Genomic DNA, 115,343 nt, shown 5'->3' with positions numbered 1-115,343 from the left:
CCACGGTCCACTCTGGACGGTCCGCGCCTCGACGGTCGCCGGCAGCAGCTGCCGCAGCGTCTGGACTCCGTGAAACAGCCCTGCCGTGGTCTGGGCGCGGAGCGTGACTGCGGCGGCGGTCACGTCGAGCTGATAGCCCTCGGTGCCCACGCTGGGATCGGCGCCGGACAGCAGCAGCGCGATGCCGCTCGCCGGCGTGCCGGTCGTGGTGGAGACCGGCAGCGCGTAACCGGTCGACGGGCGGAGGATGCCGGCGAGGTAGTCGCCGACGTCGGTGGCGCCGGCCGCGGTCTGAATCGCGGCGTTGGACGGCAGCGTGTAGGTCACGCCGGCCGCGGGCTGCGCCGACACCGGCGCGGGCACGACGTCGGAGAGACTCACCGCGGCGCTGGCCGGGGAGCCTGCCAGCACCCAGGCGGCGCCGGCGGCGACGGTCACGACGGCCGTGGCGGAGGCCAGCAGCAGGCTGCGCGGGGAACGGTGCACGGCATCCTCCGGCGAAACTGTTAAGTTACCTGCTAATTTGACGGCAGGCTATGTCCTGGGTGCGAATGTGTCAAGGTCTCCTTCTGTGGACAGTCCGCCGACGCCGTGGGAGGTCGAGGCCTCCGGCGGCGGCCGGCGTCGCTGAGCAGCGCATCCGCCTCACCCATCGACGCCGTCCTGAAACTCGCCGAGAGCCGCGGCTGACCTACCGGTCCAGGAGGAACTCTCCGATCAGGCGGTGGACTGCCGCGACGCCGGAGCGAGCTTCGAAGGGTGGCAGCCGTGACGAGCCCCGCACGAGACGAGCAGGACCGGCGCGACGAGGACAACCGGCTGTGGGCCCACGGCATCCACATCGACGACAGCATCGTCCAGCGGGGGAACTACTTCCTGGTCGCCCAGTCGATGCTGGTCGTCGCGTACTCCATCCTGCTGTCGGTCAGTCAGCAGGTGCACCGGCTGGCCGTCGCCGTCTCCATCATCGCCGTGGTGGGCATCGTGCTCGCCGGAGTCTGGGGGTACGTGAGCTGGTGGGGCGTGCAGTACCTGCGCCACGTCCAGTCGATGGCCGTCGACCGGCTGCCGGAGTACCAGCAGACCCGCGAGACCTGGCGGTCGCGGCGGCGCGTCTCGGCGCTCACCGTGTTCACCTACGTCATGCCGAGCATGGCGGGCGTGATGTGGGTCGCGTTCTTCGTCTTCATCTGAGCGCGGAAGCGCCGTGCCCTCGAACCCGGTGAGCGGGGGCAGCGCGGCGAGGGGCTCATCGCCACGGTCGGGCACGGGGGCGCGGCGGGGTACCGGCTGGACCTGGAGCCGGCGTGCGTCGACGCCGTCCGGTTCGAGGAGTCGGTCTGGGAGAGCCGCCAGCTGCTGGCGCTCGGCGACGCCCGGCAGCTGCGGACGCGACCTGAACCACAGCATCGGAAGGTTGAGCGCATCCACTGATCGGTTGATCGGGAGGCCCACCGACTGAGGTGCCGCGCGGTCGATCCGCCGCGGCGCGCCGTCACGGAGGCTGAATGGCGTGGGCAAGTTGCGTGAACACAGGTGCCTTCGGTGCGCCCGGCGGGATCCGGTACCTGTCGCGGTCACAGCCTGCCGAGAAGCTTTCCAGAAAGTATGCGAGGGGACGATCGAAGATGCTGGCAACGTACACCGTGGACCTGTCGCCACTCCCGCCGGCCGAGCGATTCGACCACTGGGCGGAGCTCGTGGCCAAAGAGGTCGCACCCAACCAGATCAGCAGCACGCACGCCCACGACTTCGATGCCTGGATGCGAACGAGCAGTCTGGGGGCGCTCACCCTCACGACGCTCCGGTTTCCATCGCTGACCACCCGGCGGACGGCAAAGCTGATCCGCCGCTCCGATCCTCAGCAGTACCAACTGGCGCTGCTGACATCGGGTTCCGGTGCGGTCGAGCAGGGCCAGTGTGCGTCGGCCATCCAGCCGGGCCAGTTCACGCTGCTCACCTCCTCCCGCCCCTACGAGGCGTCCCACGGCATCCGGGCGGCTGCGCCGGAGCCTGCGGGTTCCGTCGTCGTGGTCATTCCGCACGCACAGCTGCCCATACCGCACGACAAGGTCAGCCGGCTGCTCGGCGAGCCCCTGCCGTCAACCGGGGGGATCGGCAGCCTGCTGGCGCAGCACCTGCAGCAGATCAGCGTCCATCCTGAGCAGTACGAGGCGTCGGACGCCACGCTCCTCGCGGGGATCGCGCTCAACTTGATCACCGCGCTGCTCGCGCAGGAGCTCGACGTCGCAGACTCCTTGTCGGGCAACGTCCAGCAGGAAGTGCTGCGCACCCGCATCGACGCGTTCATCGACGCCAACCTCGGCAGGCCGGACCTCGGACCGCAGATGATCGCCGCGGCGCACAACGTCTCGATGACCACGCTGAAGCGTCTCTTCCGGACCGGCGAATCCCCGGTAGCCGAGGTGATTCGCACCCGGCGGTTGCAGCGCTGCCGGAAGGACCTGGCCGACCCCGGACTGCGCGACCGCCCCGTGCACGCCATCGCAAGCCGCTGGGGATTCCGTTCCACCGCCCACTTCAGTCGCATCTTTCGGGAGGAGTACGGGATGCCCCCCAACGAGTACCGGGTGCGGCACTGACCGGCCTTGCCAGGCGAACAACACCGATCTGGTGCCGCATGCCTCGACCTCATCCGTCGGATCATGTGTCTGCTGGGCGCCGGGCACGGCCGCGGCGATGAACTCCGCCGGGCTCATGGTGCCGCCGGTTCAGACGTCCGGGAACAGCACGGAGCCGATGCCGTCGGCGGTACCGTCGGGGTACTTGCCGGACACCTCGGGAGCGGCCTGCAACGCCAAGATCCGGGCCGGCTCGCCGGGATGGGCGACCCGGATCTCGGATCCGTCGTCCGGCAACACCCAGGCCTGCACCCTCACACCCGGTGCCAGCGCCGCAGCGTCGGCGGCGCGCAGGCGGTACCCGATGAAGTCCAGCACGTGCTCCTCGACACCCTCGAAGCGCAGCTGCAGCCGCACGTTCCGGCGCTCTGAGCGAGCATTCCCGGGCGCGACGTCGGCCGCGACGATCTCGGCCGTCATGCGCACACCCCGCCGCAGGATACGCCGGTTCCGCCGGTACGCTCCGATGCCCACCGCCGCGGCGGCACCCACGCCCACGACCGCGAACACCGACGCCCACATCAGCACTTCGGACAGCGTCGAGATCTGCATCCCCATGGACGACAGTATTGCGTGCGACTTCCACACCATCTTCGATGGCCGTTGACCCGGGCTTGCCACGCTGCCCGGCAGGGTGTTCCGCTGAGGACGTCCGTGCAGGTCGTCACGCCGCGGATCGCGCGAGGTCCTCGGCGTTCTTCTCACTTCAGCGGGTCCATACGTGTCCCTGATCGGCGACCGGCAGCCGTTGCAGGATCTTTTCGAGCAGCTCTCCGAGACGACGGGCGGCTGCCACTTCGTCCTCGCCGAGGACATCTACGAGGCCGGCCGGCCGCAGTCCGTGGCAAGGGTCCGGGGTCCATGAGCCGAATCTGGACCGCATCGACAACAACGTGGTCCGGATAGGCAACGTCCGCAGCCGCGCTTACCCACAGACTGACATCGATCGCCGTGATCGTTGGTGGCGACGACACAGGTGAAACGGGGGGTGCGATGAAGCGGCAGAACGTGCCGACCCATCGCTCCGCGTCGCGAACGGCCGCTGGGTCTCTGCATGCCATCGCCAGCGGCCGCTCGGCCCGCAGTCCTCGCCTGTAAGGCAGGCATTCGCGCCGGGGGCGGGGAACTCCGGCTGCCTGACATTCATGTCCGTAAATGGCTGACGGGAGTTACGTTGCCGACACGTTGGCGTTCGCATGATTTCATCGCGCTGAGCTGGCTCCGGGTGTCACGTCCGGTGACCCTCGCCCTGACCGCGTTGCTGGTGCTGGGCGGGCTGGACAGCGTCGACCACCAGGCCGCCGCAGCGGCACCCGCCAATCCGTCGGGGGTCGCGAATCCTCAAGCGCAGTCGGTCGCGGTGTCCGGCGTGTCGGGCCGCGCCCGGCCGGGGGTCGAGTCCGACAAGGCGGCGCTGGGGAAGGTGCCGGCGCCGGTGTGGCCGGTGGCCGGGTCGGCGGTGGTGCCGGTGAGCGGGACGGCGCAGGCACAGTCGAAGCAGCAGGGTGCCGTGGTGGCGCCTGGTGGGTTGCCGGTGACGGTCCGGGCCGGTGGCCCGGTCGCCGAGCCGCGCACGGCGGGGGAGCAGGCCGCGCAGAGCGCCGCTGCGACGGTGTCGCAGGTGCGGGTGTCGGTGCTCGGCCAGGACGTGGCCACGGCCTTGGGTGTCAAGGGTGTGGTGCTGACGGTGAACCGGGCGGACGGTGCCGCGCGGCCCGGGTCGGTGGGACTGGACGTGGACTATGCGGCGTTCGCTACGGGCTACGGCGGTGACTACGGCGGCCGGCTGCGGCTGGTGTCGCTGCCCGCGTGCGCGGCGAGCACGCCGGCGTTGCCGGAGTGTCAGGTGCAGACGCCGCTGAAGTCGTTGAACAACCCGGTGTCGAAGCGGGTGTCGTTCGACTCGGTGTCGCTGCCGGGTGACCCGGCAGCGGTGGCGGGCGGGTCGAAGTCCGCCGGCTCGGGGTCTGCGGGTGCGGTGCTGGCGCTGACGTCGGGCACGGCTTCGCAGGCGGGTGACTGGTCGAAGACGTCGTTGTCGCCGTCGGCGTCGTGGTCGCAGGGCGGCTCGTCGGGTGACTTCACCTATTCGGTGCCGTTGGCGGTGCCGCCGTCGCTGGGCGGTCCCACGCCGAATCTGCAGCTGCAGTACAGCTCGGGCGGCCTGGACGGCAAGACGGTGGCGACGAACGCGCAGGCGTCGTGGGTCGGTGACGGCTGGGACCTCGACCTCGGCTACATCGAGCGGTCGTACCGGGGTTGTTCCGACGACGGCAACGCGACCGGCGACCTGTGCTGGACGTCGGCGAACGGCGACAACGAGCCGATCTCGATCGTGATGGACGGCGTGTCCGGGCAGCTGGTGCGGGACAACGCCACCGGTGAGTACAAGTCGGCGGTCCACACCGGGTGGAGCTTCAAGAAGTACACCGGTGCGGTCAACTACGACAACGACGGCGAGTTCTGGCAGGTGATGTCGCCGGACGGGACGCAGTACTTCTTCGGTCACGGCGGCGCCTACAGCGCGACGGCGGCGCAGACGTACTCCACGGGGATCGTTCCGGTGTACGGCAACAACAGCGGGGAGCCGTGCTACAAGACGGCGGCACAGGGCGGGTATGCGGCGTCGTCGTGTGCGCAGGCGTACCGGTGGAACCTGGACTACGTCGTGGACCCGCGCGGCAACAGCGAGACGATCTTCTACCAGAAGACCACCGCGAAGTACGGCCACAACAACAACAACGGTGTCGCGGACTACGACGTCAACGTCTACCCCGTGCGGATCGAGTACGGCACCCGGCAAGGTTCGGAGGGTGCGGCTGGTAAGCCGGCGCCGATGCGGGTCGACTTCGGGCTCGAGTCGCGGTGCAACGATGTCGGCACCTGTTCGATCGACGTGCCGTGGGACCAGTACTGTGTGGCGTCGTCGTGTCCGAACCTGACCAGCCCGGCGCATTTCATGCAGTGGGCCCTGGCCTCGGTCACCACGAAGGTGTTGACGGATCCGGCCACCGCCACCTACCAGGACGTCGACAAGTGGACCCTTGACCACGACTTCCTCAACCCCGGCGACGCCAGCCCGGCGGCGCTGTGGCTGGAAGGGTTGCAGCACACCGGGTACAAGGGCGGCACGGCGCTGTCGACGCCGCCGATGGCCTTCGGTGGCGGGGCGTTGGACAACCGCGTCGACTACAACCTTCCCGCCGGTGTGCTGAAGCTGCGCCGGTTCCGGCTCAGCAGCATCGAGAACGGCACCGGTGGTCTGCTGACGGTGTACTACGCGGGACAGGACTGCAGCCCGACGAGCATCCCCGAGGGCAGCGCGAACAACAACATCTACCGATGTTTCCCGCAGTACTGGGCCCCGGAGGGCGGTGCGGCAGGGTTCGGCTGGTTCCACAAGTACGTGGTCACCGCCGTGCAGCAGTCGGACCTGGCGGACGCGACCGCGCCGCCGGTGCTGACCAGCTACAGCTACAGCCTCACGCACTCCTCGACGAACGTGCTGTGGGGGCACGACCCGTCCGAGACGTCGCCGCTGTCGCGGCGGTCGTGGTCGGACTGGCGCGGCTACACCGACGTCACCACCACGACCGGACCGGTCGGCGGCACGCAGACGGTGTCCTCGGCGCTGTACTACCGCGGGCTGCACGGTGACCGGGCCAGCGCCACCGGCGGCGCCCGGACAGTCACCGTCACCGACTCGCAAGGCACCACGACCGACGTCAACGTGCTGCGCGGGAAGCTGCGGGAGGACACGTCGTTCCGGCCCGGTGGGCTGGCGTACTCCTCGACGCTGCACTCCTACGGGTACGGCACGGTCGCGATGCGAGACCTGGCGTACGGGATGGGAAACCTGGTCGCGAACAACTTCGCCGAGACCGAGACCCGCACCCGCACCCACATCACCACCCCGGCCGGGGTCGAGGGGTGGCGGTGGACGAAGACCACCACCACGACCGACAGCTACACGCTGCCCACCCAAATCCGTGACTGGGGCGACGAGGCCGACCCGAACGACGACCGCTGCACCGACATCACCTACGCCGACCGCAGCGTCGACCCGGCCAACGGCCGCTACCACGTCAACTACCAGCGCACGAACACTCAGACCACCTGCACGATCGTCGACGGCAACGACTTTCTGGCCGGGACGTTCTACTACTACGACGGCAACACCACCGGCACCGGCGCGGTTGGCCAAGGCCTCGTCACCAGGGTCGACTCGATGAACGGGACGACCGGGACGAACGGGACGTCTCCGCAGTGGCAGAACACCACGAACACCGGCTACGACGCCTACGGCCGGGTCGTGTGGACCCGTGACCCGATGAACGACAACGCGCACAAGACCACCATGCAGTACACCCCGGCGACGGACGCTCCGGTCATCACGACGGTGACCACGAACCCGCTCGGCCACGTCACGACCGTGACGTCGGACGGTGCTCGCGGCGTCCCGGTCACGGTGAAAGACGCCAACAACAAGATCACCACCGCGGTGTACGACCCGCTGGGCCGGCTCACCGACGTGTGGCTGAACCGCGCCGCCACCGGTGCTGCGGACCTTCACTACGCCTACACGCTCTACTCGGGCGCAGGGACGACCAGCTCGATCACCACGACCAAGCTGGGCCCGAACGGCAACGGGATCACCAGCTACGACCTGTACGACGGCAACCTGCGGCAACGGCAGCAACAGCGGCCAGCCCCGCAGGCCAACGGCGGACGGATCGTCACCGACACCCAGTACGACGGGCGCGAGCTCGTGGCCAAGACGACCACTTTCTGGAACTCGAGCGCCCCGGCCGCCACGATCGCCGGGTTCGCCGACACCGACTCGGGTGTCAAGAACCAGCACCGGTACACGTACGACAGCCTGGAGCGGCAGACGACCGATGCGCTGTACTCCGTCAACACGCTGAAGTGGCAGACCACCACCGCCTACGACGGGAACTTCACCACCGTCACTCCTCCCGCCGGCGGCACCCCCACCACGACGTACGTCAACGGCCGCGGCAAGACCACCGAACTGCGCCAGTACCTCGGCGGCGCACCCACCGGCAGCTACCACGCCACCGCCTATACCTACGATCGCCTCGACCGGCTACGGACCACCACCGACCAGTCCAGCAACACCTGGACCACCAGCTACAACCGGCTCGGCCGGGTCGACTCGGCGACGGACCCGGACAAGGGCACGACCAGCGTCAGCTACGACCTGGGCGGCCGGCCGACCACGGTCACCGACGCGCGCCCCGGGTCCAGCACGACCATCAAGTACGACGAGCTCGGCCGTAAGACGGGCTTGTATGACGGGGTCGGTACGACCGGGTTCAAGCGGGCGTCGTGGACGTACGACACGCTGGCCAAGGGCCAGCTGACCTCGTCGACCCGGTACGTCGGTTCCGATGCGTTCACCAGCACCGTCACCGGCTACGACAACGGTTACCGCCCGCTGGGCGTCACGACGGTGATCCCGTCGAGCCTGACCATGCCGTGGTTGCCGAACGGCTCGTACACGACGTCGATGACGTACAACGTCGACGGGTCAGCGGCCACGCTGACGTACCCGGCGGCGGGCGGCCTGACCGCGGAGACGTTGACCAGCACCTACGACAATTCCGGCAACGCGCTGACGCTGAGCGGCCTGGAAACCTACGTGGCCGGGACGACCTATCAGGCGTTCGGCCCGGTGTACCAGCAGGTTCTCGGCTCCGGTTCGAAGCGGGTCCGGCAGACGACCGTCATTGACGAGGCGACCGGTCGGCTCACCAGTGCCAAGACCGAGACCGAGAACTCCGCCAGCCCCAACACGTGGGCGGAGCGGCTGACCGAAGGTTACGGCTACGACGCCGCCGGCAACGTCAAGAACATCAGCGAGACCCTCGGTGGGTCGGTCGTGTCCAACCAGTGCTTCGGCTACGACGCGCTGCGTGAGCTGACCGAGGCGTGGACGACGACCGCCGCGACCTGTCAGGCGAACCCGTCCACGGCCGTGGTCGGCGGGCCCGACCCTTACTGGACGAGCTACCAGTACGCCACCGGCACCAGCAACTACAACAGCGGCAACCGCACCCAGGAGATCCGCCACGCCATCGGCGGCGGCACCGACACCACCCGCACCTACACCTACCCGACCACCGGTAAGCGGCACACCCTCACCAGCGTGACCGCCGCGGGCGGCGGCACCGGCACCGACAGCTACACCTACGACGCCGCCGGCAACACGCTCACCCGCAACATCACCAGCAAGCCGGGCCAGACCCTGACGTGGGACAACGAGGGCCACCTCGCCACGGTCACCGACAGCACCGGCTCCAGCAGCTACATCTACGACGCCGACGGCACCCGCCTCGTCGCCAAGGACCCCGGCGGGGCGACGGTGTACCTGCCCGGCTACGAGCTGCGTAAGGTCGGCAGCACCGTTACCTGCACCCGCGACTACGGCGTCGCCAGCCGCACCCCGGCCGGCCTCACCTGGATCGCTGCGGACCACCACGGCAGCGGACAACTCGCCATCGACGCGGTCAGCCAGACCGCCACCCGGCGCAAGACCGACCCGTTCGGCAGCCCCCGCGGCACCGACCCCACCTGGCCCAACACCAGAGGTTTCGTCGGCGGCACCCGGGACGCGACCGGACTGACCCACATCGGCGCCCGCGAGTACGAACCACTGACCGGCCGATTCATCTCCGACGACCCGATCACCGACTACAACGACCCGCTCCAGATCAACGGCTACATGTACGCCGCCGCAAACCCCGTCACCAACAGCGACCCGACCGGCCTGCGCACCTGCTCCGGCCCGGAGGACTGCGGCCAAGGTCTCGGAGGTACCAAGGAGGACTACTCGCACGGCAACCCCTTCTGGGGCAGCGGCGTGGACAAGAAGCACTCAGCCAAGAACAAGAAGATCTGCGGCGGCAACGGCAACTGCTGGCGCGGCAAGCCGCAGAAGTCGAAGCCGGGCCTGTCGGTGCAGCAGCAGAACTGCGCCGGTATGAGCGCCCGCGCCTGCGAGGCGTACACCGAGAGGGAGGCCCAGTTCCGGGCGGAGCACCAGAAGCCCAAGCTTTCTGCGGCAGCTGGCACCGTGCATGGTGCCGACGACTCGAAGTGGAGCTTCGGCGTGTGCTCTGGCGCCTCCGGCGCGTTCGGGGGCGGGTACGGTCGTACTGAATGCGTTGGTTTCGACCAGGACGGCGTCGGTACCTTCCAGACAACGGGGTGGAGCGTGGGACCGAACGTCGGCTTCTTGGCCGGCGGTGGGGGCTTCGTCTCCAACGGCGACATTCATGATCAGGCTGGCCCGTTCCGTACCGGTGAGGCCAGCGGCGGTGCGGATGTTGCCGCGAGCGTCGAGATCGCGTCCGGAACCGGAGCGGACGGCCAGCAGGTGCACACACTGACCGCACTGGGCGGTGTCGGTCTCGGTGCCGGTGCTGCCGTCGGGCAATCGAACACGAAGATCACCTCGTACCACACCTGGTACGAAATCTTCCACCCGAAGAAGTTCTGGTAGCCGTGACACGGCGATCAGCAGGACGGAGCAGCGATGGGATCACCGGCGTATGAGCCGTTCCGCCGAATGCGGGCGTCGGCGGCGTATCGGGTCTTCATCACGGGGATCGAGGTGCTGCTGGTCGTCGTGGCGGTCCGTGGCCTGGTGTGGCTGCTCGACGTGCTGCACGCACCTCAAGCGGTTATCGTTCCCCTCGACGTGGCCAGCACCGTCGTCTGGTTTCCCGCGGTCTTGACAACCGCCGTGTCGATGGTCGTCCTCGTCGGCATCGGCAGACGATGGGGTAGTCCAAGCGGTATCAGCATTTCCGGACAGCTCGAGTTCACACTGATGGTTCTCGACGACCTTCGCCATCCCTTCAGCTGGCCGAGCCGACCATACATCCGCTGGTGACCCGACCCCCGACGACCGTCCCGTGCGGGCGGTCGTCGGGGGAGCCTGCGGCCGATCGACCGCGGGCGTGCACGGGATCAGGGCACGGCGAACCCACCCGTCTTGGCGGTGAAGGTGACCGGGACGGACATGAAGTCGCGGACGCCGGTGCCGGGCGCATGCGGGCGTAGTACAGGCGGACGTCGCGGCCGGAGCTCTGGTCGCCGCCGTCGCCGATGAGGGGCGGGGTACCAGATCCGGTCGTACGGCGGTGCCGGGGCGAGCAGGAGGACCGGTGGGGTCCAGTTGAGCAGGCCGACGCCGCTCAGCCGGAAGACCCGCATCAGCCCGGTTCGGCACCACCGACGGGGTGCCGACCGACGCCGTGAACGGGCCGGCGTCGACCACGGCGGCGCGGGCCGCGGGCGGCGCGACGAGCAGGGCGCCGAGCCCGATCAGGACGGCCCGTACCCCGCGCGGTGACGTTGTCGAACGTGGCGGCGGCGTTGAACGTGCGCACGCCGGTCAGCCCGGTGCCGAAGGTGCGGTCGGTGACGGTCAGCTTCGGGCTGATCGACAGTCTGCCGGAGGCGGTGACCGCCTGGCCACCCTGCTCACCTGGGCCAAGCGCAGGGCTGATGGTGAACCGGCCGCCTACCTGCGCATTGAGCCGTTCTTAGGCGGCGCTTGAGCGGCCGTGGCCAGGCTGTCGGCCATGAAAATCTTCCGGCGCCGCTTCGGCGCGTTGCTCACAAGCGGCGTTGGCCGCCACGACCGGTGCCAGGCGGATCTCCACCGAGGGAACTTTACATTGGCGAGCGCCGTGCCACCGGCCCTTCCGGGCGCACGGCGCGAAGGTTTGACGCGGTCGGCGGCCGGCCCGCCGGCGGCGTACCACCGTCTGCTCGAAGCCCTGCCGGCGCCGGGCCACGGGCGTGGATCGGTGGCGCAGCGTGCAGTCCTATCTGCGCCGGCACGCGGTCCAGCACGACGTCGACGCCGGGCTCCTCGACGACCTGCTGTCCGACGGTGGATTGCTGGTCAACGCCGACCCCGCGAACGCCACGGCCGTGCTCCAGGCAGGAACGTTCCACACGCCAGACCTGCGACGCACAGGGCGGCCTGTCATGCAGCGCTGGGCGCGGGCCGTCAACTTCTTGCGCACAGTTTGCCCACCGGGGCGGTCGTACGGTCACCACGCTGCGCTGACGCGTGGGCCGTGCCGAAGGAGAAAATTGATGACCGTGCCTGATCCGGTGGCAGGCGATGCACCGCCGTTCTGGTTCCTCGGCGGACAGGCACGCATCGTCGTGCCGGGCGCCGTGACGGGACGGGCGATGAGCGTGCTGGAGTTCCGGGACCCCGGCGGGCAGGCGCCGCCGCTGCATGTGCACGACGCCGAGGAGGAAGTGTGGGTCGTCCTCGACGGGGAGATCAGCTTCTTCGTCGGTGACCGGTGGCTGGATCTCGGTGCCGGGCAGATCGCCCACGGGCCGCGGGGAGTGCCGCACAGCTACGTGGTGCGCTCGCCGCAGGCCCGGATGGCCGTCGTCTACTCGCCGTCCGGGATCGAGGAGTGGTTCGCCGTCAACGGTACCCCGGTGTCCACTGTGGACGAGGCGCCGCCGGCGTTCGACATCGGCGCGATCGTCGCGTCCGCGGCGGCGTTCCGCCTCACCGTGGTCGGGCCGCCGCCGGACGGGACCGCTGCGCACCCGACGCTTGCCAGCTGACATGCCGAACCACGCAGGAGACGAAATGACGACTGAACACCAGACGAGCCGCCGCACGGTCCTCGGGCTGCTGAGCGCCGCGGCCGTGCCCACCGCGGCCCTGATGCTGCCGGGCGGTGCGCACGCGGCACCCGCCGGCGCGGGAGGGCTGCCGGACTACCTGCCGATCCCCAGCGGCTCGGCCGGGCCCGAGCTCAACGCCGACGGATACCATGTCGGGCGGATCAAGGACGAGCTGTACTGGGTCACCGACGGCTTCTACCAGGCGATGCTGCTGAGCACCCGCGAAGGCGTCGTGCTCGTGGACGCCCCGCCGACCATCGGCCACAACCTGCTGCGGGCGGTCCAGGACGTGACGAGGGCGAACGGGCGGCCCGGACGGGTCACGCACCTGGTCTACTCCCACTCCCACGCCGACCACATCGGCGCCGCCGTGCTGTTCGGCCGGCGGGTCGAGCGCGTCGCGCACGTGGAGACGAAACGGCTGTTGCGCGCCGCGGGCGACCCGAACCGGCCGCTGCCGACCGTCACGTTCGAGGACCGGCATGTGCTGCGCGTCGGCGGTGAACGGCTGGAACTGGAGTACCACGGGCCCAACCACTCACCCGACAACATCTTCGTCCACGCGCCGGCCCACGCCACGCTCATGGTCGTGGACGTGCTCTACCCGGGATGGGTGCCGTTCAAGAACCTCGCCGTGTCACAGGACATCCCGGGCTGGACGGACGCGCAGCGCAGAGCGATGCAGTACCCGTGGACCACGCTCGTCGGCGGTCACCTCGGCAGGCTCGGCACCCGCGCCGACGGTGACCTGCAACGCCAGTACGTCATCGACCTGGAGGCGAGCGCCCGGGCCACGCTGGCCGCTCTCGACCCCGCGCCGTTCTTCGGCAAGTACCTGCCGGCCGGCAACGCGTGGGCGATCTTCAAGACCTACCTCGAGGAGGCCGCGCGGCGCACCGCCGAGCCCGTCGCGGCCAAGTACGCCGGGGTGCTGGCCGCGGCCGACGTGTTCACCGTCGACAACGCCTTCGCCATGCTCGAGTCGTTGCGCATCGACGCCGGCGTGCTCGGACCCTTCAGCATCCGCCCCTGATCCGCCCCGAGCGAGGAGATCACCATGCCGTTCTTCACCGTCGGCACCGAGAACAGCGCCGACATCGACCTGTACTACGAGGACCACGGCGCCGGACGCCCGGTCGTGCTGATCCACGGATACCCGCTGGACGGCGGCTCCTGGGAGAAGCAGGTCCCGGCGCTGCTGGACGCCGGACACCGTGTCATCACCTACGACCGGCGCGGGTTCGGCCGATCCGGGCGCCCGACCACAGGCTACGACTACGACACCTTCGCCGCCGACCTGCACGCCCTCATGACGCGGCTCGACCTGCGCGACGCCGTCCTGGTCGGCTTCTCCATGGGCTCCGGTGAGGTCGGCCGGTACCTCGGCACGTACGGCTCGGAACGGGTCGGCGCCGCCGCGTTCATCGCAGCGCTCGAACCGTTCCTGCTGCGTACCGACGACAACCCGGCCGGCGTCGACGGCGCCGTGTTCGCCGGCATCCTCGAGGCCGTCACCAGGGACCGGTACGCCTACTTCACCGACTTCTACAACGACTTCTACAACGTCGACGAGAACCTCGGCACCCGGTTGAGCAGCCAGGCCGTCAACGCCAGCTGGGTGGTGGCCGCGGGCGCGTCGGCCTACGCGTCGGTCGCCGCGGTCCCGACCTGGACGACCGACTTCCGCGCCGACATCGGCAGGATCGACGTCCCGGCCCTGATCGTGCACGGCACCGCGGACCGCATCCTGCCGATCGACGCGACCGCCCGCCCGTTCCGGCGGCTGCTGCCGCAGGCGTCCTACGTGGAGATCGAGGGCGCACCGCACGGCCTGCTGTGGACCCACGCCGAGGAGGTCAACGCCGCACTCCTGACCTTCCTCAAGCAGTGACCCGGCAGTGACCACGGTCATCGAGTCGGCGGCCCGAGCCACCACCTGACGCCGCAACCACCTCCACAGGAACGGACAATCATGCGTCTGAACTTCCGGTCGCGGGTCGCCGCGGCCGTCGCCATCGGCCTCGTCCTCATCCTCACCCCACTGCGGTCGGTGGCCGCACCGGGCGGGCATCCGCACGACGAACCGCGGCTCCCGGCCGGGTTCACCGAACAGCAGGTGCAGGCCGGCCCGGTCCGGATCAACTACGTGCGTGGCGGGCACGGCCCGACGCTGGTGCTGCTGCACGGGTTCCCGGAGACCTGGTTCACGTGGCGCAAGGTCATGCCCGAGCTCGCGAAGCACTACACGGTCATCGCCCCGGACCTGCCCGGCGCGGGCCGCAGCGACGCCCCCGCCGGCGGCTACGACAAGAAGAGCATGGCCGCGGTGGTGCACGCCCTGCTCGGCCGGCTCGGCCTCGACCGCGACATCCGGCTCGTCGGCCACGACATCGGCACCATGGTCGCCTACGCCTACGCCGCCGCGCACCCGGCCGACGTGCGCAAGCTCGTGCTCAGCGAGGCACCGCTCCCGGACCAGTCGATCTACGACTTCGCGGCGCTGACCAAGGACGGCCCCGGCGCGTGGAACTTCGGCTTCTTCAGCCTCACCAACGGCCTTCCGGAGCGGCTCCTCGACGGCCGGGAGGCGCTGTGGGTGCAGCTGTTCACCGACTCGCTGGAGGTCCGCAAGGACGGCGTCGGGCCGGTGGAGGTCCGGGAGTTCGCCTCGTACCTGCGCGACGACGCGCACCTGCGGGCCAGCTTCGAGTGGTTCCGGGCGTTCCCGCAGGACATCGCCGACAACGAGGTGTACGGGCGGACGAAGCTGACGATGCCGGTCCTCGCCATCGGCGCCCGGGGCAGCCTGCGTGAGCTGGTGGCCGAGCAGGTCGAGCGGTACGCCACCGATGTCACCGGCACCGTGGTGGAGGGCTCCGGCCACTGGCTCTACGAGGAGCGGCCCGCCGAGATGACGAGGCTGCTCATCGACTTCCTGCGCTGAGTCCGCCGGCCAGCTGGTCCAGCCTCGGCTGGACCAGCTCCGGTTGCGGGGACTGCAGACCTTGCAGGATGCGCAGCGCCACCCGCCAGACGAGCCCCGCGGCGTCGGCGTCACCGGCGTCGTGGTGCACGTCGCCCAGCCTGATCAGCGACGCGGCCTCCTGGCACGAGTCGCCCTCCCTGGCGTACAGCTCGACCGCCCGCCGGTAGTGACGGACCGCCTGCGGGTGGTCGTGCAGGCCGTGGTGGATGGCGCCGAGACTGTCCAGGCAGGCCGCCTCGCCGTGCCGGTCGCCCAGCTCGCGGAACAGCGCCAGCGCCTGCTCGCAGCGCGGCTCGCCGAGGCGGGGCTGACCGAGCCTGGTGTACGCGAACCCGATCTCGTTGAGCGCCTTGGCCAGCCCGAGCCGGTGCCCGGCGGCCCGGTACAGCTTCTCGGCCCGCTGGCAGTGCAGCAGCAGCCGGTCGTACCGGCCGCCGACCTGGTACGAGTAGCCGATGCCACGCTCGACGTGGGCCTGGCAGGCGAGGTCACCGAGGGCGACGTAGCCTTCCAGGGCGGCGGCGAAGTGGGTGCGCGCCTCCTCCGGACACCCCGCTCCGGTCAGCGCGTGACCGAGGTCGCGGTGCGTGTCGGCGAGGACCGCCGGGTCGGCCAGGCGCCGTGCCGCGGCGAGCGCGGTCCTGCGGTTGGCGACCAGATCGTGCACATGCCCCTGGCGGCGCTGGAACGTGTCCAGCGTCCACGCCAGCTGCCACGTGAGCTCGTCCGCCCCGGCGGTGGCGAGGCGGGCGACGAACGCCTGCAGCGCCCGGTATTCCGCGGTGAGCCAGGACAGAGCGCGGTCCTGGTCGGCGAGCGGCTCGACGGTCGTGCCCGGCCCGGGTGCGGTGAGGACGATCGGTTCCCGCCCCGGCGCCAGCAGCAGCGCGGCCCGGTGCGCGGTGTGGAGGTAGTGCTCCACCAGCCGGGCACCGGCGGCACCGCGTTCCGCGTCGGGCTCGACGGTGTGGACGAGGTCCGCGGCGTACGCCCGGACCAGGTCGTGAAAGGCGAACCGGGCCGGGGTGTGCTCGGTGACGAGGCCGGTGCGGACCAGCTCGCCGAGCTGCGGCCTGACCCGTCCCGGCGCGAGACCGGCGAGGCTCGCCGCGGCGAGGACCGGCACGTCCGCGCCGGGGTGCAGGCCGAGCAGCCGGAACAGTCGTGCCGCGTCGGCGTTGAGCGCACGGTACGACCAGGAGAAAACCGTCCGGACGTCGCTGTCCGGGTCGCCGGTGGTGAGCGTGTCCAGCCGGCCGCTCTCGTCGCGCAGCTCCGCGGCCAGGACCCCCATCGGCAGGTGCGGGTCCGTGGCGGCGCGGGCGGCGACGATGGCCAGGGCGAGCGGCAGCCCGGCGCACCGGCCCACGATCTCGTCGACGGCCCGCGGGTCGGCGGCGACCCGTGCGGCGCCGAGCCGGTGCACCAGCAGCTGGCGGCCTTCGTCGGGCGGGAACAGGCCGAGCGGGATCGGGGTGGCGCCGTCGGAGGCGATGAGCCCGGCGAGCCGGTCGCGGCTCGTCACCAGCACGAGGCAGCCGGCCGTGCCGGGCAGCAACGGGCGGACCTGGGCGGTGTCGCGGGCATTGTCGAGCAGCACCAGCATGCGCCGGCCGGCCAGTTCGCTGCGGTACAGCGCGGCGCGGGCGTCGAGGCTCGCCGGGATCCGGTGCGGCTGGACGCCGAGTGCCTCCAGGAATCGGGCCAGGGCCTCGGACGGGTCCATCACCTGCCCGGTGGGGGAGAAGCCGTGCAGGTCGACGTACAGCTGGCCGTCGGGGTAGCGGCCGGCGACCCGGTGCGCCCAGTGCACCGCAAGGGTGGTCTTGCCGATGCCGGCCATGCCACTGATCGAGCCGATCACGACCGAGGCCGGGGATGCGTCGCCGGGCAGCAGGGCCAGGGCGGCGGCCAGTTCGGCGCGGCGGCCGGTGAATGTGGCCGGGTCCAGTGGCAGCTGGGCGACCCGCGGGGTCACCGGCACGGTCGGCGCCGGCACGGCTGACGGGTCCGGCGCGGTCGGGCGCAGGACGCGGTCGCGTGCGGCGGCCACCTCGGCACCGGGGTCGAGGCCGAGGTCGTCGCGCAGACGGGCCCGGACGGTGTCGTAGCGGCGCAGCGCCGCCGCCTGCTGGCCGGTCGCGGCGAGCAGCAGCATGAGTCGTGCCTGCAACGCCTCGTCCAGTGGGGCCCGGTCGGCGGCGGCCTCCACGCCCCGCAGCACCACCGCCGGTGCCCCCGCGGCGAGCGCGGCGTCGGCCGCTTCACGGGCCGTGGCCTCGTACTCCCGGTCCAGTGCGGCGAAGACCGGCAGCCCGCGGATCTCCGCGGCGACGGTGCCGGCCACGGGCCCCTGCCACAGGTCCAGCGCCTGCCCGAACAGCGCCACCCGGGACCCCGCGTCGCCGTCGGCCCTGGCCTGCGCCAGCAACCGCCGGAACCGCAGCAGGTCCACCGTGTCGGCGTCGCCGTCGAGCCGGTACCCGCCGCCGGCGCGGGTCAGCCAGCGGCCCGCGCTGCGGGTCGCCAGGTCCGGCTCCAGGGCCCGGCGGAGCATCCCGACGCTGCGGTGCACCGCGTTGACGGCCGAAGCCGGCGGGTCCTCGCCCCACAGGACGTCGACGATCTCCGTCAGCCCGACCGGCTGCCCGGCCCGGGCCAGCAGCACCGCGAGCACGGACCGCTGCTGGGGGGCGCCGAGGTCGACCTCTGCATCGGACCGCCAGACCCGGACCGGCCCCAGGACGGTGAACCACATGTTGGCCATGACCGGACGGTAGAGCCCCGGCGGCGGGCGTCGCTTGTGTCAGATGACGGTACGTGGCATGACGGCGAAGTTCGGTTCGTTGACGTTCGACATCGTCAGCTCCTCTCCGTGTGCGGCGATGACAGGGATCGGTTCCGCAGCCACGTCAGGGCGGCGTCGGCGACCGCCCGCCAGCGGCTGTCGATGGTCAGGCAGTGGCCGCGGTCGGGGAACACGACGACGTCGGTCGCCCGGGTCGCCGGGGCATGGTGCTGCCCGCCACCGGTGATCAGCAGCAACGGGCCACGCGGCGCCTGGGCCGGGTCCCCGTCGGCGGAGCGGTGCGGGTCGAAGCCGGCGGCGGTGGCCTCGAACAGCGGCCTGCAGGGAGCCGGGATGCTCCAGCGGTCGTACAGCTCGGCCGACTCCTGCGCACTGACGGCGCTGCCGAAGACGGACCGGAACTGTTCCGCGGTCAGCGACACCGCCTTGCGCCGGTTGGCCGGGTTGCTGAACAGCGGCAGTGCCGGCGGCACGTCCGTGATCCGTGCGGCGTCGATGGCGACGGCGGCGGCCGCGAGGCCCTGCCCGAGCAGCCGCTGGGCGATGATCCCGCCGAAGGAGTGCCCGACCAGGACGGGTCGGTCCGGCAGCGCGGCGATCAGGGCGGTGTAGTGCGCCACGATGTCGTCGATGCCGTGGTCGGCGATGCTCTCGGGGTTGTCGCGGGCGTCCTGCACGGTGTCGGGATGCCCTGGCCAGCCCGGCGCGGACGCCCGATGGCCCGCCGCGCCGAACAGCTCGATCCACGGGCGCCACGAGCTGGCGTGCAGCCAGGGACCGTGGATGAACAGCACAGGCGGTCCGGTCATGACGTCCTTCCGCGATGGCGAAACGGTGGTGACGTCACGAAACCACCGGGGCGTGACCGCTCGCATCGGGGTCACACCCCAGTCGTTGACGGGCGGCGCCCGCTGGGGTCAGGCGTCGGTGCGCAGCGCGGCGCCGAGCTGCCGGCGGGAGGTGACACCGAGCTTCCGGAACACCTTGTTGAGGTGGTACTCCACGGTCGAGGCGGTGATGTACAGCCGGGTGGCGATCTCGGCGTTGGTGACACCGTCGGCGGCCAGACCTGCCACCTGCCGCTCCTGCGGGGTGAGGTCGTGCTCGGTCCGCGGGTCGCGCCGGCGGGCCTGCTCGCCGGTGGCGAGCAGCTCCACCCTGGTCCGTTCCGCGAAACCGGCCGCGCCCATGGCGGTGAACATGTCGTAGGCGGTGCGCAGCTGCACCCGGGCGTCGGCGCGGCGCTTGCGGCGGCGCAGCCACTCGCCGTAGAGCAGGTGGGCGCGGGCGAGCTCGGTGACGATCAGTGTCTCGTTCAGCCGGGCGATCGCCTGTTGGTACAACGGTTCGGCGTGCTCGTCTCCGGCCAGCAGCGCGCCGGCCCGGGCGAGCAGCCCGAGCGTCCACGGTGTCGCGGTGGCCTCGGCCTGATCCGCCAGGCGGGCGTACGCGGCCTCGGCCGAGGCCCGGTCACCGGCGCGTACCCCGGCCTCGACGACGTCGGGCAGCATCCGGTTGCCTTCGCCCGGCAGGTCGCCGCGGCAGGCGCGCAGGATGCTGGCGAGCGCCTCGGGGTAGTTGCCGAGGCTCAGCTCCAGCAGGCAGAGCGTGTAGTGCGCGTGGTTGGCCATGGTCGCCACGCCGAAGCCGCCGCCCCAGTCGTTGATCGCCACCGCCGCCGCGGCGCGGGTCTCCTCCACGCGACCCTGCCACGCCAGCAGCTCCACCCGGTGTGCCGGCCCTTCCGGGATACCCATCGCACGGTCGATCTCCTGCGCCTCACCGAAGTACGCCTCGGCCAGGTCGAACCGCCCGGCGTACAGCTCGCAGCTCGCCAAGGCCTTGAGCGTGTCGTTGACGGCGTGCAGCCCGCCACGCTCGCGGCTCAGCATCAGGATCCGCTCGGCCACCGCCCGGAACCCCCGGTCGTCCCAGGACTCCTCGGCCGCGAAGCACCCCACGAACGAGATCGGCATTCCCGCCTGCACGAGGTCGTCGGTGCACAGCGCCGCGACGGCCGCGCGCATCAGCGGAAGCGCCCGCACATGCCCTTCGGTGATCCGGACCGTGCAGGCCTCGACCAGCCGGTCGGTGACAGGAGAGCGGTCCGACACCTGCCACGGCATCGCGCGGATAGCCCGGCAGAACTCCTCCAGGGTGGTCCCGGCGGTGTGCTCGCGGGTGATCAGCGCCGCGGTGAGCGCGTCGAACGCCATGTCCCGGGCCAGCCGCTCATCGTGCGGGGCGGCCTCCCCGATCGCCGTCAACAGCATCGACGCCGCGACCTTCACCTGGCCGAACATCGACGCGATCGACGCCCGCAGCCGCTGGACCGAGGCCCGTCCCACCGGCGTGTCCGGGTCGGATGTGAGCTGCGTGAGGACGGTCTGCGCCTTGACCGCGTCGCCGATGAGGAAGTGGGCCTGGGCGGCGGCGACGAGCCGGCGGGTCCGCTCCTGCCGGTCGGGCGTCATCGCCGCCGAGCGGGACAGGTACATCGCCTGGGCGGCGTAACCGCCACGACTCCCGGCGCGCTCCGACGCGCGTTCCAGCTGCGCCGCGACGTCCTCGTCGAGGCCGGGGGCCGCCTCGGCGAGGTGCCAGATCCGCTGGTCCGAGCCGGGGCCGGCGGCGTCGGCGAGCGCCAGGTGGACGCGCCGCCGGTCCGCTGTCACGGCGCCGCCGTAGACGGCGGAGCGGATCAGCGGGTGCCGGAACGCCAGCCGGTCCCGCTGGGTCAGGATGCCGGCGGCCATCGCGGCTTCCGCGGCGTCGAGCCCCACGCCGAGGTCGGTGGCGGCCTGCCACAGCTCGCCGGGATCACCGGTCGAGGCGGCCGAGATGAGCAGCAGCAGCGTCTGCGTGTCCGCCGGCAGCATCCGGACCCGGCGCAGGAAGTGCGCCTCCATCCTCGGCCCGACCGGCAGCGGCGCCGGCGAGAGCGGACCGGTGATCTGTTCACCGCCGAGCTCCAGCAATGCCAGCGGGTTGCCGCCGGTCTCCTCGATGACCCGCTCGACGGCGCCGGGGGCCACGGTGCCGCCCGTCTCCAGCAGCAACCGCCGCGCGTCCGGCGCGGCGAGACCGTGCAGCGCGAGCACCGGCAGCCCGGCGAGGACCTGCCCGACCGGCTGTTCGTCGCGGGTGCCCAGCACCATGCCGATGCCGTCGGCCTGCAACCGGCGCCCGATGAACGCCAGCACCTCCACCGTCTCGCGGTCCAGCCAGTGCACGTCGTCGACCAGGCACAGCAGCGGCCGCTCGACGGCGACGTCCGACAGCAGGGTGAGCGCGGCCAGCCCGACCAGGAACCGGTCCGGTGGCGGGCCGGCGACCATCCCGAACGCGGCGCCGAGCGCGGCACGCTGCGGGGCGGGCAGCGCCGGCGTCCGGTCGAGGAACGGCAGGAGCAGCCGGTGCAGCCCGGCGAACCCGAGCTGCGTCTCCGCCTCCATGCCGACCACCCTGGCCACCAGGACGTCCGGCGCCTGTGCGGCCGCGAAGTCCAGCAGTCGGGTCTTGCCGATGCCGGGCTCGCCGACCAGCACCAGCGCACCGCTCAGGCCGTCGCGGACCGTGCCCAGCAGGGCGTCGAGGGCCGCGCACTCCTCCTGCCGGCCGAGCAGCGGCGGAACCGGACGTCCTTCGGCGGTCGGAGGCACCCTTCCCCCGTTCCGGGCCGGAACCAGCCCAGTTGATCTTCTGCCCTCGCCGGAGCATCTTCCCACACGTGGGAGCGCTCCTCGAACCGACCGTGCCGGCATGTGTACCCTCAGGACCGACACGGGCGGGCCGACCTGGGCGGGTGACCTTCGGTATGCCAGGCGAGCACCTGTACGGCCGCGACGCCGAACTGCGGCAGCTGACCACGCTGCTGCACGGTGTCCGCGAGCGCGGCGGCGCGCTGGTGCTGCGCGGCGAGGCCGGCATCGGCAAGACCCGGTTGCTGACGGAGGCCCGCCGGGTCGCCGCCACCGGCGGGATGCTGGTCCTCACCACCGCCGGCGTCGAGGCGGAGGCCAGGGTGCCGTTCGCGGGCCTGCACAAGTTGCTGCGTCCCGTCCTGGCCCGCGCGGAGGCGCTGCCCGGCCCGCAGCGCGACGCGGTGCACGGCGCGTTCGGCATGGCCGACGTGGCCACCCCCGACCTGTTCCTCGTCGCGCTCGCCGTGCTCAACATCCTCGCCGACGCCGCCACAGGACCCACCGCCCTGCTCGTCGTGGAGGACGCGCACTGGCTGGACCCGGCCACCGCGGAGATCCTCGGGTTCGTCGCACGGCGCCTCGACGCGGACCCGGTGCTGCTGCTGGCCGCCGTTCGCGACGGCTTCCCCACCTCCTTCGGCGCCGACCTGCCGCAGCTGCGCCTGGACCGGCTCGACGAGACCGCCGCCGCTGCCGTCCTCGACGCGCACGCCGCCGACCTGCCGGCCGGCGTGCGACGGCAGCTGCTGCTGGATGCCGCCGGCAACCCCCTCGCCCTGGTCGAGCTGTCCACGATCACCGCCGGGCACACCGCGGCGTCCGGACCGCCCGGTCCGGCGGCCGCGGCCCTGCGCCCGCTCACCGACCGGCTGCAGGAGGCGTTCGCGGCCAGGGCGGTCCAGCTTCCCGCGGCGACCCGGACCCTGCTGCTCGTCGCCGCGACCAACGACGGCGACGCCCTGTCGGAGACCCTCGCCGCGGCGACGCTCGTCGCCGGCACCGCCGTCACCGTCGGCGACCTGCCGCCGGCCGTCGCGGCGTCGCTGGTCGACGTCGACGGTGACCGCATCCGGTTCCGGCACCCGCTGATGCGTTCAGCGATCCACCAGCACGCCGACCTCCAGCAACGGCACGCCGCGCACGCCGCACTGGCCCAGGTCCTCGCGGGCCAGCACGACCGCAGCGGCTGGCACCGGGCCTCGTCCAGCCACGGACCGGACGAGGACGTCGCGGCCGACCTCGAGCAGATCGCCGCCGCGGCCCGCCGTCGCGGCGCGGCCGTCGCGGCGCTGACCGCCCTCGAACGCTCCGCGCAGCTCACCGACGACCCGGTCCGGCGGGCCGCCCGGTTGCTGCGCGCCGCCGAGGCCGCCGTCGAGCTCGGCCGGCAGGACGTGGTCCACCGGCTGCTGCGCGACGCCGCAACCGTCGAGCTGTCCTCATGGCAACGGGCCCAGCTGCTGTGGATCGAGGCCAGCTTCGGCGACGGGCTCCGCGACGAGCACCGCCAACCGGCACGGGTCGCCGACGTCGCTGAACGGGTCGCTGCCGACGGGCACGTCGACGTCGCACTCCGGCTGCTCAACGGCGCGGCGCTGCGATCATTCTGGACCGAGGCGGACCTGCCGAGCAGGCACCGGCTCGTCAGCGTCGCCGAAGCACTGCCGATCCCCGCCGACGACCCGGACCTGTTGGCGATCCTCGCGTTCGCGGCACCGATCGAACGCGGCGCCGCGGTGATCGACAGCCTTCGCCGCGGCGCGGAGCGGGCCGCCGGCAACGCCGAGGCGCTCCGCCTGGTCGGCAGCGCCGCGGTCCTGGTCGGTGCGTTCGACCTCGCCGAGGCCTGCTGCACCGCGGCGCTGCCGGCATTGCGGGCGCAGGGCCGCCTCGGGCTCGTCGCGCGGGCGTCGGGGGCGCAGGCGTGGAGTGCCGCCCACCTCGCCGACCTCAACGTCGGCATCCCCGCCGCCGAGGAGTGCACCCGCCTGGCCCGGGAGACGTCGCAGCCGCTGTTCGTCGGCATCGGCCAGGCGACCGGTGCCGTTCTCGCCGCCCTGCGCGGCGACGAGCCGGGCGTGCAGGCCCTTGCCGGCGCCGCCGAGCAGGGCGCCATGTCCGGCCGGGTCCGACCGGTCCTCGCCACCGCGCGGCTCGCCCGGGGGCTCGCCGCGCTCGGCGCCGGCCGCTACGCCGACGCGTTCGAACAGTTCCGCCGGATGCACGACCCGGTCGACCCCTCGTTCCACCCGGCGCTGCGCTGCTTCGCCCTGGCCGAGCTCGCCGACGCCGCCGTGCACAGCGGTCAGGCCGGCGCCGTCGCCGGGATCGTCGCCGAGCTCGAGACGTTCGCGCTGCAGACACCGTCACCGGCCCTGCACGGTGGGCTGCGGCACGCCCGTGCGGTCCTCGCCGGCGACACCGCCGCCGAGGCGCTGTTCCAGGCCGCGTTGCAGGTCGACGTCGGACGCTGGCCGTTCGCCCGGGCCCGGCTGCAGCTCGCCTACGGACGCTGGCTGCGCCGCCAGCGCCGGGTCGCCGAGTCCCGCGCCCTGCTGCGCACGGCGATGGACACGTTCCACACCCTGGGCACCGTCCCGTGGGGGGAGCAGGCGCGGCAGGAGCTACGCGCCGCCGGTGAGACCAGCCGCAGGCGCGGCGTCGACGCCCGTGACCGGCTCACCGCGCAGGAGCTGCAGATCGCGCAGCTCGCCGCGGAAGGCATGACGAACCGCGAGATCGGCGAACGGCTGTACCTGTCGCACCGCACCGTCAGCTCACACCTGCACCGCATCTTCCCGAAGCTGGAGATCACCTCGCGAGCCCAGCTGGCCGGCCTCGTCCACGTCCAGGCCGGCCGCTGACCTACAACGTGCTGACTACAACGTGCTGACTACAACGTGCTGACGAGGCCGCCGTCGACGGCGAAGTCGGCGCCGGTGACGTTCGCGGTGCGGTCACTGGCCAGCAGCAGCACCAGATCCGCGACCTCCTGCGGGCGGGTGAACCGGCCGGTGACGGACTCACCGGCGGCCCGGTCGGCGACCGCGCCGGGGTCACCGCCGCCCAGCGAGCGGGCGACGGTTGCCGCGACCCCGTCGTCGCCGAGCCACAACCCGGTGCTCACCGGCCCGGGGCTGACCGTGTTGACCCGCACCCCACGCCCTCCGAACTCCTTCGACAGCGACTTGGAGAAGCTGGCCAGGGCGGCCTTCGCGGCGCTGTAGTCGATGACGAGCGGGTCGGGCAGCGTGGCGTTGACCGACCCGACCGTGACGATGCTGCCCGCGCCACTGGCCAGCAGGTGCGGCAGCGCCGCCCGGGTCGTGCGGACCGCGGCGAGGAGGTTCAGCGTCAGCGTCGCCGTCCACTCCTCGTCGGTGACGGCCAGGAATCCGGCTGTGCGTGGCCGCACCGCTCCGACGTTGTTGACCAGGATGTCGAGCCCGCCGAACGCGGTCACGGCGGTGTCGACGAGCCTTGCCGGTCCGTCCGCGGTGCTCAGGTCGACCTCGACGACCCGCACGTCGGCGCTACCGCTCAGCTGTGTGAGGTCGGGTCCGGCGGTCCTGGCCCCCGCCACGACCCGGACCCCCTCAGCGGCCAGGGCCTGGGTGACGGCCAGGCCGATGCCTTTGCTGGCGCCGGTGACCACCGCGGTCTTGCCCGAAAGATGCAGATCCATGGCGTGTTCCTCTCTGGTACGCGCGGCGGCCGTCGCACGGGACGGCGGCCGCGCCGGCCGGTCAGTCCCGCGTCACCTCAGAGCCCGTTGCGCCGTAGCCACGCCAGGCTCTCGTCGGCGACCGCCCGCCAACCGCTGTCGATCGTCAGCGAGTGGGCGCGGTCGGGGAAGTCGAGGATGTCGGTGACCGCGTGGGAGTGCCGGTACTGCTTGAGAGTCGCCCGGGTCACCGACTCCGGCACCGTGTGGTCCCGCCCGCCCGTGATGAGCAGCAGCGGACCCCGCAGCTCGTTGGCCGTGTCCACCTTGGCGGGGGAGTGCGGGTCGAAGTTCGCCGCCGCCGCCTCGAACAGCGGCTTGCCCGGCGCCGGGACCGCCCACCGGTCGAACAGCTCCTGCGACTCCTGCTCGGTGACGGCGTTGCCGAACGCGAACCGGAACTGCTGCGCCGTCAACGACACCGCCCGGTGCTTGTTCGCCGGGTTCCGGAACACCGGCAGCGTCGCGCGCAACGCCGACAGCGGCAGCGGCAGCACACCTTTGATCTGTGCCGCGTCGACGGCCACCGCCGCGGCGGCGAGATCCTGGCCGAGGAGCTTCTGCGCGATCATGCCACCGAACGAGTGCCCGATCAGGATCGGCTTCGCCGGCAGGCCCGCGATCACCTTCGCGTAGTGCTCGACGACGTCGTCGATGCCGTGGTCGGCGACCGCCTCCGGATGCTCCCGCGCCTCGGCGACGGTTCCCGGCTCACCCGGCCAGCCCGGGGCGACCGGCTCGTAGCCTTCCGCCCGGAACAGCTCGACCCACGGCTGCCAGGACGATGCGTGCAACCACAGTCCGTGGATGAAGACGACAGGCGTGCTCATCGCTGCGCTCCTTCGTTGTCCGTCAAGACCGTCGACGCCGGTCTCCCCGCACGTTAGGCCTGCCTTGTGCGCAATCAGTGGGCAAAAACTTGTCGCCCACCACCGCGCCACCTGCGGAAGGTCACCGTCTGATTCCCGTACGTCTTTAAGCCAAACTTAAGCCGGAAAAGCGTAATCGAGTGGGGTCCGCGACCGGGCCAGCAACGCTGGGAAAGCGCATTTCTAAGAGTTCCTTTGCGACTTGAAGTAAGCCTCTGAGCTGCCGTAACTTGCTGACCGCACGGATTCCACGACGTCAGCCCAGGACGGCGGAGACAGACGTATGCGCAATGATTCCCAGAACCCGCGAGGAAGACGCCGGGCCCGCAACATCCTCATCGCCGCGACGGTCGTGTCGGCGGTCGGTGTGAGCGGGGCCTACCTGGCGACCGCGAACGCCGACGAGACAGCGCCCGGCAGGATCGAGGCGGAGACCTGGTCGGCCCAGAACGGGGCACGGACCGAGAACACCGCCGACAGCGGCGGCGGCAAGAACGTCGGGTGGCTCGCCGCCGGCGACTGGCTGCAGTACGACAACGTGACCGTCGGCGCCCAGCTGAGCGCCCGGATCGCGGCGAACAACCGGGCCGGCGGCTCGATCGAGCTGCACCTCGGCTCGCCGGCGGGCGAGCTCGTCGCGACGTTCCCGGTCGCGTACACCGGCGGCTGGCAGAAGTGGACGACCGTCAACGCCACCGCGGCGCGCGTCCCATCCGGCCCGCAGACCCTGGTCGCCGTGATGAAGAGCGACCAGCAGAGCGACTTCGTCAACGTCAACTGGTTCGCGCTCGGCGCCGGCACGCGCCCGCCGGCGACCGCCACGGTCGCGCCGCCCCCGCCGAGCAGTGCCGCCCCGACCGGCGGCGGCTCGCCCAGCACCTCACCGACCGGCTCGGCCCCGGCCGGCGGCTGGGTCGACGTCGACCAGGCCAAGTGGCAGGCGGAGCTGGCCGCGTTCAACCAGCTCAAGCAGCTGCCGGTGCCGGCGGGCACCACCCGGGTCGCGGAGTTCCACACGGACTGCGCGGTGTCGAACGAGGCCAAGGACGACCCGATCGTGCTGCCCGGCCTGCCCGGCGCGTCGCACATGCACACGTTCTTCGGCCCGGCCGTCGACGCCACCACCAAACCGGCCGACCTCTTCGCCCGCAAGACCAACTGCAACGCCCCGGGCGACAACAGCGCCTACTGGGTGCCGCAGCTGCTCAAGAACGGGCAGCCGGTCAAGATGAAGAGCTTCCGGGTGTACTACGGCTCGCGGCTGCCCGACCCGTCGGCGACGGTGCCGTTCCCGCCCGGCCTGGTCATGGTCCACGGCGACGCCAAGCGCCAGGTCGCCACGCAGAAGGGCGCCCCGGGACAGTTCTGGTGCGCCGGCAGCGCCGAGGTCGGCCGCAGCGCCGACGGCAACTGGCCGGTCTGCGCCCCCGGCGGCAACCTCATCTTCCAGCTGACCTTCCAGGACTGCTGGGACGGCAAGCACATCGACTCGCCCGATCACAAGTCGCACATGGGCGGCGCGAAGAACGGCAAGTGCCAGGGCGACTACCCGGTCGCCATCCCGAACCTGTCGTTCATGGTGAACTACGAGTCCCTCGGCGGCGACGGTCTCGCGCTGTCGTCGGGGATGGCCTCGTCGATGCACGGCGACTTCATGAACGCCTGGAAGCCGGAGAACCTCGGCCCCCTCGTGAAGGTCTGCCTCAACGCGAAGGCGAAGTGCGGCACCACCCCGTCCTTCACCGGCGGCTGACCTCGTCCCTCCGAACGGCCCCGCCCCGGTGGCGGGGCCGTTCCTCATACCCAGTGGGGTGTGTTGTGCGAACCGCGGCGAAGCTCTTCGCGGCGTCCAGCCTGGCCGTCGCGACCGTGTTGTGGGTGCTCGGCCTGCCTACGTCCGCGCCAGGGCTGGCCGCCGCCGGCCGCCTCGCCGCGCTGTGGTCCACCGACCTGCTGCTGTTGCAGGTGCTCGGCATGGCTCGGATCCCGTGGCTGGAACGCGCCTTCGGCCAGGACTCCCTCGGCCGCTGGCACCGCTGGACGGGCATCGCGTCCCTCGCGCTGCTGCTCGCCCACGTGGTCTTGGCGCTCGTGTCGCACGTCGAACGCGCCGGGCAGCTGTGGGCGCTCCTCACCGGGTACCGCGGCATGGTCCCCGCGACCGTGGGCCTGCTCGCCCTCGTGCTGGTGGCGGCGACGTCGCTGCGTCCGGTCCGTCGCCGCCTGCGCTACGCCACCTGGCATCTGCTGCACCTGTACGCGTACGCCGGCATCGCCCTCGCGGTGCCGCACGAGCTGTGGCTGGGCAGCGACTTCGGCACGCCGCTCGCGTCGGTGTTCTGGTGGACGATGTACGGCGCGGCCGCCGGCTCGACCGTCGTGTTCCGCCTCGGGATGCCGGTGTGGCGGACGCTGCGCCACCGGCTGCGCGTGGACCGGATCGTCGAGGAGGCGCCCGGCCTGGTCTCGGTGTACCTGCGCGGTCGCCGCCTGGACCGCCTACGGGCCCGCGCCGGGCAGTTCTTCGTGTGGCGCTTCCTGGACGGCGAGGGCGGCTGGCGCGGCAACCCGTACTCCCTGTCCGGCCCGCCCCGCGCCGACCGCCTCCGCATCACCGTGAAAACGGTCGGCGAGGCCACGGCCCGGGTCGCCAACCTGCGCCCCGGCACGAAGGTCGTCATCGAGGGCCCGTACGGGCGGATGACCGCCGACACGTACCGCGGCGGCTCGGTCACCATGTTCGGCTGCGGCGTCGGCGTCACCCCGTTGCTGGCGCTGCTGTGGGACCTGCCGTACGGCCACGGCCAGGCGACCCTGGTGTACCGCACCCGCCACGCGCAGGACGTGGCGTTCCTGCACGAACTGGAGTGGCTGGCCCGGGAGCGTGGCGTCCGCCTGGTCCCTCTCGTCGGCCCGCGCGCGGCTCCCGGCTCGTGGCTGCCGGTGGTGTACGCCGACTACGACGACATCGCGGCGCTGCGCTCCCTGGCCCCGGACCTGGCCGACCACGACGTCTTCGTCTGCGGCCCCGACCCGTGGACCGACGCCGTCCTGCGCGCCGCCCGCCGCGTCGGAGTCCCCGCCCCGCGCCTGCACCGCGAGCGCTTCGCCTGGTGACGACCGCTTTCAGTGCGGATCGGTTGCAGTACCGCTGACGGCCGGAGCGGTCCGCCCGCCGCGCTCAGGTCGTCGTGCTGCCGGTCGACTGGGCGGGTATGGCGCAACGGTCCCCGGTCGGTGAGCTCCTGCGTGACCCGGCGCTGCTCGGCCTCGCCGGGCTGGCCCTGGTCGTGCCGGTGTGGTTCCTCGCCGGGCCGGGCGGCGGCGCCGTCTCCTGGGGGATCCAGGCGGCGCTCGACGTGTCGATCGTGGTGTTCGCCCGCCAGCTGCAGGCGCACGGCGGCACGGACCGGCACCGACGCCGGTTCTGGCGGGCGATGGCGGTCGCCGGTCTGCTGTGCGCCGTCGGCGACGGCACGCAGACCGTCGTGATGGTCGCCGACCCCGGCGCCGCGGTGAGCATCGTGCAGTCGTTGTGCGTCGTGTGCGCGATGACGCTGATGGCGGTGGTGATGCTGCGTCACCCGCTCGGCGACGGCGGCCGGCAGCGGATGCGGCTGTGGCTCGACGCGGGCGCCGTGCTGATCGGTGTCGCCGTCTTCCTCTGGTACTTCTCGATCGGCGCCGAACTGGACAGCCCACGCCTGGGGGACCGGCTGGCCGCCGCGGCCGGCGCCGTGGTCATGCTGGTGATCGTGCTGGGCGTGCTCAAGCTGATCCTCAGCGGCACCGCCCCCTTCACCCGGCAGGCCGGGATCGCCGGCTGTGTCGGGGTCGGCGGCACGGCCGTGGGCACCTCCGTCGCCGCGATCCTGACCGGCGCCACCGATGCGCGGATCGAGGCGGTCGCGTCGCTGCTGCCGTGCATCCTCACCGTGGCGAGCCTGCGCGTGCAGGGGATCCAGCAACGCCGTCCGGCCGGACACGCCGAGGCGCGGCAGCGCCGGTTCAGTGTCATGCCGTACGTCGCCGTCGTCGCCACCGAACTGCTCGGGATCGTCGCCCTGCACGTCGCCGGGGCGGACGCACGCACGTGGGGCGTCGCGGTCGGCATCGTGGTGATCACCGCCGTGGTCCTCACCCGCCAGCTGATCGCCTTCCACGACAACGACCGGCTGCTCACCGACCTCGACCGCAGCATGCTCGAACTGCAGCGCCTGCACGACGCGCTGCGCCACCAGGCGACCCACGACGCCCTGACCGGCCTCGCCAACCGCGCCCTGCTGACCGAGCGACTCGCGGCGATCGACACGGCCGCCCAGCTGAGCGTCCTGGTCATCGACCTCGACGGCTTCAAACAGGTCAACGACGTCCACGGCCACCACGCCGGCGACGTGCTGCTCGTCGAGGTCGCCCGCCGCCTCGAGGCGGCCGCCGGCCCGGACGCGCTGGTCGCCCGCCTCGGCGGCGACGAGTTCGCCCTGCTCCTGCCGGGCGTCGACGCCGACGCGGCGCACCACCGCGCCGCCTCGATCAGCGCCGCCATCACCCTGCCGTGCCACCTGCCCGGCACCGTGGTGCACGTCGGCGCCAGCATCGGCGTCGCCACCGGCACCCCGGCCGACGCCGACGCGCTGCTGCGCCGTGCCGACGCCGAGATGTACCGCCGCAAGCGGCAGGTCCGGCTGGCTGTGCCGACCTGACGTCGGGCGGGCCGTCGTCACGGCGCCATTCGCGAGTTCGGACAGTCATCACCGCCGCACGGAAGCGATACCATGCCATAGATATGCATGGATCTCTATGGTTCCGTGAAGGGATGGTCATGACACAGCGATTCCGGCGCGTTCTGGCGCGGCTGGCCCTCGGCGTCGTCGCGGCGACGGCGGGTGCGGCGGTCGGCGCCACCCCGGCGCAGGCGTTCGGCGGCGAGACCTTCGGCTGCCGGGTCTCGCCCGGCACCATCCTGACGTGGAGCACCAACTGCCACAACAACAAGCCCGCCTCGGTGTACAACGCCGGCTTCAACGTCAACAACCTCTCCGGCACCGGCTACACCTTCTCCTGGAGCTACACCGGGCCGGTCCTCTACGTGGTGTCGGGCTGCACGTCGACCGCCAGCGGCTGCGGCCTCGCCGTGGCGAACAGCGACGCGGTGATCTCGGTGACGGTGACCTACACGCAGAACGGACAGAGCGCCACCAAGACCTCCAACGCGTTCATCATCCAGTACTGCGGCAACGTCTACTGCTGACCCACGCTCCGGGCCGCTGTGGCAATGCGGCCCGGACACCTGGCGCAACGGATGGAACGGGTTCTGGCCCTCTTCCGTTGACCGACGGGTGCCGCCGCACAGTCGCTGCTGTTCAGGGAGCCTCCTCGACGAGCGGGCCGTCTCCTTCCGCCGGTGTCGGCCAGCCCGGTGGAAGCACTGACCGCAGCGCGTCGAACACCCGCCGGGCGGCGGCATGGTCGTAGTCGGTGAGCCGCCCGGTCGCCTGCGCCCAGATACCACCCGCAGGCAGCGCCACGACCTCGTGGAACGCGCCGCCGGCCGGCAACCCGGCGGCGCCACCGAGCCGGGCCGCCACCTCGGCCGGGATGACGGTGATCCAGGAGTATCCCTTGAGCCGTTCCCGCGGTGGAGTCCGCCGTATCGCGTCGCGTGTCCTACTGTCGAGGCCGACCAGGAACCGCTCCAGCAGCGACTCGACGCCGTAGTGCCCGTCCAGGTCGAGCGACACCTCACCGTAGGCCGGATCGCTCACCGCTGCGACCTCCCGCAGGAACCCGCACAATGCACGCTCGGCATCCGCGGTGCCGACCAGGAACTCGGGCGACGCCGACAGCCCGAGCCGAACCCCGCCTTCAAGCCACGTCCGCACATGCAGGTCCGGAAAGCCGGGCATGCGCCCTCCGGGCATGCGCTCCGCGCGTTGGACGACACCGGCCTGCAGGTAGGCGGTCGCGCCCGGGTGCTGGTCCAGACCGTCCAGGAACACGCTCCAGCTGCGCGGATGCATCAGCAGCGCGGTAGCCACCTCGTCGTCGTCCTCACCTTCGAAGCGGACGAGTTCGCACCATGGCATGCCGACCGGCGGATAGGTCTCCCAGATCCGCCCGGCCATGAGCGTGCCGGTGACGTCCTCGCCGGCGCGGGGGTTGGCGTCCAGCCCGTCGTGCAGCCGAACCGCCAGCCTCGACCACGCCAACTCGAACCACATCCGCGTGACACGTCCGGCGTCGGCCCGGGAGTCCAGACACAAAATCACATGGAGCCGGGCCATCGAACCACCTTTCACTGGTCGTCCCTCCGCCCGTAGTGTCCGTCGCGGGTTGCTTCGTCGGGGCGGATACTCTGTGTTGATGGGGCCGGATTTGGGGCAGTCCGTTGCGTTATGCGACGCATTAGGGGAAATATTCTGTCTCACGTTCGCCCGCGGAGTTGACGCGAGCGAGGCGCTGCGGCGGTTCGGCGCCTATCCGGACACGTTCGCTGACCTGAGCCGGGAGCAGATGCACGAGCGGCAGACCTCCTTCGATCTCGGGTACCCCCGCATGGCCGGCGCCGTCGTGTTCGGTGACTGGACGGTCGTTCTGGAACCGGCCGGTTTCCAAGGTGTGGGGCCGGTGCTGGGGGAGGTGTCCCGAGGCACGGCAGCCGTCGGCGTCCTGCGGCACGAGCATGCCGAGTCGCGGTTCGTGTACGCCGTCGACGGCACGGAGATGACTGCGTTTCTTCCTGGATGGATGGACCATGTGTGGGGCGCGGACCCGCAGCTCCTGCGCGGCGAGCTCCACGCGGTCGGCCTGGATCCGGCCGCTGCGGACAGCGACGGCCGGGGGCCTCGGGACGCTGTTGCGCGGGCGGTCCTGCTGGCGGCTTCGATCACGGGTGTCATGCCGTCGGTGCGGCAGATGTCGGGTCCGATGCTGTCGGCGCAGTTCGATCCGTGGTTCACCGGCGCACGGCCGCGCGGCGGTGGCGTCCTGGCCGCGGACTCGACCGCGCCCCGACCGGAGCGGGAGGCGCTCGTCGCGGCCGTCGACGGCGCCTCCCCGGCGGCGAAGCGCGCCACGGCGGTCGCCGAGATCCGGCGCATCGCCGGCATCCTCGGTGTTGCTGACACACCCGGCCTCGCCGAGGCGCTCGCCGACGCCGAAGCCGAAAGGTTCCCCGAGGTGCCGGTCACGGCACCGCTGGGCCGCGCGGTCCGCGGCTGGTTGCGAGCGGCCGTCACGGCCGGCGAATCCCTCAACGGACCGGCACGCCAGCGGATGGGCGACGCCGACCGGCGGCACGGCTACCGGCTCGGCTGGTTCGCGTTTGCGTTGCGCGCGACGCTGTACCCCGACGAAGATCTCGCCGTGCGTGCGGCGCTCTACTCGCTCGGCAACGGGTCCGCGCCCCTGGCCGACCCAGCCGCACACGAGGCGGCGATCGGCCGCCTTCGACCCTGACCGCCGGATCCGATCGCGTCGCCATCATGATGCTCATGACCGTCGTGCGCATGATCGGGCAACGCTGACGCACGGCAGGGGCCCGGCCGCGGCACCGGCATGCGGCACCGGCATGCTCAGGCTGTGAGCGACACGTACATCCGGTTGATACCGACCGATCGAGACTGGCAGCCTGGGGCCGCTGTCCAGCTGGACAGCTTGCACTACGAGAACCCGATCGGCTTCGCACGGTTCGAGATCAGTGCGATGAACCCCACCCGGTCCGCGGACGAGCTCGACGCCGGCGAACTCGGGCAGGTGTCCGACCTTCTCGGTCATCCGGTCGCGCAGATCATCGCGCATTACTGATCGACATCAGCTCGGGATTGCACCACCTTGAACCTGGAACTGTGGCACCGGATATCTCCGGGACAGGGTCAGTACCAGGAAGTACAGCAGGCCGGTGGGGACGTCCCAGGGTGCGGTGCCCGGGCTGGTGATCCGAAGGCCTTGCCAGAGGTTGTCCCAGGTCGGGTCCATGAGCAGTGACACCGTCGCCCCGTTGGCGGTCGTGGCCACGGGCAGCATCCGCGCTGTGGTGATCCGCAGCGCGCCGGCTGGCGGTCCTGGTGCCGGCTGGGGCAACGCCGCCGTCGAACTGAGCGTCAGGTAGCCGTCGAACGTGCCGGGACCGTAGTGCTCCATGAGCCAGCGGTAGTCCTCCGGCAGCTCGACGCCGATCCGAGCGGACACCGTTTGCCAGTCGACCGGTTCGGCGCGCGCCGGCGCGGCCACCAACTGAGCGAGCCGGCCGGGCAGGTCGGCACCGTACGTCAGGTTAACCTCCACCAGCAGCGGCAGGTCGGGGTCCTCCTGCACCGCCGCCACGGTCACCGCCCAGTGCCCTGCGCGCAGCCGCACCCGGCTTCCGTAGTCGGCCCGCGGGTCCACTGCGAGCGGGTCCGCAGGCTCGAGGCCGAGCCGCTCGACGACGACCCCCACCATCGCTTCAGCGTCGTCGTACAGCCGGTCGACTGCGGCGCAGTAGGCCGCGTCGTCGTCGAAGTCGTCTGGGTCGAGGTCGCGAGGACAACCGAAGCTGTCCAGGTCGACGGACACGGTCGCAGTGGTCCAGTCGGTCAGGACCGCGGCCCTGACACCACCTTTCGCGAAAACGCCACGCCGGCCTGCTCCTTCAGCGTCCCAGCCAGCACCGCTCAGCACGTCGGCGAGCTGCTCACCTGTCGGCAGATCAACCAGGCGCGCCAGCCTGCGCGCGAGCACCGCAATGCTGTCCGCCGCCGCACGGCACCGCTCGGCCCGATTCTCGCGCCCGGCATCACCGATCACGCCGAGATACTAATCCAGTTCACAGGCGGTGGATGCCTACGTGGACGTGGTCGGCGTGGTCGATGCGGGCGCCCCACAGGATCTGGACGCGGAACTGTGCTCCGTCGACCTTGACCACGAAGGAGTCGTAGCTGTTCGGCTGCCAGGAGCGGTTGCCCATTGCGCGGGCCAGGGCGCGGGCCTCGTCCTCGCCGGAGAAGGTCGGGTAGTCGATCGCGTAGGAGGATCTGCTGCCGACGAAGTGGTCGGAGGTGGCGGGGCCGGGGACGGAGTCGGTCGGGCGCTTCTGCGAACCGGCGGCGAGGCCCTCCTTGCGCAGGAACGGCGTCACGAACTGGTCGAAGATCGACTTGCTGCCGCCCCAGGCGTGGCCGAGGTTGACGGCCGACAGCCCGGGCGGCCGGTGCGCGGGAGGTGACGATGCCGGGGATGTCGGCAGGTGCTTTCGGGTGTGGGCGCTGTCCCGCCGGTACAGGTCGCGGAGCAGGTGGGCGACGTCCCTGCGGGTGCCGGTGCCGTGCCGGGCGGCCAGCGAGGCGATCAGGCGCTCGACCCCGCGCCGTTCGTGCCGGTTGTCGGTGTCGGCGCGCACTGCCCGGTCGCGGGCCTCCAGGAGGTACCCGACGTCGCGGCTCAGGTAGCCGGGGACGAGCCTGAGCCCGTGCTGGCCGTCGAGGACGTCGTCGAGGGCGGCGTGCAGGCGCCGGCCGGTCGCCGGGTCGGCGAACCGCATCCGGTGGACGTCGGCGGTGGCGCGCTTCGTGCGGTGGTACACCGAGTCGACGGTCGCCAGGTGGTCGGTGAGCTGCCGGGCGAGCCGGGACAGCAGCGGCGGGTCGATGACGATGCGCCCGTGCTTGCCGGTGATGTTGCGCGGCAGCTGCCAGGGCCGCATCGGAAGGCCCTCGCCGCCGCCACCACGAACGCCACCACTGCCCCCGCCACCATTCCCCTGAGTCCCGCCACCCCCGCCACCCCCGCCGGCCGCCAGGCCGGCCCGGTGCAGCACCCGCTGCACGTACGCCGACGTCGGCAGGTACCCGTCGCTGAGCCGGTTGAGGTAGGACGGGTCGTGCGCGACCCGGCGGGCGGTGCCCTCGCCCGCGTGCCAGGCCACGGCCACCAGGTCCCAGCGGCCGAACTCCCGGTGGTAGGCGGACATGAGCTGCGCCGCCTTCTGGTCCTGGACGGCCGGCGGGGCGCTTCTCGCGGTCGGGTAGCCCTTGAAGTCGTTCCAGGTCGAGTCGATGAACTGGTACGCGCCGCTCGCGCGGCCGTACGGGGTCGGCGGGCCGGAGATGTGGTAGTCGCCGCCGGACTCGACCGAGCGGATCGCGGCCATGAACCGGCTCAGGGCACTCGGCATGAGGCACTCCAGGACAAGAGGTGGTCAAGGGATTCGCGGACGTCGCCGGGGTCGGCCGGAGCGACCCGGTGGAGTCCGCCGTGGACGGCGGTGACCTGCCAGGCGGTGCCGTCGCCGGCGACGAGCCACCGCAGTTCCCCGACGGCGGACCGGCCCGTCGCCGGGTCGTGGTGGGCGACCCGGACCGCGGCGGCGGACCGCCGGCCGGTGATCGCGCCCAGCCAGCTCGCCGCGGGCCCGGCCGGCACCCCGGCGCGGCACAGGACGTCCAGCGCGGCATCCTCGGCGCCGCCGGCCACCAGCTCGTCGGCCTCCGCCAAGGCGTCGGCAGGGACGTCGAAGCCGGTCGCCTCGGCCTGGGCGGCGGGCAACAGCAGCAGCCGCGGCACGACCGCCGCCGGCGACCCGTCGAGGAGCTCCACGTCCACGAGCCCGTCGGGGCCGCCGGCGAGCACGGTGGTGGACGTGTCGCCGGCGGCCGCGTACCAGCGCCGGGTCCCGGCCTCGTCGGCGTCGATCTCCACGGCGGTGCGTGGTCCGGTCAGCGGTGCGAGGACGCCGGCCAGGGGCTCCTCGCCGGGCACGAGTCCACGCGCGGCGAGGCCGCGTACCGCCGCCAGGTCGATGCGCAGGTCGGCGTCGTCGTCGGTGACGTCGGCGGGCAGCCAGTGGTCGGCGAGCCGGGAGAGGGCGCGCAGCTCGTCGAGGGTCAGTGTCAGCCGGGTCGTCACGGTGCCGGGGTCCCGCCGGTCTGTGCGGCGGCGAGCCGGTCGCGCTGCTCCTCGGCGGCCAGGCGGGCGAGCCGTGCGGTGTCGCGGAGCCGGTCGGCGGCGTGCGCGAGGTGCTGCTGCCGGTGCCGGCCGTCGAGATGGGCCCGGAACCGGTCGGCGACCAGCCCCTCCCACCCGCCGCGGGTGTCGTGGACGGCGTGCCGGAGCTCGTCGCGGACGCGGTCCAGCTCGCCGGCGTGCCGGTCGAGCGCGGCGGCGAGGTCGTCGAGCTCGTCGGGTGGGGTCAGCGCCATGTCAGCCTCGGTTCGCGCGGGCGGGGACGGGTTCAAGGAGGAGCTGCCGGAGCCAGGCGGTGACGTCGTCGACGGGTTCGGCGGCCACCGTGTCGTCGTGGACCTCGACGGTCCACAGCGGACCGGACTCGGCGGCGAGCAGCACGGCCGAGGCGGCGTGGTAGGTGCCGTCGGCGGCGCCGCCGAACGGGGTGACCCGGGCGGCGTACCGGCAGCCGGCGACCGCGTGCGTGAACGGCGTCGCCGGGCCGTGCTCGACGCGCCGGCGCAGCTCGGTCCGGGTCAGCCGTTCCGCGCCGGCGCCGTGGGGCGGGTGGGCCGGGGCGGCGAGCAGGTCCCGCACGGTGGTGAGCAGGTCGGTGGGGGAGTGCCGCAGCCGGTGGTCGCCGTCGGTGGTGGCCTCGTGCAGGACGACCGCGCCGCGGCCACGGGACACCAGCGTCATCGTCGAGGCGGCGGGGGTGCGCACCCGGACACCGACGACCAGGTCGGGGTCGAGCGTGGCGTCCAGGAGCTCGCGGTATGCGGGGGCGACCTGCCAGCCGCCGGCGCACGACTGGACGATCCCTCGCATCCGCAGCCCACCGGTGAGCCGGCGGGCGACCGCCGCCCGCTGCTCCGGCGCGGCGGCGGCGACCAGCGTCGGCCCGAGCCCGGGGAAGCCGGCCCCGGGGAAGCCGGCCCCGGGGAAGCCGGCCCCGGGGAAGCCGGCCCCGGGGAAGCCGGCCCCGGCGAGGCCGTAGGCGAGGGCGTCCAGCTCATCGGCGGTGGCGAGCAGTGCCGGCGGCGTGACGGGGCCGTTCACAGGATGCCACCCACGAAGTCCTTGACCTCGCCGGCCGCGTCGCCGACGGCGTGCACCACGTCGTCGCCGTGTTCGAAGCCGACGAAGTCGACGGCGTCCAGGGCCATCACCGACGCGTCGAACGTGAAGAAGACGGCGGCGTCGACGCCCTTGTCGGCGACGGTACCGGCGACCGGGACGACGTTGAGCACGTCGCTCGCCAGGTGCAACCCGGAGCCGACGGTCGCGGTGGTGTCCCGCAGCACCTCGAGGCCTCCTCGCGCGCCGGTGTGTTTCTGGTTGAACAGCTGACGGCCGTCCTCGAGCAGCAGCGCCGCCGAGCCGCCGGGGATCGCCCAGTTCCCGACGCGTCTGAGGCGGCGCAGGCCGTGGCCGTCGCCCGCGAGCCGCCGGATCCAGTCGGGTCGCTTCGCGGCCGGCACCCCGGCGCGCCGGGCGGCATGACGCAGCGCGTCGGCGGCGGCCGTTGCGTGCCAGGCGAGCGGGTAGCGCAGCTGCCACAGCGCCCGGTCGACCGCCTTGAAGTGCTTGAGCCCCTGGTAGTAGCGCATCGCCTGCTGCGGCAGCTTCGAACCGGTCACGTCCTCGCCGAACAGGTCGACGCCGGTGCGGGTGATGTTGCCCAGCCGCCGGGCGGCGCCGGCGTCGCGTCCGTACCGTCGGCGCAGCGCGCGGTCGCCCTGGAACGCGCTGGTGACCTTGCCGAGACCGGCCCCGGCCCAGAAGGTGGCGTCGAGCGCGGCGAGCTTGCCGACCGTCGCGGCGAGCCAGCCGGCGTCGGCGCGCAGCCCGCGGGCCGCGGCCTCGAACCGGACCGCGATGCCGCCGGCCACCGCGGCGGTGTCGCCGCCGATCCCGGGCAGGTCGGCGACGGCCGCCTGCGCCGCCCGCACCGACCCGGCGGCGTCGTCGAGCGCGTGGGCCGCGCCGCGCAGGGTGCCGGCGAGGCCGTGCAGGTCGTCGAGGTTGAAGACGTACCGGACGACCGAGTTCATGGTTGGATCGCCTTCCACGCGAGGTAGAGGTCGCCGTAGTGCTTCGACATCCGGTCGAGGTCCTCGGCGAGTTCGGTGAGCCGGTCGGCGGCGGCACGGAGGTCGTCGGTCATGTCGCCGGTGCGTTGCTTGAACCGGCTCGCCGACGGGCTTTCGAACGCGGCGCCGGCGGTGCCGCGTCCGACGGCTCGGACGGCCGCCTCGGCGCGGATCGCCGCGGATCGCAGGACCGCCGCCTGGGTGGTGGCCGTCTGCGCGTACTCGGCGTAGCGGGCACCGTCGATGAGAACAGGGTCGCGCGGGAGCATGCCCCAAGCGTTGCCGGTGGCGGGGAACCCTTCAATGGGAAGGGTTCCCCGCGACGTCGCGGCGCGTGACGGCTACGGGCGCGGCCAGACGTGGCAGAGGGTGAAGTCGTACTGCGAGCCGAACCCGGCGGCCACGAAGGCGTTGTACTCGCCGCTGCCGGGCTCCGCCCAGGCCCACGCGGCGGCGCCCGGGTGGAACAGCGCCCGGATCGGCACGGTGCCGGGGATCTGGTCGACGAAGCAGGCGAACGCCGGCCCGTCCATGACCCAGTTGGCTTGCGTGTTCGGGTTGGCGGAGTAGTAGTAGCCGCCTGCCTCGCCGCAGCCCCGTTCGCAGTGCGACTGGTAGATGACCATGAGGCCGGGTACGCCGCCGGCGGCCGAGACCGGATACAGCCGCCCGATCGTGCTCTGCTGCGACCAGCCGGCGGGCCCGCCACCGCCCGGCGACAGGAAGTTGCCGCGTCTGGCGCCCGGCGCCTTGAACCGGTTCATCGGCACCGGAGTCCGTGACTGGTAGGCGATCGTGACGGCGGTGCCGACCGGGAGCGCGGTGCCCGGCGGCTGGTCCTGCGCGACGACGACACCGATCGGCGACAGGATCTGGGCGGTGTCGCTGCGGTTGCAGCCCAGCTGCTGCTGCGCGAGGTTCGCGCACGCCTCGTCGGGGCTCATCCCGACCAGGTTCCCCACGCCGCCGTGCGTGTAGTGGTCGAGGGTCACCGTCGCGCCCGGCGCCAGGCCCGTGCCGGCGGCCGGCTGCTGGGCGACCACCACGTACGCCGGGGTGCCCGGGCCGAGGCTGTGCGGGGCGCAGGTCAGACCCGTGGGGCAGGCCACGTTGGACGGCTGCCCGACGAGGTTCGGCACCGCGATCATGTCCGGGTAGGTGACGGTGACCGGCGTGCCGGTCGCCGCGGCCGTCCCCGGCGCGGGGCTCTGCGCGGTGACGACCCGGACCTGGCTGCCGTCGGCGGCCAGCCCGCCGACCTGTTCCCGGCAGGTCAGGCTCGCCGCGATCAACGCCCGGCAGGCCTGGCTGGCGGGCAGCTTCGTGACGTCGGGCACCTGCGCGGGCCCACGGTAGAAGACGGTCACCGTGCTGCGCGGGTTGACCCGCGACCCGGCCGGCGGGTCGGTGCCGGTCACCTTGTCGGTGTCGGCCGGGCCGTCCGGCTGGGCCACGAGCCTGCACCGCAGTTGGCGGCTGAGCTGCGCCAGCCGCGCGCACGCGGCGGTGCGGTCGACGCCGACCAGGTTCGGCAGGGTGACCGGCTGCTGCGGCGCCGCGCTTGCCGAGGCCGACGGCTGGGAGCCGCTGGGGCTCGCCGACGGCTTCCCCGATGGCTTCGGCGACGCTTTCGGTGACGGGCTCGGCTTGGTCGCGTCGGTGAGGTCCGTGGTGGTTGGCCGGCCGTCGGCGTCGAAGGTGATCACCACGGCGTTGTCGTGCGGGTCGTTGACCCAGACGTGATCGTCGCGGGTGAAGACCTGGAACGAGTCGGAGCGGCCGGGGACCGGTTGCTCGGTCTCCACCTTGCCGCTTGCGGTGTGCACGACGATCACGTGCCGGGCGGTGAAGTCCGGCAGGTACACGCGGTCCTTGTGGCTGACCGGCGGGCCGAACCGGTGCCCGGCGCGGCCGGGCAGCGCGATCCTGCGCACGTCCCGTTCGTCGCTGAACTCGCCGAGGACGAGCTCACCCGTGCGGGCGACGGCGACGGCGACGGTCGCGGCCGCGCCGGGGGCGGCCAGCACCCCGAACGTCGCGTCGAGGTCGAGCACGCGCTTCGGACCGTCCGGGCCGTACATGCCGGCCTGCCCGGTGTGCGGTACGTAGATCACCGGTGCGCCGCCGACGAGGGTCAGCTCGGCGCGCTCGCCGGCGCTGAGCACGCGCTGTCGTGACTTCACCTTGTCCTTGACGATCTCCACGAGCTCGCCGGAGGCGGGTGCGTATCCCCAGGCGGTCCCGGCTCCGTCGACCACCGCCCGGTCGACCGGCGGCAGGTCGGTCACCTGGGTCTGCTGCCCGGCGGTGCCGTCGAGCCGGCTGACCGTGCCGCGTTGCGAGTCGAGGAGGTACGCGTCGCCGCCGCCGCTGACCACGGTGAGCTTGCCCTGGGAGTCGGGTCGCTTGTCGACGGTCTTCGGATCGAGGGTGTCGGTCGGCAGCAGGGTGACGGTGCCGGTGTCGTTGTTGACGACGTACACGACGCCGGGCCGGACCTGCACGACCTCGAGCATCTGCTTGCCGGTCGCCAGCTGCTTGGCGACCACGGCGTCGGCGTCGCGGTTGTCGGCGTTGACGTGCACGATCCTGGTGTCCTTCTGCAGGAACGCCCCACCGTCGCCGTACGCGGCGCGTGAGGACCGGTAGCCGACGCCGAGCCCGACCGCGATCACGGCACCGCACAGCACGACGGCCAGGGCGGCGCGGTTGACCCGTTCTCCGGTCAATGACGCGCGGCCCGGTAGGCGCAGCGGCATGGACCTGAGCCGGGCGGTGAAGCCGGACATGGCACTCCCTCGGTTTGTCGGCGTGGCCGAGAATAGCGACGATGCCGGTCAATCGGAGCGGCGGTCGGACGGGAAGGGTTTCCCAACGGATGCGTGTCGAACGCGGTGGACAGGCGCTGACCTTGGTCGATGAAGATCGACTGACGTTCGGGCGGGCGAAGGAGTGCACGATCTGCCTGGACCCGGGTGACGCGGCGATCTCGCGGATCGCCGGGACGATCACCAGGGAGGGGGACGTCTGGTGGTTGACGAACGCGTCGACCACCCGGCCGTTCGCGGTCGCCGACGAGTACGGCTTCCGCAGTGTCCTGCCGCCGGGCCGGCGGGTCGCGGTCGAGCGGCCGGTCACGGTGCTCGTCGACGGCAGCCTCGCCCAGCACGATCTGCGGCTGACACCGCCGTCCGCACCGCAGCCGGCCGGCGAGCCCGTGGCGGAGCCGCTCACACCTGCCGTGCCGACCGAGGTCGGTGCCGCCGTGGTGATCAGCGCGGCGGACCGCCTGGCGATGGTGGCCCTGTTCGCGGGGTACCTGCGGGAGCCGCCGCAGTACGACCCGCACCCACGCACGTACGCGGCCGCGGCCGCGCGCCTGGACTGGCCGCGCACGACCCTCGTGAAGCGGATCGAATACCTGCGGGCCCGGCTCGACGAGGCCGGTGTGCCCGGCATGACCGGCCACAACGCACTCGTCGGCCTGGCCGAGTATGCGCTGAGCCGGGAGCTGATCACCCGCGACGACCTGCGGCTGCTGCGCTGAGCACCCGCCGGGGGCACCGGGATTGGGGAGCCTTTCCGATGTCGCCGGTGCCGGCGCGGTCCCTACGTTGAGTGGCGAACAGTCCACCAGCGAAGGAGAGTCCCATGTCGGTGATCGGCGGCGAGATCGGGCAGTTGCACACGCTGAACGGCAACTTCGCCCGGCAGAGCAGCACGGTCGACAGCCTGCTGCGTGATTTGCGCACCGCACTGGCCAACACGTACTGGCAGGGCGGCGCGTCGGAACGGTTCCGCTCGTCGTGGAGCAGTGAGTACGAGCCGGCGCTGACCCGGCTGTCGGTGGCGTTGCAGGACGCGGCGGACGAGGTGCGGCGGCGTGCCGACGCCCTCGAGCAGGCCGGCGGCTGAACCGGCGACATGCGGATCACGGGCATGGAGCGTGAGGTGCGGGTCGCCACGGACGGCCGGGAGTTCGCGACGAGGGTCCGGGCCGGGGCACGGGCGACCGTCGAGGATCTCGCGCGGGCACTGGACTGCGCCGGCCGGCAGCTGTGGCTGGCCGGCCGGCCGCTGCCCGGCACCGCGCGGGTGGTGGACCTGACGGTGCCGATCGGCGCGCTGCTGCGCACCGACGCCGGACCAGGCGGTCCGGATCATGGCCGGGACGGGGTCGAGCTGGTCGCGGTCGGCGGGGCGGGCGGCGCGGCGCGGGCCGCGCTACCGGCAGGCAGCACGGTCAGTGTCGGCCGGGCACCCAGCAACGACCTGGTGATCGCCGACCCCGAGGTCAGCCGGGTCCACGCGACGGCGCGGCCCACCGCGACCGGGTTCGAGATCGCCGACGCGGGCTCCCGCAACGGCGTCGCGCACCGCGGGGTGCGGCTCGTCGGCGCTGCCGAGGTCGCGCCCGGCGAGGTGTTCTCCGCAGGCGAGACCGTCCTCACCGTCCGGCCCGTCGACCCGGCCGACGGGCCGGTCGGGCCGGTCGCGGAGGACGGGACGGTCCCGTACAACCGGCCGCCGCGCATCGGCACATCCGCGGCGGTGGCGCGGCTGAGCGTGCCGCGGCGGCCGGAGCGGCCGCGAGCGGTGCGCTTTCCGCTGCTGGTGATCCTGCTGCCGCTGGTCATCGCCGGGGTCATGTACAAGCTGCTCCCCGGCGCCGGCTACTTCCTGATCTTCCTGGCGCTGTCGCCGGTGCTGATGCTGGCGACGGTGCTGTCCGACCGGCGCAGCGGCCGCAACGAGCACCGCGCGGCGGTGAAGGAGTACGAACGGGCGCGGGCCGCCCTGGTCACCGATCTCGAGCGGCTCGCCGACGAACAGGGCCGGGCCGGCCGTGACGCCTGGCCCGACCCGGCCCGCCTGCTGGGGATCGCGAGCGGTCCCGGCCGGCGGCTGTACGAGCGCCGGCCGGCCGACCAGGACTTCCTGCACGTCCGACTCGGACTGGGCACCGCGCCGGCACGGGTCGACCTCGACGGCGAGTTCGACATCCCCGCCGTCGAACACCTGCCGTCCACCGTCGACCTGGCGGCGGCCGGTGTGCTCGGGCTGGCCGGTCCCAGGGAAGCGGTCCTCGCCACGACCCGCGCCGTACTGGCGCACCTCGCCACCCTGCACGCCCCGCACGACCTGGGCATCGTGGTGCTGACCGGCACGGACGAGGCACCGGAGTGGGAGTGGGCGAGCTGGCTGCCGCACACCGTCCCGCACACCGCCGACCTGGCATGCCAGCGGATGATCGCCACCGACGCGGAGCAGGCCCGGGCGCGGCTGACCGAGCTACGCCGGATCGTGGCGGCGCGCCGGGCCGAGCGGCAGGCGGCGCTGCGCGCGTCGGTGCCGGCCGGCCGCCGGATGATCGTGGTCGCGGACGGGGCCCGGCGGCTGCGTGGGCTGCCGGAGCTGGCCGAACTGCTCACCGACGGTCCGGATGCAGGGGTGTACGCGATCTGCGTGGACGTCGAGGAGACAGACCTGCCGGCTGAGTGCCGGGCCACTGCCGTGATCAGCTCCCCGTCGGGGACGCGGGCCCGGCTGCGGCACCCCGACGGGCGGGTCCTGGACAACATGCTGCTGGACCGGCTCAGTGCGGCCGACGCCGCCGCGCTGGCGCACGCCCTCGCTCCGTTGCGGGTCCTCGGCGGCCGCTCCGGCGACGACGGGGGACTGCCGGACACCGTGCGCCTGCTCGACCTCGCCGGGCTCGGGCACACACCCACCGCGGAGGCGGTCGCCCGCAGATGGGCCGCCAGTCCCGGCGGGCGGTCCGCGACCGTGCCGTTGGGGGTCGGCGCCGGCGGACCGTTCAGCATCGACCTGAGCCGAGACGGGCCGCACCTGCTCATCGCCGGCACCAGCGGCGCCGGCAAGTCCGAACTGCTGCAGACGCTCGTCGCGGGCCTGGCCCTGGTCAACCCGCCGGACGCGCTCGCCGTCGTGCTCGTGGACTACAAGGGCGGCAGCGCGTTCGCCGAATGCCGGAACCTGCCGCACTGCGCCGGCATGGTCACCGACCTCGACGGGCATCTGGTCGCGCGGGCGCTCGCCTCGCTCAGCGCCGAGCTGCGCCGCCGGGAGGCGCTGCTCGCCGAGGCCGAGGCCAAGGACATCGCCGAGTACTGGGCCACGACCGGCGGCCGGCTGCCCCGCCTGGTGATCGTGATCGACGAGTTCGCGTCGCTGGTCGAGGAGGTGCCGGAGTTCGTCACCGGCGTCGCCGGGATCGGCATGCGCGGGCGCAGCCTCGGCGTCCACGTCGTCCTCGCCACCCAACGACCGGCCGGTGTGGTCAGCGCCGAGCTGCGCGCCAACCTGAACCTCCGGATCTGCCTGCGGGTCACCAGCGCGAGCGAGAGCAGCGACGTCGTGGACGTCCCCGACGCCGTGCGACTGTCCCGGCACCTGCCGGGCCGGGCCTACCTGCGCGCCGGCCACGGTGACCTGGCGCTGCTGCAGGCGGCGCGGATCGGTGGTCCGCGCTCCGCCGTGGTGGACTCCGACGAGTCGGAGGTCCTCGTCCGGGCCCGGACGGTCGGCTCGCTCGGCCACCAGCCGCCGCCGCCCGCCGCGCTCGACGACGGGGCCGAGACCGACCTGGCGGTCCTCGTCGACGCGATCCGGGGCGCCGCGGAGCACGCGGGACTCGCCGCGCCGGCCAGCCCGTGGCTGCCGCCGCTGCCGCCGGTCGTGGTCGCCGCCGATCTCGCCGGGCCCGCGGTGGACGGCCTGGTCCGCGTCGCGGTCGGCCTCGCCGACCTGCCGTCGCAGCAGGCGCAGCGACCGTACGTGCTGGATCTCGCGTCGACCGGACCGGTCCTGGTCGCGGGCATGGCCCGCAGCGGCCGGTCCACGGCGCTGCGGACGATCGCGGCCGGGCTGGCGAGCGCCGCCGGGCCCGCCGACGTCCACCTGTACATCCTCGACCAGGGCAACCACGCCCTGGCCGGGCTCGCCGGGCTGCCGCACTGCGGCGCGTACGTGGACGGCGACGACACCGACCGCACGGCGCGTGTGCTGCGGCTCCTGGACGCCGAGATCGGCCGGCGTCAGCGGCTCCTCGCCGCCGGCGGGCACGCGTCGCTGGCCGAGCAGCGGGCCGGCTCCAGGGACCCGCTGCCGTACCTGGTGCTGATCATCGACCGGTACGAGACGTTCCACGCCCGGTTCGCCGAGCTCGACGGTGGCAGGCTCGTCGACGCCGTCGACGCGCTGCTGCGGCGGGGCCCCGCGGCCGGCGTGCTGACCGTCCTGTCCACGGATCGGTCCGGGTTCACCCACCGGCTCGCCGGTGCGGTCGCGACGCGCCTGGTGCTCGCCCACGCCGACCGTGACGACCTCGCCGCGTACGGGATCAACCCGCGGGAGGCGCCGGGCGAGATGCCGCCCGGCCGGGCGATCGCCTGCCCCGGCGGGCAGAGCGTGCAGGTCGCGCTGCTCGACCCGGAACCCGACGGCGCCGCGCAGGCCGCCGCGCTGGACCGGCTCTGCGCGGCGACCCGCCACCGCTGGGACGGCGTGCCCGCCGACGCGCTGCCCCAACGGGTCGACCCGCTCCCGTCGATGATCACGAGCACCGATGCAGAGGCGCTGCGCAGCGCGCCGCGGGCCGTCGGCGCGGTCACCGTCGGCGTCGGCGGTGACCAGCTCGGCCCGGTCGACGTCGACCTGGCGGAACTGGGCAACGCGTTCCTGATCTCCGGGCCGCCGCGCTCCGGCCGCAGCGGCGCGCTGCTGCAGGTCGCCCGGTCGCTGGTGGCGGGGCCGGCACCCGTGGTGGCCGTCTGCCCCCGCCGGTCGCCGCTGAGCGACCTCGACGGGCTCGCCGCGGCCCTCGTCGGCACCGAGGACGCCGCCGACCTCGCGCTCGTGCTGCAGGAGGTGGGTACGCCGGTAGCGGTGCTGGTCGACGACGCGGAGCTGCTCGCCGAGGGCCCGGCGGCGCTGACCCTGGAGACGCTGGTACGAACGGCCCGCGACGCCGGCAGCGTGATCGTCGCCGCCGGCACCACCGACGACCTGCAGCAGCACCGTTACCGGGGCTGGCTGGCGATGCTCCGGCGGGCGCGGACCGGTCTGCTGCTCAACCCACTGTCGCATGTGGACGGCGAACTGTTCGACATCCGGCTGCCGCGCTCGACCGCCGGCGGCTGGCCGGCCGGCCGCGGTCTGCTCGTCACCCGTGGACAGTACTCGGCGGTACAGGTTCCGGCGTCGTCGAGCACCGAACCCCGTGAGTCGGTGCGATGAGCGGGAGTCGCTATGGTGTGGACACCGCGGTGCTGTCGCACCGCCCATCCGCTGCGGACCACACCCCCACTGTGGAGATCATGACCGACGATCCGGCGGCTCAGCCGACGCTGCCACCGACGACGCCCTACACCCCGGCCGGGTCGCCGCTGGGCAGCGGATACCTCCGTGACAGCGTGATCGGCCAGGGCGCCAACGGCCGGGTCTGGCGCGGGATCCGCCGCGCGGACAGCCAGCCGGTGGCGATCAAGGTGCTCCGGGAGGAGTACGCGGCGGACCCCGAGGCGGTCGCCCGGTTCCTGCGGGAACGCAACGCGCTGCGGGCCGTCGTCCACCCGAACCTCGTCCGGGTGCTGGACCTCGTCGTCGAAGGCGACACCCTCGCGATCGTGATGGAGCTCGTCGACGGGCTCGACCTGCGCGGCGCGACGAAGCGCGGTTTCACGACCGACCGGGCGGTGACCGTGCTCGCCCAGGTCGCCGCGGCACTGGCCACGGTCCACGCCGCCGGCATCGTGCACCGCGACGTGAAGCCGGAGAACGTGCTGATCACCTGGCGCGGCGGCGAGCCGTGGGCCCGGCTCACCGACTTCGGCATCGCGAAGGTCGCCGGCGGCGAGGACCTGACCCAGCAGTCCATGGTCGTCGGCACCCCCGCGTACCTGGCGCCCGAGCTGGCGATGGGCCGGCCCGCGAGCCCGGCCGTCGACGTGTACGCCCTCGGCGTCACCGCGTACGAGCTGCTGGCCGGCCACCGGCCGTTCGCCGGCGACCACCCGATGGCGTTGCTGCGGGCGCACCTGGAGGAGGAAGCGGCCCGCCCCGACGGGCTCGCCGACCCGGTGTGGTCGGTGATCCAGGCCTGCCTGGCCAAGCGGCCCGCCGACCGGCCCGAGGCGGCCGCCCTCGCCGAGCGGTTCGCCGACCTGCAAGGGCACACCGGGACGTTGCCGCCGGACGCGCCGCCGCCGACCCCGGCCCGGCCAGCCGGCGTCGCCTTCCGGGACGCCGCGCCGGACACCGGCGCACCGCCTGTGGGGGAGCCCACGCCGACCGGCCCGCGGTCCCCGTCGGTCGTCCACGACGATCTGCAACCCACCGCCGGGGCGACCCTGCCGGTGCCGGACGCGCCCGCGCCCGAACCGGCCCGGCGGCGCCTGCTGGCGCCGATCCTCGGCCTGCTGACGCTGCTGGTCGCGGCGGCCGCCGTCGGCCTCTGGACCGGCCGGCCCGACAGCACCGGCACCCCCGCGACGGCCGGGACCAGCAGCGCCGCCGGTCCGAAGAGCCAGCTCTACCCGGTGCCGGTGACCGCCACGTCACCCCAGGCGGGCGTCGTCCGGCTGGACTTCCGCGACGCCTCCACCATCCCCGGCTTCGTCTCGTACGTGATCTTCCGGGACCGCGAGAAGATCGGCGACGCGCCCAAGGACCAGCCGTCGCCGTACCTGGTGCGCGGGCTCGACCCCCGGACCGAGTACTGCTACCAGATCTGGGCGCTCGTCATGACCGACGTGCCGCCGCCGCCCGGACCACCAGCCCCGTGCCTGGCCGCCACCGGCGGTAAGTGAAGGAGTGCCCCGATGTCCCAGGCAAGCGACCCGGCCGGCTACTTCGCCGAGCAGTACACCGCCGTCCATGGCAACGTCTCAGGCGCGCTCACCGGCAAACCCGACGCCATCCGTCTCGCGCTGACCTGCTTCTTCGCCGGCGGGCATCTCCTCGTCGAGGACGTGCCGGGCGTCGGCAAGACGACCCTCGCCAAGTCGATCGCCGCGTCGATCGACGCCGACTGGCACCGCATCCAGTTCACCCCCGACCTGCTGCCCTCAGACATCACCGGCAGCACCGTCTACGACCAGCACAGCGGCGAGTTCTCCTTCCGGCCCGGCCCGACCTTCGCCCATCTGGTCCTCGCCGACGAGATCAACCGCGCGTCGCCGAAGACGCAGTCGGCGCTGCTGGAGGTGATGGAGGAGCGGCAGGTCACCGTCGACGGGCGCAGCTACCCGGTGCCCGTGCCGTTCCTGGTCGTCGCCACCCAGAACCCGGTCGACCTCGAAGGCACCTACCGGCTCCCGGAGGCGCAGCTCGACCGGTTCCTGCTGCGGATCAGCATCGGCTACCCGGACGTCGACGACGAGCGGGACCTGCTGCTCGGCCGCTCCCGCACCGGGACCGCCGCGCGGCTCACCCCCGTCACCACCGTCGAGCAGATCCGCTGGATGCTCGAGTACGTCCAGCAGGTGCACGTCGCCGAGCAGATCGCCGACTACGTGGCCCGCATCGCCGCCGCGACCCGCGCCGACCCGCGGCTGCAGCTCGGCGTCAGTCCCCGCGGCAGCCTCGCGCTGCTGCGCGCCGCGCAGTCCTGGGCCGCGACCGACGGACGCGGCTACGTCGTCCCCGACGACGTCCGGGCCGTCGCGGTCGCCGCGCTCGCCCATCGGCTCCTGGTCCGCCCGCAGGCCGAGATCGAGGGCGTCCACCCCGCCGACATCCTCCGCGACGTCCTCGAAACGGTGCCGGTGCCGGTGCCGGAGGTGGCCGGACGCCGATGAGACCCACCAGCACGGGCCTGGTCGTCGGGCTCGGCGGCGGCGTGCTGGCCGCGGCGGGCCTGACCGCCGGCCTGCCGGCGCTCGTCGGGATCGGCGTCGCCGGGCTCACCCTGCTGCTCGGCGCGGTCGCCCTGGTACTCCTACCGGCCCGCCTCGACGTGACCCGTGCCGCCACCCGGACCCGACTGACCGTCGGCGACGCGGTACGCGCCGACGTCACGGTCGTCAACGCCGGCCGGCTGCCCACCGGCGTCTTCGAGGTCCTCGACTCCTTCGACGGCGAACCGCAGCGGATCACGGTCCCGCCGCTGGCACCCGGCGCGCGGTTCGCCGACTCGTACGAGATCAGCACCCGCCGCCGCGGCGTCATCGCGCTCGGACCGGTCCGGCTGGAACGCCGCGACCCGCTCGGGCTGGTCCGCCACGGCGAGCCGCTCGCCCCCGCACTGTGGATCTGGGTGCACCCGAAGATCCACCCGCTCAAGGCACTGCCGATCGGCGTCGCCGTCGACTTCGAGGGTGAGATGATCGACCGCGCGCAGCACGGCTCGACCGCGTTCGCGTCGCTGCGGGAGTACCGCGCCGGCGACGACTTCCGGCAGATCCACTGGAGGACCACGGCCCGCGTCGGTGACCTCGTCGTGCAGGACCGCGTCGACACCACCGAACCGTCCACCACGGTCCTGCTGGACACCCGCGCGGCGGTGCTGTCACCGGAGCGGTTCGAGGAGGCGGTTGCCTTCGCCGCGTCGGTGGTGTCGGCCGCCGGCCGCGGCGGCCACCCGGTCACGCTGCTGTGCAGCACGCCGACGGACCCGCCGCCGGTCACCGCGCTCGACCGGCTCGCCGCGGCCGTCCAGGACGGCGGCGACGAAACCGGACTGCTCGCGATGGTCCGCGGCACGCCCGGCGGCGGGACGATCGTCGTCGTCAGTGGTGAACCGGGCGGGCTCGTCCCGCTCCTGGGTGCGCAGCGGCGACGGTACGCCCGCATCGTGCTCGTGCAGATCGGCGACTCGACCGGGACGTCGCTGCGCTCCGGGGTCTCGATCATCTCCGCGCCGACCGCCGAGGTGGCCGCGCAGGCGTACACCCGGCTCGGCGGTGGACGGTGACCGAAACGGCGACCCGACCGGCCGTGACAGGCCCCGCCGCGAGGAAACCCGGCGCGGCGCTGCCGCGCGCCGGACTGGCCGGACTGCTCGCGTTCGCCCCGGTCGTCGCACTGGCGCCCGCATTCGGGCGGACCGGCGTCGAGGCGCTGACCGAACCGGCGTACGCGCTGCCGATGCTCGGCGCCGTCGCGCTCGCGCCGCTGGCGTGTCTGCTCGTGACGGCCGCGTCCGGCGAGGCCCGGCGCGTCCCGCCGGTCACCAGGCTGACGATCGCGCTCGCCGCGCTCGCCGGGTACGTGCTGCTGATCTTCGGGCTGTCCCCGGCGGAGTTCGCCGCCGGCCCGTTCCGGCTGCTGACCAGCATCCCGCCGCTGGACCCCGAGGGCGCCGAGCTCGCGGCCTGCACGCTGTTCGCCGGACTCGTCGCGATCGGCACGGTCGAACCGGCGCTGCGCCGCACCGCCGCCGGGTGGTCGCTGATCGCCCCGGTCCTGGGCACCGGCATCGCCGTCCTGCTCGCCGTCCCCGGCCGTCCGGCCACCTGGCTTGCGCCGGCGTTCGTCACCGTCACCGTCGGGCTGCTCGCGATGACCGCCCGCGAACGCCGACCGGTCTCGGCGGCCTCCGCCGGATTCCGGCTGCTGCCACCGGTCGCCCTGCTGGCCCTCGCCGCCATCGGTGCCGCCGGCGGGCTGCTCGCCACTCCGCTGCTGACCCTCGCCGGTGACCCGGAACCGGTCGACCTGCGGCTCCTCGCCGACCAGACCGTCCAGCCACGGGAGGGGACCAGCCCGCTCGCCCAGTACCCCGCCCTCAGGTCCGGCAAGCTGACGTTGCGGCTCACCGTCCGGTCGGCGCAGCCCTCGACGCGACTGCGGTTCGCGACGCTGGACCGGTTCGACGGGACGTACTGGACGAGCGCCGCCACGTACCGCCGTGCCGGGACCCGCCTGCCGGCCCCCAACCGGGACGGCGTCACCGTCGAGGACGAGGTGCACGTCGAGGACCCCGGCACGTTCGGCTGGCTCGTCGCGACCGGCCGACCGGTCCAGGTTTCCGAAACCGGACTCGGCGTCGACACGCAGACCGGTGACGTGGTCATGCCGGCCGGCCGCCCGGTTCCGCGGCAGTACACGGTCCGTAGCTTGGTGACCGAGCCCGACCCGGCCGCGCTCGCCGGTGACACACCCGCCGCGTACACCGGAGAACGGCCGCCCGCGACACTCGTCGGTCACGCGACCCGGCTGGCCGGCGCGAACGGTGGATACCCGGCGCTGCGCCAGCTCGCCGACCAGCTTGCGTTCGACGGCGGCTTCTCCGTGAGCTCGTCCAACCGGCCACCGACCGGCCACGGCCTGTTCCAGATCGACCGGCTGCTGACCAGCCACTCAGGCACCGCCGAACAGTACGCGTCGGCGTACGCGCTGATGGCCCGGGCCCTCGGCTACGACGCCCGGGTCGTCGTCGGCTTCCGCCCGTCGACACCCGGCAAGATCACCGAACGGGACGTCGACGCCTGGGCCGAGGTCCGTTTCGCCGGCGCCGGATGGGTCGGGTTCTACCCGACGCCGGGCTCGCGGCAGCGTGCGCCGGAGCCGCAGCCGGCCGAGCAGGACGAACCCGTCGAGCCCGCACCCACCACGACCCCGGCACCCCTGACCGCACCCTCCGGCGACTCCACAGTGGACTCCTCGGCAACCGGCGGACCAGCGGCCGGCAACGGTCCACAGTGGATCATTGCCGGACTGGCTGCCGGCGTCGCCGTCATGCTGCTCGCCGCCCGCCCCGTTTCGCGGGGCCTCGTCAGACGGCGCAGACGGACCGCGCCCGACCCGCGCCGGCGCATCTACGGCGCCTGGCTGGACGCCCTCGACCGGTACGCCGACGCCGGCCTCGCCTGGCCACCGTCCACGACATCCGGGCAGGTCGCCGCCGCGGCGGCGGAGCGCTTCCCCGCCGTCGGCGAGCCGACCCGCAGACTGGCCCGGCTCGCCGACGCCGCCGGGTACGCGGCCGCGCAACCGACCGCCGGCGACGCTGATCACGCGTGGACGCTCAACGGGGTGGTGCGCGGCGAACTGGCGAAGGCGACCCCCTGGTGGCGTCAGCTGCTACCGAGGCTCACCAAGGGCCGCGAGAGGCGTCAGTAGCTGAAGGTTTGAGTGTCATCTACTCATGCGTCCGGATCGGAGCACCTCGATTCTGTTCCTGTCGGTGACCGCTCGCCCGCGAGGTGTCGCGGGGCGGTCGAATCCGCCGCGCAGGAGGGACCATGCTCCGTCGACCCCTGTTCGTCCTGTTCACGATCGTCGTGGTGCTCGCGGCCGCGGCCCCCGTACACGCCCGGCCACCGGCCGACCCGCTCGCCGCATCCGCCGTGACCGGCTGTGGCACACGGCAGACGCCGTCGGTGGTCAGCGCCAGCACGTACGAGGATGTCAACCCACCCGCTCAGGCCGTCGACGGGAATCTGGACACCCGCTGGTCCGGCTACGGCTTCGGCGCCTACCTCCAGCTCGAACTGCCCGCCCGGGCCACCCTGTGCGCGGTGCAGGTGGCGTGGTTCCGCGGTGACGAGCGCTGGAACGACTACACCGTCTACACGTCCGCGGACGGCACGACGTACCGCAACGTCAACGCGGGCCGCAGCACCGGCACCACGCGGGCGATGGAGACCTACGCGTTCACCCCGCACGAGGCGCGATTCGTCCGGATCGCCTTCTGGCAGAACGCCGAGCAGAACCTGTGGGCCAGCATCAGCGAGGCCGCAGTCCTCGGTGTCGACGCCACGGGCGGCACGCAGACCGTCGTGGCGGTCGGTGACATCTCGCAGACGTGCGTGACCGCCGACTGCCCGACCGCCCGTACGGCGGCGCTGACCGGGCAGATCAACCCGGCGCGCATCCTCGGGCTGGGCGACCAGCAGAACGGCAACGACACCTACGAGGACTTCCTGCGGTACTTCGACAAGACGTGGGGGCCGTTGAAGGGACGGTTCCACCCCACGCCCGGCAACCACGAATACGAGGTGACCGGCGCCGACGGCTACTTCCGCTACTTCGGCCCGGCGGCGAAGCCCCAGGGAGCCAGCTGGTACAGCTTCGACCTCGGCAACTGGCACATCGTGTCGCTCAACTCGGAGTACGACCGCAACGAGGGCGGTGCCCAGCTGGCCTGGCTGCGGGCCGACCTGGCCGCGACCACCAAGCCCTGCATCGCCGCCTACTGGCACCGGCCGAAGTTCAGCTCCGGCAGCGGCCACGGCAACTTCCCCAACGTGAAGCCGTTCTGGGACGCGCTGTACGCCGCCGGCGCCGACCTGGTCCTCAACGGCCACGACCACGACTACGAGCGGTTCGCGCCGCAGCGCCCCGACGGCGTCGCGTCCCCGGCCGGCATCCGCGAGTTCGTCGTCGGCACCGGCGGCGCGGGCCTGCGCCCGTTCGGCACCACCGTCGCCAACAGCGAGCGGCGCATCGCCGGCACCCACGGCGTCCTGCGCCTCGACCTCGGCACGAACGACTACACGTGGCGGTTCGTCGACATCGACGGCGCCACGCGCGATCAGGGTGGCCCGGTCGCCTGCCACTGAGCCGCCCGACACCTTCGACAGCGAACACCCACAGAGGAGGTACCCCCGATGACATCACGATGGCGGCCGCTGCGGGCGCTGCTGGCGTGCGGTCTGGCCGCGGCCGGACTGGCGCTGGTGTCGCCCGCGGCCCCGGCCCAGGCCGACCCGGCCGGCGTCTTCGAGACGCTCAACTTCGAGGATCCGGCCGACCGCACTGTGCCCCCGCCCGGCTGGATCAAGCAGGCCGCCCGCACCGATTCGATCCAGATCGTCAGCGACGTGAAGCGTGACGGCGGATACGCCGCCAAGTTCGACCTCAAGAAGGACGACGCGATCGTCTCCAACGGCAAGCGCTCCGAGCTGACCCAGCCCGACAGCCAGCCGGCCAACGTCGAGCGGTGGTACGGGTTCAGCATCTACCTGCCCACCTCGTGGGTGTACGACCGGTCGCCGGAGATCGTCAGCCAGTGGCACCAGTGCGACGCGGGGTGCACGGGCGGCTCCCCGCCGCTGGCGCTGATGACCGAGAAGGGCCGGTGGATGCTCGACATGCCGCTGCGCTCGCAGAAAGTGGACCTCGACGCCTACAGCACGGGCACCTGGACCGACTGGGTGTTCCACGTCGTCTGGCGCACCGACGGAGGCGGACTGCTGGAGGTGTGGCGCAACGGCGTGTACAAGTTTGGCTTCCAGGGCCGCACGCACGCCGACTCGCAGGGCTCGCCGTACTTCAAGTTCGGCATCTACAAGTGGGACTGGAAACCCGGCAGCACGAACCCGTCGGACACCACGCAGCGGACCATGTACTACGACGCGCTGCGCATCGGCGACCAGCGCGCCACGTTCCCCGACGTCGACCCGGCCCGCTCCGGCGGCGGCCCCTGCAACCGCGCGCAGCCGGTGGCGGGGGTGTCGGCCAGCACCTATGAGGCCATCAACCCGCCGCAGAACGCGGTCGACGGCAACCTGACGACGCGCTGGTCGGGTTCCGGTTTCGGGGCGTTCCTGACGGTCGATCTGGGTGCTCAGCGGAGCATCTGTGGTGCCGGGGTGGCGTGGCATCGTGGTGACGTGCGGTGGAACGACTACACGATCTACACGTCGGTCGACAACGTGACCTACGTGAAGGCGTGGGAGGGCCGCAGCAGCGGCAAGACGTTGCAGCCCGAGGTCACCACGTTCCCGGCCCGGCAGGCCCGCTACGTGAAGTACGCGTGGTGGAACAACGCCGAGGGCAACGGCTGGGCCAGCATCACCGAGGCGACCGCGCTCAGTCAGTGACGCGGCGGGCCGGCGGCGGGCCTCACCCGCCGCCGGCGGCCAGCGGGGCGAGCGCGAGCCGCTCGGCGAGGTGCCGGCGACTGCCGATCGCCAGCTTCGTGTAGGACAGCTGCAGCAGGTTGCCCACGGTACGCACCGAGATGCCGAGCCGCTGCGCGATCTCGCCGTTGCGCAGCCCCGCGGCGGCGAGCTCGCACACCTCCCGCTCCCGGGCGGTCAGCCGGGCGGAGGCGGTGGGGGACGGCAACCACGGCGGCGCGTGGCCGGCGCAGCGCTCGGCCGCCCGCTGCCGCGCCCGATTCGCCGCCGGCGCGGCCGGGCCGTGGGCGGCCGCGGCGGCGGCCTCGAGGGCGAAGCCGTGATACCCGAGCGCGTCGAACCGGTCCGCCACCCGCAGCAGCGGCGCCGCCCGGCCGCGCAGCAACGCCTCGGCGTGCTCGGCGAACAGGTCGAACAGCGGACTGTCGCAGCGGGCAGCGGCGTCCCGCAGCCGCCGGACGGCCGCCGCGGACCGGGCGGGTGCCAGCCGGACGTGCAGGTACGCGCACTCGACGCCGGTCGTGAGCCGGCCCGCGGCGAGGTACCGCTCGGCCAGCCGGTCGGCGCGGTCGGCGGCGTGGGCATGCCGGCCGCCGTAGGCGAGGACGAGCACCCGGTCCAGCTCGACCCGGTCGCACAGCGTGCTGCCCGGGGCCACCCGGTCGTCGATCGCGGCGAGGATCCGCCCGGCCCGGTCCGCCTCGCCGAGCGCGGCCAGGCACACCGCGTACTGCCCGGCGATGAACACCCGTACCGGGAACGGCGTCCGCTCGTCCGCCAGCGCGTACGCCTCGCGCAGCGCCGGCAGTGCCCGCGCCGGCCGGCCAGACCACCACTCGGCGACGCCGACGGCGTGCGCGGCTACCGTGGCCTCCTCGACGCAGGACCGCCGCAGCGCCCCCGCGTAGTGCCGCCGGGCCAGCGCGAGCCCCTCGCGGAGCCGGCCGGTCAGGACCAGCGCATACGCCTGGCAGGCCCGGGTCGACATGCGTACCGCCGTCCAGACCGCCGGCGCCGGTTCCGGGTCGCGCTCGACACACACCTGTCCCGGTCGCCCGCGGAAGGTCAACAGGTAGGTCCCCAGCGCCTCGGCGACGTCCCGGATCAGCGGCCCGCCGCCCCGCGCGTCGACCGGCGCCCCGGCCCCGCCGGTGAAGAGCGCGACGGCCTGTGCGGCGATCGTGAGCTCCACCGAGCCGTCGGGACGTGGCACATGCTGCCGGGCCCGCTCGACCTCGGCCGCCGCCTCGTCGGTGCGCGACAGTCCCCAGAAGAGGTTCAGCACGCGGGTGGCCGCGGCGCGCGGATCGTCGGGCCGGTCGAGGCACAGCTGGCACAGGATCCGCTCGGCCTCACCGGCCCGGCCCAGCGCCACCAGCGCCTCGGCGTGCAGCAGGGCGCCGTCGCGGCCGGGCACGTGCCGAGCCAGCCGGGCAGCGAGCGCCGGACGCCCGGTGCCGAGCGCGTCCCCGGCCGCGGCCAGCAGTGTGGCCGGCGGGACGGGCTCGGCCGCCTCCAGCCGCCACCACACCTGCAGCGGTCCTCTCGGCCGATCGCCGTCCGCCGGGTCGGCGGCCCGCACCAGGTCGCGGAAGAGCCGGCGACGGCGCAGCGACCCGACGGACGGCAGGACGCCCTCCACCTGCAGCGGGTGCGCCGGGCGCAGTACCGTGCCCGCGGCGCCGGTCGTCCGCACGACCCGCCCGGCGCTGACGAGAGCGTCGAGGGCGGGACCGGCGACCACCGCGCGCAGGACCGCCTCGGGCAGCGGCCCCGCCACCGCCAGGTACTCCAGCACCTCAGAGCCGCCGTCCGGCAACGGCTCCGCGTCCACCGCCGTCAGGTCGAGCCAGCGACGGGGATCGCCGACCGCACCGCGCCAGGACCACACGTCCCGGACGGCGACGAGCCGGCCGCAGGTGAGCCCGACACCGACCAGCCGGCGCAGCACGAGCGGGTTGCCCCGCGCCGCCCGCCACAGGCCGCGGACCGTCATCCCGTCGACCGGGCCGCCCAGCGCGCCGGTGAGCAGGGCCGCCGAGGCCCGCAGCGGCAGCGGCCGCAGCGGCAGCTCCACGACCGGTCGCCGCTGCCACCAGGGCGGGCTGGCACCGGCGTCGGGGCGCGCCGTGAGCAGCAGGCCCGCGCCGGTCCGCTCCGCCAGTTCGTGCACGAGCGCGGCGTCCGCCGGGGTCAGGCGGTCCGCGTCGTCGACGCCGAGCACCGTCGGGCGCCCCCCGGCGAGCGCACGCAGCGCCCGCGCCGCGGCGGCGACCGACGGTGCCTCGGCCAGGGAGGAGCCGGCGCCCGCGTCCGTGAGCAGTGCCGCAACGGCCGGCGGGGCGACCGGGGAGGCGGTGGCGGCGGTACGGGCGACAAGCGCGCCGCCCGTACCGCAACGGTCGAGGACCACCCGGGCCAGCCGCGACTTGCCCAGCCCCGCCTCGCCGGTGACCACCACGGCGGAGGACCGCCGCAGCAGTTCGACGGCGCGCCGGGCGATGTCCGCGCGGCCGACGAGCGGCCAGCGCTCCACGGCCGCGGACACCCCGGGCCCCGTGGTCATCGGAGTCTCCCAGGCAGTGCGGCACGGCGATTGAGTACGGATCGCTCATGACCGGCACCCGCCGCCGGGACGACGGTGAAGGCACGGTGCGCAGGTGTCGCGTCGTGTAGCCCACCGGAACGGAGGCCGTACCCATGCCCACAACCGCACCCCGATCCAGACCCGGACCCGACCACGCACCCACACCCGGGCGCCGGGCGCTGCTCGGGATGACCGTCCTGGCGCTGGCCGCCACGACCGTGCTCACCGCGGCGGCGGCCGGGCCCGCGGCAGCCGCGGCCGCGACTCCGATCGGCAACGACGTCGACGGCGTCGCCATGATGTACCCGACGAAGACCGGCGGGCAGGAGTGGCGACTCGACAACAACCCGGCCGCCGACGATCAGCTCGACGGGCCGGCGCTCAAGCGCAACCCGGACGGCACCTTCAAGGTGACCGAGGCGGACACCAGACTGGGCGTGTTGAGCGCCACCTACGACCACGACGACGAGGACGACCTGGTGTGGTCGCAGCCGACGCTGCGCAGGGTGGGGTACCAGCACGACGCGTCCGACTGGCGCGACGTGGAGCTCACCGGCTACGTCCGGCTCAACAAGACCTCCAACACCGACGAGGAGTTCACCTGGTACGCCCGCGGCGCCCGGCACACCGGAAACGGCGCCACCCCGGAGACCTGCTGGGGTACGGCGTACAAGGCGAACCTGCGTTACCGCGACGGCGCCACGCGGTGGCAGAAGGAGCTGTTCCACGACGGCGGTGACGGCTACGCGAGCGGCTCCTGGCAGCATTCCGGAGCATCGGTGCAGGGCAAGCTCGTCGGCTTCAAGGCCGTCATGTTCAACACCCCCAGCGGGGTGCGGATGGAGACATACCTGGACCGTTCCAACACCAACACCTGGACCGCGGTCGCATCCTACGACGACCAGGGCGGCTGGGCGATCGACGAGGACAACCGCTGCGGTGGCACCCGCGACGAGGTGGTGCGCTGGGGCGGGCCGATCGCGACGCTCCGGTGGGATCTCGCCTCCGACGTCGACGTGACCCGCCTCAGCGTCCGGGAGATCGACCCTCGGGCCACGTGCAACCGTGCGCAGCCGGTGGCCGGAGTGTCGGCCAACACCTACGAGGCCGTCAACCCACCGCAGAACGCCGTCGACGGCAACCTGACCACCCGCTGGTCCGGCTACGGCTTCGGCGCCTACCTCACCGTCGACCTCGGCACCCAACGCACCATCTGCGGCGCCGGCGTCGCGTGGCACCGCGGGAACCTGCGCTGGAACGACTACACCATCTACACATCGGTCGACAACGTGACCTACGTGAAGGCCTGGGAAGGCCGCAGCAGCGGCACCACACTCCAACCCGAAGTCACCGGGTTCCCCGCCCGCCAAGCCCGCTACGTGAAGTACGCCTGGTGGAACAACGCCGAAGGCAACGGCTGGGCAAGCATCACCGAAGTCACCGCACTCAGCGCGTAAGGACCGTGCCCCGTCCCGGCCGGTGGTCATCCGATGGCCGTCCGGGACGCGGGCGCGGCCAGCACCCGGGCGAGGCTGTCACGGCCGGTTACGCCGAGCTTGCGGTACACGCGGTAGAGGTGGTTGCCGACGGTCCGCACCGACAGCCGCAGCTGCTGGGCGATGGCCTCGTTGGGCAGGCCGGTGGCGGCCAGGTCGGCGATCTGGCGTTCCCGGCCCGTCAGCGCGGCCGGCCGGGCGACACCCTCCGCCCACTGCGGCACGAACCCCTCGCACCGCTCCCCCAGTGTCGCGAGCAACGGCCGGAACCTGCTGTCGCGCACCGTCCCCTCCAGCCGGACGCCGGATGCCGCGGCCTCCAGCGCGACCGCCGCGTAGCCCAGCCCGGCCAGGCCTTCGCAGGCGGCGGCGAGCCGGTCCGCGTCGCTTTGCACCAGCGCCTCGACGTGGTCGGCGAAGAGCACGAACAGCGGGCTGTCGGCGCGGTCCGCGGCCAGCCGCAACGCCGCGGCCACCGAGGCACACGGCCGCAACCGACCGGCCAGGTACAGGCTGTCGGCGGCGCTGGTGAGCCGGTTCAGGGCGAGGTACCGCTCGCCGAGCGCGGCGGCGAGCCGGGCGCCGCCGGTGGCGTCACCGGCGTGGGCCCGGCTCCGCGCCTCCGCCATGTCGAGGTGCCCGGTGAGCACCGAACCAGACGGTAATCGCGCGCGCATGTGCCGCACCGCCGCGGCGGCCGCCGCGCCGCGGCCGAGCGCGGCCTGGCAGGCGGCGTACTCGCTGAACACGTACGTCTGGATGGGGAACGGGGTGTGCTCGTCGACGAGGGCCCGGGCCTCCCGCAGGTACGGCAGCGCACGCGCCGGCCGTCCGGCCCACACCTCGCAGACCCCCAGCTCCAGCGAGAGCATCGCCACCTCCGACGCGGCGCCACGGGTCAGCGCCGCCCGGTGGTACGCGCGCCCGGTGGACAGTGCGGCGGACAGCTCGCCGGCCATGGCGAGCGCGTGGACGTGACAGGCGGCGGCCGCGCCGCGCATCGACGCCCACGCTCGGGGCGCCGCCAGGTCGCCGTCCCGGAACCCGGCGACGACCCGGGCCGGGGCGCCGGCGAAGACCGCGGCGTACGCGCGGATCGCCGACGCGGCGCCGCCGACGACGCTGCCGGTGACGCCGTCGAGCAGGGTCCCGTCGCCGTGGCCGGCACCGAACACGGACAGCGCCAGGGCGGCCACGCCGAGCCGCGGGTCGTCGCGCTGCTCCGCGGGCAGGGTCCGGCGGGCCCGGGCGACGACCGCCGCGGCCAGCTCCGGCCGGCGCAGGCCCCAGAACAGGTTGAGGGCGCGCAGCGCCGCCACGCCGGCGCGATCGGCCGCCGGCAGGTGCTCGTGCTCCGCGTCGAGCAGAGCCTCGGCCGCGACCGCCTTGTCCTGAGCGACGAGCGCACCGGCCAGCACCTCCACCCCGGCCGCTCCAGCGCTGCGCGCGAGGGACTCGGCCCGGACCGCGTCGCCGCGGTCCAGGGCGTCACGGGCGGCGCGCAGGATGTGCGGCACGGGCACCCGCTCCTTGGCCGCCAGGCGCCACAGCACGGACCGCAGGTGCGCGCCGGGGCCGGGCATGCCGGCCGCGTCGACCGCGTCGGCCAGCCGCCGGTAGACCTCCCGGCGCTCCCGGGCCGTGGCGGTGGCCCGCATCAGCTCGCCGTACAGCGGGTGGCCGCAGCGCACCAGCAGCCCGTGGGCGGAGCGGTCGACCCGGATCAGCTGCCGCCGCTCCAGCGCTTCCAGGACCGGCAGCGGTGCCAGCGTCTCCAGCGCGTCGGCGCACATCGGCTCGCCGTGCGCCACGTACCGCAGCGCGGCGCGCTCCTGCGTGTCGAGGCGGCGCAGGACGTCGGCGACGAGGTCGCGCAGGCCCTGGTGGGAGCAGATCGTGCCGTGCCAGCGCCACAGCCCGTCGACCGGGCGCAGCTGCCCCGCGGCGAGCCCGGCGTCGACGAGATGGCGCAGGAACAGCGGGTTTCCGCCGGTGATGCCGGCGAGGCGGCCGAGGGTGAGCCGGTCGACCGGGCCGCCGAGCGCGGCGCGGATCAGCGCGTCGACGGCCGCCGGTCGCAGCGGGCCGATCGAGACCCGCTGCAGCGTCGGCCGAGCCCGTAGCGCACGCAGCGCCGGGGCGTCCATCGCCTCGGGCCGGGCCGTCACGAGCAGCTTGGCGGGCACGGCGCCGGCCAGGTGCTGCACGAGGGCGGTCGACGCGGCGTCGAGGTGCTGGGCGTCGTCGATGTGCAGCAGCACCGGCCGGTCCGCGGCCCGCTGCCGCAGCGCCCGGGTGGCCGCGGCGTACGCGCGGGCCAGCCCGTCGCCGCCCGCGGCGGGCAGCAGCGGGGCGGCCGCGGTGAGCGGCAACCCGTCGGCCGCCTCCCAGCCGGACAGGGTCGACACCAGCATGCCACCGTCCGTACACCGCTGCGCAACCTCCTGCGCCAGCCGGGACTTGCCGACGCCGGCCTCACCGATGAGCAGGACGCCCGCCTCGTCGGTGGCGCCGAGCAGCGCGGACAGGTGCTGTACCTCGGTCGATCGGCCCACGAGCGGCCAGTGCACCGCCGTGGTGGCAAGCGTCGTCGCAGTCACGGTGGCTCCCACGCATGTCGGCGGCGACGCGCGGTGTGCGACACCATCGGTGCGGTGCCAGAATGTCGCCGCGCACCCATGCTCGCCGCAGGAACCGGCCCGCGCAACCTCAAGGACGGATTCGCGCTGAGCAATGGATACTCATGCGGGACCGAGACGCACGTAGTAGGCGACCTTGCTCGGATTGGCGATGCTGCGCCGCGCCAGCAGCCGATGTCCGCAGTCGGGGTCGGCGCAGCGGCCGGATCGGTACCACCGCCCAGTCGTAGAACCGCTCCCCGTGGGCGCCGGCACCACAACACAGTGCCGATGCGCTTGCCGACGCAGGGGTCAGCCGGACGTGGCGGGCCGGGCCGGCGCGTCGGCGTCGTAGTAGTGCACGCCCGAGCGAGGATTGTGGGTGAGCCAGGCGAGCATCTCGTTGACCTGGAGCGAGTACCACTCGGTGTACCCGCACGCCGCGCAGATCCACACCTCGAAGCGCCCGGCCTCGATGCGCTTGTCCGTGCTCCCGCCGTCCGCCGATCCGGAAGCCCACCGGGTGACGGCCGGCAGGACGTCGACGACGTTGCGGTTGTCGGGTTCGGGAAGCATGACCGGGTCGATGTGCCACACGCGCGCACACTGACACTTGACACAGCGACGACTCGTACGCATGAGCGCACTGTAGAGGCCCGTCCCACCCGGCTCTGGCGCGTCCACGACAGGTACACCGTCGGATGAGCGTCCGGCTGGTAGTGCTGGGCCACGGTGTCCAGGATTCCCTCGATACGTTCGTCGGCGAGCATCGGCTTGCAGGCGTCCAGGTCATCGATCGGGCCACCGGGAATGCTTGAAGCCGCCGTGGGGAATTGCCCTCAGTCGCAGTCGTGTCCGCTTTTCGACTTCGATCCGCTCTTCGACTTGCTCTTGCTGCTGCCACCGCTCTTCCCGCCTGGTTTGCCGGCGATGCTCATGGTGATCGTGTCGCAGGTGCCGCCCGAGACGAGGTTGCAGGCGGTGAGGGCCGGCGTGAGCAGCAGGGCCGCGAAGGCGGCGATGATGGCTTTGCGGGTGCGGGTCATGGCGGTTTCCATCCGTGGTCGGCGCTGTCCTCGGAATGATGCACGGCGTTGTCAATTCCGTAGATCAGGTCTCCGACACACGGATGCGGCGTTGCTCACTCATCCACCCAGCAGGTCGCGGACGGCGCCGTCGACCATGCGGCGCACGGCACACTCGACGGCGACAGCGGGATCGTGATGCCGCGCCCACGGTGACGCTGTGCACGGCAGCGCTGCTGGCCGTCGCGCGCGGAAGGGGCGCGGGAGCCTGTCCGCTCCCGCGCCCTGACCGTCAGCGTGCCCCTCGGCCGGCCGTCACGCGGCCTTCACGAAGTACTGTGCGGCCGATCCGTTGCAGTCCCAGATCTGCAGTCGCGCGCCGTCCGCTGTCGAGCCTGACGGGGAGTCCAGGCACTTGTTGGAGTTCGGGTTGCGCAACCGGTTGCCTTCCTGGACCCAGTTCTGTGCGCCGCTGCCGTTGCAGTCCCAGAGCTGCACCTTCGTGCCGTTGGCCGTGCCCGCGCCGTCGACGTCGAGGCACCGGCCCAACGTCCGCAGGGTCTGGCCGTTCCAGCTCCACTGCTGGTCCTTCGAAACAGCGGACCCCTGGCACGTCCACAGCTGCACGGCCGCGCCGTTGCCGCCGGTGTCGTTGCCGGCCACGTCCACGCACTTGCCGCCCGGTCCGTTGATCTGCGTCGCGGTTCCGCCCGGTGTCGTGCCGCCGTCCTGGTAGTAGCGCACGTAGTCGATCGATGCGGTGAGCGGGAACTGGCCCTGCACGGGGTTCTGTCCGGGGTACGTGCCGCCCAGCGCCAGGTTGAAGATGACGTGGAACGGCTTGCGGAACTCTTCCAGGGTCGCCGGTGTCGTGTCGATCACGTGCGTCTGCGTACCGTCGACGTACCAGCGGATCTGCGCGGCCGTCCATTCGATCGCGTAGACGTGGAAGGCTGCGGCGTTGTTGACGGCGGGGTTGGCGACGTAGTTGGCGTTCTGGCCCGCTGTCCACGGGAACACGCCGGTGCGCAGATCCCAGAAGATGTTGTTCGTGACGGTCGCGTTCGCGTTCGCGTGTTCCATGATGTCGACCTCGCCGCAGCTGGCCCAGTTGGTGGGCAGGCGGTCGTAGTAGGTCTGCGCGGGGTTGTAGGCGCTCGTGGACGACTCGTCGCACGCGTCACCGAGCATCCAGAACGCCGGCCACGAGCCGGTGGCGGTCGGGAGCGCCATGCGGGCCTCGATGCGGCCGTACTGGAAGGACCGCTTCGTGTCCGTCGTCATGCGGCACGACGTCTGGTACCAGTTGCGGCCGTTGACCACCATGGGCGTCGTGAGCCAGTTGGCGCGCATCACGAGGTTGCCGCCGGACTGCGTGCAGTTCTCGGGGCGATACCACTCCCACTCGCCGTTGCCCCAGCCGTCGAACGTGTTGAGCCCGGGGTTGAGGCCGTTGCCGACGTTGTAGTTCCAGTTGGCGCTGCTGGGCGCGCCGGACCCGTTGAACTCGTCGGACCACACGAGGTTCCACGCGGCTTGTGCGGGCTGCTGCAGGACGACCACGCTGCCGACGAGCGCGGTGACGGCCGCGGTGAGGAGGATCATGAGGCGGCGGGGGATGCGGGGTGTGCGTTCCTGTTCGGTCTCCACGGCGATTGTGCCCTTCTCGAGCAGGGGCCTCACGTGGCGGCGTGAGAGCGCTCTCAGCATCGTGATTGACTGGAAACCTTGTTGTCAACAACCTGTCATGCTCCAGTAACGGAATTTGTGCAAGACGCGACAAACTGGTGTCGCCGCACGGAAGCCGGCGGCGACACCAGCGTGCCTGTCAGCTCAGCGGTTCGATCCAGATGTTGCGGAAGCGGGGGTTCGCGCCCGGGTCGCCGTGGTCCTGCAGGGCGATCGAGCCGGGCGTTGACCCTTCAGGCTGCCCGTTTCCGGTGGGGCCGTTGATGGCGACGTTGTTGTGCACGACGACGCCGTTCCACACCACGGTGACTCTGGCGTCTTCGAGTTTCGTGCCCGTCGGGCTGAACCGGGCCGCACGGAACGTGATGTCGTACGTCTGCCACGTGTTGGGCGCGGTGGCCATGTTCCGGTCGGGGGCACGCTTGAGGTAGATGGCTCCGGCCTCGTTGTTGGCCAACGTGGTGTCACCGTAGGAGTCAAGGACCTGAATCTCGTATCGCTCCTGGAGGTAGAACCCGCTGTTGCCGCGAGCCTGTCCGGTGACCTCCGGCGGGTAGGTGGGTTCCAGCCACTCGCCGTGCAGCTTGAAGTCGCCGAATTTCGCTCTGGTACGGATGTTCCCGCCGAGCGATTCCATCGATCCGCCCGCTACCGGCCAGGTCGCAGGGTTGCCGTCAGTGGTCTCCCATGCCGCCAGGCCGGCGCCGTCGAACAATGCGATGCGCGGTACCGCAGCGACGGCGACGTTGTCGAGGTTGGCGCCGTTGGCACCCGTCGTCGTCACCCGGATCTTGCTCGGCCCGGCCGGTAGCGTCGTGGACAGCGATACGGTTCGCCAGGTGCTCCACGCGTTTGTCGGCGGGAACGAAAACGCTGGGCTGACAGTCGCGCCGTTGACCGCGACGGCCAGCGGGCGGTCGGCGGTCCCGCCGTTGGCGTAACGGAATGCCAGCGAATAGCTTCCCGCGCTCGGCACGTTGACGGTCCATTCGGTGTACCCGCCGGTGTTGGCCGTCGTTGCGAAGTCCGCGTAACCGGTCCCGCTGTACCCGGCATGCTCGGTCGACACGGTCGCGCCGCTGAGCGCCGCCTGCTCAGCCTCGTAGGTGCTACCGGGCAGCGCATTGAGTGTGTACCAGGCCTCCGTGCTCCACAGGGTCTGCCCTGAAGCCGAACTGAACGGCCGTGGCGACTGCACGTGGACCACCCGCCCGGCCTCCAGGCCGTTGATCCTCAACGTGACCTTCTTGCCGTCGGCCGAAGGGACGGCCGAGCTGACGCTCAGCGTTTCCAGATCGACCTTCGGCCCGCCATAGCTGGAGGTCGGCGTGTACCGCCATTGCTGGACGGCGTACCGCGACGTCAGCGAGCTCAGCGTTGCAGCCGACAGAGGCTGGGTGTATTCAAGTTCGAAGCCGCCGGCCACCGCCCGCATCGCCAGGATGTCGAAGGCGTTGCTGCTGGTAGGGGTCAGCTTCTGCAGACCGAAGCGGAGCTTGCCCTGCTGACGCCAGTTGCTGCTGGCGCGTTCGTCGCCGATGCCGCCCGCGTAGATCGCGCCGTCGGGCCCGAGGGTGAGCCGGCTGATGCCGGCCTCAAGTCCCTGGGCGAACCGGAAGACCGCGCCCTGATATTCGCCGTTGACCTTCTCCAGATACCCGCGTTGGATCCCGCCATAGGTGACATCACCAAACAGCATCTGCCCGGCGAACAGGCCTTGGGTGAGCGTGATCGGTGTGCTCGGCGAGTTCGCGATCTCGTTGTGCGGCAGCCACAGGACCGGCTGCGTGACCGCGTTGGTGTCGAAGGGACCTGCCGGATCGTTGTAGTGGTTGAAGAACCGGCCGGGTTTCAGCTGCACCAGCTTGTTGGCCGACAGCCAGTCGCCCTGGTTGTCGGTGACGAAGATGCCGCCTTCGGGGCCCCAGCCCATGCCGTTCGGAGTACGCAGTCCACTTGCCGTGTATTCGACCTGCCCGGTCGCTTTGTTGACTTTGATAGCGGTGCCGCGGTTGGCGGCGAGCTGCGGTTTGGTGGTGCGCCCGCCAGGAGTGATCTGCACCGACAGGTTGAGATAGAAGTATCCGTCCTTGTACAGCAGGCCGAACGCGAACTCGTGGTAAGTCCCGCCGAACGGCCAGGTCGCCACCGTGCGCTTGCTGTCGATGACGTCATCGCCGTCGGCATCGTTGAGCTCGACCAGCCGGGACCGCTCCGAGACATAGAGCTTGCCGTCCACATATTTGATTCCCATGGGGTCCTGCAACCCTGTGGCGATCTTCTTCACGGTCACCTGCTGGGCGGAGGTGGTGCCGGTGACGTTGCCCAGCAGGTAGACCTCGCCGAGCGGCGTAGTGGTGCCGTAGTCGCCGCCCCACGTGGTGATGGCCAGCCTGTTGTCGGGCAGCCAGTCCATCCCGGTGACTTTCGGCTCGAACCCGCTGGGACGCAGACTGGTCAGCGTGTAGTTGGGGTGCACCGCGTTCAGTGGCAGCCCGTCGCCCGGGGTGTCCATCCCCTGGACGCATTCCTTGGTGCCAGGTGCGGTCACCCGGGTGACTCCGGATTCGGTGCTCAGCGCTGTGGTCGGCACGAGCGCAAACTGTGTGGCGCCCGGTGGCTGCCACTCCAGCTTGAGCGTCTGACCACCGGTGTTGTCGAAATGTTCGATGCGCAGCTTGTGGTAGCCGGCGGACAGGTCGATGGTGCCATCTTTCGGCGACGCGCCGTGCAGGCCGTCGTGGCTGATGACCGTCGTGAACGTGCTGTTCACGTCGTCGTTGTCGACGACGGTGCTCTTGTCGATGCGTAGGCGGGAGCCATCATCGCTGGTGAGCCGGAACGTGTACGAACCGGCTGTTGGAATATTGATGTTCGCGATGACCTGGGTGTGGAACCTGTCGGCGATGCCGAAGTCGGCCTGGGTCGACCAGTTGATCACCGGCATCAGCTTGTCGAAGTTGGGGGTCTGTCCTGGCTTGAGCGTGCAGAGTCCGGGTAGATCAGACCCGATGTTGTAGGTGCGCAACGTGACTCCGGGATCCTGCGGTGGGATCGCGGCGTATGCCGGCACAGCCACCAGCGACAGCATCACACTCAGCCCGAGAGCGACGACTGGCGCCCGGTGCCGCCGGCGGGCGACTTCTGGGACGGTCTGGGAACTCATGGCGACCCTTCTCGTGATCAGGCGGGTACCTGACGTAGGTGGGACGCGCGCCGCCGCGTCGTCTTCTCAACGGACCGGGCTACTCTCGCTCCAAGCGAAACTCCCAGCGTCGGGGGCAGGAAAGCGCTTTCCGGAGCAGTGAGTCACTCTAATTGAAGTATCACGCTGTTTCAATGTCTTCACACGGCCGGTTCCGGGGCTCCCGCCAGTGTCCGATGACACCTTTGCCCGACGTCGTGCATCGCGACGAGACGTACCTCGGCCGCACCGCACACCGCGACGGCCCTACCGCGACGTTCGACCTCGACGCCGCCACCGTCACCCTGGTCGCTGGGACGCGATGCCCGGCCGGGCCGAATGCGGCGAATCTTGCCATTACGCCTTGGAGTGCACCAGGTCAAGCTTAAGTTTGGTGGCAAACCGGATGATTCTGTCGCCGAGCGTCCACGGGGGTTGACGTGTTTGGTGCATTGCGATCCCGTGGCCGCCACGGCTGGCGTTGGCGCAGTTCGGCCAGCGCGGTCTTGACGCTGGTGGTATTGGTGACGTTGGTCGGTCTGAACGGTGCGCCGGCGGCCGCGTTCGCAGCAGGGTCGGCGACGGCGGCCGACACCGCCACGCTCGGCCATGCGGAGACGGTCAAGAATCCTGCGACAGCATCCGGAAATACGGCGACCCGCCCGAAGTCCGGGTCGACTGCAGCGCCGGTGAGCACAGAGCCGCGCACGCGCATCCTCGAGGCTGCGGCTCCTACGATCACGTCGTTGTCCTCGCGGAAGTTCTCGTCGACGAACCCGGGGCCGGGGTTCTTCATCGTCGGCACGAACCTCGCCTCGGTCACCCAGGTCCGTGCCAACGGGGTAGCGATCGCCCGCAGCGCGTGGGACCTGCAGTTCGGCGACATCCAGGTGGTCCTGCCCAGCGCGAAGCCGGCCGGCACCGTCGAGGTCTACACGGTGTACGACGGCGACACCGAGACCGTGGGCAGCGAGGCCACGACCGTGTACTGGCTGTCCCCGCCGGTCGTCTCGTCGATCAGCCCCGGCACCGGCTCGAAGACGGGCGGCACGAGTGTCGTCATCACCGGCTCCGGCTTCGCGCTCGTGGACAAGGTGTTCTTCGGCGCCCAGGAGGCGTCGAGTTTCACGGTCGACAGCAACACCCAGATCACCGCGACGACCGCGGTCGACGTCGCCTCCGTGGTCGACGTGACCGTGTCGATCAGCAACGTGGAGATGGGCGCCGGGCCCGAGCCGATGGTGTCGGAGACCTCGGCGAACACCAAGTTCACGTTCACCGAGGGTCCGAACATCTCCGGTCTCGCGCCCACCAGCGGCTCGGTCGACGGCGGTGAGACGGTGGTCATCTCCGGCAGCGGCTTCACCGGCGTCACCGGCGCGGCCGCAGTGACGTTCGGCGGCACGAACGCCGCCTCCTACAGGGTCGACAGCGACGTCAAGATCACGGCGGTCACCCCGGCACATGCCGACGGCATGGTGTCGGTGGTCGTCACGTCGCCCGACGGCGCCTCCAACCTCGACATCGAGTACACCTACGTCGCCAACGTGGCGCCGACGGTGGATGAGCAGCCGAATCACAGAACGGTCGACGTCGGTGACACCGCGACGTTCACCGCCACGTCGCAGGGAGGCGTGCCCTCCCCGGCCGTCAAATGGCAGACCCTGAGCGCGGGCGGCGGCTGGGTCGACATCGCAGGCGCGACCACCGGCACGCTCACCCTCACGAACGTGCAGGCGTCCGACGACGGCAAGCAGGTCCGGGCCGTGTTCAGCAACGTCGCAGGCAGCGACGCGAGCAGCGCGGCGACGTTGACGGTCTCCACACCGCCGGTCGTGACGACACACCCGCAGTCGCAGACGAAGAACAGCGGCGAACAGGTGACGTTCACCGCTGCGGCAAGCGGCAACCCGACGCCGACGGTGCAGTGGCAGTCGAAGACCGGCGCGGGCAGCTGGACCGACGTCGCCGGGGAGACGAGCCTGTCGTACACCTTCACAGTGTCCTCCGGTGACGGCGGCAAGCAGTACCGGGCGGTGTTCAGCAACACCATGGTGGGCCAGACCCCGGTGGTGCCTACCGATCCGGCTACGCTGTCGGTGACGGCGACTCCGGCGGTGACCACACACCCGCAGTCGCAGACGAAGAATGCCGGGCAACCGGTGACGTTCACCGTGGCGGCGACCGGCACACCGACGCCGGCGGTGCAGTGGCAGTCGAAGACGGGCACGGGCAGCTGGACCGACATCGCCGGTGAGACCGGGCTCAGTTACACGTTCACGACGGCCGCTGGTGATGACGCCAAGCAGTACCGGGCGGTCTTCACCAACGGCATCGGCTCCCCGGCGACGACGAACGCAGCGACCCTGACCGTCCAGTCCGGGCCCGCCGTGACGACCGACCCGCAGTCGCAGACGAAGCTCAGCGGCGAACAGGTGACGTTCACGGTGGCGGCGACCGGCACACCGACGCCGGCGGTGCAGTGGCAGTCGAAGACGGGCGCGGGCAGCTGGACCGACATCGCCGGTGAGACTGGGCTCAGTTACACGTTCACGACGGCCGCTGGTGATGACGCCAAGCAGTACCGGGCGGTCTTCACCAACGGCATCGGCTCCCTGGTCGCCACAGCGGCCGCGACACTGACCGTCCAGACCGGACCGGGCGTGACCACCCAGCCGCAGGACCAGCAGGTGACCGCCGGCGCCGCGGTGTCGTTCACCGCGGCGGCGACCGGCAACCCGACGCCGACGGTGCAGTGGCAGTCGAAGACCGGCGCGGGCAGCTGGACCGACATCGCCGGCGCCACCACCGCCACGTACACGTTCACGTCGGCGGCCGGTGACAACGCCAAGCAGTACCGTGCGATCTTCACCAACGGTATCGACAGCCCCGCCACGACCAACGTGGCGACGCTGACCGTCAACGCCGGCCCGTCGGTGAATACGCAGCCGCAGAGCCAGGCGGTCACCGCCGGCGGGCCGGTGACGTTCACGGCAGCGGCCGGCGGTTTCCCGGTCCCGACGGTGCAGTGGCAGGTCAAGGTCGGCACAGCCGCCTGGGCCGACCTCCCGGGTGCGACGAGCGGCAGCCACACGTTCACCACCGCACCGACCGACGACGGCAACCAGTACCGGGCGGTGTTCACCAACGGCATCGGCGGTCCGGTGCCGACCGGCGCGGCGACGTTGACGGTCAACACGACCCCAGCGGTCGAGGGTAATCCGCAGTCGCAGACAGCGCTCGCCGGTAACTCGGTGACATTCACCGCGACGGCGTCCGGGCGACCGACGCCGACGGTGCAGTGGCAGTCGAAGACCGGCGCGGGCAGCTGGACCGACATCGCCGGCGCCACCTCGACCAGCCACACCTTCGTGGCCGCCGCCGGTGACGACGGCAAGCAGTACCGGGCCGTCTTCACCAACAGCGTCGCCGCTGTCACCAGCGACGCCGCCGATCTGACCGTGACCGCGGTCCCGGCCGTGACCACCCAGCCGCAGGACCAGTCGGTCGTCACCGGTCAACCGGTGGTGTTCTCGGCCGCCGCCAGTGGCGCACCCACGCCGACGGTGCAGTGGCAGTCCGCCGACAGCGGCGGCACGTGGACCGACCTTCCCGGCAAGACCGGCATGTCGGTGTCGCTCACAGCGGCGATGAACCTCACCGGTTTGCAGTACCGGGCCGTGTTCACCAACAGCGTCGGATCGGCGACCAGCAGCGCGGCGACGCTGACGGTCCTCGCCCAGGCCCTGCCGCCGGACGCCCCGTCGGAGGTGAAGATCGTCGCCGGTACCTCTTCGATCACGGTCACCTGGCAGGCGTCGAAGGCCAACGGATCGCCGGTGACCGGCTACACCGCCACCGCCAGCCCGGGCCCTGCGACCTGCAGCACCAAGAGCGAGCTCACCTGCGTCCTCGGCGCCGCAGCCGGCACCACGTACACGGTGACCGTCGTGGCGAACTCCGCCGCCGGCAACTCCGCACCGAGCGACGCCTCGCAGGAGGCGACGCCGCAAGCACCGCAGCCGCCGGCCACGCCGCCGCAGACCGACCTGCGGCTCACGACTGACCAGGGCGACATCAGCCGCGCGGCCCCTGGCGAGCAGATCACGTTCATCGGCACCGGGTTCGCGCCGCACTCCACCGCGATCATCACGATGTACTCCGATCCGATCGTTCTGGGCACCGCGCTGACCGACGAGAAGGGCGACTTCACCAAACTGGTCACCATCCCGCCCGGCCTGCCCGCCGGTGGCCACACCGCGGTCGCCCAGGGCGTCGCCCCGGACGGCTCGCCCCGCGCGATGGCGCTAGCCATCACCGTGGCACCGACCGTCGACGGCAGCCTGCCGATCACCGGCCCGGCGATCGCGCTGATGTTGGCGACCGGCCTCGCTGCCACCGCCGGCGGCACCGTCCTCCTCGCCGCGGGAAGCCGGCGCCGCCGCTGGTCATGACAGCCTTCTCGGGACGTCGGCCCGACCGACGTTCTGCGGCGGGAGCTGCTCGCAGCCTTCCGCGGGCGCTGCCGGCCGCCCGTGGCCCGGCGGCGTCGATGAGAGGCGCGCTCAGCCCGTGTACAGGACCGCGTCGACCTCGATGTCGAATCCGACGAGCGGCACCGGGATCGTCGTGCGGACCGGTAGGTCGTCAGGGCCGAAGAACTCGGCGTAGATCGCGTTCATCGCCGGGAAGTCGGTGAAGTCCCGCAGGTACACGCCGACCCGCACGGCCTGGTCGAGTGACGCCCCGCAGGCGGCGGCGACGGCGGCCAGGTTCCGGAAGGCGGCCCGGGCCTGTTCCTCGAACGGGCCGGTCACCCGCGTCCCGTCTGGCAGTGCCGGGATGGCCCCGGCGAGGTAGATGGTGTCACCGGCGACGACGGCGTGCGAATACGGCCCGCCGGGTGGTGCGGCCTGGTCGGTCATGACGGTCCGCTTGGGCATGGTGGCAACCTTTCAGTGGTGGCGTGGGAACTGTTCGGCGAGGTCGTCAGGGCCGACGAGTGGGGTGTTCAGCAGCGCGCGCAGCCCGTCGGTGCGTGCCGACAGCGCCGAGCGCTGGGCGGCTGTCAGCGGCACCCAGGGCGGCGGGTCGGCGGGCAGCCGGGCGGGCAGCAGCCGGCCCCCGACGTAGGTGGCCTCGTTGACGAGCCGGACGGGGGACGTGCGCCGCTGCTGGTGGGCGTCGACGACGGTGAACGGCTCGTCGCGGACGTCCCAGATGGCGAGGTCCGCGGGCGCGCCGACGGTGAGGGTCCCGCCGGGCAGGCCGAGGGCGGCGGCGGGCCGGCTCGTCGCCGCGGCCACCACCTCGGCGAGGGGAAGGCCGGCGGCGAGGAGTTTCGCCATCGTCGTCGGCAGGTCGAACACCGGGCCGTACAGCGACCGTGCGTGCAGGTCGGAGGAGACGCTGAACGGTACGAGCCCCGCGGCGAGCTGCGCCTCGAGGACGTCGAACGCGAACCCGCCCGAGCCGTGTCCGACGTCGAACCGCACACCACGTCGATAGGCGTCCACAAGGGACGGACGTACCACAGCATCCCCTGCAGCGATGGCACTGGCGCAGTGGGTGACGAGGTCGCCGGGGCGCAGCAGGTCGAGGACCTCGTCGACGGAGGGCGGGCCGGCGCCGATGTGCGCCATCAGCGGCACCCCGCACGCGTCGGCGACCCGCAGGCCACGGCGGAGCGGCTCGATGCCGTTGCGGCCGACGGTCTCCCGGTCGATGCGCACCTTGATGCCGGCGACGAGGTCGCGGTTGGCGGTGACGGTCTCGATGGCGAGGTCGACGTCGCATGAGTTGATGTCCTTGCTCTCGCCGGTGCGGCCGGTGAGGCCGACGGCGGCGATGTTGAGCAGCACGGGCACCCGCACGGTCATCCCGCGCACCGCCTGTCGCAGCCCGTCCAAGGTGTACGCGCCGGCCGAGCCTGCGTCGACCCATGTGGTCACCCCGGAGTACCAGGCGACGGGGTCGGGGTCGATGCCCCAGTAGGTGGCGCCGGGGTGGACGTGGGTGTGCAGGTCGATCAGGCCGGGGGTGACGAGCTGGCCGCGGGCGTCGACGACCGTGCGGGCGCCGTCGCGCGGCAGGTCCGGCCCGATCGCGGCGATCCGTCCACCGTGGACGGCGACGTCGAAGGTGCCGGAGGGTTCGAGCAGAGTGCCGCCGGTCAGCAGGAGGTCACTCGCCATCGGTGGCCATCGCCTCGTTGATCGTCAGCCGGTAGAGCGTGGTGGGGCGGCCCTTCGGGGTGGCCTGGGCGCTGCCTTCGGCGGTGACGAGGTTGTGCTCGCCGAGCTTGCGGATGAGCCGCCGGCCGCTGGGGTCGGTGATGCCCAGCGAGCTGGCCAGGTCGCTGGGGGAGATCGGTCGGCCGTTGAGGGTACGGTCGAGCGCGGCGAGCCGCGACAGTGTCGCCGGGCTCAGGCCGATGCCGCGGGCGAGGCTCTCGAGGCCGTCGCTGTGGCCGCGGTACGTGAACGTGAGCGGCGTCCCGGCGCTGCCCATCGGCCCGATGACGACGCCGCTGTCCTCGACGAGGTACGCGACCGGCGAACCGTCCTGCTCGGCGCGGGCGGCGGCCCGTTCGGCGAGGGCGACGCACGTGCGGGCGCTGGCGCCGACCCCGAACCCGGCGACGACCCGCACGCCGAGGGTCTCCTGGGCGCGGGCGAGGACCGGCAGGCTCACCCAGTTGCCGGTGAGGGTCTCGAACAGCGCCCGGTGCGCGAAGACGACGACGCCGCGCCGGTCGCGGTTCTCGATCCAGCCGTCAGCGAGCTCGGGGGTGTTGAGCAGCAGGTTCATCAGGCCGATGCGGGCCCGGTCGAGGTTGGGGGAGTGGTTGGCGATGAGGAACACCCCGGCGGCGAACCGCAGCTCGCTGGCCCGCTTCGACTGGATGCGCAGCGCCAGCTCGTGCAGCTCGGCGCGGAGTGTGGCGAGGCCGGTGATGCCGCTGAGGACGGGCAGCTCGCCGTCGAGGGCAGCCATCACGCCGGTGCGGACGCTGATCGTGTACGCGCTGCCGGACCTGGCCCGGAACGCGCGGTGGAACTCGACGATCTCCTCGACGGACTGTTCGGGTTCGAACGGCAGGCACGCGACGTCGGCGCGGTTGAGGCCGAGGGCGTGGGCGACGTCGTCGACGGTCTCCTGGGTGAACGTGTCGATGCTGACCGGTGTCGCCGGCAGTCCGCGGATGAGCGCCCTGCACCAGGCGAGCGCCAGGTCGAGCCCGGCGGAGCGGGTGATGGCGACGGTCAGCCCGTCGGGGAGCACGTCGCGGCATCTGGCATAGGGCACCGGGCCGAGCAGCAGGCCGTCGACGGTGCGGCGCTCCAGCAGCGCGCGGACGCCGGCCCGGATCTGGCCCTCGTGCTCGTAGACCACCCATTCGAGGGCGACGCCCGTCAGCGTGCGGGCCGCGTCCTCGAACAGGCCGCGGTGGCTCGCGTGCACGACGAGCCCGATCACCATCGGCACCGGCACTGGCGGGGTCCTTCCGTTATGCTCCGGCGCTATACGAGCCGGTTCGTAAGTAGCTCGTTGAAGCTTGCGGGTTCCGGGCCGAAGAATCAAGCGGGAGATCTCATGAGCGGCGAACTGCTGGACTGGCGCACCAAGGGATTCTGGCAGCCGGACCCGGTGCCGACCGGCGACTTCCTGGCGGCCCGCCCGGGGTTGTTCGACGGCGCGTTCACCTGGCCGCTGCTGGTGGCCCGGAAGTCGGCGCTGGAGCACAACGTGCGCGCCATGGCCGACTTCTGCGCCGCGCACGGCCTCGCCTTCGCCCCGCACGCCAAGACCCACATGGCCCCCTCGCTGCTGCGGGCGCAGCTCGCCGCCGGGGCGTGGGCACTGACGGCGGCCACCGCCAGCCAGGTCCTCGCGCTGCGCAACCTCGGCGCGACCCGGGTCGTCGTGGCCGGTCAGCTGCTCGACCGCCGCGTTCTGGAGTGGCTGGCGCGGGAGCGCGAGGCCGGCTTCGAGGTGATCTTCCAGGTCGACTCCGTGGTTGGTGTACGAGCCGCCGCCGGACTGCCGCTGCCGGTCCTCGTGGAGCTCGGGCACCCCGGCGGCCGTACCGGCTGCCGCAGCCAGGACGAGCTCCTGGCGGTCGCGGCCGCCGTCGCGGCCGACCCGGCGCTGCGCCTCGCCGGGGTGGCCGGCTACGAGGGCACCCAGCCTGACGCCGAGGGTGTGTCCGGCTTCCTCGACGACCTGCGGGCGGCCGTCCACGCGCTGTCCAGGGCCGGACTGCTCGGCCCGGAGGTGCTGGTCGCGACCGGTGGCAGCGCCTGGTTCGACCTGGTCGCGGCCCGCCTCGGCGCCGGCGCGCGGTGGCCCGTGGGCCACCGGGTCACCACGGTGCTGCGCAGCGGCGCGTACCTGTCCCACGACGAGGGCTTCTACCGCGAACGGACCCCGTTCAACCGGGTTGCCGGCGAGCTGCGCCCGGCGCTGACGCTGTGGGCGCAGGTCCTTTCCGCACCCGAGCCGGGGCTGGCGATCCTGGGCGCCGGCAAGCGTGACGTCTCCTTCGACGAGGGGCTGCCGATCCCGCGCGACGGCCGGCTGACGGTCACGAAGGTCAACGACCACCACCTGTTCCTCGCCGACCCGGACGCTCTGCTGCGCCCCGGTGACCTGGTGGAGCTGGGCATCTCGCACCCGTGCACCGCCTTCGACAAGTGGCGGGCGATCCCGGTCGTCGACGATGACGGCACGGTAACGGATGTCCTGCGGACGCATTTCTGAGCGCCGACCTATTGACGCGGAGGTGACCGGCGTCTCAGGCTAGGGGCCAGTTCAACGAACCATATACGAACCAGGTCCGTAAGCGCCACCCCTCAAGGGAGCCCACATGAGATATCGCGCAACGGCGCTCGCCGGTCTCCTCGCGGCCGGTCTGGTCGCCGGGCTGACCGGTTGCGCGCCGTCGACCACCCCCGCGCAGAACGACGGCGCCGACAAGCAGACCGGCGCCCTGCGGGTGTGGCTGTTCGACGAGCCCAACCGCGCGCCCAAGGAGAAGGTCGTCAACGACGCCGTCGCCGAGTTCAAGGCGGCGCACAAGGACGTGACGGTCGAGGTCACCTACATCGCGGTCAACACCCGCAGCGAACGGTTCAAGGGCGCCTTCAACGACCCGTCCAGCGCGCCCGACATGGTGGAGTTCGGCAACACCGACCTGCCCGAATACGTCGCCGCCGGCGGCCTCGCCGAGGTCGGCAAGGACGCCGAAGGGCTGGACCTCGGCGCCGACCTGAAGAACAGCGCCACCATCGACGGCAAGCTCTACGGCGTGCCGTGGTACGTCGGGGTGCGCGCCCTCTACTACCGCACCGACGTGTTCACCGAGCTCAGCCTCACCCCGCCGACCTCACAGGCGGAGCTCGTCGCCGCCGCCAAGCAGATCCGGGCCAAGAAGCCGGAGCTGTTCGGCCTCGCAGTCGGCGGCAAGTACACCTTCGGCGCGCTGCCGTTCGTGTGGGACGCGGGCGGCGACCTCGCCACGAAGTCCGGCACCGGCTACACCGCCACCATCAACTCGCCCCAGTCGCGGGCCGGGGTGAAGGCGTACACCGACCTCATCAAGGCCGACAACTGCCCGCCGCAGCAGTGCGCCGACCTCACCGGCGGCAAGACGGTGGAGCTGTTCGCCAGCGGCAAGGCCGGCATGGCGATCCTCGGCAACTTCAACCGGGCCGCCGTGGAGGCCGGTGCGGCGAAGGGCAAGTACGCGGTCGTGCCGCTGCCCGGCACCAGGCCCGGGTCGGTCGCGCCCGCGTTCGCCGGCGGCAACAATCTCGGCGTCATGAAGAGCACCCAGCGGCGCACCCTCGCGGCCGAGTTCATGAAGCTGCTCGCGAGCAAGAAGTACCAAGAGCAGATGTACACCGCGATGGGCAACCTGCCGACGCTCACCTCGGCCCGCACCGAACTGGCCGGCAAGGAACCGTTCCTCAAGCCGTTCATGGACACCATCGCGGCCGGCACGAAGTTCGTCCCGCTGCACCCAGGCTGGGGCAAGATCGACGCGCAGGCGGTCGTACCGACGATGCTGGAGAAGATCGTGACCGGCAAGGCGACGGTCGAGCAGGCGACCGACGAGGCGGCGACCGCGATGAACGCGGCCTTCAAGTGACAGTGATCCCGCTGGACGAGGCGGGCCGGTCCAAGCCGGCCCGCCGCTCGTCCGCACCCGGCGGGTCGGTGGACGGTCGCGGCGGGCGCCCGGCCACCGGCCCGTCCGGCCGCGCGCGGCGCACCCCGTGGTGGATGCTGGTCCCGGCCGCCGCGGTGCTGATCCCGCTGTTCGCCTACCCGATCTACCAGCTCGGCCTGCTGTCGGTGCTGGACTTCCGGCAGGCGCAGGTGAGCGGCGGGCAGCCGACCCGCTTCGTCGGCGCCGGCAACTACGCGGAACTGTTCGGCGCCGAACGGTTCTGGTCGGTGCTGCTCGCCACCATCGGCTTCGCGGCCGCCTGCGTCGTGGCGACCCTCGCCGTCGGCGCCGCGCTCGCGGTGCTGCTGACCCGGGTCGGGCGGTGGCCGCGGACGCTGCTGTCGGTCGCGGCGCTGTCGGCGTGGGCCGCGCCCGCGGTCACCGGGTCCACCGTGTGGATGTTCCTCTTCGACGCCAACCTCGGCCTCGTCAACCAGGTCCTCGGATTCGACGGTCACAACTGGATGTACGACCGCTACAGCGCCTTCGGCCTCATCGGCGCCGTCGTCGTGTGGCACTCGTTCCCGTTCGTCATGGTCACCCTGTACGCCGGGATCAAGGCCATCCCCGCCGCGACCCTCGAGGCGGCCCAGCTCGACGGCGCCGGCGCCTGGCAGCAGTTCTGGCGGATCATCGTGCCGATCCTGCGGCCGCTGCTCACCATCGTCGTCATCCAGTCGATCATCTGGGACTTCAAGGTGTTCACCCAGATCTACGTGATGACCGGCGGTGGCGGGATCGCCGGGCAGAACCTCACCCTCAACGTTTACGCCTACCAGCAGGCGTTCGCCGCGTCCGAATACGGCCTCGGCTCGGCCATCGGCGTGGTCATGATGGTCATCCTGCTCGCGGTGACGCTCGCGTACCTGCGGGCGCTGCGCAGGAGCGGAGAACCGCTGTGAGAAAGCACCTCCTCAACGGGATCGCGGTCCTCGTCGCCCTCGTCACGATCTTCCCGATCTACTGGATGCTGCTGTCGGCGGTCAAACCGCCCGGCGAGATCCAGTCGCTGCACCAGCGGCCGTGGACGCTCGCGCCGTCGCTGGACAGTTTCCGCCGCGTCCTCGGCGTCGAGAGCTTCGGCCGGTACTTCCTCAACAGCCTCGTCGTCGCCCTCGTCGTGGTCGCCCTGTCGGCGCTCGTCGCGTTCCTCGCCGCAGTGGTGCTCACCAAGTACCACTTCAAGTTCCGCACGACGATCCTGGTCATGTTCCTCACCGCGCAGATGGTGCCGATCGAGGCGCTGACCATCCCGCTGTTCTTCCTCGTCCGCGACGTCGGCACCGTCGTGCCGGGGGTCGGGCTCAACACGCTCGGCTCGCTGGTGCTGGTGCACACCGCGTTCACGCTGCCGTTCGCGATCTGGATGCTGCGCGGGTTCGTCGCCGCCGTCCCCGACGAGCTCGAGGAGGCCGCCGTCATCGACGGCGCCAGCCGCTTCACCGTCCTGTGGCGGATCCTGTTCCCGTTGGTCGCGCCGGGTCTCGCGGCGACGAGCGTGTTCTCGTTCATCACCGCGTGGAACGACTTCCTGTTCGCCCGGACCTTCATCATCAGCGCCACCGAGAACCAGACGCTGCCGATGGCGCTGCTGGTGTTCTTCAAACCCGACGAGAACGACTGGGGCGGCATCATGGCCGCGTCCGTGCTGATGACCGTGCCGGTGCTGCTGTTCTTCCTGCTGGTTCGGCGCCGTCTCGTGGCCGGTCTCGGCGGGGCGGTGAAAGGATGATCCCCCGTCCGTCCACAGTGGAACCCGACCGCGGCGGGTTTCGCCTCACCCCCGCGACGACCCTTTCCGCCGCCCCCGGGCTCGAGCGGGCCGCGGCCTGGCTGCGCGCCACGCTCGGCCCGGCCACCGGCTGCTTCCTGCCGCCCGGCGACGACATCCGGTTGTCCGTCGACCGTTCGCTGCCCGACGAGGGCTATCGCCTACGCATCACCGCGGACGGCGTCGACCTCACCGGCGGCACGCCTGCCGGGGTCTTCCATGGTCTGCAGAGCCTTCTGCAGGTCCTGCCGCCCGAGGTGTACCGCCGGGCGCCGGTCACCGGGGTCGACTGGCTGCTGCCCGCCGTGACCGTCGACGATGCGCCGCGGTGGCCGTGGCGCGGGTGCATGCTCGACGTCGCCCGGCACTTCATGCCGAAAGCCGACGTGCTGCGGTTCGTCGACCTGCTGTCGGTACACAAGCTGAACGTGCTGCATCTGCATCTCACCGACGACCAGGGGTGGCGCCTGCCGATTCCCGGTTACCCGCGCCTCGTCGAGATCGCGACGTGGCGGCATGGCACGATGCGCGGGTCGCGCCAGCACGGCGTCGTCGACGACCGCCCGCACGGCGGCTACTACACCGCCGACGACCTGCGCGAGATCGTCGCCTACGCCGCCGACCGGCACATCACGGTCGTGCCGGAGGTCGACCTGCCGGGCCACATGCAGGCGGCCGTGGCCGCATACCCGCAGCTCGGCAACGGCCTCGCCGACGTGGACGTGCGGACCGGCTGGGGCATCTCACCGCACGTGCTCAACGTGTCCGACGCCGCCCTCGACTTCTGCCGTGCCGTGATCGACGAGCTGTGCGCGATCTTCCCCGGGCAGTACATCGGCATCGGCGGCGACGAGTGCCCCAAGGACGAGTGGAAGGCGAGCCCCGCAGCCCAGGACCGGATGCGGGAGCTCGGGCTGCCCGACGAAACGGCACTGCAGGCGTGGTTCGTCGGCCAGGTCGCCGGCCACATCGCCGGCCACGGCCGGACGGTGCACGGGTGGGACGAGATCCTCGAAGGTGGCGCCCCCGGCGGTGCACTGATCGCTGCGTGGCGCGGCCCGGAAGCGGCCGTCCGCGCGGTCCGCGCAGGCCACCACGTCGTCTCCTGCCCAGACATGTGGACCTACCTCGACTACCGCCAGTCCGACGCGCCCGACGAACCGATCCCCGTCGGCACGCGGCTGTCCGTCGCCGACGTCTACACCTTCGACCCGGTCCCGCCGGGCCTCACCCTGGCCGAGGCGGGGCTGGTGCTCGGCGCCCAGTGCAACGTGTGGACCGAGCACCTCCCGTCCGCCCGCGCGGTTGACTACGCGACGTTCCCGCGGCTGGCCGCCTTCGCCGAGGTGATGTGGTCCGGCCCGGCCGAGGGCTTCACCTCCAGGCTGGCGCGGCACCTCGACCGGCTCGACGCGCTCGGCGTCGAGTACCGCCCGCCGGGCGGCCCGCACCCGTGGCAGCGCCGCCCCGACGCGCAGGGCTTCCCGAAGACCCGTGGCCAGCGGGAGGAGGAGATCCGCGCGATGCTGGGTGCCCCGTTCATGCAGTGATCAGGTCGGCCGTGCCGAGGGCGTGCTTGTGACGGATGACCTTGGCGGCGGCGCGGACGGCGGGAAGTCGCAGCGCGGGCCGTTCGCTGAACGCGGTCCCCAGCACCCGCAGCGCGGCGGCCCGCACCTCCGGGCACCCAGTCGACGGCCGGCTGCACAAGGAACCGCAGGTGCGCGGGCCGTAGCTGCTCACCCATGGCGACGACGGCCGCCTCGCGGACGTGATCTGCGCGCACACCCGCTCGCTGCCGTCAGTGCGACGGTGCCATCGGGCTCGGAGTGCGCCGTCCGTTCGCCCTCCACCATGCCGCGTACGTGCCGTCCCAAGGGAGGGGGTCCCTCCGCACGCCGTCGGAGCGGTACGTGCGCCGGGTGGGGAAGACCGTGACCTCCATCTCCGCCTCGGCCTCCCGGGAGGCGAGCCGCACCTCGTCGAAGGTGTCGTCCACCGGGACGATCGGCCGGCCGCTCATGACGACGTGGATGTGGTCGAAGACGCCGTGCTCGAACGAGTCGAACACGGTGATCGTCAAGAAGCAGGCGCCGAGCGGGTTGGGCGGATCGGGTTTCTCGCGGGCGACCGCCCACTCCGCGATCGTGTGACCCGCCCCCCATTCGAACGGGGCTACCTCTCCCGGTCGCAGGAGGCGCTCCCTCCTCGCGGCGGTCGCCCCCACGAACTGGGCCTCGTCGTCGAGTCGCACCCGTGCCGTGGTCGTGCCCTCGTTGATCAGTACACCCCTGGTCTGGAACCACATGAGCTGTGTCCGCGCTCCATCTCGTGCGAAGAGCCGCGCCGGCGAGGCTGTCTCGGCCCGCCCCACAGAACGTTGGTCGAGCAGTCGCGGTTCGTCCCCGTACGGCATCCGGTCACGCGTCGCGTCGATCAACGGGGGCCATTGCGGCGCCTCGAACAGCGCGACGACGAGGGGAGCCCGCTCGTCCGTCCTGGCGCGTGCCGCTTCCCGGACCGCCGCCGTCGCGGCCTTGAGGACCTCCTGGGCGAGGGTGACCTGCTCGTCGGCGGTTTTCGACTGAGCCGCACTGATCTCGATCTGCTTCTGCAACTCCGGCAACTGCCTTGCGGCGGTCCGGGCCGCCGCGCGCCCCGCGCGAGCGGCCGAGGCGCCGGCGATCGCCGCGGCGACCGCACCGATGCTCGAGATGATCTGCATCCACCCGGCCAGCGTCAGACGATCGACGCCGGCCGCCAGCGCATCCCAAAAAGCCCGCACGTCAAGGCCTACTTTCCACGGAAGCTCACCCTTTGTGGCCGGGTCCGTGCCGGGCTCGGCCGCTCACCGGTCGACGTGCGACCTGCCCCGCCAGGGAAGGTATAAGCACGTGATGCCGAGGTGACGGCCGCTGCCCGGCGCGCTGGTCGTGGTCCGTGCCGTGGCTGCCGTGCCGGGTGAAGAGGATGAGCCGTGGGGTGGTCGTGGCGTGCGGTCCGTCGCCGTTCACGATTGCCGACGACTGGTGCGAGGTGAGTGGTCACAATTCAGTGCTGGTCCGGCCTCGCAGTTCAATCTGGCGTCAACTCGGATCGCTTTCTCGACCTGGGTCACCGCAGTGGTCGTCGTTCCACTTCGGAACCTGTTTGATGAGCTGTGCTGAGAAATTGTTATGTTCCTGGGCCCTCTTGAGTCGCAATTTATGGTGCGGAAAGTTACATGCTTCCCTCGCCCGGTGGCAGCGGCAGATATGGATGCCCACTTGAATGGCCGGCGTATTTCTGACAGTGTCGGCGCCTCGCAGTTAGCGCTAACAACGACAACTTCAGGAGCGATCGACGCGGAACGGCATCGACGACCAGAACAGAAAGGCAAGGCATGGCACAGGATCAGAAGGAACCGGTTCACTCGGAGCGACGGTCGCTGAGCCGGAGAACCGTGCTGACCACCATGGGGGCCGTGCCGGTCCTCACGGTCGCGGCGTCGGTGTTGCGGGCGACGGAGGCCGCGGCGGCAACGGCGAACATCAATCCGTCCTCGCCGCGGCAGACGATCCGGGGCTTCGGCGGCATGGCGCACGCGGCATGGATCGGCGACCTCACCGCGGCCCAGCGGACCACGGCGTTCGGTGGCGGCGACGGCCAGCTGGGGTTTTCCGTGCTGCGGATCCCCGTCGGGGAGAACCAGGCGGACTGGAGCCGCGACCTGGCGACGGCGAAACGCGCCGTCGAGCTCGGCGCGACCGTCATCGCCTCGCCCTGGAACCCGCCCGCGAGCATGATCGAAACCTTCACCCGCGGCAGCCAGACCAACGCGAAGCGCCTGCGGTACAGCTCCTACGGCGCCTACGCCCAGCACCTGAATGACTTCACCACCTACATGCGCAACAACGGAGTCAACCTGTACGGCATCTCGGTGCAGAACGAGCCTGATTACGCGACCGACTGGACGTGGTGGACCTCCGCCGAAATCGTCCGGTTCCTGCGGGAGAACGCCGGCTCGATCGGCACCCGGGTCATCGCCCCCGAGTCGTTCCAGTACGTGAAGTCGATGTCGGACCCGATCCTCAACGACGCCACGGCGCTGGCCAATGTGGACATCATCGGGGCCCACCTCTACGGCACGTCGTATGCGAACTTCCCGTACCCGCTGTTCAAGCAGAAGGGCGCGGGCAAGGAACTGTGGATGACCGAGGTCTACTACCCGAACAGCTCCGATTCGGGTGACCTCTGGCCGCAGGCCCTCGATGTGGGGGAGCACATCCACCACGCCATGGTCGACGCCGAGTTCCAGGCGTACATCTGGTGGACGATCCGCCGCAGTTACGGGCCGATGCGGGAGGACGGCCAGATCAGCAAGCGCGGCGCGATGATGGCGCAGTTCGCCAGGTTCGTGCGTCCGGGCTATGTGCGGATCGACGCGACGGCGAACCCGGCGACGAACGTGTACGTCTCGGCGTACCGGGGCGGCGACACCGTGGTGATCGTCGCGGTCAACAAGAACACCTCGTCGGTGAGCCAGCAGTTCACCCTGGCGGGCACCACCGCGTCCGGCAGCGTCGCCAGCTGGCTGACCGACGCGAGCCGCAATGTCGCGCCGCAGAGCGCGCAGACGATGGCGAACGGCTCGGTCACCGTCACGCTTCCCGCCCGCAGCGTGACGACGTTCGTGACCAGCGTGAGCGGTACCCCGCCGACCAGCCCGTCGCCGAGCATCACGCTCTCTCCCACGCCCAGCCAGTCTCCCACCGGTGGCTCGGGTCCCCGGGTCGCGTACACGATGAACACCTGGAGCTCCGGGTTCACGGCCAGCATCAGCATCACCAACACCGGCTCCGCGACGATCAACGGCTGGACGCTCCGCTTCACCCTGCCTTCAGGGCAGGCCATCACCTCAGGCTGGAACGCCACCTTCGCACCGTCCAGCGGCCAGGTGAGCGCCACCAACGTCAGCTACAACGGGACCCTCGCGCCCGGGGCCACCGTCGACATCGGCTTCCAAGCCACCCACACCGGGAACACTGCCGAACCGGCCGCCTTCACCCTCAACGGCATCCCCTGCATCGTGGTCTGACCGGTAGACGAAGCACCGCACGGAAGCCCGGCGGTGTGCGTGCCGCGGCGGCCAGGATCAGCGACAGGCGAGGGGGAGGCATCCCGGACGACGCACCGCGTCGATACGTCGCCGGGATGCCCCGAAGCACCCGTCAGTGGTTGGCGGTGGAGCCGAGCAGGCCGCGGATCCGGGTGGCGAGCCGGTCGAAGCGCGGGTCGGACATGACGGCGGCGTACTCGCGCTCCGCCGGCAGGTCCACCTCGAACTCCTCCTCGATGCGCCCCGGCCGGGGGCTCATCACCACGACCCGGGTACCGAGGAACACCGCCTCAGCGATCGAGTGCGTCACCAGCAGCACGGTCGTCGACGTCTCCCGCCAGATGCGGTTGACCTCGGCGTTGAGCTGCTCGCGGGTGAGCGCGTCGAGGGCGCCGAACGGCTCGTCCATGAGCAGTACCGGCGGCCGGTGCAGCAGCGCCCGACACAGCGCGACGCGTTGCTGCATGCCGCCGGACAGCTCGTGCGGCAGCGCGTGCTCGAAGCCCTGCAGGCCGGTGAGCCGGATCAGCTCGTCGGCGCGGCGAGCGGCCTCGGCGCGGGGCATGCCGCGCATCTCCGCCTGCAGCAGGATGTTCTTGCGCGCGCCGCGCCACTCCAGCAGCGCCGCGCGCTGGAACGCGAAGCCGATGTCGCGCTGCGGCCCGGTGACCGGCCGGCCCTGCAGCGAGACCGTGCCGGTGGTCGGGCGGACGAGGCCGGCGACCAGCTTGAGCAGTGTCGACTTGCCGCACCCGGACGGGCCGACGATGGTGACGAACTCGCCGGGGCGGACCCGCAGCGAGACGTCCTCCAGCGCGGTCGTGCGGGCCTGCTTCGTGGTGAAGCGGACGGTGACGCCGTCGAGCTCGGTGGCGGTGGCAAGCGTCGCGGTCATGCCGCCACCTCCGCTGCGCTCCGGCGTCGGCCTGACCCAAACCTGCCACATGATGACCGGCCCGAGCCGCTTCGCTGGCCGGTCATGCCGCCGCCGTGAACGACTTGTCCCAGTACTTCGCCGGTGTACCGGGATCCTTGAGGTCGGCGTTCTTCGACATGATGTCCAGGGTCTCGGTCCACTTGCTTTCGGCGTTGACACCGGGCTGGCCGCCGCCGGCCTCGATCAGGGTCAGGCCGAGGTTGAGCTGCTTGGTGAGCACCTCCTTGGCGGGCTCGTTGTCGGCGAGCTCCGCCATCGCGTCCACCGCGCCGGGGACGTCCTTGGCCGCCTCCGCCCACGACTTCTGGGTGGCCCGCACAAACCGCTTGATCAGGTCGGCCTTGCTCTTGAGCGTGTCGTCGTGCACGACGATGCCGGTGCCGATCAGGTTCATGCCGAAGTCCGCGAACAGCAGCCGGTCCATCTTCTTGCCGGTCTTGGCCTCGATGGTGGGGGACTGGTCGTGGAAGAAGCCCTGGATCGCGTCGACCTTGCCCTCGGCCAGCGCCGCGATCTTGCCCGCGGCGTCGACGTTGACGACCTTGACGTCCTTGGGGTCGACGCCGTTGGCCTTGAGCCAGGCGGGGAAGGTCGCGTAGATCGCGTCGCCGGGGGTACCGCCGACGGTCTTGCCCTTCAGGTCCGCGGGCGACTTGATGTTCTTGTCGGCGAGGAACTGGATCGACGTGGGGCCCTTCTGCAGGAACACCCCGACGCTCTTGACCTTCATCCCGCTGGCGACGCTGCGGATGAGCACCGGCGTGTCGGCCCAGCCGATGTCGGTCTGCTTCTGGTCGACCGCCTTGATCACGTTGCCGGAGCCGTTGCCGGGCTTGATCTGCAGGTCGATGCCCTCGGCCTTGTAGTAGCCCTGCTTCAGGCCGTAGTAGAACGGCGCGTGCTCGCCGTACGGGACCCAGTTGAGGGTCAGCGTGAGCTTCTCGGCGGCGCCGGGTTTGGCGGGTTCGGCGGCCTTGTCGGTACCGCAGGCGGCCACTCCGAGGAGGAGGACGGCGGCGGCGGTACGGGCGATGAATGACCTCATGGAAGTGTTCCTCTTCGGCGAGGGGATCAGGAGGTGGTGAGGGAGACCGGCCGGCGCCGGCTGGCGTGCCACGGGATGAGCAGCGCCTCGGCGATCTCGACGACGACGAACAGCACGATGCCGATCGCGGACATCAGCAGCAGGTCGGCGAAGAGCATGGCCGCGTTGAGGTTGCCGTTGGCGACCTGCAGCACGTAGCCGAGGCCCTCGCTGGCGCCGACGAACTCGCCGACGACCGCGCCGGTGACGGCGAGCGTCACGGCGACCTTGAGCCCGGACATCAGGTGCGGCAGCGCGTTCGGGAACCGGATCTTCCGGAACGTCTTCCACGGGCCGGCGCCCATCGTCGAGGACAGGTCCAGCAGCTCCGGGTCGGTGGAGCGCAGGCCGGCCACGCCGGAGATGACCACCGGGAAGAACGCGATGAGCACCGCCAGGACGATCTTCGGGGTGAGCCCGAACCCGAACCAGACGATGAGCAGCGGCGCGACCGCGATCTTCGGGATGACCTGGGCGAACAGCACCAGCGGGTAGACGGCCTTATCCAGCGTCCGGGAGTAGACGATGAGCACGGCGGTGACCAGCCCGAGCGCGGCGGCCAGGACGAAGCCCAGCACCGTCTCGTAGAACGTCACCCAGGTCTGGCGCATGAGGAAGCCGAACTCGTCGCGGAAGATCGTCCAGACCTCCGACGGTGGCGGGATCAGGTACCGGGCGACCAGCTCCCGCCAGGTGATGAACCACCAGGCGGCGAACAGGCCGGCCAGGACCAGGGCCGGGCGCCACAGCGACCCCGTGAACCGCCGCAGGCGCACGCCGATGCGCCGCTCGGTCCGGGTGCTGGTCTTCGCCGGTGTCGCGTCCCGGTCCACCGTGGCGGGGATCCGGGCCGAACTGGACACACTCACATCAGCACTCCATCCGTCGGGGTGATTGTCCGTCGACCTCCAAGCCGCGCCGCCCCGCCGCGGGCAAGCGCTTTCCTGCACTGTAGGGGGCGGCACCCCGTCCCGGCAAGGAGAGATCGGAGTCGATCGAAACATCTATTGACGGTGTCGAATGGCGGTCCTACGCTACGGGCAGTCGGCGGCCCAGGAAAGCGCGTTCCTCTGTGTTCGTGCTGCTCATGACAGGAGTGCCCATGCGTCGACAGCTCCGCCGCGCGTGCCTCGCCACGCTCGCGGCGGTCTCCCTCATCCTGCCCGTCACCGCGACACCCGCCCACGCGGCGGCGCGGTTCCGGGTGCTGGTCTTCTCGAAGACGACGAACTTCTACCACGACTCGATCCCGGCCGGGATCACCGCGATCCAGCAGCTGGGCGCGGCCGACAACTTCGAGGTCGAGGCGACCACGGACGCCGCCGCGTTCACCGACGCCAACCTCGCCCGCTTCGACGCGCTCGTGTTCAACAACACCAACTCCACGCCCGCGGCCGGCGACCTGCTCAACGCCGCCCAGCGCACCGCGCTGCAGAACTTCGTGCGCGCCGGCAAGGGCTGGGTCGGCCTGCACGCCGCCACCGCCAGCGAGCGCGACTGGACCTGGTACGAGGGCCTCGTCGGCACCATCTTCGAGAACCACCCGGACTTCAGCGCCACCGGCGGCGTGTACCCGGGCCGGATCAAGGTGCTCGACCACGCGCACCCGTCCACGAAGAACCTGCCGGAGCTGTGGGAGCGCAGCGAGGAGTGGTACAACTGGATCACCAACCCGACCGGGAAGGTGCACACCCTCGCCCAGATCAAGGTCCGCGACGGCATCGCCGGGCTCAACGAGGGCGTCGACCACCCGTATTCGTGGTGCCAGAACTACGACGGCGGCCGGTCCTGGTACACCGCGGGCGGGCACAGCAGCTCCTCGTTCAGCGAGCCGGCGTTCCTCGACCACCTGCGCGGCGGCATCGAGTGGGCGGCCGGCGCCGTCCCCGGTGACTGCAGCGCGACGAAGACCGGCAACTTCCAGCGCGTCCCGCTGGTCGACCAGAACCTCTCGGACCCGTTCGAGCTGGCCGTCCTGCCCGACCGCCGGGTGCTGTACATCCAGCGCACCGGCCAGCTCAAGGTGATCAACCAGGACACCCTCGCGGTGACCACCCTGCTGGACTTCGGCTACACCCCGGACCTGCTCACCCAGTCCGACGGCCTGCTCGGGCTCACCGTCGACCCCGGCTTCGCCACCAACCGGTGGGTTTATCTGCTGTACACCGACAAGGTCTCCAAGCAGATCAACATCGCCCGCTACACGATCGGTACCACAGCCACCGACCCGAAGGTGCTGCTGACCATCCCGACCTGGCGCGGCGAGGGCCGGGCCAACTCGCACATGGGCGGCGGCCTCGCCATGGGCAAGGACGGCCTGCTGTACGCGGCGATCGGGGACAACACCGACCCGTTCGAGTCCAGCGGCTACACCCCGATCGACGAACGCTCCGGCCGCCGCGCCTGGGACGCGCAGGGCACCGCCGGCAACACCAACGACCTGCGGGGCAAGATCCTTCGGATCCGGCCGAACGCGGACGGCACCTACAGCAACCCGACCGGGAACCTGTTCGCGCCGGGTACCGCCAAGACCCGGCCGGAGATCTACGCGATGGGCTTCCGCAACCCGTTCCGGATCACCGTCGACCCGTTGACCAACGCCGTGCTGGTCGCCGACTACGGCCCGGACGCCCGCGCCGCCGACGCCAACCGCGGCCCCGAGGGCACCGTCGAGTTCGACCGGGTCACCTCGGCCGGCAACTACGGCTGGCCCTACTGCATCGGCAACAACACCCCGTTCAACGACTACAACTTCGCCACCAGCACGGCCGGGGCGAAGTTCAACTGCGCGGCGCCGGTGAACAACTCGCCGAACAACACCGGCCTGACGAACCTGCCGGCCGCCCGCGGCGCGCTGGTCTGGTACGCCTACTCCGCCTCGACGCAGTTCCCCGAGGTCGGTACCGGCGGCGGCGGCCCGATGTCCGGCCCGGTCTACGACTACGACCCGGCCAACCCGCGGGTGACGAAGTTCCCCGAGTACTACGAGGGCAAGTGGCTCGTGTACGAGCTGACCCGCAAGTGGTTCAAGACGCTGTCGATCCACAAGACGGCGCAGACGTTCACCGACGCCAGGTTCGGCCCGACGAAGGTCGGCGACCTGCAGTCCATCAACCCGGTCCTCCCCGACTTCAGCTGGGTCCAGCCGTTCGATGCGGAGTTCGGTCCCGACGGGTCGCTCTACGTCATCGACTTCGGCGCCGGGACGGGCTCCGGCCGCGGCGGCACGAACGACGGCGCCGGCATCTACCGCATCGACTACGCGGCTAACGGCAGCGCGCCGGTCGCGAAGATCGCCGCGGACAAGGACTCCGGCCCGACACCCCTCGCGGTCAACTTCTCCAGCGCCGGCTCCACCGCCGGGGTGACCTACGCCTGGGACTTCGACGGCAACGGCACGACCGACTCCACCGCGGCCAACCCGTCCTTCACCTACACCACGAAGGGCCAGTTCAACGCGCGGCTGACGGTCCGCAACCCGGCCAACGGCCTGACCGCCGTGGCCACCACCCAGATCACCGCCGGCAACACCCGGCCCACCGTGACGATCAACGTGCCCGCCGGCGGGTTCGCCGACTTCGGCGACCGCATCCCGTACACGGTGACGGTCACCGACCCCGAGGACGCCTCCATCGTCTGCGCGCGGGTCGTCACCCAGAGCCTGCTCGGCCACGACAGCCACGCGCACCCGCTGGACAACTACACCGGCTGCTCGGGGTTGATCGTCACGGACGCCGGCGCCGGCGACGGGCACGGTCCCGGCCAGAACCTGTACACCGTGCTGACCGCGCAGTACACGGACGGCGGCGCGACCGGCGGGGTGCCCGCGCTGACCGGCTCGACCCAGGTGCGGCTGCGCGCCAAGAGCACCGAGGCCGAGCACCTCACCAGCAGCTCCGGCGTGACCGTCTTCGACCGTGCCTCGGCCCGTGCCGGCAAGCGCGTCGGCGACATCGACAACAACGACTGGATCCAGTACGGCACGGTCAACCTCAAGGGCATCGGCTCGGTCACCGCCGGCGTCAGCAGCGTCTACGGCGGCACGATCGAGTTCCGCGACGGGTCGCCGACCGGCACCGTGCTCGGCACGATGACCGTGCCCAACTCAGGCAGCTACGACAACCTCGTCTCCCCGACGGTGAACCTCACCAACCCCGGCACCACGTTCAACCTGTACCTGGTGTTCAAGAACCCGGCGACACCACCGCCGGCGGGCACCTACCTGATGTCGATCGACTGGCTGCGGTTCAACGGCGCGGGCGTCAAGCAGGAGACCGGGGCCAGCGTCACCGGCACCGCGACCCCGGCCACCGGCGGCCCGCGGACCGTGTCCTTCAGCGCGGTCGCCACCCCACCGGCGGGCCGCACCATCGCGAAGTACGAGTGGGACTTCGGCGACAACGCGGCGGTGTTCACCAGTACCACCACCGCGACGACGACCCACGCCTACAACCGGGTCGGCACGTTCACTGCCCGGCTGACCATCACGGACAGCGCGGGCGCCCCGCACGCGACCATGGTGACGGTCACCGTCACGTAGCACGGTTTCCACCCTCCGTCGGCGGCTCAGCCAGGGCCGCCGACGGAGTCCGTGCGCAGCTGGACGAGCAGTTCACAACGACCGCTGACCAGGGTTTTGTAAACCTTTTTGGAGATATTGACTCGGTATCGGGGCGCTGCGACGGTACTCGGCATGATGACCCGCCGCACCCTGTTCGCCGCGTTCGCCGCCGCCGGTGGTGCCCTCGCCCTGCCACGGCCGTCGGCTGCCGCGGTCACGGACCCGGTCGCCGACGAGTACCACCGGCTGCTGCTCGTGCACACCCGCTGGGTGCAGCAGCAGTGGGACCCGGCGACCGGCGCCTACCGGGCCGCCGACTTCCGGTTCGCCGCTGTCCTCGGCAACGCCGTCCTGCTGACCAGCGACGGCTACGACGCCGACCTTGCCGGCGTCGACGCGGCCACCCTGCGCACCCGGACCCTCGCCACGATCACCCGGTTCGCCGCGACGAACAAGCTCGCCGGCGGCGCCGACTGGGGGCAGCGGCTGTTCTGGGACTCGACGTTCGAGCTGTACTTCGTGCTCGCCGCGCGGCTGCTGTGGGCGGACCTGGACGCGACCACCCGCGCGAACGTGGACAAGATCGCGCGTGGGCAGGCCGCGTACGCGTACGGGCTGGGCACCGGCAACGACCCGCTCAGCGGCTCCTGGACGCCGAACGGCAGCACCGGCGGGTACGTCGGCGACACCAAGCTCGAGGAGATGGGCGTCTACGCCCAGGCGATCGCGCCCGGCCTGGCGTGGGCGCCCACCGGCGACGCCGACGCGGCCCGCTGGCAGGAGCGGTTCGTGTTCTGGGCGGCCAACTCCAGCGGCCTGCCCGCGGCCGACCGGGCCAACCCGGCCGTGGTCGACGGCCGCGCGGTCAGCGCCTGGAACGTCGCCCGCAACCTGCACGACACGTTCATCGTGGAGAACCACAACTCGGCGAACCCGCACTACCAGGCCGAGCTGTGGCGGACCGCGGGGCGGGCGGCCGCGCACTTCCTCGCCGCCGGCCGGCCGCTGCCGCAGGTGCTGACCCGCCAGCCCAACGGCCGCGAGCTGTGGGCGACGCTGCGCCTGCTGGCCAGCGACGCGGGCGAGCCGGTGATGCCGATGGTCGCCGACCGGTACCACCTGTACGGCCGCGACGTGCTGCCCCTCGCGTTCCTCGCGCAGGTCCAGGGCGACCCGCACGCCGCCCGCGCCGAGGCCGACCTCGCCGCGCGGCTGATGCCGTACCTGCAGTACGCGCCGCAGTACCGGCTCACGAAATTCAGCGGCGAGGAGAAGTACGAGCCGGAGGCCCGGGCCGAGCTCGCCATCGCCTACCTGTTCCACCGCTGGCGCAGCACCCCGGTGCAGCCGGTGACGTCCGCGGAGTTCTTCGCCGCGGCCGCCGGTACCCGCGACTTCGGCCCAGCGGTCGGGCTGACCGCGCACCAGAGCGCCACGGGCTTCGCCGCCGCGGTCACCAAGCCGGGCCAGGTCAAGTTCCTGTGGCAGCCGGGCCACGACAACTGGCTGATCGACACCCGGGCGCCCGCGTTCCTGCCCGCCCAGACGGCGGCGCCGCTGCGGCAGTCGACCGTCGCGTACACCACCGCCCGCGACGGCGTCGACTCCACCGCCACCGTGCTGCAGACCGCCGCCGGCTGGGCCGGCTACGCCACGCTGCCGACCGGCACCGTCGTCTACACCGGACCGGGCACCGCGACGCTGACCCTGTTCAACCTGTCGATGCCCGGGGTGCCCGGCCTCGACGGCAGCCGCACGTTCACCGGCCCGTCCGGCAGCGTGACCCCGCAGACCGGCGTCGGAGACGGCGGCACCGACCGGCTGACGTTCGCCGCCCGCACCGCCCGGCACGTGCGGTTCCTCGGCCGGGCCGCCGCCACCCAGTACGGCTACTCGCTGTTCGCGTTCGAGGCGTTCGGCACGGCCGGCACCGACCTGGCCCGCGGCCGCACCGTCACCGTGTCCTCGGCCGACCCGGCCTACCCCGCCGCGAACGCCGTCGACGGCAACGCCGGCACCCGCTGGGCCGTCGCCCGCGAGGAGCGCGGCCGCGCCGACAGCTGGCTCGCCGTCGACCTCGGCAGCAACGTCCAGCTCACCGGCGTGACGCTGACGTGGGAGGCCGCGTACGCCACGTCGTACCTCGTGCAGACCTCCACCGACGGCGTCACGTGGAGCACCGCCGTCACCGCACCCGACGCCACACTCGGCGCGTGGGCCGGGATCGACGGCCGGGCCGGGGTCGTCGCGCACGGCGCCGCCGGCCCGATCACCGCCTCCCCGACCCTGGTCAGCATCCCGGCCGCGACCCTCGTCGAGGGCTACACCGGCACGGGCACCGACCTGGCCGCGGCCGCCGCCCGGCGACTGCCGACCGGCGGGCCGTCGACGCTGCGGCTCAGCGACGCCGACGGGTACCTCACCCTGCTCAACCTGTCCACGACCGCGGTCGACAACGCGGTGCTGACCCTGACCCGCGCCGACCGGCTGTACCGGGGGCTGTCCGTGGTCCGCGCCGACGGCCGGCTGGACCTGACCGCGTCCGTGCCGGCCGCCGGCGGCGCCGTGCGACCCACCCGGTTCACGGTGACCGGCACCGCGCCGGCCGGCACCCGGTTCAACGTCGCCGACTCGCACCACCTCACCGTCACCGCCCCGGCCGGCGCGGCCGTCGACGTCCGGCTCGCCGCCGGCGGATGGTCCACGCAGGCTCAGGTACCGGCCGGCGCGACCCGCAGCTACACCGCCACGTTCGGCGGGCCGGTCACCCCGGCGACCGACCTGGCCCGCGGCCGCACCACGTTCCCGACCTCGCCGCTGCCGGCCGGCATGGGTGAACCGTCCCGGGCCGTCGACGGCGACCCGGCCACGTCCTGGCGGCCCGGCCCCAACGGGCGGATGGTCGTCGACCTCGGCACCGCCCGGACCGTGACCGCCGTGTCGCTGGCGTGGACGACCGGCACCGCACCCGCCGCCCGCATCGAAACGTCCACGGACGGGGTGACCTACGCGACGCTCGGCGGGTCGGTGTCCGCCCGGTACGTCGCCGTCGCGGTGCCGGCGTGGCGCACCGGCGACCCCGATCTGGTGCACCTGTCGGTGACGTGATTTCACCGTAGCCCGCATAAGGCGACCTGAAGCGAATCGTAAGCGGCCCTCGGCAGAGTGTTCCCTGTCAGCAGCGATCACCACGACCCAGCCGGGAGAGCCTTCGATGCGCAAGCTCATCAACTCCACCTACCTCACCCTCGACGGCGTCATCGAGAACCCGATGTGGACGTCGCCCTACTTCGCCGAGGAAGCGGTCGAGGTGGCCTCCGGGATCACCAACGGCGCGGACGCGCTGCTCATGGGCCGCGCCACCTACGACGGCTTCTCGCAGGCCTGGCCGGCGATGGACGAGAACGATCCCGCCACCGGCGCCGCGTTCTTCAACAACGTCAAGAAGTACGTGGCGTCGACCACGCTGAAGGACCCCTCCTGGAGGAACACCGAGGTGCTGGAAGGGGACCTGGTCGAGGCGGTCGCGAAGCTCAAGGAGCAGGACGGCGGGAACATCGTGCAGTACGGCTACGGCACGGTCACCGCGCAGCTGGTCACGGCCGGCCTGGTCGACGAGGTGAAGTTCTGGATCCACCCGGTCATCGTGGGCGCCGGCAACTTCTCCAGCGTGCTGAGCGATGTCAAGGCCACGTTCGAACTCATCGACACCCGGGTCTTCACCAACGGTGTCATCGTCGCGACCTACCGGCCGAAGGCCACCGCCTGAGCGAGGCTGAGTTTGGCGCCCTCGGCCACCAGCTCGTCGAAGCGTTCCTGGCCGAGCGCGGCAACCGCCCGTCGCGCCGCCCGGTCGAGCTCGTCCTGCTCGGCCGGGGCGGCCGGGGCGAAGTTCTGCTCGCGGGCGGTGGCCGCGGCACCCAGCAGCCGGGCCGCCACGGCCGGCTCGGCCACCGTGGCCATGCCCTCGACAGCGCCGATGCCGTCGCGAGTGGAGCCGATGGCGCTCTCGTACGCCTCCATGTGCAGTGCCCGGGCGGCCGCCGGGTCGCCCTGCAACTCCCGCGCGTAGGCCAGCTCGACCAGGATCATCGGCAGGTACGGCGGCGGATTCGGCTCGACCCGGCCCTGGTCGGCGATGCGGGTCAGGTGGGTGACGGCCTGGTCGAGGCGGCCCGAGCGGCGGGCCGCGATGCCGAGGCTCATCTCGGCGAACACCACCGCGGTGGGCGCGCCCTGCTCCACGGCCAGCCGGTAGGCGCGTTCGGCCAGCTCCCGCGCCGTCTCGTGGTCCAGGCGCTGTACCGCCAGCCAGGCCAGCCACGACAGCTTCGCGCCGACCTGCGGCGACAGCGAGAGCTCGGTCGCCCAGCGCAGCCCTTCCCGGTGCAGGTCGGCGGCCCGTTCGGGCTGGCCGCGGAACTCCGCCAGCCCGCCGAGCCAGTCGCTGGCCCGCAGCCGCCCCCACCGGTCGCCGAGCTCGGCGAACAGCGCGTCGCTGCGTGTCGCGGTCGCCTCCAGTGCGGACAGGTCACCGGCGGCGTGCGCGAGCATCGCCCGCGACGCCAGCACCGCTGCCTCGGTCCACGCGTCGTCGTACTGCTCCGGCAGCAGCTCCGCGGCGAGCGCCAGGTCACCGCGGTCCATCACGGCGTCCGCCACGAACCAGGCCGACCGTCCGGCCGGGTCCAGGGCGAGCACGTCCCGTACGTTCTCGGGTACCCGCTCGCCCTGCAGCAGCGCCAGCCCGAGCCGCCAGGGCGCGGCGAGGCGCTCCTCGTCGGCCGTGCCGGTCAGCGCCAGGGCGGCGCGGGCCTCGCTGAGCCGTCCCCGCAGCACCCAGTACCAGGTGAGCGCCAGCGCCATCCGCAAGCCGCCGCCGTGCGTGAGCGCGGCCTGCAGGTTGGCCCGCTCGGCATCCAGGATCGCGAGCCACCGCTGCTGCTCGGGGCCGCGCAACAGCGGGTCGGCGTGCTCGGCGAGGGAGCGGAAGTAGCCGGTGTGCCGGCTGCGGACCGCGGCGGCGTCGGTGAGCTGCGCGGTGCCGAACTCCGCGATCGACTCCAGCAGCCGGTACCGTGGCCCCGGCTCGGCCACCACCAGTGACCGTTCCACGAGCCGGTCCACGGCGTCCAGGCCGGCGTCGCACACCTGCTCGGCGGCCTCGGGCGTACAGCCGTCGCGGAAGACCGACAGCCGGGCCAGCACCGCACGGTCCTGCGGGTCCAGCAGGTCCCAGCTCCACGCGATCACCGCGGTGAGGGTCCGCTGCCGTTCCGGCACGTCCCGCTGCCGGGTGGTGAGCAGCTCGAAGCGGTCGTCCAGGCGGTCCACGACGCCCTGAACGCCGAGCGCGCGCACCCGGGTCGCGGCCAGTTCGAGGGCCAGGGGCAGGCCGTCCAGCCGGCGGCACAACTGCGCCACCGCGGGTGCGGTCTGCTCGTCGAGCCGGAACCCGCGGTGCTGCGCTGCCGCGCGCGCCGAGAACAGCCGGGCCGCGGCCGATCGCCGCACCGCGTCGACGTCGGCCGGGTCGCCCGGCAGCGCAAGCGGGCCCACCTCCCAGACCTGTTCGCCGGTCAGCAGCAGCGGCTCCCGGCTGGTGGCCAGCACGCGTACCCCGGGCGCGTCGCGCAGCAGCCGCCCGACCAGCGCGGCGGCCGCCGCGATCACGTGCTCGCAGTTGTCCAGCACCAGCAGCATCTCGCGGTGCCGCAGCGCCGTCACCAGCCGGTCGGTGGCGGACCCGGTGGTGCCGGGTGCCTCGTGCAGGCCGAGCACCCCGAGGACCTGCTCCGCCACCCGCGGGTCCGCCGGCGGCAGCGGCGCCAGCTCCACCAGGTGCACGCCGTCCGGGTGGACCTGTTCGGCGGCGGCCGCCGCGGCGAGCCGGGTCTTGCCCACCCCGCCCGGCCCGACCAGGGTGAGCAGCCGGACGGCCGGGATCAGGGCGCGCAGCTCCGTGAGGGCCTCGGCCCGGCCGATCAACTCGTCCAGCTGGGCGGGCAGGCTGTTGCGGACGATCGCGGACTTCGGCGGTGCGGTGAGGGCCGGATCCTGCTCGAGGATCTGCCGGTGCAAGGCGGCCAGTTCCGGTCCCGGGTCCAGGCCCAGCTCGTCGGCGAGCCGTTCCCGCAGACCGGCGTAGCTGTCGAGGGCGTCGGCCTGCCGTCCCGCGGCGTACAGGGCACGCATGTGCAGGACGCGCAGCCCTTCCCGCAGCGGGTGGAGCTCGACGAGCTCGGCCAGCTCCGCGGCGACCAGGTCGTGCTCGCCGCGGGCCAGCCGCGCCGCGGCGAGCCGCTCGTGCACGAGGAGGCGCTGCTCGGTGAGCCGGGTCGCCTCGGCGCGCGCGAACTCCTGGTCGGCCACGTCGGCGTATGCCTGGCCGCGCCACAGCGCGAGCGCCGCGCCGAGCCGGTCGACGTCGGTGGCGTCGGCGAGCGCGGCGAACCGGTCGGCGTCGACGTCGTCGGCCCGCAGCCGGTAGCCCGGCGGCCGCGACTCGATCAGGTCACGCGCGCCCGGTTCGGCGTCGTTGAGCGCCTTTCGCAACTGTGACACCCGTACCTGCAGCGCGCCGGCGGGGTTCGCGGGTGCGTCGTCGCCCCACAGGTCCTCGATGAGCCGGTCGGCGGAGACCACCGTGTTGCGGTGCGCCAGCAGATCGGCCAGCAGCATGCGCACCTTGGCGCCGGGCACGACCACCGGCTCGCCGTCGGCGGTGGTGACGGCGAGCGGACCGAGGATCCCGAAGCGCACGACGGATCATCCCACGGCGGTAAGCCGACCGTAAGCGCGGGCCCGCACACTGCGCCGTATGGAGATGTACTTGGAGGAGCACGGTGACGGCCCGGGACGGCCGCTGATCCTCGTGCCGGCCGCGCTGTCGGGCATCCATACGTCGTTCGGCACGCTGCTGCCGTTGCTGGCCCGCACCCGGCGCGTCGTCGCCGTCGAGCTGCCGGGGCATGGGCGCAGCCCCGACTGCGATGGGCCGTACACCGTCGGGGGCTTTGCGGCGCAGGTGGTGCAGCTGCTGGACCGTCTCGGCCTGGCGCGAGCGGACCTGCTGGGCTGGGGGCTGGGCGCCGCGGTCGCCCTGCGGATCGGCACCCACCACCCGGCGCGGGCCGGCCGGCTCGTGCTCGCCTCGCCGGCCTTCGACCGCGGTGGCCTGCATCCCGGGCTGCTCGACGGCGCCGCGCACCTGCGGCCCGAGCACCTGCACGGCTCCGAGCTGCACGAGGAGTACCTGCGTACCGCGCCCGACCCGGCGGGCTGGGATCGCCTCGTCACGAAGATGGCGGTCCTGGACGCGCATCCGCCACGGTGGACGGCGGCGCAGATCCGCGCCCTGCGGGTGCCCGCACTGGTCGTGGTCGGCGACGCGGACATCGTCCGGCCGGAACATGCCGTGCGGATGTTCCGCCTGCTCGGCGGCGGTGTCCCCGGCGACGTCTGCGCGATGCCGCGCTGCCGCCTCGCGATCCTTCCCGGCACCACCCACACCTCCCTGCCGCACCGGGCCGGGCTGCTGGTCCCGCTGGTTGAGGAGTTCCTCGACGAGGACCTCGCAGACGTACGCACGGTGCCTCCATCGTCGGATTCGCCTTCGCTCGCGTGCTCGGCTTCAACCTGCTACCCAAGCTAAGAACGTCGGCGCGGCTGTACCGAACGGCGGCCGGGGAGGACGAGACGGAGGGGCGGGCGTCGGCTCGTTCATGCTGCCGGCTTGAGCACTGCGGTGACCACGTGGCCCGTGCGGGGCCCAGAGGGTATGACGTCTGGGCCCCGCGCGGGACGGGAGTGTCAGCGCTTCATGAGGGCGAAAACTCCCCAGCTGAGATACTCACGCCCGTAGCGCGCGTAGCGGGCGGGCTCGGTGGTGAGTTCTTCCCGTACTTCGTGGGCGAGTTCGTCGTCCGGGTTCTGGTCGAGCCAGCGGCGCAGGTTGAGCCACTGGGCCGCGGCGTAGCGGTCCCAGCTGTCCTGGTCGGCCAGCATCATTTCAACGACGTCGTACCCGAGTTCCTGGAACTGCTCGATCAGCTCCGGGAGGAGCAGGAAGTCGGCGATGGAGGTGGCGTGGCATGCCTTGGCGGTCTTTTCGTCCGTTGGGGTCTGCCGCCAGTACGGCTCGCCGATCAGCATCAGTCCGCCGGGGCGCAGGCTGCGGTCGAGCAGCTCGGTCGTTCCGGCGACGCCGTTGCCGATCCACGTGGCGCCGATGCAGGCGGCCAGGTCGACCGGCTGGTCCGCGACATGGCCGGCGGCGTCACCGTGGATGAACTCGACTCGGTCGGCGACGCCGAGTTCGGCGGCGCGGGCCTGGGCCTGCTCGGTGAAGACCGTGCTGATGTCGACCCCGGTGCCGGTGATCCCGTGGTCACGCGCCCACGTGCACAGCATTTCGCCCGAGCCGCTGGCCAGGTCGAGGGCTCGTGTCCCGGGGGCGAGGTGGAGCGATGCGCCCAGGGCGGCCAACTTGTCCGCGGTCAGCGGGTTGTGGATCCGGTGGCTGCTCTCACGGATGGTGAAGATGCGGGGAAGGTCCATGACCAGATTCCTTTCCGTCATGCCTTGAAGTGCGGAGATTGCTTGAGGGCGCGTCGAAGCCGCGCGCCGTGCTTCATCGGCCGCTGTAGCCGGTGGTAGCTGTCGAAGCGCCGCTGGGTGAGGTAGCCGTCCTCGACGGCGGCCAGCAAGGCGCAGCCCGGCTCGCCGATCTGGGCGCTATCCGCGAAGCGGCAGTCCCGCGCCGGGTCGGTGATCTCTGCGAAGGTCTGGTCCAGGCCTTCGTCGTCGTGCAGGCCCACGCCGCGCAGGAGGAGAGAGATCAGATGGGTATGACGTGGGTCGATGAACCACGGTGGAGACCTTTGAACGGGGGCCCCGCCGGACGACAGCGTGCCGAGAACACTCCTACGAGGGAGGAAGGCAGGCGAAGGTCAGGACGAGGCCCGGGAGGTGAGGATGATCCTGGCACCGCACACAGCGGGCGTCTCCACGCCAGTCATCAACACACCTCCTTAGATCGCCGTCAGCGAACTGGTCATCGCTCCGGCAAGTACGGTAACACCCTCCGTGGACGTCGGCGCCGCTTGGGATGGCACGTTGGTCCGTTCCTGGTCGTCACGGACGAACGCGGATGATCGTCTTCCCCTTGCGTCGCTCAGTCGGGTTGAGGGCGGCGACGGCATCGTCGAGGGCCGCAACGTTGCCGATGTTCGTCCGCAGCCGTAGGTCACGCACACGCTGGACGATCTCACCCAACTGGGCGCGATCGGACTCGACGACGAAGTCGATCGCCAGGCCATCGGCGGGCCGCGCCTCGGGCGGCCCCACGACGGTCACCAGTGTTCCTTCGGCCCGGATGAGGCCTGCGGACCGCCTCTGGATGCCTCCGCCGATGACGTCAAATACCAGGTCGACGCCGCCGACGTCCTCCAGGGCGTCGTTGTCGAGGTCGACGAAATCCTGCGCGCCGAAGTCGAGCGCCTTCTGACGGTCGGCAGCGCGCCCTGTACCGATGACATACGCGCCGGCCTCACGTGCGAGTTGCGTCACCATCGTCCCGACTGCGCCGGCCGCGCCGTGCACGAGGACGCTCTGCCCCGCCTGAAGACGGCCGTGTTGGAACAGCCCCTGCCACGCGGTCAGGCCCGAGATCGGCAGGCTTGCGCCCACCGTGAAGTCGACGTCGCCGGGCAGCGGCGCGAGGTTGCGTGCCTCGATGGCCACGTACTCCGCCAGGGTGCCGTCGCGGTGCCAGTCCGCGAGGCCGAACACCCGCTGTCCCACCGACAGCCCCGTCGTGCCATAGCCGAGAGCGGTGACCACTCCGGCCAGTTCGTGTCCAGGGATCGACGGTGTTCGGTCATGGTCGAGGCGATCGGTCCAGGTCGAGGGCCACGCCAACTCAGTCGGGACGAATCCCGACGCATGAACCTGAACAATGACGTCACCAATCGCCGGCTCCGGCTCGGGCCGCTCCACCAGCGTCATCCCGGCCGTTCCTGCGGCCTGATCGGTCACCACAATCGCCTTCATCCGGCACCTATCGCGTTGTTCGTGTCGGCTGGTACGGGCTCGTGGAACTGTCCGGACGCGTAGATCGTGTCGCCGTGCTGCACGGCCTGTGCCGACTGGCCATCGCGGACCAGTCCAATGACGTCGTCCGGTGCGAGTTGTCCGATGGCTCGGCAGTGCAGACGCTGACGAGCACGTACCCGGTCGGGTCGAGCACAAACCCGGTCGACTGCAGGTAGACCGGATCAGGGTTGACGAAGCGCCTCACCGGGATCGCGGGACGGCCGCGGCGGCTGTGGAGAGCGGGTGCACCGTTCCGGTCGAAGCGTCGCCGGCTGGGTAGAGATGGGGCCATGGACTTCGGAGTCGGATACTTCCCCACCCACGATGCCATGGCCCCGGGGGACCTGGCGCGGCTGGTCGAGGAGCGCGGCCAGTCCGCCGTGTTCTTCGCCGAGCACACCCACATCCCGGCCAGCCGGGACACGCCGTACCAGGATGGGCAGGAGCTGCCGCAGAAGTACTGGCACACCTACGACCTCTTCGTTGCGCTGACCGCGGCCGCGGCGGCCACCAGCCGGCTGCGCATCGGCAGCGGCATCTGCCTCGTCATCGAGCGTGACCCGATCATCACCGCCAAGGAGGTCGCCTCGCTCGACCAGCTCTCCGGCGGCCGCTTCGAGTTCGGCGTCGGCGCCGGGTGGAACCGCGAGGAGATGCGCAACCACGGCACCGACCCGCGGGTGCGCATGGCCGTGCTGCGCGAGCGGGTCGAGGCGATGAAGGTGATCTGGGCCGAGGAGGAGGCGTCGTACCACGGCAAGTACGTCGACTTCCAACGGATCTGGTCCTTCCCGAAGCCGGCCCAGCGCCCCCACCCGCCGATCCTCGTCGGTGGCATGGGCCCGGGCGTGCTGGACCGCGTGCTGGCGTTCGGCGACGCCTGGTTCCCCAACTACGGCGAGGGCGTCATCGAGCGCATCGGCGAGCTGCGGGCCCGGGCCGAGCGCCAGATCGACGTGCAGGTGCTCTCGGCGCCGGCCGATCCCGCGGTCCTGCAGCGCCTCCACGAGGCCGGCGTCCAGCGCGCCAGCCGGTGGATCCCCTCGGGCCCGCGCTCGATCGTCGAGCGCGGCCTCGAACAGTGGGAGCGGGCCATCGCCGACTTCGCCGGCGAAGGCGCGTGACGCCGGACGAGTGCCGGCAGCATTTCGGGGCGGCGCGCGTCGCCCGGCTGGCCACCGTCGCCCCGGACGGCTCGCCCCATGCCGTGCCCATCGTGTTCGCGCTGGAGGGCGACACCGTCTACCACGGCGTGGACGCCAAGCCGAAGCGGCACACCGCCCTGCAGCGGCTGGCCAACCTGGCCGCCGAGCCGCGCGCCGCCGTGCTCGCCGACCATTACGAGGAGGACTGGTCCGCACTGTGGTGGGTCCGCGCCGACGGCATCGCGCGCGAGGTCGACCCGGCGGGGGAGGAGGGCCGCCGGGCGCTCGGGCGGCTGGTGGCGCGCTACCCGCAGTACCGAATCCGGGGCCTGATGATCGCGATCGACGTCGCGCGGTGGACGGGCTGGTCGGCCTCGTAGAGTCGGGGTCATGACCGACTTCTCCGCCGAGCACCGGCGGCTCATCGACGCCGTCGCCGAGCGCCCGGGCGCGCAGATCGCCGAGGCGACGGTGGCCTACGACCATGACGGGCAGCCCATGGAGGGCTACCGCGCCCACGACGCCGCGGTCGCCGGGCCGAAGCCCGCCGTGATCATCGTGCACGACTGGACGGGGCTGCGGGAGTACCCCAAGGCCCGTGCCCAGATGCTCGCCCGCCTCGGCTACTACGCCTTCGCCGCCGACCTCTACGGCACCGGGCGGCGCTTCGAGGACCACCAGAGCGCGGCGGCGGAGGCCGGGAAGTACTACGGCGACCTCGCGCTGATGCGCGACCGGGTCCGCGCCGCCTACGACGTCGTGGCGAACGACCCGGCGGTCGACGCGAGCCGGATCGTCGTCATCGGGTACTGCTTCGGCGGCTCGGCGGCGTTGGAGCTCGCCCGCACCGGGGCACCGCTGGCCGGCACGGTCGCGTTCCACGCCCGCCTCGTGGCCCACGAGCCGGCCGACGTCGCCGCGATCACCGGCGCGGTGCTGATCTGCACCGGCGGCGCCGACCCGGTGGTGCCCGACGAGGCGGTGGCGGCCTTCCAGGACGAGCTGCGCACCCGCCCCGACCTGGACTGGCAGGTCATCACGTACTCCGGCGCCGAGCACGGATTCACCCTGCCGGGCGGCGCGTACCACCCGGCGGCCGACGCCCGCAGCTGGCGCGAGCTGACGGCCTTCCTGGACGAGGTCTTCTAAAGATCTTTCGATAGTTGTAGCCGCTGCCGATGCGGTGCAGTCCGGTGTGGAGACCGTAAGAAGACGCGCCGTCGGCTACCGGGACGTCCGCGAACGGCTGCTGACCGTGTCAGAGTGACACCGCGTGCAGAGCGAGCCACAGCTGCACGCGGTCGGCGGTCGAGGTGAGCCGCCTGCCGGTGAGCCGCTCGATCTGCTCGAGGCGGTAGCGCACGGTGTTGCGGTGCACGTAGAGGCGGGCGGCGACCTTCGCGACCGAGCCGTCCTCCTCGAGGTACACCCGCAGCGTCTCGACCAGGGCCGCGCCCGAGGCGGTGTCGAAGTCCAGCAGCGGCGCGAGGACCTCCCGGCCGAGGTCGGCCAGGGGTAGGTCGTCGCTGGCCAGCAGCAGGCCCGGCAGGGAGAGCGGCTCCCGGCCGTTGATGCCGGGCCCGCGGCTGAGCGCCTCGCGGGCCTCGTAGAAGCTCCAGCGCAGCCCGTGCACACCGCTGTAGGCGCCGCCGACGCCGACCCGGGCGCCATCGCCGAGCTGTGCGACGTAGGCGAGGGTCTTGGCGGCGACGTCCGCGGCGCTGGGCGAGCGGCCGACGAGCACCACCAGGTGGTCGTCGAGGTGGGCGGTGGCGACCGGCTCGACCCCGGTCTCGGCGAGGGGGTAGACGCTGCCGGGCAGGGCCCGCAGGCCGGCGACGTCGGGCGAGGTGGCGAGGACGACGGTGTACGGGTGGGAGACGTCCACGCCGAACGCGAGCAGCCGCCGCTCGGCCTCCGCAGGGGCGATCGTGGTCCGCACGATGTCCTCGACGAGGTGGCCGATGAGCTCCCGCCGGCCGGCGAGGACGGCCTGGCGGCGGGCCAGCTCCAGGCCGACGAGGCTGGCCGCGTAGGGCAGGATGTCGTCCTGGCCGCCGGCGACCGGCCCGGTGCACAGCGCCGCCTCGACCGTTCCGCCGACCTCGACGAGGTCCTGCCGGGCGGCGCCGGACGGCCACGGCAGGCCCGGCGGCGCGGAGGCGAAGACATGGCCGTAGGCGTCCACGACGCCGATCGGTGCGCCGACCATGCGCCGCAGCGCATCCACCATGCCGGCGAGGCCGCCGCCGGACAGCAGCGCCCGGGTCAGCTCGTCGTGCATGCGCAGCAGCGCCCGCTGCCGGCCGTAGTGCGCGGCGAAGACCCGGTCGGCGACGAGCCGGTCGACGGCGATGAACGGGGTCTCGTACGGCACCTCGAGGATCGGCAGCCCGGCGATATCGGCGGCGGCGATCGTCGCCGCCGGCACGACCCGGTGGGTGAGCCCGGTGCCGAAGCCGATCGCGGCGACCGCGCGCTCGGCGACCCGGCGCACGAACTGCCGCTGGGCGGCGGCGGTGCGCTGACGCAGGCCGGTCGTGAGCACGAGCTCGCCGCCCTGCAGCCAGTGCCGGGGGTCGTCGAGCTCGGTCACGGCGCACCAGCGGACCTCCCGCTGCAGGTCGGCACGCGAACCGGCCCGCACGACGAGGCTCAGCCCGTCGTCGGCGAGGAGGTCCGCGAGGCGCACGCTCACGGGCGTGACTGTACTGCTGCACAACGATTTGCTGAAGCGCTGTACATCTGTCCATTGGAGTCGGTGCCCGATTTCCCTACGGTTCCGTCAACCCAGCCGCAGGGAAGCGGAGGTGCTGGCATGAGCGGACCGGCGATCCGGCTGACCGGGCTGCGCAAGTCGTTCGGCGTGGTCAACGCCGTCGACGGGGTCGACCTGGAGATCGCGGACGGCGAGTTCTTCTCCATGCTCGGGCCGAGCGGCTCCGGCAAGACGACGGTACTGCGCCTCATCGCGGGCTTCGAGTCGCCGACCGCCGGCACCGTCGAACTCGCCGGGGTCGACGTCACGCGACGCCCGCCGTACGAACGCGACGTCAACACGGTCTTCCAGGACTATGCGCTGTTCCCGCACATGTCGGTGCTGGACAACGTCGCCTACGGGCTGCGCGTGCGCGGCACCGGCCGGCGGGAGCGGCACGAGCGGGCCGAGGAGGCGCTGCGCTCGGTGCGCCTGGAGGGCTACGGCGCCCGGCGCCCCGCGCAGCTGTCCGGCGGGCAGCGGCAGCGGGTGGCCCTGGCGCGGGCGCTGGTGAACCGGCCGAAGGTGCTGCTGCTCGACGAGCCGCTCGGCGCGCTGGACCTCAAGCTGCGCGAAGAGATGCAGGTCGAGCTCAAGGCCCTGCAGCGGCAGGTCGGCATCACGTTCGTGTTCGTCACGCACGACCAGGAGGAGGCGCTGACGATGAGCGACCGCGTCGCCGTCTTCTCCGGCGGGCGGGTCGAGCAGGTGGCCGCGCCGGCCGAGCTCTACGAGCGCCCGGCGACCCCGTTCGTGGCCGGGTTCGTCGGTACCTCGAACCAGTTCGCCGGCGCCGACGTCATCGGCCGGTCCGGCACGTTCTCGCTGCGGCCCGAGAAGATCCGCCTCGACGGCGACGGCGACTGCGCGGCCGCCGGCAAGGTCGCCGAGGTGGTGTACGCCGGCGCCTTCACCCGCCTGGTCGTCGACCTCGACGCCGGACCCCGCATGGTCGTGCTGCTCACCTCCGCACCCGGACTGCCCGCGCTGCGCGGCCAGGCGGTCCGCCTCACCTGGAGCTCCTCCGACCTCATCGCGCTCGACTGACGCGCTCGAATCAAGGAGAAGGCATGCGCCGATACATCGCCGTATTCGCGACCGTGCTGGCCCTCGCCGCCTGCGGGGACGACGCCAAGCAGAGCAACGCGCCGGCCGGGCCCGCCGGAGCCCAGCTGCCGAAGATCGACAAGCTGGCGAGCCTCGGGGCCGGCGAAGGCGCGGTGAACATCGTGGCGTGGGCCGGGTACGCCGAGAACGGCAGCAACGACCCGAAGGTCGACTGGGTCACCCCGTTCGAGAAGCAGACCGGCTGCAAGGCCAACGTGAAGGTCGCCGGCACGTCCGACGAGATGGTGACGCTCATGAAGACCGGCGACTACGACGTGGTCTCCGCCTCCGGCGACGCCTCCCTGCGCCTCATCTACGGCGGCGTGGTCGCGCCGGTCAACACCGACCTGGTGCCCAACTACAAGGACGTCTTCGACGGGCTGAAGAACAAGGCGTGGAACTCCGTCGGCGGCGCGTCCTACGGCGCCCCGCACGGCCGCGGCGCGAACCTGCTCATGTACCGCACCGACGTGGTCAAGCCGGCGCCGACCTCGTGGGACGTGGTCTTCGACGCCAACTCCCCGTACAAGGGCAAGGTCACCGCCTACGACTCGCCGATCTACATCGCCGACGCCGCGCTGTACCTCATGAAGCACAAGCCGGAACTGGGCATCAAGAACCCGTACGCGCTGGACGACAAACAGTTCACCGCGGCCGTGGACCTGCTCAAGGGCCAGCAGAAGATCATCGGCGAGTACTGGTCGGACTACACCAAGGAGGTGCAGGCGTTCAAGGCCGGCAACTCCGTGCTCGGCACCACCTGGCAGGTCATCGCCAACCTCGCCGAGGCCGACAAGGCGCCCGTCGAGGCGATCCTGCCCAGCGAGGGCGCGACCGGCTGGTCCGACACCTGGATGATCGCGGCCAAGGCGAAGCACCCGAACTGCGGGTACCTGTGGATGAACCACATCATCTCCCCTGAGGCCAACGCCGCCGTCGCCGAATGGTTCGGTGAGGCACCGTCGAACAAGCTGGCCTGCGCCAAGACCGCCGACCCGCAGCACTGCACCACCTACCACGCCGACGACGAGTCGTACTACGGCCAGGTCTGGTACTGGACGACCCCGGTCGCCGACTGCGTCGACGGTCGCACCGACGTGAAGTGCAAGGACTACAGCGAGTGGACCAAGGCCTGGACGAGCATCAAGGGATGACGGTCATCGCAGGGTTCTTCCACCGCCACCCGCGGGCGAGGCTGGCGGCGCTGCTCTCGGCGCCGCTGGCCTGGCTCGTCGTGGCCTACCTCGGGTCCCTCGCGGTGCTGCTCACCTCGTCGCTGTGGCAGGTCAACACCTTCACCGGCGAGGTCGTGCACGAGAGCACGCTGGACAACTTCCGCACGATCCTGACCGAGCCCGTGTACCGCAACGTCGTGCTGCGCAGCGTGGGAGTGGCCGCCGCCGTCACGCTCATCGACGCGGTCCTCGCCGTGCCGATGGCGTTCTTCATGGCGAAGGTGGCGCCGGCGCGGTACCGCCGGATCCTCCTCGTCGCCGTGGTCACCCCGCTGTGGGCGAGCTACCTGGTCAAGGCGTACGCGTGGCGGGTCATGCTGGCCAACGACGGCCCGCTGGACCGGATCTTCGGCGGCCCCGGCTACGGGCTGCCGGCGACCGTGCTCGTGCTGTCCTACATGTGGCTGCCGTACATGATCCTGCCCGTCTACGCGGGCCTGGACCGGCTGCCCGACTCGCTGCTGGAGGCGTCGGCGGACCTGGGCGGCCGGCCCGGGCGCACGTTGCGCTCGGTGGTGCTGCCGATGCTGGTGCCATCGATCGTGGCCGGCTCGATCTTCACATTCTCGCTGTCGCTGGGCGACTACATCACCGTGCAGATCGTCGGCGGCAAGAGCCAGCTGATCGGCAACCTCGTGTACGCGAACATCGGCGCCGCCAACGACCTGCCGTTCTCCGCCGCCCTGGCCACCATCCCGGCGCTCGTCATGCTGGTGTACCTGCTCGCGGTACGCCGCACCGGAGCCCTGGAGAACCTATGACGCTCTCCCGCACCGCCCGCTGGGTCCTCGGCGCCGTCACCGCCCTCGGCCTGGCGTTCGTGTACGTGCCGCTGGCGCTGGTGCTGCTGAACTCCTTCAACGCCGACCGCACGTTCGCCTTCCCGCCGCGATCGCTCACGTTCGGCTGGTGGTCGAGGGCGTGGGACAGCAGCGGCCTGCGCTCGGCGCTGTGGACGTCGCTGCAGGCCGGCCTCGGCGCCACCCTGGTCGCCCTGGTCCTCGGCACGATGGTGGCATTCGCGGTGCAGCGGTACCGCTTCTTCGGCCGCGAGGCGGTCTCGCTGCTCGTGCTGCTGCCGATCGCGCTGCCCGGCATCGTCACCGGCATCGCGCTGGACACCGCGTTCCGCTCGGTCGTCGAGCCGCTGGGCGTCGGCAAGGGCCTGCTGTCGGTGGTGATCGGCCACGCCACGTTCTGTGTCGTCGTCGTGTACAACAACGTGCTCGCCCGCCTGCGCCGCACCGGCGCCTCCTACGAGGAGGCGTCCGCGGACCTCGGCGCCCGCCCCGGCCAGACCTTCCGCTACGTCACGTTCCCGCTGCTGCGCTCCGCCCTGTTCGCCGGCGGCCTGCTGGCGTTCGCGCTGAGCTTCGACGAGATCGTGGTCACCACGTTCACCGCCGGCCCCGGCACCGAGACCCTACCGATCTGGATCTTCAACAACCTGTTCCGCCCGAACCAGGCCCCGGTCATCAACGTCGTGGCCGCGGTGCTCATCGTCGCGTCGATCATCCCCGTGTACCTGGCCCAGCGCCTCTCCTCCGACACGACCGGCGGCCGGCTGTAGTCGTCAGGCTCGCCGCGGCCTGCTTGCGGTTCGTGTGCAGGTCTCGGCGGAGGTGTGTACGCCGGATGAACAGTCGTGGCCCGTGTGCTCCATGCACATTGATCAGCGAAAGTACATCCTGGATACGCCTCTGATGCGCATGTTACCGTGCGGCCGACGAAATCGCATCGATCGATGTCGTCAATTCGTCGTTGGGAGGTGAATCGCATGCTCAGCTTTTCGGGTCAGATCGGCACGACGGCCACCGGTGGGCTGACCGTCACGGTCGCTCCGGGTGCCTCCACCACGTGCGGCGGCGGCAACTGCTGCTGCACCAGTTGCTGTTCGTGGTAGTCGCCGGCCCATGCGCCCAACCAGTGAAAGGAAACCAGTCTTGCTCAGCTTCTCCGGCCAGATCGGTACCACGGCTACCGGTGGGCTGACCGTCACGGTCGCTCCGGGTGCCTCCACCACGTGCGGCGGCGGCAACTGCTGCTGCTCCAGTTGCTGCTCCTGGTGATCCGGCCGCTGCCGGTCACCTCCCTGTCCGCGCTCGCATCGGAGTGACATGCCCTACCGCCGCACCAGGGAAGAAGTCGAGGAAGCGCTCAAGGACCACGACTACCTCCGGGCGGTCGGCAGCTTCGCGATGCAGCACACGATTGTCTCGATCTATACGTCATCCACGGTCGTCCGGACCCCAGACTCCGTGGTGCGGGGCCGATGGGCGACCGGGGATGACGCCTTCGCCGGCGAGGAACTCCTGCTCAACTACCGCACGGACAACGCTCGGCTGGGCTTCCAGATGGGCATCGGCAGGTTCTACGAGCCGGATGCGGTCCTGTCCTCCTGCCACGCCGACCTTGAGGAAGACCTGCGTGACGTCGTCAAGCTGCCCGCCGCGAAACCCATCCGTGCGGGACTGACCGCGGTCGTCACCGAGCGGCGCAGCACCCGCCTGTTCAGCGGCGAGCCGATCTCGCTGGCCGACCTGTCGGCGCTGCTGTTCCACTGCCAGGGTGCCACCGGCAGCCTGCCGTACGGCAATCCGGCCGACCCGCACGGCGTGATCGGGCTGCGCACCGTCGCCTCCGGCGGTGGTCTCTACCCGGTAACGCTGTACGTCCATGCCTTCAACGTCGCGGGGCTCGCCCCCGGCGCGTACGAGTACCTGCCGTACGCCCACGGTCTTTCGCCGGTCGCGTCGCATCCGCAGCTGTCGCCGGCACAGGTGCTGCGCTCGCCCGACCTGGACGTCGAGCGCAGCGGGTTCGTCCTGACGTTCGTGTACAACCTCTACGACAACTCGCGCAAGTACGGCGACGGGGGTGTCGTGTTCGGGCTCATCGAAGTCGGCGCCATCCTGCAGAACCTGCACCTGGCCCGCACGGCGCTCGGCCTGGCCGGCTGTGACCAGGGTGGCTACGACAAGCAGACGATCGAGAAGATGCTGGACCTGGACGGCCTGACCAGCCACGTCGTGCACGTGAGCGTGGTCGGGCAGGGAGAGTAGTCGGTGAGCGCAGACGAGTCCATGATGGACAGTTACCTGCTGGCAAGCACGGCGCGGTTGGTGGAGGACAGCGCCGGCCGCTTCCGGATCCGCACCGGGGTGTGGAACTTCGAGGAGGCGGTGATCGACGTCAGCCGCGAGTCGCCGGCGGTGGGGGCCACCGTGCGGGCCGCGCTGCGCGCGGCGGCCGCCGGGCCGGTGCGCGTCGCCGACCATCTGGATCCGGGGCTGCTACCGATCGAGTCGGCCAACATCGAGCGCCTCTTCGCCGACCTGGCACAGGCCGGATTGTTCGTGCCCGCGCGTGAGCGCGACAGCCAGGATGCGGTGACCGCGGCGCTGCTGGGCCGGATGGTGTCGCCGTACCCGGGGGACGGCGAGCCGCCGAGCGGTGAGGTCGCCTTCCTGTCGGACTCTGCGGCGGCCACGGCGCAGGCCGAGCACCTGGCGGCCGGGATGCGGCTGCGGCTGGCGCCGCTCGCCCCGGAGACGGTCGAGCGCCTTTCGAGCGCCGACCTCACGTCCCGTATCGACGGCCTGGCCACCGAGCAGGCCATGGCCGACCTGACTCCGGCGCTGACCGGCTCGGCGGTGCTGGTGACGTGCCTGCAGCGACCGTCGCTGCCGTTGCTGCGCAACATCAATCGTGTGCTGGAAGGCCGCGACGTGCCGTGGGTGTGCGCGTTCATCGACGGGCCGTTCGTGTCCGTGGTGGGCCTGAAGTCCCCGCACACCGGCTGCTTCGAGTGCTTCGAGCAGCGGGCGCTGGCGCGGCTGGAGGACCACGTGTCCTATCACGACTTCGCCCGCTCGCCGGTCGGGTCCGCGGCACCGCGCGCCGCGGACGCGCCCATGATGAGCCTGCTGACCACGCTGGCGCTGACCGAGGGGTACCTGCACGCGACGGTGGGCGTGTCGCGGCTGTCGGGCCGGGTGCTCGGCGTGCATCTGCCCACGCTGGAGATCCAGACGCAGGACCTGTTGCGCATGCCCGCCTGCCCGGGCTGCGGCAAGGTGTCCCGCCAGCGGATCCGCGAGATCAACTTCAACAGCCGGGCGGCCGTGGACCGGATCGTGTCCGGGGTGCTGCGATGAGCGCAGTGTCGCACTACCCGCCGATGACGCGGCTGCTGCGGCGGTACAAGCACCTGGGGGCGAACCAGACCGGCATCATGCCGGGGTTCTTCGTCGCCGTCGCCGACATCCCGGGCGAGCCCCGGATGCGGGCGATGACGGCGACCATGCCACACTACCACCGCCTGATCATGGGTGACCCGCATCTGCAGGTGCAGTACCACCTGAGCGGGTACGGCCTGTACCAGGAAGAGGCCATGATCAAGATGATGGGGGAAAGCGTCGAGCGGTACGCCGCGATGGTCGCGATCCGCCTGTTCGACCAGGATTTCCGGTACGCCTCACGGCGCGAGCTGTCGGCCGAGGGCGAGTGCATGCCACTGGAGTACCTGGGCATCCTCGGTCCGGAACAGCAGCGCACCCTGGCCTCGCGGCTGCACCGGTACGCCGACCGCCCGCCCACGGAGGACGACGTCATCGCGTGGGTGCGTTGCCCGGCGCTGACCCGGCCGGGGGAGGACCTCTGGGTCCCCGCGCAGCTGTTCTTCCTCGGTTTCACCACCTCGGCGGCGCACGGCGACCTGCTCTTCACCCCGTCGTTCTCGACCGGCACGGCGGCACACGTGAGCCTGGAGAACGCGCTGCGCAACGCGTTGATCGAGGCGGTGCAGATCGACTCGTTCATTCTCAACTGGTACACCCCGAATCCGTGTCCGCAGGTCGTCGTCGACGACGAGGACGCGCTGCGGGTGCTAGCCACGATGAACCTCGGGCCGGATGCCGACTACCGGGTCCGGGCGATCCACCTGACCCGACCCGACCTCCCACTGCCGACCATCGGCGTGTACATGGACCGCAAGACCGACGCGCTGCCGATGCTCAGTTTCGGGGTGCAGGGCGACGCCGACCCGCGCTCGGCGCTGTTGCGCGGAGCGATGGAGAGCGCGGCCATCCTCGGCCTCGGCATGTACAGCGCCATCTTCGACACGACGGCGGTGCACGCGGCGACGAATTCCTCGCCGTACCTGGACCTCGACTCCAACGTGTTGTTCTACGCCGGACCGCAGGACGCGGAGCACAAGCGCGCCATCGTCGCCGAGCGGTTCAGCGGGTCCGTGAAGCTCTCCGAGATCGCCCCGCTGGCCGGAGCGTCGACGCTCGAGTCGCTGCTCGAGATGGTGGCCGGGGTGAGCCGCTGGGCGACCTACCTCGACATCACACCGCCGGAACTGGCCGGCACCGACTGGAAAGTGGTTCGCGTCCTCATCCCCGAACTGCTCAGCATGTGCCTGCCCGGGATGCCGCCGAAGGCGCATCCGCGCATGGTCGCGCACGGCGGAGTGACGAATGTCCACCCGCACCCTCTGCCTTAGCGTGCTGGTACTGCTCTGCGCGGCGTTCCCGGCGCAGGCGTTCCGGCTGACCCTGTCCGGAGTGCTCGGCGGCACCGGCGCTCGCGGCGCGGCGCGGCGCAGACTCGACCCGGCCGTGCGCGGGCAGTTGGTGTTCGCCGTGGCGCTGGTGGCCATGGCGGCGCTGGTCGCCACGCTCGCACCGATGCGGTGGGACCTGTCCTCGCCCGTCGATTGGCGCTGGTACGCCGCCGCGGTGGCGTTCGGGTGCCTTGCCCCGGTGCTGGAATGGGCCACCGGCGCCGCATGGCTGGCGGTCCGGCACCGGCGACTGGCCGGCATCGCGCTGCACCGGCTCGCGGGCGGCGGATCGGTCTGGGTGGTGCTGGCCGCGGTCGGCGTCGCCGCTGCCGAGGAGGTGCTGTTCCGGGGCGTGGGACTACACCTGCTGGGAGTTGTCCTGGGCTGGCCGGCCGCCGCGGCGCTGTTGGTCACCGCCGTCGTGTACGGCCTCAACCACCTCTACTTCGGCGCCATGACCGTCGCGCAGAAGACCTTGACCGGCATCGGGTTCGGCCTGCTGTACCTGCTGGGAGGCGACAACGTGCTCGTGCCGATGGTGGCGCACGCGGTGCAGAACGTGGTCGTGCTCACCGTGCTGCGGCGCCGGGAGCCGTCGTGACCCGCGACGCGGCGGTGTTCACCGCCGTCGCTGTCGCGGCGACCGCGGCCTGGCTCGCGCTGTACCGGCTGCCCTTCCGGCGCAACCGTACCCGCCAACGGGTACGCCTGGCCGTCGCCAGCCGCACGGGGCTGCCCGGCCGATACGTGTTCCCGATCCTGGGCACCCTGGTGTACCTGGCCGGCGGCGTCCTTGCGTCGATCCTCGTGATGTACTGGGGCGGCCTCGACGTGGTCACCCTGCTCGCCTGGCATGTCACCCCGCACGACGTCGGTCT

At 71.9% G+C, this 115,343-nt stretch carries 87 protein-coding genes (2 of these 87 cut by a window edge); 49 read left to right on the top strand and 38 right to left on the bottom strand.

Annotated elements, in window-relative coordinates; genetic code table 11:
- A protein-coding gene (locus tag ABZ321_RS28965) for a family 20 glycosylhydrolase (protein ID WP_354896937.1) crosses the window boundary here: on the bottom strand, nt 1–486 show its beginning. Its footprint begins 1,923 nt before the window's first position; only the first 486 of its 2,409 coding nucleotides appear in the window; it begins with the start codon at nt 484–486; its stop codon lies beyond the left edge, outside the window.
- 282 nt (nt 487–768) lie between these two features.
- On the opposite strand from ABZ321_RS28965, the gene ABZ321_RS28960 reads away from it, so the two are divergent.
- Complete coding sequence (locus ABZ321_RS28960; RefSeq protein WP_354896934.1) at nt 769–1,194, top strand: hypothetical protein; 426 nt, start codon at nt 769–771, stop codon at nt 1,192–1,194.
- 434 nt (nt 1,195–1,628) lie between these two features.
- The gene (locus ABZ321_RS28955) at nt 1,629–2,603 is read left to right on the top strand and encodes a helix-turn-helix domain-containing protein (RefSeq protein WP_354896932.1); all 975 of its coding nucleotides are present in this window, start codon (nt 1,629–1,631) and stop codon (nt 2,601–2,603) included.
- A gap of 129 nt (nt 2,604–2,732) precedes the next feature.
- Here ABZ321_RS28955 and ABZ321_RS28950 read toward each other — a convergent pair whose 3' ends face one another.
- Nucleotides 2,733–3,347, bottom strand: a complete 615-nt coding sequence (locus ABZ321_RS28950) for a hypothetical protein (RefSeq protein WP_354896929.1) — start codon at nt 3,345–3,347, stop codon at nt 2,733–2,735.
- A 16-nt stretch (nt 3,348–3,363) separates the two neighbouring features.
- Here ABZ321_RS28950 and ABZ321_RS28945 point away from each other — a divergent pair, with 16 nt between their 5' ends.
- The 3 genes from ABZ321_RS28945 (at nt 3,364) to ABZ321_RS28935 (ending at nt 10,560) form a co-directional block, all read left to right on the top strand.
- Nucleotides 3,364–3,507, top strand: coding sequence for a hypothetical protein (locus ABZ321_RS28945; protein ID WP_354896926.1), 144 nt, complete (start codon nt 3,364–3,366; stop codon nt 3,505–3,507).
- Between the two features lie 360 nt (nt 3,508–3,867).
- Complete coding sequence (locus ABZ321_RS28940; RefSeq protein ID WP_354896923.1) at nt 3,868–10,167, top strand: RHS repeat-associated core domain-containing protein; 6,300 nt, start codon at nt 3,868–3,870, stop codon at nt 10,165–10,167.
- Between the two features lie 33 nt (nt 10,168–10,200).
- The gene (locus tag ABZ321_RS28935) at nt 10,201–10,560 is read left to right on the top strand and encodes a hypothetical protein (RefSeq protein ID WP_354896920.1); all 360 of its coding nucleotides are present in this window, start codon (nt 10,201–10,203) and stop codon (nt 10,558–10,560) included.
- Between the two features lie 77 nt (nt 10,561–10,637).
- Here ABZ321_RS28935 and ABZ321_RS28930 read toward each other — a convergent pair whose 3' ends face one another.
- Entirely contained in the window at nt 10,638–10,883 is a 246-nt protein-coding gene (locus tag ABZ321_RS28930) for a hypothetical protein (RefSeq protein ID WP_344510055.1), read from the bottom strand.
- 609 nt (nt 10,884–11,492) lie between these two features.
- Here ABZ321_RS28930 and ABZ321_RS28925 point away from each other — a divergent pair.
- The 4 genes from ABZ321_RS28925 (at nt 11,493) to ABZ321_RS28910 (ending at nt 15,279) form a co-directional block, all read left to right on the top strand.
- Nucleotides 11,493–12,272, top strand: a complete 780-nt coding sequence (locus tag ABZ321_RS28925) for a cupin domain-containing protein (protein WP_354896917.1) — start codon at nt 11,493–11,495, stop codon at nt 12,270–12,272.
- A gap of 25 nt (nt 12,273–12,297) precedes the next feature.
- On the top strand, nt 12,298–13,368 hold the full coding sequence (locus tag ABZ321_RS28920) for an MBL fold metallo-hydrolase (protein ID WP_354896914.1): 1,071 nt from the start codon (nt 12,298–12,300) through the stop codon (nt 13,366–13,368).
- Between the two features lie 24 nt (nt 13,369–13,392).
- On the top strand, nt 13,393–14,226 hold the full coding sequence (locus ABZ321_RS28915) for an alpha/beta hydrolase (protein WP_354896911.1): 834 nt from the start codon (nt 13,393–13,395) through the stop codon (nt 14,224–14,226).
- Between the two features lie 81 nt (nt 14,227–14,307).
- Entirely contained in the window at nt 14,308–15,279 is a 972-nt protein-coding gene (locus tag ABZ321_RS28910; RefSeq protein ID WP_354896908.1) for an alpha/beta hydrolase, read from the top strand.
- Here ABZ321_RS28910 and ABZ321_RS28905 read toward each other — a convergent pair.
- From ABZ321_RS28905 to ABZ321_RS28895, 3 genes are all read right to left on the bottom strand, one after another.
- The gene (locus tag ABZ321_RS28905) at nt 15,260–18,088 is read right to left on the bottom strand and encodes a BTAD domain-containing putative transcriptional regulator (RefSeq protein ID WP_354896905.1); all 2,829 of its coding nucleotides are present in this window, start codon (nt 18,086–18,088) and stop codon (nt 15,260–15,262) included. The genes ABZ321_RS28910 and ABZ321_RS28905 overlap by 20 nt on opposite strands.
- A 95-nt stretch (nt 18,089–18,183) precedes the next feature.
- Nucleotides 18,184–18,939 carry an alpha/beta hydrolase gene (locus tag ABZ321_RS28900; RefSeq protein WP_354896902.1) on the bottom strand — a complete coding sequence of 252 codons (756 nt, stop codon included), beginning with the start codon at nt 18,937–18,939 and terminating at the stop codon, nt 18,184–18,186.
- 108 nt (nt 18,940–19,047) lie between these two features.
- The gene (locus ABZ321_RS28895; RefSeq protein ID WP_354896900.1) at nt 19,048–21,792 is read right to left on the bottom strand and encodes an AAA family ATPase; all 2,745 of its coding nucleotides are present in this window, start codon (nt 21,790–21,792) and stop codon (nt 19,048–19,050) included.
- 155 nt (nt 21,793–21,947) lie between these two features.
- On the opposite strand from ABZ321_RS28895, the gene ABZ321_RS28890 reads away from it, so the two are divergent.
- Nucleotides 21,948–24,698, top strand: a complete 2,751-nt coding sequence (locus ABZ321_RS28890) for an AAA family ATPase (RefSeq protein ID WP_354896897.1) — start codon at nt 21,948–21,950, stop codon at nt 24,696–24,698.
- Between the two features lie 29 nt (nt 24,699–24,727).
- Here ABZ321_RS28890 and ABZ321_RS28885 read toward each other — a convergent pair whose 3' ends face one another.
- Both ABZ321_RS28885 and ABZ321_RS28880 read right to left on the bottom strand, forming a co-directional pair.
- Complete coding sequence (locus ABZ321_RS28885; protein WP_344510076.1) at nt 24,728–25,519, bottom strand: oxidoreductase; 792 nt, start codon at nt 25,517–25,519, stop codon at nt 24,728–24,730.
- Between the two features lie 77 nt (nt 25,520–25,596).
- Nucleotides 25,597–26,388, bottom strand: coding sequence for an alpha/beta fold hydrolase (locus ABZ321_RS28880; protein ID WP_344510078.1), 792 nt, complete (start codon nt 26,386–26,388; stop codon nt 25,597–25,599).
- Nucleotides 26,389–26,710: 322 nt separating this feature from the next.
- On the opposite strand from ABZ321_RS28880, the gene ABZ321_RS28875 reads away from it, so the two are divergent.
- From ABZ321_RS28875 to ABZ321_RS28860, 4 genes are all read left to right on the top strand, one after another.
- Nucleotides 26,711–28,180 (top strand): DUF1996 domain-containing protein, encoded by a 1,470-nt coding sequence (locus ABZ321_RS28875; protein ID WP_354896894.1) that lies wholly within the window; start codon nt 26,711–26,713, stop codon nt 28,178–28,180.
- A gap of 65 nt (nt 28,181–28,245) precedes the next feature.
- Complete coding sequence (locus tag ABZ321_RS28870; RefSeq protein WP_354896892.1) at nt 28,246–29,544, top strand: ferric reductase-like transmembrane domain-containing protein; 1,299 nt, start codon at nt 28,246–28,248, stop codon at nt 29,542–29,544.
- Nucleotides 29,545–29,642: 98 nt separating this feature from the next.
- A complete protein-coding gene (locus ABZ321_RS28865) occupies nt 29,643–31,130 on the top strand; it encodes a GGDEF domain-containing protein (protein WP_354896889.1) in 1,488 nt (495 codons plus the stop codon).
- A 119-nt stretch (nt 31,131–31,249) separates the two neighbouring features.
- Nucleotides 31,250–31,678, top strand: a complete 429-nt coding sequence (locus tag ABZ321_RS28860) for a hypothetical protein (protein ID WP_344510085.1) — start codon at nt 31,250–31,252, stop codon at nt 31,676–31,678.
- Nucleotides 31,679–31,790: 112 nt separating this feature from the next.
- Here ABZ321_RS28860 and ABZ321_RS28855 read toward each other — a convergent pair whose 3' ends face one another.
- Nucleotides 31,791–32,648 (bottom strand): hypothetical protein, encoded by an 858-nt coding sequence (locus tag ABZ321_RS28855; RefSeq protein WP_354896886.1) that lies wholly within the window; start codon nt 32,646–32,648, stop codon nt 31,791–31,793.
- A 142-nt stretch (nt 32,649–32,790) separates the two neighbouring features.
- Here ABZ321_RS28855 and ABZ321_RS28850 point away from each other — a divergent pair, with 142 nt between their 5' ends.
- Together ABZ321_RS28850 and ABZ321_RS28845 are read left to right on the top strand one after the other, a co-directional pair.
- Nucleotides 32,791–33,885, top strand: coding sequence for a DUF6461 domain-containing protein (locus ABZ321_RS28850; RefSeq protein WP_354896884.1), 1,095 nt, complete (start codon nt 32,791–32,793; stop codon nt 33,883–33,885).
- 123 nt (nt 33,886–34,008) lie between these two features.
- Entirely contained in the window at nt 34,009–34,233 is a 225-nt protein-coding gene (locus ABZ321_RS28845) for a hypothetical protein (protein WP_354896882.1), read from the top strand.
- A gap of 6 nt (nt 34,234–34,239) precedes the next feature.
- Here ABZ321_RS28845 and ABZ321_RS28840 read toward each other — a convergent pair whose 3' ends face one another.
- From ABZ321_RS28840 to ABZ321_RS28805, 8 genes are all read right to left on the bottom strand, one after another.
- Nucleotides 34,240–35,214 (bottom strand): hypothetical protein, encoded by a 975-nt coding sequence (locus ABZ321_RS28840; RefSeq protein ID WP_354896879.1) that lies wholly within the window; start codon nt 35,212–35,214, stop codon nt 34,240–34,242.
- Nucleotides 35,215–35,233: 19 nt separating this feature from the next.
- Nucleotides 35,234–36,580 carry a hypothetical protein gene (locus tag ABZ321_RS28835; protein WP_354896876.1) on the bottom strand — a complete coding sequence of 449 codons (1,347 nt, stop codon included), beginning with the start codon at nt 36,578–36,580 and terminating at the stop codon, nt 35,234–35,236.
- Complete coding sequence (locus ABZ321_RS28830; protein WP_354896873.1) at nt 36,565–37,311, bottom strand: hypothetical protein; 747 nt, start codon at nt 37,309–37,311, stop codon at nt 36,565–36,567. Before ABZ321_RS28830 ends, ABZ321_RS28835 begins: the two co-directional genes overlap by 16 nt.
- Nucleotides 37,308–37,604 carry a hypothetical protein gene (locus ABZ321_RS28825; RefSeq protein ID WP_344510099.1) on the bottom strand — a complete coding sequence of 99 codons (297 nt, stop codon included), beginning with the start codon at nt 37,602–37,604 and terminating at the stop codon, nt 37,308–37,310. Before ABZ321_RS28825 ends, ABZ321_RS28830 begins: the two co-directional genes overlap by 4 nt.
- Before the next feature lies 1 nt (nt 37,605).
- The gene (locus ABZ321_RS28820; protein ID WP_354896871.1) at nt 37,606–38,409 is read right to left on the bottom strand and encodes a hypothetical protein; all 804 of its coding nucleotides are present in this window, start codon (nt 38,407–38,409) and stop codon (nt 37,606–37,608) included.
- Nucleotides 38,406–39,404 (bottom strand): hypothetical protein, encoded by a 999-nt coding sequence (locus ABZ321_RS28815; protein ID WP_354896867.1) that lies wholly within the window; start codon nt 39,402–39,404, stop codon nt 38,406–38,408. The genes ABZ321_RS28820 and ABZ321_RS28815 overlap by 4 nt, the downstream gene beginning before the upstream one ends.
- The gene (locus ABZ321_RS28810) at nt 39,401–39,712 is read right to left on the bottom strand and encodes a hypothetical protein (RefSeq protein ID WP_354896864.1); all 312 of its coding nucleotides are present in this window, start codon (nt 39,710–39,712) and stop codon (nt 39,401–39,403) included. Before ABZ321_RS28810 ends, ABZ321_RS28815 begins: the two co-directional genes overlap by 4 nt.
- Nucleotides 39,713–39,784: 72 nt before the next feature.
- Nucleotides 39,785–42,232, bottom strand: coding sequence for a PASTA domain-containing protein (locus tag ABZ321_RS28805; RefSeq protein ID WP_354896862.1), 2,448 nt, complete (start codon nt 42,230–42,232; stop codon nt 39,785–39,787).
- An 89-nt stretch (nt 42,233–42,321) separates the two neighbouring features.
- Between ABZ321_RS28805 and ABZ321_RS28800 the strand changes: the two genes are divergently transcribed.
- From ABZ321_RS28800 to ABZ321_RS28760, 9 genes are all read left to right on the top strand, one after another.
- Entirely contained in the window at nt 42,322–42,990 is a 669-nt protein-coding gene (locus ABZ321_RS28800; RefSeq protein WP_354896860.1) for an FHA domain-containing protein, read from the top strand.
- A 104-nt stretch (nt 42,991–43,094) separates the two neighbouring features.
- Nucleotides 43,095–43,358 (top strand): WXG100 family type VII secretion target, encoded by a 264-nt coding sequence (locus tag ABZ321_RS28795; RefSeq protein ID WP_344510109.1) that lies wholly within the window; start codon nt 43,095–43,097, stop codon nt 43,356–43,358.
- A gap of 24 nt (nt 43,359–43,382) precedes the next feature.
- Nucleotides 43,383–47,702 (top strand): FtsK/SpoIIIE domain-containing protein, encoded by a 4,320-nt coding sequence (locus ABZ321_RS28790; protein ID WP_354896856.1) that lies wholly within the window; start codon nt 43,383–43,385, stop codon nt 47,700–47,702.
- An 80-nt stretch (nt 47,703–47,782) separates the two neighbouring features.
- Nucleotides 47,783–49,273, top strand: coding sequence for a protein kinase (locus tag ABZ321_RS28785; protein ID WP_354896853.1), 1,491 nt, complete (start codon nt 47,783–47,785; stop codon nt 49,271–49,273).
- Nucleotides 49,274–49,285: 12 nt separating this feature from the next.
- Complete coding sequence (locus tag ABZ321_RS28780) at nt 49,286–50,263, top strand: MoxR family ATPase (RefSeq protein WP_354896851.1); 978 nt, start codon at nt 49,286–49,288, stop codon at nt 50,261–50,263.
- A complete protein-coding gene (locus ABZ321_RS28775; RefSeq protein WP_354896848.1) occupies nt 50,260–51,378 on the top strand; it encodes a DUF58 domain-containing protein in 1,119 nt (372 codons plus the stop codon). The genes ABZ321_RS28780 and ABZ321_RS28775 overlap by 4 nt, the downstream gene beginning before the upstream one ends.
- A gap of 23 nt (nt 51,379–51,401) precedes the next feature.
- A complete protein-coding gene (locus ABZ321_RS28770; RefSeq protein WP_354896845.1) occupies nt 51,402–53,528 on the top strand; it encodes a transglutaminaseTgpA domain-containing protein in 2,127 nt (708 codons plus the stop codon).
- Between the two features lie 122 nt (nt 53,529–53,650).
- A complete protein-coding gene (locus tag ABZ321_RS28765) occupies nt 53,651–54,970 on the top strand; it encodes a discoidin domain-containing protein (protein ID WP_354896842.1) in 1,320 nt (439 codons plus the stop codon).
- Nucleotides 54,971–55,018: 48 nt separating this feature from the next.
- Nucleotides 55,019–56,233, top strand: coding sequence for a heparin lyase I family protein (locus ABZ321_RS28760; RefSeq protein WP_354896840.1), 1,215 nt, complete (start codon nt 55,019–55,021; stop codon nt 56,231–56,233).
- Between the two features lie 22 nt (nt 56,234–56,255).
- Here ABZ321_RS28760 and ABZ321_RS28755 read toward each other — a convergent pair whose 3' ends face one another.
- Nucleotides 56,256–58,838 carry a LuxR C-terminal-related transcriptional regulator gene (locus ABZ321_RS28755; protein WP_354896837.1) on the bottom strand — a complete coding sequence of 861 codons (2,583 nt, stop codon included), beginning with the start codon at nt 58,836–58,838 and terminating at the stop codon, nt 56,256–56,258.
- A gap of 209 nt (nt 58,839–59,047) precedes the next feature.
- Between ABZ321_RS28755 and ABZ321_RS28750 the strand changes: the two genes are divergently transcribed.
- Complete coding sequence (locus ABZ321_RS28750) at nt 59,048–60,316, top strand: discoidin domain-containing protein (RefSeq protein WP_354896834.1); 1,269 nt, start codon at nt 59,048–59,050, stop codon at nt 60,314–60,316.
- Nucleotides 60,317–60,342: 26 nt separating this feature from the next.
- Here ABZ321_RS28750 and ABZ321_RS28745 read toward each other — a convergent pair whose 3' ends face one another.
- From ABZ321_RS28745 to ABZ321_RS28720, 6 genes are all read right to left on the bottom strand, one after another.
- Nucleotides 60,343–62,955: a LuxR C-terminal-related transcriptional regulator gene (locus ABZ321_RS28745; protein WP_354896831.1), complete on the bottom strand. Its 2,613-nt coding sequence runs from the start codon at nt 62,953–62,955 to the stop codon at nt 60,343–60,345.
- Nucleotides 62,956–63,285: 330 nt separating this feature from the next.
- Nucleotides 63,286–63,570 carry a hypothetical protein gene (locus ABZ321_RS28740; protein WP_354896828.1) on the bottom strand — a complete coding sequence of 95 codons (285 nt, stop codon included), beginning with the start codon at nt 63,568–63,570 and terminating at the stop codon, nt 63,286–63,288.
- A 242-nt stretch (nt 63,571–63,812) separates the two neighbouring features.
- Nucleotides 63,813–64,019, bottom strand: coding sequence for a hypothetical protein (locus tag ABZ321_RS28735; RefSeq protein WP_344510133.1), 207 nt, complete (start codon nt 64,017–64,019; stop codon nt 63,813–63,815).
- A 294-nt stretch (nt 64,020–64,313) separates the two neighbouring features.
- Nucleotides 64,314–65,648 (bottom strand): ricin-type beta-trefoil lectin domain protein, encoded by a 1,335-nt coding sequence (locus ABZ321_RS28730; protein ID WP_354896825.1) that lies wholly within the window; start codon nt 65,646–65,648, stop codon nt 64,314–64,316.
- Between the two features lie 178 nt (nt 65,649–65,826).
- Nucleotides 65,827–68,778 carry a family 16 glycoside hydrolase gene (locus ABZ321_RS28725; RefSeq protein ID WP_354896822.1) on the bottom strand — a complete coding sequence of 984 codons (2,952 nt, stop codon included), beginning with the start codon at nt 68,776–68,778 and terminating at the stop codon, nt 65,827–65,829.
- A 478-nt stretch (nt 68,779–69,256) separates the two neighbouring features.
- Nucleotides 69,257–69,667, bottom strand: coding sequence for a hypothetical protein (locus ABZ321_RS28720; RefSeq protein ID WP_354896819.1), 411 nt, complete (start codon nt 69,665–69,667; stop codon nt 69,257–69,259).
- Between ABZ321_RS28720 and ABZ321_RS28715 the strand changes: the two genes are divergently transcribed.
- Nucleotides 69,618–73,325 (top strand): immunoglobulin domain-containing protein, encoded by a 3,708-nt coding sequence (locus ABZ321_RS28715; protein ID WP_354896816.1) that lies wholly within the window; start codon nt 69,618–69,620, stop codon nt 73,323–73,325. The two genes, ABZ321_RS28720 and ABZ321_RS28715, sit on opposite strands and share 50 nt — an antisense overlap.
- 111 nt (nt 73,326–73,436) lie before the next feature.
- On the opposite strand, the gene ABZ321_RS28710 is transcribed toward ABZ321_RS28715, so the two are convergent.
- Genes ABZ321_RS28710 through ABZ321_RS28700 form a run of 3 tightly spaced genes read right to left on the bottom strand, consistent with a single transcriptional unit; the run spans nt 73,437 to nt 76,365 of the window.
- Nucleotides 73,437–73,814, bottom strand: a complete 378-nt coding sequence (locus ABZ321_RS28710; RefSeq protein WP_354896813.1) for a RidA family protein — start codon at nt 73,812–73,814, stop codon at nt 73,437–73,439.
- Between the two features lie 12 nt (nt 73,815–73,826).
- Entirely contained in the window at nt 73,827–75,065 is a 1,239-nt protein-coding gene (locus ABZ321_RS28705) for an amidohydrolase/deacetylase family metallohydrolase (RefSeq protein ID WP_354896810.1), read from the bottom strand.
- On the bottom strand, nt 75,055–76,365 hold the full coding sequence (locus tag ABZ321_RS28700) for a transcriptional regulator (RefSeq protein WP_354896807.1): 1,311 nt from the start codon (nt 76,363–76,365) through the stop codon (nt 75,055–75,057). Before ABZ321_RS28700 ends, ABZ321_RS28705 begins: the two co-directional genes overlap by 11 nt.
- A 102-nt stretch (nt 76,366–76,467) precedes the next feature.
- Between ABZ321_RS28700 and ABZ321_RS28695 the strand changes: the two genes are divergently transcribed.
- From ABZ321_RS28695 to ABZ321_RS28675, 5 genes are all read left to right on the top strand, one after another.
- Nucleotides 76,468–77,634 (top strand): alanine racemase, encoded by a 1,167-nt coding sequence (locus ABZ321_RS28695; protein ID WP_354896804.1) that lies wholly within the window; start codon nt 76,468–76,470, stop codon nt 77,632–77,634.
- Nucleotides 77,635–77,740: 106 nt separating this feature from the next.
- On the top strand, nt 77,741–79,024 hold the full coding sequence (locus ABZ321_RS28690) for an extracellular solute-binding protein (protein WP_354896801.1): 1,284 nt from the start codon (nt 77,741–77,743) through the stop codon (nt 79,022–79,024).
- Nucleotides 79,021–80,007 carry a sugar ABC transporter permease gene (locus tag ABZ321_RS28685; protein ID WP_354896798.1) on the top strand — a complete coding sequence of 329 codons (987 nt, stop codon included), beginning with the start codon at nt 79,021–79,023 and terminating at the stop codon, nt 80,005–80,007. Before ABZ321_RS28690 ends, ABZ321_RS28685 begins: the two co-directional genes overlap by 4 nt.
- Nucleotides 80,004–80,837, top strand: a complete 834-nt coding sequence (locus ABZ321_RS28680) for a carbohydrate ABC transporter permease (RefSeq protein WP_354896796.1) — start codon at nt 80,004–80,006, stop codon at nt 80,835–80,837. Before ABZ321_RS28685 ends, ABZ321_RS28680 begins: the two co-directional genes overlap by 4 nt.
- Nucleotides 80,834–82,426: a beta-N-acetylhexosaminidase gene (locus ABZ321_RS28675; RefSeq protein ID WP_354896793.1), complete on the top strand. Its 1,593-nt coding sequence runs from the start codon at nt 80,834–80,836 to the stop codon at nt 82,424–82,426. The genes ABZ321_RS28680 and ABZ321_RS28675 overlap by 4 nt, the downstream gene beginning before the upstream one ends.
- Here the strand turns inward: ABZ321_RS28675 and ABZ321_RS28670 are convergent.
- Together ABZ321_RS28670 and ABZ321_RS28665 are read right to left on the bottom strand one after the other, a co-directional pair.
- Complete coding sequence (locus tag ABZ321_RS28670) at nt 82,416–82,553, bottom strand: hypothetical protein (RefSeq protein ID WP_344515555.1); 138 nt, start codon at nt 82,551–82,553, stop codon at nt 82,416–82,418. The two genes, ABZ321_RS28675 and ABZ321_RS28670, sit on opposite strands and share 11 nt — an antisense overlap.
- Before the next feature lie 124 nt (nt 82,554–82,677).
- The gene (locus tag ABZ321_RS28665) at nt 82,678–83,601 is read right to left on the bottom strand and encodes a hypothetical protein (protein WP_344515557.1); all 924 of its coding nucleotides are present in this window, start codon (nt 83,599–83,601) and stop codon (nt 82,678–82,680) included.
- A gap of 729 nt (nt 83,602–84,330) precedes the next feature.
- Between ABZ321_RS28665 and ABZ321_RS28660 the strand changes: the two genes are divergently transcribed.
- A complete protein-coding gene (locus tag ABZ321_RS28660; protein WP_354897038.1) occupies nt 84,331–85,953 on the top strand; it encodes a cellulose binding domain-containing protein in 1,623 nt (540 codons plus the stop codon).
- Between the two features lie 133 nt (nt 85,954–86,086).
- Here the strand turns inward: ABZ321_RS28660 and ABZ321_RS28655 are convergent, their stop codons facing one another.
- From ABZ321_RS28655 to ABZ321_RS28645, 3 genes are all read right to left on the bottom strand, one after another.
- On the bottom strand, nt 86,087–86,869 hold the full coding sequence (locus tag ABZ321_RS28655) for an ABC transporter ATP-binding protein (protein WP_354896790.1): 783 nt from the start codon (nt 86,867–86,869) through the stop codon (nt 86,087–86,089).
- 82 nt (nt 86,870–86,951) lie between these two features.
- A complete protein-coding gene (locus ABZ321_RS28650; RefSeq protein ID WP_354896787.1) occupies nt 86,952–87,956 on the bottom strand; it encodes an ABC transporter substrate-binding protein in 1,005 nt (334 codons plus the stop codon).
- A gap of 26 nt (nt 87,957–87,982) precedes the next feature.
- Nucleotides 87,983–88,864: an ABC transporter permease gene (locus tag ABZ321_RS28645; RefSeq protein WP_344515563.1), complete on the bottom strand. Its 882-nt coding sequence runs from the start codon at nt 88,862–88,864 to the stop codon at nt 87,983–87,985.
- A gap of 233 nt (nt 88,865–89,097) precedes the next feature.
- Between ABZ321_RS28645 and ABZ321_RS28640 the strand changes: the two genes are divergently transcribed.
- From ABZ321_RS28640 to ABZ321_RS28630, 3 genes are all read left to right on the top strand, one after another.
- Complete coding sequence (locus tag ABZ321_RS28640; RefSeq protein ID WP_354896783.1) at nt 89,098–92,535, top strand: ThuA domain-containing protein; 3,438 nt, start codon at nt 89,098–89,100, stop codon at nt 92,533–92,535.
- 153 nt (nt 92,536–92,688) lie between these two features.
- Entirely contained in the window at nt 92,689–95,664 is a 2,976-nt protein-coding gene (locus ABZ321_RS28635; RefSeq protein WP_354896780.1) for a discoidin domain-containing protein, read from the top strand.
- Between the two features lie 106 nt (nt 95,665–95,770).
- Nucleotides 95,771–96,325: a dihydrofolate reductase family protein gene (locus ABZ321_RS28630; protein ID WP_354896777.1), complete on the top strand. Its 555-nt coding sequence runs from the start codon at nt 95,771–95,773 to the stop codon at nt 96,323–96,325.
- On the opposite strand, the gene ABZ321_RS28625 is transcribed toward ABZ321_RS28630, so the two are convergent.
- Nucleotides 96,301–99,318, bottom strand: coding sequence for a BTAD domain-containing putative transcriptional regulator (locus ABZ321_RS28625; protein WP_354896774.1), 3,018 nt, complete (start codon nt 99,316–99,318; stop codon nt 96,301–96,303). The genes ABZ321_RS28630 and ABZ321_RS28625 overlap by 25 nt on opposite strands.
- A gap of 58 nt (nt 99,319–99,376) precedes the next feature.
- Here ABZ321_RS28625 and ABZ321_RS28620 point away from each other — a divergent pair, with 58 nt between their 5' ends.
- Complete coding sequence (locus tag ABZ321_RS28620; RefSeq protein ID WP_354896771.1) at nt 99,377–100,210, top strand: alpha/beta fold hydrolase; 834 nt, start codon at nt 99,377–99,379, stop codon at nt 100,208–100,210.
- A gap of 158 nt (nt 100,211–100,368) precedes the next feature.
- Here ABZ321_RS28620 and ABZ321_RS28615 read toward each other — a convergent pair whose 3' ends face one another.
- From ABZ321_RS28615 to ABZ321_RS28605, 3 genes are all read right to left on the bottom strand, one after another.
- Nucleotides 100,369–101,043: a class I SAM-dependent methyltransferase gene (locus ABZ321_RS28615; protein ID WP_354896768.1), complete on the bottom strand. Its 675-nt coding sequence runs from the start codon at nt 101,041–101,043 to the stop codon at nt 100,369–100,371.
- Between the two features lie 89 nt (nt 101,044–101,132).
- Nucleotides 101,133–101,375, bottom strand: coding sequence for a hypothetical protein (locus ABZ321_RS28610; RefSeq protein ID WP_354896765.1), 243 nt, complete (start codon nt 101,373–101,375; stop codon nt 101,133–101,135).
- A 316-nt stretch (nt 101,376–101,691) separates the two neighbouring features.
- Nucleotides 101,692–102,609 carry an NADP-dependent oxidoreductase gene (locus tag ABZ321_RS28605; RefSeq protein ID WP_344515579.1) on the bottom strand — a complete coding sequence of 306 codons (918 nt, stop codon included), beginning with the start codon at nt 102,607–102,609 and terminating at the stop codon, nt 101,692–101,694.
- Nucleotides 102,610–102,941: 332 nt separating this feature from the next.
- Here ABZ321_RS28605 and ABZ321_RS28600 point away from each other — a divergent pair, with 332 nt between their 5' ends.
- Genes ABZ321_RS28600 through ABZ321_RS28590 form a run of 3 tightly spaced genes read left to right on the top strand, consistent with a single transcriptional unit; the run spans nt 102,942 to nt 104,945 of the window.
- The gene (locus tag ABZ321_RS28600) at nt 102,942–103,775 is read left to right on the top strand and encodes an LLM class F420-dependent oxidoreductase (protein WP_344515581.1); all 834 of its coding nucleotides are present in this window, start codon (nt 102,942–102,944) and stop codon (nt 103,773–103,775) included.
- Entirely contained in the window at nt 103,772–104,176 is a 405-nt protein-coding gene (locus ABZ321_RS28595) for a TIGR03668 family PPOX class F420-dependent oxidoreductase (RefSeq protein WP_344515583.1), read from the top strand. Before ABZ321_RS28600 ends, ABZ321_RS28595 begins: the two co-directional genes overlap by 4 nt.
- 10 nt (nt 104,177–104,186) lie before the next feature.
- Nucleotides 104,187–104,945: a dienelactone hydrolase family protein gene (locus ABZ321_RS28590; RefSeq protein WP_354896761.1), complete on the top strand. Its 759-nt coding sequence runs from the start codon at nt 104,187–104,189 to the stop codon at nt 104,943–104,945.
- Between the two features lie 109 nt (nt 104,946–105,054).
- Here the strand turns inward: ABZ321_RS28590 and ABZ321_RS28585 are convergent, their stop codons facing one another.
- Nucleotides 105,055–106,494 carry a PucR family transcriptional regulator ligand-binding domain-containing protein gene (locus tag ABZ321_RS28585; RefSeq protein WP_354896758.1) on the bottom strand — a complete coding sequence of 480 codons (1,440 nt, stop codon included), beginning with the start codon at nt 106,492–106,494 and terminating at the stop codon, nt 105,055–105,057.
- 120 nt (nt 106,495–106,614) lie between these two features.
- On the opposite strand from ABZ321_RS28585, the gene ABZ321_RS28580 reads away from it, so the two are divergent.
- Genes ABZ321_RS28580 through ABZ321_RS28565 form a run of 4 tightly spaced genes read left to right on the top strand, consistent with a single transcriptional unit; the run spans nt 106,615 to nt 110,466 of the window.
- Nucleotides 106,615–107,601 carry an ABC transporter ATP-binding protein gene (locus tag ABZ321_RS28580; protein WP_354896755.1) on the top strand — a complete coding sequence of 329 codons (987 nt, stop codon included), beginning with the start codon at nt 106,615–106,617 and terminating at the stop codon, nt 107,599–107,601.
- A 23-nt stretch (nt 107,602–107,624) separates the two neighbouring features.
- Nucleotides 107,625–108,815, top strand: a complete 1,191-nt coding sequence (locus ABZ321_RS28575; protein ID WP_354896752.1) for an ABC transporter substrate-binding protein — start codon at nt 107,625–107,627, stop codon at nt 108,813–108,815.
- Nucleotides 108,812–109,657 carry an ABC transporter permease gene (locus ABZ321_RS28570; RefSeq protein WP_344511648.1) on the top strand — a complete coding sequence of 282 codons (846 nt, stop codon included), beginning with the start codon at nt 108,812–108,814 and terminating at the stop codon, nt 109,655–109,657. The genes ABZ321_RS28575 and ABZ321_RS28570 overlap by 4 nt, the downstream gene beginning before the upstream one ends.
- Complete coding sequence (locus tag ABZ321_RS28565) at nt 109,654–110,466, top strand: ABC transporter permease (RefSeq protein ID WP_354896749.1); 813 nt, start codon at nt 109,654–109,656, stop codon at nt 110,464–110,466. Before ABZ321_RS28570 ends, ABZ321_RS28565 begins: the two co-directional genes overlap by 4 nt.
- 224 nt (nt 110,467–110,690) lie before the next feature.
- On the opposite strand, the gene ABZ321_RS28560 is transcribed toward ABZ321_RS28565, so the two are convergent.
- Complete coding sequence (locus ABZ321_RS28560) at nt 110,691–110,819, bottom strand: hypothetical protein (RefSeq protein WP_344511652.1); 129 nt, start codon at nt 110,817–110,819, stop codon at nt 110,691–110,693.
- A 194-nt stretch (nt 110,820–111,013) separates the two neighbouring features.
- Between ABZ321_RS28560 and ABZ321_RS28555 the strand changes: the two genes are divergently transcribed.
- The 5 genes in view from ABZ321_RS28555 to ABZ321_RS28535 are tightly spaced (at most 3 nt apart) and all read left to right on the top strand, a layout consistent with a single transcriptional unit that may run on beyond the window.
- Nucleotides 111,014–111,958, top strand: a complete 945-nt coding sequence (locus ABZ321_RS28555) for a SagB/ThcOx family dehydrogenase (RefSeq protein ID WP_354896746.1) — start codon at nt 111,014–111,016, stop codon at nt 111,956–111,958.
- Nucleotides 111,959–111,961: 3 nt separating this feature from the next.
- On the top strand, nt 111,962–113,053 hold the full coding sequence (locus ABZ321_RS28550; protein ID WP_354896743.1) for a TOMM precursor leader peptide-binding protein: 1,092 nt from the start codon (nt 111,962–111,964) through the stop codon (nt 113,051–113,053).
- The gene (locus ABZ321_RS28545; RefSeq protein WP_344511658.1) at nt 113,050–114,405 is read left to right on the top strand and encodes a YcaO-like family protein; all 1,356 of its coding nucleotides are present in this window, start codon (nt 113,050–113,052) and stop codon (nt 114,403–114,405) included. Before ABZ321_RS28550 ends, ABZ321_RS28545 begins: the two co-directional genes overlap by 4 nt.
- A gap of 1 nt (nt 114,406) precedes the next feature.
- Nucleotides 114,407–115,066: a CPBP family glutamic-type intramembrane protease gene (locus tag ABZ321_RS28540; protein WP_354896739.1), complete on the top strand. Its 660-nt coding sequence runs from the start codon at nt 114,407–114,409 to the stop codon at nt 115,064–115,066.
- On the top strand, nt 115,063–115,343 hold the 5' portion of the coding sequence (locus ABZ321_RS28535) for a CPBP family glutamic-type intramembrane protease (protein ID WP_354896736.1). Its footprint extends 481 nt past the window's final position; the window shows 281 of its 762 coding nt (coding positions 1–281); its start codon is at nt 115,063–115,065; the stop codon falls past the right edge of the window. The genes ABZ321_RS28540 and ABZ321_RS28535 overlap by 4 nt, the downstream gene beginning before the upstream one ends.

This window comes from Dactylosporangium sp. NPDC006015 (assembly GCF_040614215.1).
Classification (GTDB): domain Bacteria; phylum Actinomycetota; class Actinomycetes; order Mycobacteriales; family Micromonosporaceae; genus Dactylosporangium; species Dactylosporangium maewongense.
The sequence above is the reverse complement of the archived record's forward strand: the minus strand, read 5'-3'. Positions and strand labels throughout refer to the sequence as shown.

What these genes read in the sequence shown, in the direction of transcription:
- ABZ321_RS28755 (WP_354896837.1), bottom strand. Translation starts at nt 58,838, where the DNA reads ATGACCACGGGGCCCGGGGTGTCCGCGGCCGTGGAGCGCTGGCCGCTC.
- ABZ321_RS28935 (WP_354896920.1), top strand. Translation starts at nt 10,201, where the DNA reads ATGGGATCACCGGCGTATGAGCCGTTCCGCCGAATGCGGGCGTCGGCG.
- ABZ321_RS28705 (WP_354896810.1), bottom strand. Translation starts at nt 75,065, where the DNA reads ATGGCGAGTGACCTCCTGCTGACCGGCGGCACTCTGCTCGAACCCTCC.
- ABZ321_RS28890 (WP_354896897.1), top strand. Translation starts at nt 21,948, where the DNA reads ATGCCAGGCGAGCACCTGTACGGCCGCGACGCCGAACTGCGGCAGCTG.
- ABZ321_RS28855 (WP_354896886.1), bottom strand. Translation starts at nt 32,648, where the DNA reads ATGTGGTTCGAGTTGGCGTGGTCGAGGCTGGCGGTTCGGCTGCACGAC.
- ABZ321_RS28575 (WP_354896752.1), top strand. Translation starts at nt 107,625, where the DNA reads ATGCGCCGATACATCGCCGTATTCGCGACCGTGCTGGCCCTCGCCGCC.
- ABZ321_RS28760 (WP_354896840.1), top strand. Translation starts at nt 55,019, where the DNA reads ATGACATCACGATGGCGGCCGCTGCGGGCGCTGCTGGCGTGCGGTCTG.
- ABZ321_RS28920 (WP_354896914.1), top strand. Translation starts at nt 12,298, where the DNA reads ATGACGACTGAACACCAGACGAGCCGCCGCACGGTCCTCGGGCTGCTG.
- ABZ321_RS28775 (WP_354896848.1), top strand. Translation starts at nt 50,260, where the DNA reads ATGAGACCCACCAGCACGGGCCTGGTCGTCGGGCTCGGCGGCGGCGTG.
- ABZ321_RS28905 (WP_354896905.1), bottom strand. Translation starts at nt 18,088, where the DNA reads ATGGCCAACATGTGGTTCACCGTCCTGGGGCCGGTCCGGGTCTGGCGG.
- ABZ321_RS28635 (WP_354896780.1), top strand. Translation starts at nt 92,689, where the DNA reads ATGATGACCCGCCGCACCCTGTTCGCCGCGTTCGCCGCCGCCGGTGGT.
- ABZ321_RS28815 (WP_354896867.1), bottom strand. Translation starts at nt 39,404, where the DNA reads ATGAACTCGGTCGTCCGGTACGTCTTCAACCTCGACGACCTGCACGGC.
- ABZ321_RS28655 (WP_354896790.1), bottom strand. Translation starts at nt 86,869, where the DNA reads ATGACCGCGACGCTTGCCACCGCCACCGAGCTCGACGGCGTCACCGTC.
- ABZ321_RS28850 (WP_354896884.1), top strand. Translation starts at nt 32,791, where the DNA reads ATGGGGCCGGATTTGGGGCAGTCCGTTGCGTTATGCGACGCATTAGGG.
- ABZ321_RS28955 (WP_354896932.1), top strand. Translation starts at nt 1,629, where the DNA reads ATGCTGGCAACGTACACCGTGGACCTGTCGCCACTCCCGCCGGCCGAG.
- ABZ321_RS28910 (WP_354896908.1), top strand. Translation starts at nt 14,308, where the DNA reads ATGCGTCTGAACTTCCGGTCGCGGGTCGCCGCGGCCGTCGCCATCGGC.
- ABZ321_RS28650 (WP_354896787.1), bottom strand. Translation starts at nt 87,956, where the DNA reads ATGAGGTCATTCATCGCCCGTACCGCCGCCGCCGTCCTCCTCCTCGGA.
- ABZ321_RS28930 (WP_344510055.1), bottom strand. Translation starts at nt 10,883, where the DNA reads ATGCGGGTCTTCCGGCTGAGCGGCGTCGGCCTGCTCAACTGGACCCCA.
- ABZ321_RS28725 (WP_354896822.1), bottom strand. Translation starts at nt 68,778, where the DNA reads ATGCTGTCGCTGGTGGCTGTGCCGGCATACGCCGCGATCCCACCGCAG.
- ABZ321_RS28750 (WP_354896834.1), top strand. Translation starts at nt 59,048, where the DNA reads ATGACCGTCCTGGCGCTGGCCGCCACGACCGTGCTCACCGCGGCGGCG.
- ABZ321_RS28620 (WP_354896771.1), top strand. Translation starts at nt 99,377, where the DNA reads ATGGAGATGTACTTGGAGGAGCACGGTGACGGCCCGGGACGGCCGCTG.
- ABZ321_RS28675 (WP_354896793.1), top strand. Translation starts at nt 80,834, where the DNA reads ATGATCCCCCGTCCGTCCACAGTGGAACCCGACCGCGGCGGGTTTCGC.
- ABZ321_RS28875 (WP_354896894.1), top strand. Translation starts at nt 26,711, where the DNA reads ATGCGCAATGATTCCCAGAACCCGCGAGGAAGACGCCGGGCCCGCAAC.
- ABZ321_RS28710 (WP_354896813.1), bottom strand. Translation starts at nt 73,814, where the DNA reads ATGCCCAAGCGGACCGTCATGACCGACCAGGCCGCACCACCCGGCGGG.
- ABZ321_RS28880 (WP_344510078.1), bottom strand. Translation starts at nt 26,388, where the DNA reads ATGAGCACGCCTGTCGTCTTCATCCACGGACTGTGGTTGCACGCATCG.
- ABZ321_RS28900 (WP_354896902.1), bottom strand. Translation starts at nt 18,939, where the DNA reads ATGACCGGACCGCCTGTGCTGTTCATCCACGGTCCCTGGCTGCACGCC.
- ABZ321_RS28690 (WP_354896801.1), top strand. Translation starts at nt 77,741, where the DNA reads ATGAGATATCGCGCAACGGCGCTCGCCGGTCTCCTCGCGGCCGGTCTG.
- ABZ321_RS28605 (WP_344515579.1), bottom strand. Translation starts at nt 102,609, where the DNA reads ATGAAGGCGATTGTGGTGACCGATCAGGCCGCAGGAACGGCCGGGATG.
- ABZ321_RS28805 (WP_354896862.1), bottom strand. Translation starts at nt 42,232, where the DNA reads ATGTCCGGCTTCACCGCCCGGCTCAGGTCCATGCCGCTGCGCCTACCG.
- ABZ321_RS28915 (WP_354896911.1), top strand. Translation starts at nt 13,393, where the DNA reads ATGCCGTTCTTCACCGTCGGCACCGAGAACAGCGCCGACATCGACCTG.
- ABZ321_RS28660 (WP_354897038.1), top strand. Translation starts at nt 84,331, where the DNA reads ATGGGGGCCGTGCCGGTCCTCACGGTCGCGGCGTCGGTGTTGCGGGCG.
- ABZ321_RS28565 (WP_354896749.1), top strand. Translation starts at nt 109,654, where the DNA reads ATGACGCTCTCCCGCACCGCCCGCTGGGTCCTCGGCGCCGTCACCGCC.
- ABZ321_RS28865 (WP_354896889.1), top strand. Translation starts at nt 29,643, where the DNA reads ATGGCGCAACGGTCCCCGGTCGGTGAGCTCCTGCGTGACCCGGCGCTG.
- ABZ321_RS28720 (WP_354896819.1), bottom strand. Translation starts at nt 69,667, where the DNA reads ATGAAGAACCCCGGCCCCGGGTTCGTCGACGAGAACTTCCGCGAGGAC.
- ABZ321_RS28600 (WP_344515581.1), top strand. Translation starts at nt 102,942, where the DNA reads ATGGACTTCGGAGTCGGATACTTCCCCACCCACGATGCCATGGCCCCG.
- ABZ321_RS28695 (WP_354896804.1), top strand. Translation starts at nt 76,468, where the DNA reads ATGAGCGGCGAACTGCTGGACTGGCGCACCAAGGGATTCTGGCAGCCG.
- ABZ321_RS28825 (WP_344510099.1), bottom strand. Translation starts at nt 37,604, where the DNA reads ATGGCGCTGACCCCACCCGACGAGCTCGACGACCTCGCCGCCGCGCTC.
- ABZ321_RS28780 (WP_354896851.1), top strand. Translation starts at nt 49,286, where the DNA reads ATGTCCCAGGCAAGCGACCCGGCCGGCTACTTCGCCGAGCAGTACACC.
- ABZ321_RS28630 (WP_354896777.1), top strand. Translation starts at nt 95,771, where the DNA reads ATGCGCAAGCTCATCAACTCCACCTACCTCACCCTCGACGGCGTCATC.
- ABZ321_RS28665 (WP_344515557.1), bottom strand. Translation starts at nt 83,601, where the DNA reads ATGCAGATCATCTCGAGCATCGGTGCGGTCGCCGCGGCGATCGCCGGC.
- ABZ321_RS28765 (WP_354896842.1), top strand. Translation starts at nt 53,651, where the DNA reads ATGCTCCGTCGACCCCTGTTCGTCCTGTTCACGATCGTCGTGGTGCTC.
- ABZ321_RS28545 (WP_344511658.1), top strand. Translation starts at nt 113,050, where the DNA reads ATGAGCGCAGTGTCGCACTACCCGCCGATGACGCGGCTGCTGCGGCGG.
- ABZ321_RS28580 (WP_354896755.1), top strand. Translation starts at nt 106,615, where the DNA reads ATGAGCGGACCGGCGATCCGGCTGACCGGGCTGCGCAAGTCGTTCGGC.
- ABZ321_RS28860 (WP_344510085.1), top strand. Translation starts at nt 31,250, where the DNA reads ATGACACAGCGATTCCGGCGCGTTCTGGCGCGGCTGGCCCTCGGCGTC.
- ABZ321_RS28785 (WP_354896853.1), top strand. Translation starts at nt 47,783, where the DNA reads ATGACCGACGATCCGGCGGCTCAGCCGACGCTGCCACCGACGACGCCC.
- ABZ321_RS28555 (WP_354896746.1), top strand. Translation starts at nt 111,014, where the DNA reads ATGCCCTACCGCCGCACCAGGGAAGAAGTCGAGGAAGCGCTCAAGGAC.
- ABZ321_RS28790 (WP_354896856.1), top strand. Translation starts at nt 43,383, where the DNA reads ATGGAGCGTGAGGTGCGGGTCGCCACGGACGGCCGGGAGTTCGCGACG.
- ABZ321_RS28800 (WP_354896860.1), top strand. Translation starts at nt 42,322, where the DNA reads ATGCGTGTCGAACGCGGTGGACAGGCGCTGACCTTGGTCGATGAAGAT.
- ABZ321_RS28640 (WP_354896783.1), top strand. Translation starts at nt 89,098, where the DNA reads ATGCGTCGACAGCTCCGCCGCGCGTGCCTCGCCACGCTCGCGGCGGTC.
- ABZ321_RS28735 (WP_344510133.1), bottom strand. Translation starts at nt 64,019, where the DNA reads ATGACCCGCACCCGCAAAGCCATCATCGCCGCCTTCGCGGCCCTGCTG.
- ABZ321_RS28570 (WP_344511648.1), top strand. Translation starts at nt 108,812, where the DNA reads ATGACGGTCATCGCAGGGTTCTTCCACCGCCACCCGCGGGCGAGGCTG.
- ABZ321_RS28795 (WP_344510109.1), top strand. Translation starts at nt 43,095, where the DNA reads ATGTCGGTGATCGGCGGCGAGATCGGGCAGTTGCACACGCTGAACGGC.
- ABZ321_RS28835 (WP_354896876.1), bottom strand. Translation starts at nt 36,580, where the DNA reads ATGCCGAGTGCCCTGAGCCGGTTCATGGCCGCGATCCGCTCGGTCGAG.
- ABZ321_RS28885 (WP_344510076.1), bottom strand. Translation starts at nt 25,519, where the DNA reads ATGGATCTGCATCTTTCGGGCAAGACCGCGGTGGTCACCGGCGCCAGC.
- ABZ321_RS28590 (WP_354896761.1), top strand. Translation starts at nt 104,187, where the DNA reads ATGACCGACTTCTCCGCCGAGCACCGGCGGCTCATCGACGCCGTCGCC.
- ABZ321_RS28810 (WP_354896864.1), bottom strand. Translation starts at nt 39,712, where the DNA reads ATGCTCCCGCGCGACCCTGTTCTCATCGACGGTGCCCGCTACGCCGAG.